Origin of the sequence: Streptomyces sp. NPDC051578 (assembly GCF_044454045.1) — a bacterium.
Taxonomy (GTDB): domain Bacteria; phylum Actinomycetota; class Actinomycetes; order Streptomycetales; family Streptomycetaceae; genus Streptomyces.
On sequence record NZ_JBITDH010000002.1, the window covers coordinates 280,263 to 390,612 of the forward strand.

The window sequence follows — 110,350 nt, forward strand, 5'->3', positions numbered from 1 at the left end:
TTTTTTTGGTGGGTGGGTCGGCTGGGTGGGGGGGGGGGGGGGGGGCCGGGGGGTTTTTTTTTTTGGGGGGGGGGGGGGGGGGGGGGGGGGGGGGGGGGGGGGGGGGGGGGGGGGGGGCCCCCCCCCCCCCCCCCCCACTGCCCGGCGCACGCCGCGCGTCAGCCGGCCTTCTGGACCGTCCACACCTGCGTCGCGCGGCCGTCCGCGCGCTGGAGGTCGAGCAGCCAGTCCCCGTAGTAGGGGCGGTTGCTCACGGTCAGGGCGTAGCCGCCGGAGGCGTCCGTGACGGTCACCGCGCCCGCGCGCGAGGACACCCGCCAGTTCTGGGCGGAGTCGTTCCCGCAGGGCTGCTGCGCGACCCACACGCCGGCGGCCGGGGCGCTGCCCGTCCGGAGGCACTTGCCGGACGCCGCGGAGCGGATCCGTACGAGCCCGCCGCCCGCGTCGTCGAAGTACCACTGCTGCGGCGCGTAGCCGTTGGCCCGCGCCCCGACGAGCACCGTGCCGTCGGCGGTACGGCCGCCCCACAACTCGGCGGACATGCCGGTGCTGCCGTTGCCGAGGGTGTAGCGGCTGCCCGGGGTGGTGGCTCCGCCGCCGGTGCCGGGCGTACGGAAGGACGCGGCGCTTCCGGGGCCGCTGTCACGGCCGGCGCCGTCGCGCACCGATACGGCGACCTTGTAGTCCGTACCGGGCTGGAGGTTGTAGATGCGCAGCACCTGGGACTGCGTCCAGGTCAGGTGCTTGCCGTTCAGCAGCACCTGGTACCAGACCGCGCCGTCCACCTTGGGCCAGCTGACGACGACCGAGTCGGCCTTGAGCTGACCAGCCGTCACGACAGGCCCGCCGGTCGGCTTCTTCGTCGGGTTGGGACTGGGCGTCGGCGTCGGCTTCGGATTGGGGTTCGGGTCGGTGCCGCCGCCGGTGCGCATCAGGAACTGGTTGTTCGCGATGTTCCAGTGCGTGGCCAGGTAGCTGCCCGGCTTGGGGTTGGTGTGGAAGTAGTCGTCGTGGTTGCAGTCCAGGATGTTCTCGGCCGCCTGGTTGGAGCACACGTACCGCATCTGCGGGTAGTACGGGGTGTCCGAGTAGCACATGACGTCGTACTCGTCCGTGCAGTGCGCGCCGCGGCTGGTGTTGGGGGCGCTGTTGTTCACCGCGCCGAGGTTGTGGCCGAGTTCGTGGGCCGCGGTGTGGCCGCCCCAGCAGCCGGAGTCCGTACGGCCGTACGAGGGGCCGAAGTTGCTCAGGTTGTCCTGGCCGGCGCGCTCGTCGCCGTTGAACGTGCCGATCCCGCAGTAGACCTGGGTGTCCGCGAAGATCATGTACTTGCGGTCGCGGCGGTCGAGGCCCTTACCGGCGAGCGCGTTGTTGGTCGCGCTGAACTCCGAGAGGGCGGACGCGGGGAGTTCGATGTTCAGCACCGTCGGGGTGCAGTCGGCGGCCGTCACGTAGCGGATGTGCCGGATGCCGCCGGTCTCCTGGGCGCTCGTCGAGTAGATCAGGTCGGCGTCGGCCGCCCACTTGCGGAACGAGGCGACGTACTCGGAGTACCGGTCGCGGTCGGGACCGTGGACGTAGACGACCTGGACGCGGTTGCCGGTGCTGCCGTCGCCGTCGCACTGGACGGTCTGGCCGGCGGGGCCCGCGGCGACGGCCTTGCCCGCGGAGGAGGGTGCGGGCGCCGGGGCGGCGGCGGCCTTGGCTCCGCGCGCGTCGGCGGCGGGCGCGTCCTGAGGACGCCCGTCGCCTTCGGTGCTCGCGGGGGTGCTCGCCTCGGGGTGGGCCGGATCGGCCGCGGCCGCCTTCGTCTTGACGGCGGGGGGTATCTCGGCCTTGATGTCGACGCCCTTGGGCGGGGCGTCGGGGCCGTGGGTGCACTGCCCGGCTTCCGTGCGGTAGACGCCGACGCAACGGTCGCCCTTCGGCGCGGCCTTGAGGCCGTCGTAGACCATGCCGCGGGCGTCCTCGTTGGCGGGGGCGCCGGACAGGGGTGCCGGCTCCTGGTCCCTGGCCGGTGCGGCGGCCGGCGCGGCCGTCTGGGAGCCGAGCGCTTCGGCCTGTAGGGGCTGGGCCGCCTGGGCGCCGTCCCCCAGTCCGGAGTAGGCGACTCCCCCCGCGATCACCGCCGCCGTGGCCATGGCGGCGGTGACGAGTATGAACCGCCGGGGTTTGCGCCGGTGTTCACGTCGTCTGCGATGTCTAGTCATGCGCACCTCAACTCGTGGTCGGAAGAGTGGGTGCGCGGAAGCCTGCCAGACGGTTAGCGCGGAGAATTCGGACAAACGGGAAAGCGGTCCGAGATATCGGACCGTTACCTACCCGACCGTATTTGATGAACGGTCAGATCCCTTGTTTTTCAAGGGATATACGCGCGTCAACGGGTATTGGTCCAGGCCTTTTATCGGCATCTCGTTATGTAATCGAGATATAAGGTACCGGCTTGTTGACGGTAATTCAGTCAGTGTTTCACCTATTTATCACCAGCCGAATTCCCGCCGTCACGAACCGTGAGAACCGTCCGAACCTCAGGCGAGCGGCCGCAGTCGGGAGGAGGTGTGGACCGCCGCCGGCTGCGCGGACGAGGCTCCCCGGGGGGTGAGGGCACTGCCCTCCTGCCAGACCGGCCAGTCCAGGTTCCAGTCGCCGTAGCCGTTGCCGAACGGCGTCATCCGCTCGCCGCCGCTGTTCACCACCTCCACGATGTCCCCCTCCCGCACCGTCTCGAAGAACCAGGCGGCGTCGGCGGTGCTCATGCCGGTACAGCCGTGGCTGACGTTCTCCTCGCCCTGCGCCTCGACCGACCACGGCGCGGCGTGCACGTACTCGCCGCTCCACGTCACCCGCGTGGCGTAGCGGACCGGCAGGTCGTAGAACTCGCTCGTGCCGCGGCCGATGCCCACGGAGTCCCCCCGCATCCGGACCTCCAGCTCCTTGCCCAGCACGACCTTGACGCCGGTGCGGGTGCGGAACCCCGCCTTGCCGGTGGTGACCGGGATCGTGCGGATGACCCGCCCGTTGCGGCGTACGGTCATCTCGTGCTCGGCGGCGTCGGTGACCGCCTCGACGCGGTCCCCGATCCTGAGGTCGAGGCCGTCCGAGGAGGCCCCGTAGGCGTGTTCGCCGACTTCGACCCCGTCCAGGCCGCTGCGTACGTGCACCACGGCGTGGGCCGGCCAGTAGGTGCGCGGGCGGTAGTGCAGCGTCGAGTCGTCGACCCAGTGCCACGCGCCCTCGACCGCCGGCTCCGAGGTCACCTGGAGCGACTGCTCCACCCGGGCGCGGACCGTCCGGTCGGCGGCCGCGACCGGGCGGCTGAGGGTGGCCGTCACGATCTGCCCCGCGCCGTACGTACCCTCCTTCGGCCCGAACTCGACCGTGAGCCGGCCGTCGTCCGAGGGAGGCGCGGTCCGGAACGCCATCGTCACACCGACCGGGGTCCCCGCCGCGTCCTCGGCGCCGACCCGCACCGTGTACTCCTCGCCCGCGCGCAGCGGTTCGGTGTTGGTCCAGCGCCGGTTCGCCGCGTCGGGCGCCCCGCCCACGTAACGCCCGTGCCGGTCGTGGACGGTGACGTCGGTGAGCCGCCCCGGGTCGGCGAGGGCGATCTCCAGCGGCCCGTCGGCATCGGTGGGCAGGGCGACGGTGGGTGCCGGGCCGGCCGGACCCGTCGGCCCGCCCAGGACCGATCCGGCGCCCCAGGCCGTCGCCAGCACCCGCTGCTGCCGCCAGCCGTCGCACAGTCCGGCGTGGAGGGCCTTCTCCGCAGGGCACCGTACGGTGACGTTTCCGTGGCCGTCGTCCAGTGCCCTGCCGACCAGCAGCGTGACGGCCGCCTCCGCGCCCCCGGCGGCGAGCCGCGCGGCGTCGGATCCCGCCGGCCGGCCCGGCGCCGCCGCCACCACGAGGGCCGCCCCGGCAACCGCGGCGAGCACGCCCCACAACCTGTTTCGTCCTGCCCCGTGTGCCGATGTCATCGCCACGCAGCCTTCCCCGATCGCCCACGGCCCGATGACACCATCAAAACGATTGGACGCCTTGATGATGATCACCCGCTCGGGCGCCGCCGCCGAAAGGGCACACAAGACAACCCGCACGGAGCAAGCCCGGCGCCCCCGGCGGGACCGGTGGTAGCTTCCGGCCATGGAACAGCGCATCAGCCTGATCACCCTGGGCGTCGGCGACCTCGCCCGCTCCCGGGCGTTCTACGAGAGCCTCGGCTGGCGGGGCCAGGAGACCGCGGAGACCGTCTTCTTCCAGGCCGGCGGCCTCGCCCTGATCCTGTGGAGCCGCGCCAAGCTGGCGGCGGACTCCGGGATCGAGGACACCGGGCGGGGGGCCTTCGGCGGGATCGTGCTCGCGCACAACGTGCGCGACCGCGACGAGGTCGACGCGCTGATCGAGGCGGCGCGCGGCGCCGGAGCCACCGTCACCAGCCCTCCCGCGACCACGTTCTACGGAGGCTACGCGGGCACGTTCACCGACCCCGACGGCCATCCCTGGGAGATCGCCCACAACCCCGGCTTCACCCTCGCCGACGACGGCACCCTCACCCTCCCCGACTTCGGCGCGGCATGACGGCGCAGGACCGTGGCCCAGGCTCCTCCGCGGGAGCCGGGTGTCCAAGGGGCGTCCGGTCGTCCGGCCGTCCGGTCGTCCGGGCCGTCTTCCCCGCTGCCCGTGCCGGCGGGACCGGCGGCCGCGTCCACGCGGTTCCAGGTGCCGTCGGCGGACCGGAGGCGGAACCGTTCGGCCACCGTGTGCCAGGCGCCGTAGCACGCAGGCAGCTCCGTCCGGGGCGCCTGCGTCGAGACCTTCCACCGCATCGCCTCGACGAGCCGGCGCGGCGCGTGCGCCCGGCGGCGGCGAGCACCTCATGCGCTCGCATGGCTTCGGGGGGCGCCGTCCGGCCGCCGTGCAGGACCGGGTCCGCGGGGCCTGCGAGGCGCGGCGGCGCGACTCGGCGGGCCGCGCCGGCCCTTTCCCGACGGGACGCGGATCGGCGGGCGGCCGGGTCGCGCACCGGCCGGGCGGCGGCGTTGCGCCGGCGGGACGGTCGGGGTACGGGCGCGGTGGTGGGCGCTGCGCAGGGCCTGCCCGAGTCCGGCGGGCAGGTCACGTCCGTCGGCCGGCGCGGGGACGGCGCCGGCCGTCCGCGGTGCCCCGTTGCCGGGGCCCGGCCGGTGTCGGCCAGGAGCCGGCGGGCCGTTTGAGCGCCGCACGGGACGACCAGCGCCATGAGCGTGGCCGGTCGCCCGGTCGCCCGGTCGGCCAAGGCTTTCACCGCGAGCGCCTCGCGGCCGCGTGAGGCACCCTCCGGGTGCCCGCCGTTGCATCGCCCGTCCGGCCCGTTCCTACGGCCCGACTCGCCCCGGTCCGCCAGGTGGCACGGCTGCCTGGCCGACACCGTCAGGCCGTGGGCCGCGGCGTGGCACGCCGGACGGAGCCGGGCCCGTCGGCCGCGCCGGAGGGCGGGTCAGTTGCGGGGTTTCGCCACGGCCGTGAGCCCATAATCCAGTTCGGCGCCGTCGACCAGCAGGGCCTCCACCGTGCCGCTCGCGGGGTCGATGTCCGCCAGCATGCCGCCCCCCTCGTACCGGGGGTACCCCGAGGCGCCCGTCTCGCCGGTGGGCTCGACGACGGCGGAGCGTACGGGATCACCGGACCGGTGGGGCTCGCCCGGCTTCTCGACGTGGGTGGGGACGAGGAGGATCTCGAAGGGCTGCGGTGACGTGTTCATGGGACGACGTTAACCACGCCGGACGGCTCAGCGGGGGAGCGGCGCCGCCGCGAGGCCGGCCGCGGCGAGGGCGCGGCGCATCGCCGGGAGGTCCCGGGCGGGGTCGTCGGCGGCAAGCGCCTTCAGGTGATCGGGCGTCAGGCGGTAGCCCTCCGCAGCGCCGAGGAGCTCGGATGCCGTCCGGCCCTCCACCGGCCGGTCGATGTCGGCCAGCATGCCGAGCACCTCCTCGCGGTCCAGGAAACGGCTCATACCGCAGTGCAGGCCGTCGTCGCCGAGGCCCTCGGGATACGGCGCGCGGGCCCAGGAGCCGTTCTCGTACCAGTAGACGCAGCCGAGTTCCCAGCCTTCGAGCAGGTCGCGCAGCTTCTCGTACGGGAGCCACCTCGGCGCGCCCGCCAGCATGTCGATGCGGGGCTCGTGCCACTTGACGCCGCTCGACTCGTCCTCGCCGTAGAGCACGTAGTGGTCCTCGTCGCTGCGGTACAGGGTCCACCAGGTGCAGCCCGCGTCATCGAGATGGAGGCCGGTTCCGCTGATCCAGTGGCCCGTGCGGTGCACCCCGCGGCCCTCGGCTTCGGTGGTCGCCTCCAGGACGGCGAGCAACGCCCAGCGCGCCCACAGCAGTTCCGGCGATGGCAGGTCACCGGGCTGACCCGGTCGATGGACCGTCATGGTTTCGGCGCTCTTCCTTCGGCTGACGGGCGGGCGTACGCGTCAGATCGTATAGCCCGCCCGTGACACGCCTGTTCGGGCTCAGCGGGCGGTGGGCGCCGCCGCGTGTTCCAGTATCGAGCGGACCTCCGCGGTGATCGCGCTCTCGTTGCGCTCGAACTCCGGGCCGGTCAGCAGCTGCGGATCGGCCGGCAGGCCCGTCAGGACCGGGGTGTGCAGGTGGCCGCCGGGCAGCGCCGGGGCGAGCTCGCCGCGCAGCCGGTTGGAACGGTAGGCCACCTCGTTGGAGAGGTAGCCGCCCCCGCCGCCCTCCACCGCACGGGAGCCGGGGGTGGGGCCGTCGGCCCGGTCCACGGGTGTCGTGCCGCCCGCCGGTATCTCGGTGACCTCCGTGTTGAGGAGGACCGGGTAGGGGGCCTGGACGGCGCCGGTCACCGCTCCGGCGGGCAGGGTGGTCCTGATGAACTCCGCGCCCGGGCCGAGACCGGGGGCGGTCACGGGGTGCTCGCGGGTGCCGCCCGACAGGGCGCCGGTGTTGTCGGGGTACGGGTCCGCCGACCGGGCCCGGCCCGCCCACGCCTCCAGGGTGAAGATGCCGGGGTAGCCCTGGCTGACGGTGGTGATGACGTCCGCCGCCGCGGGGCCGCCGGCCAGCCTCGGGGCGAAGGCCCGCTCCACGATGCCGGCGTCGAAGTCGGCGTAGCGCACGGGCAGGACGACGGCGCGGACCTCGGCGGGGCTGCCGTCGGCCAGGGTGATGCGGCGGCCGCTCAGCTGGAGGGCGGCGGAACCGGACGGGTTGGCCCGGCGGAGCTCGGCGTCCAGCCCGAACGGGTCGAAGCCGCTGATGAACACGCGCCGCACCCCGGGCGCGGTCCGGAAGGCGTTGTCCGTGAGACCGCGGGAGGCGTCTTCGAAACGGCTGCGCAGCGCGGCGCGGTCGACGGCGAACCCCGGGTCCCAGCGGGCCAGTTGGGCGGCCATGGCGAGCCGGGTCCAGTACAGCGGCCGGTCGTCGCCGGCCGGCAGGTCACCGGCGGGCCGCTGCCCCTGGGCCCGGCGCACGGCGGACTGCCACAGCGCCCCGCCCCAGCTGTCGAGCAGCCGGCCGGCCTCGGCGAGGCCGCGCGCACTGCACAGCGCGGCGGGGAAACGACGTACGAAGTCCCCGAAGCCGCCGCGCTCCACGAGCGCCGAGGTGCGGGCGTCCTCGAGCCGCGCCTGCTCGGCGTCCGGCGCTACGGCGAGCGACGTGCCGCAGGCCGAGCCGTCGGCCGCGTGCGCGGGAGCGGCGACGGCGATCGGAAGGAGGACACAGAGGAGGGACGCGGCAGACGCCACGCGCCGTAAGATCATCATGCGATGTGACATTACACAGGCTGGGTCGCCCCAACCAGCGCCTGTCCGGACAGCCTTACGTACGCCCCTCGGCCTCGGCCTCCGCCGCCGCGTCGCGCCGTCGCAGCACCTTGCGCGCGTACAGCAGGTGCACGACCGCCTCCGCCGCCAGGAGCAGGACGACGAGCCACGGCGCGAGGTGGGCGCCGCCCCAGACGACGAGCAACGGCACGCCGATGCCCGGCACCGCCCACACGGCGGTGGAGGAGACGGAACGGCGGTAGCGCAGCGCAATGCAGGCGTGGGCCGCGTGGTAGAGCGCCAGCCCGCCCGCCAGGGCCCACAGCGCCCCGGACGGCAGGTGGCCGTGGTCGGCTTCCACGACCGCGGTCGACAGGCCGCCGGCCATGCACAGCACGCCCGCGGTCACGAAGAAGTGCAGGAAGCCGCCGACGTCACGCGCGAGCAGATAGGCGGCGCGGTCGGTCGCCGCGGCGAACACGCGCTCCGCGGAGGCCGAGCCGAAGTCGAAGTACGACCACCAGAGCGCGGCCAGCAGGACGAAGCCGAGGACCGCGGTCACCCCGGCCCGTACGGTCCACGCCTGGTCGGTGGAGGTCACCAGGGCGATCACGGACTCGCCGAGCACGATGATGACGACCAGCCCCACCCGCTCGACCAGGTGCCCGGTGTCCAGGCGGCGGGGGACGCCCGCCCCGCGCGAGCTCAGCAGCAGCGCCATCTCGGCGGCGATCAGCACGGCCCAGACGCCGTACTGCCAGGGCGCGGGGACGGCGATGGATCCGGCCCACAGCAGCCCGGAGGCCAGGCAGTAGCCGAGCGGGCGCCAGCGGGGCACCCGCTGCGGCCCCGGGAACCGGGTGGCCGGCCACCACAGCCCGAGGAGCACGAGCCGGGTGCCCGCGTAGCCGAGGGCGTACCAGGCACCCCGGTCCGTCTCCGCGGCGGGCACGGCGACGGCCATGACGGCGAGGCAGAGCATGGCGGACAGCATGAGGAGCCGGCGGCGGGGGCGATTGTCCACGAAGACGTTCGCCGACACGGTGAGGTTGATCCACAGCCACCACGGCGGGAAGTACAGCGCCAGGAACACCGCGAAGTCGCGGGGACCGGGATCACCGTGGAGCCGGCCCGACAACTGGGCGGCGAGGGCGACGAAGACGAGGTCGAAGAAGAGTTCCAGCCAGTCGGCGTGGCGGCTCTCCCGCCCCGGCCCGGAACCCGCGTCCGGCCCGGAACCCGCGGCCGGTCCGGAGCCCGCGCCGCGGTCGTCGGCCGTGTCGCCGCCCCCGCCCGCCCCCGGCTGAGGTGTGGCCATGGTTTTGCCCCGGTCCGTCCCGCCGCGCACGCGGCCTGCCCTTCGTATGACACCACGCCCCCGGGCCCGCCGCATCAGCGCACCGTCGTCCGCCCGCCCTCGCGCTGGTGCGGGAGGACCGGGTGCGCCGGTGGCGTGTCCTCCCGCCGGAGCGCGACCGTCCGCGCCGGAGCCGGTATCGAGATGCCCTCCTCCCGGAACCGCTGGTGCAGGCGCTTGATGAACTCGTGCTTGATCCGGTACTGGTCGCTGAACTCACCGACGCCGAGGATCGCGGTGAAGTTGATCCGGGAGTCCGCGAACGTGTGGAAGCGGACGGCCCCCTCGTGCTCGGGGACGGCGCCGTTGATGTCGGTCATCACGGAGTCGACCACCTCCAGCGTCACACGCTCCACGTGCTCCAGATCGCTCTCGTACCCCACTCCCACCTGCACCAGCAGCGACAACTGCTGCTCGGGCTGGGTGTAGTTGGTCATGTTCGTCTTGGCGAGCCGCCCGTTGGGGATGATGACCAGGTTGTTCGACAGGTTGCGCACCACGGTGTTGCGCCAGTTGATGTCGACGACGTACCCCTCCTCACCGCTGCTGAGGCGGATGTAGTCACCGGGCTGCACCGTCTTCGAGGCCAGGATGTGCACGCCCGCGAAGAGGTTGGCCAGGGTGTCCTGGAGGGCGAGGGCCACCGCCAGACCGCCCACGCCGAGCGCGGTGAGCAGCGGCGCGATGGACACGCCCATCGTTTCGAGTGCGACGAGCACGCCCATGGTGAGCACCACGATGCGCGTGATGTTGACGAAGATGGTCGCCGAGCCGGCCACTCCGGTCCGCGACTGCGCCACGGACTGGACCAGGCCCGCGATGACCCGGGCGGCGCTGAACGTGGCGAAGAGGATCAGCAGGGCCGTCAGGGAGGCGTTGACGAACCCCGAGATCCTGGTCGTGAGGGGGAGCGTCCCCGCGGCCACCGCTGCGCCCGCGATGACGGCTGCTCCCGGTGCGAGGGTGCGCAGCGCGTCGACGATGATGTCGTCCCCGCTCCACCGGGTCCGCAGGGCGTGCTTGGCCAGCCAGCGCAGCAGTCCGCGCAGCAGGAGCGCGGCCACGCCTCCGGCGGCCAGCGCGATACCGGCCACCAGCCAGTCGTGCAGGACGAGGCCCCGGTTCAACGCGGACCCTCCGCTCCGCGCCGGGCCGGGGGAGCGGCGACGGCCGCCGCGGGCCGTCGTATGGGGTGTGTCGTCACCTTGTCACCTGTCAGTTCGTCGTGCGGAGGCCCCCGTTCGGGCGGATGGACGCCCTGCGAACGGGAGTTTCCATCCTGCCCCATGGGACGGCCCGGCCCGGCCGCCGGGCCGCCCGCCACGGCCGCTCCGTGCCGCCGTCCCCCGGGGCTGGTGCGGGCGCTGCGCCGTCCGGAGGAAGGTGCCGAGCGCCCGCGTGAGCCGCCCGGCCCCGGGTAGGCGCCGGTGGGAACGTCGTGGCGATCGGTGGAGGTGGGTCATGGAAGCGTCGGTGGACCGCATCGCCGACCCCTGGGGCGGCCGCACGCCCTACGCACGGGGAGCGGCCTGGCCCGTACGGACGGACACCCGCCTCGCGCCCGGGACCACCGCCGACGAGGTCGACCGCTGGGTCCAGGCGGCGTCGCTGTTGCACTCCAACGGCGACGCCATGGACATCGCCGTCCGCGACGGGCGGATCGTGGGCGTCCGCGGACGCGCCGAGGACCGGGTCAACCGGGGCCGGCTCGGCCCGAAGGACCTCTTCGGCTGGGCGGCCAACGCCTCCCAGGACCGCCTGACGAGCCCCCTCGTCCGCGACGGGGACCGGCTCGTGCCCTGCGACTGGGACACCGCGATGGGGCGGATCGCGGCCCGCTCGAAGGAACTCCTGGACCGGCACGGCCCGGGCTCCATCGGCTTCTACACCAGCGGCCAGCTGTTCCTGGAGGAGTACTACACCCTCGCCGTGCTGGCCCGGGCCGGCATCGGCACCAACCACCTCGACGGCAACACCCGGCTGTGTACCGCTACCGCGGCGGAGGCTTTGAAGGAGTCCTTCGGCTGCGACGGCCAGCCCGGCTCGTTCACGGACATCGACCACGCCGACACCCTCGCGCTCTTCGGGCACAACATGGCCGAGACCCAGCCCGTCCTGTGGATGCGCGTACTCGACCGGCTCGACGGGGCCGACCCGCCCCGCCTGATCTGCGTCGATCCCCGCCCCACGCCCGTGGCCCGCAGGGCGGACGTCCACCTGGCGCCGCGCCCCGGGACGAACATCGCCCTGCTCAACGCCCTGCTGCACGAGATCATCCGCACCGACCGCGTGGACGAGGAGTTCATCGAGGCGCACACCGTCGGCTTCGAGGAACTCCGCCGGCGCGTCGCGCCCTGCACCCCCGGGTGGGCCTCCGCGATCTGCGACGTGCCCGCCGCGGCCATCGGCGAGGCGGCCGCAATCCTCGGCTCCGCCGAGCGGCTGCTGTCCACCGTCCTCCAGGGGGTCTACCAGTCCCACCAGGCCACGGCCGCCGCCGTACAGGTCAACAACCTGCACCTGATCCGGGGCATGCTCGGCCGGCCCGGAGCGGGGGTGCTCCAGATGAACGGGCAGCCCACGGCGGAGAACACCCGCGAATGCGGGGCGGACGGCGACCTGCCGGGGTTTCGGAACTGGCAGAACGACCAGCACGTCGCGGACCTGGCCGAGGTCTGGAACGTGGAGCCGTCGTCCATCCCGCACTACGCGCCGCCCACGCACGCCATGCAGATCTTCCGCTACGCCGAACAGGGATCGATCCGCATGCTGTGGATCAGCGGCACCAATCCGGCGGTTTCGCTGCCGGAGCTCGGCCGGATCCGCTCCGCCCTCGCCCAGGACCGGCTGTTCACCATCGTGCAGGACCTGTTCCTCACGGAGACCGCGCAACTGGCCGACGTCGTCCTGCCCGCCGCGACCTGGGGGGAGAAGACCGGCACCTTCACCAACGCGGACCGCACGGTCCACCTCAGCGAGAAGGCCGTCGACCCTCCCGGCGACGCCCGCCCCGACCTGGCCGTCTTCCTGGACTACGCCCGCCGCATGGACTTCCGAGACAAGGACGGCGGCCCGCTCATCACCTGGGACGGACCGGAGGAGGCGTTCGAGGCATGGAAGCGGTGCAGTGCCGGACGGCCCTGCGACTACACCGGCATCACGTACGAGAAGCTGCGCGGCGGCAGCGGCATCCAGTGGCCGTGCGACGAGGCCCACCCCGAAGGGACCGAGCGCCTCTACACCGACGGCGTCAGCTGGGCCCACCCGGACGTCTGCGAGAGCTACGGCAAGGACCTCGTCACCGGGGCCTCCGTGGAGGCGGTGGAGTACCGCTCCCTGAATCCGGACGGCAAGGCCGTCATCAAGGCCGCCGCATACCATCCGCCGCACGAGGTGCCCTCGCGGGAGTACCCGCTCCAGCTGACCACGGGCCGCACCCTCTACCACTTCCACACCCGCACCAAGACCGGCCGGGTCCCGCAGCTGAACGCGGCGGCTCCCGAGGTGTGGGTGGAACTGTCCCCCGCCGACGCGACCGCCCGGGACCTCGCGGAGGGCGACCTCGTGGACGTCACCACGCCCCGCGGCTCCCTGCGCGGCACGCTGCGGATCACCGGGATCCGCGAGGGCCTGCTCTTCGTCCCGTTCCACTACGGCTACTGGGACACGGCCGAGGGCTCCGGGCCGTCCGGGGACGGGCCGGGCAGGGCGGCGAACGAGACGACCGTCACCGACTGGGACCCCGTGTCCAAGCAGCCCCTGTACAAGACCGCCGCGGCCCGCCTCACCCTGGTCCGGCGGGGCGGCGGGGTCCCGGCGCCCGCCCCCACCACCACCGCGTCCGCCCCGGCCCGCCCCGACGGGATCCGCCCCACCGAGGGCGGCCCCGACGCCCTGGCCACCCAGAGCACGGACGGCCCGCGGGACGGCTCCACACCGAGGGAGGCGGCCCGGCCGTGAACGGCATCACCCTCACCCTGCGCACGCTGCACCACGGTGAACGGCACCTGGAGAAGGAGCTGAGGGCGGCGGCCGAACGCCACCGCACCGAACACGAGGTGCACCACGTCGCCCTCGACCTCGCCGGTTGGTCCCACGAGCACGCCGTCCGCCTGGCCGAGGCCGGCCGGCCCTACTCGCTGGACCTCGACGGGCCACCCGCGCACACGGACACCGGCGGAGCGCTCGCCGCGCTGCGGGAGAAGGCATCGCAAGCCCTCGGCCGGCGCCCCGAGCCCGGCCTGCTCCTGCTGCACGACCTCAAGGACCTCTACCTGGCCGCCGCCGAGAACTCGCTGCACTGGGAGATGCTCGCCCAGACGGCGCAGGCCACCCGGGAGGCCCGGCTGCTGGAGCTCGCCTCCTCATGCCACCCGCAGACGCTCCGGCAGGTCCGCTGGGCCAACACGATGATCAAGAACCTGTCGCCGCAGATCCTGGCCGGCCTCTGACGCGTGGCACGCGGTCGCGCGGGGTCACCCGCCCTCGTCGGCCCTGCGTACCCGCTCGTCGTCGGCCTTCGGCTGCGAGCCGGTCCCGGTCCGCGAGGGAGAGCCGGGAGCGCGGCCGTGGTCGTCCACCGTGCCCCCCTCGTGCTGGAGCAAGGGGCGGCGCGGGGCCTGCTCCGCGCGCGGTTCGTCCTGCTGCGGCGCCGCCGGCGCCGGAGGGCCCTCGGGCCGCAGCGCACGCAGCCTGCGCGCCGTCGCCTCCGGGTCGGGGACGCTGAGCGCGACCCGGCGGAACTCCACGTCGCCGGCCAGCTCCAGACGGAGCACCGGGCCAAAGGCCCGTACCGAGACGAAGTCCTCGCCCTCCGGCGAGCGCCTGATCCCCACACAGCGTCCGGGATGCCAGCTTCCCCTGCCCGCCGCCCCGCGCAGCACGCGCCACCAGCTTGCTTCCACGGCGACCTCGCGCACCGCCCCTGCGGGGACGCGGATGCCGCGCCGACGGCGCACGGCAAGCCGCTCGCGCGGGGACAGCCGGACGACGATTTCCGCCCCTTGCACCGACAGCCGGGCCATGTCGTGCCTCCTTGCGCCTCGTGCGCGCGGGTCCTCGCCGGTGCGCCTACCCGTGGGGAGCGGCCGCAAGACCCGGCCGCTCCGCCCTTCGCACTCCGGCCTGCGGCCCGGCACGGCGAACTCCGGCCGGTGCTCGGACACCGGCCGGAGTCCTCGTGCGCGCGGCCGCGGGCTCAGCGCTTGTCGCGGGGCATGCCCATGTCGTCGTCGCCCAGCATGTCGTCGCCCGGCATGTCGTCGTCCAGGGCGCGGTCGTGCGACACCTCACCCGGCTTGCGCTGGCGGCCACCGGTCCGCATGGACCCGGCGTCCTGGCCGGGACGCTGCTGCCGCTGGTGCTCCTGCTCCTCGCGGCCCTTGCCCGGCTGCTGGTTCTTGTCCCGCATACCGCCCATGACGGTTCACGCTCCTTGCTCTCGTCGGAAGGACCTCTTTGGCCTCCGCACTCCCGACGCTGCCACGCCCTGCTACGCAGCGCACCTTTTCGGTGACCGAGCGTGTGGTTCAGGGGTGTCCCTCGGTCCCTCCCGGCCCGGCGCGGGGGTCCCGGTAGAGAACGCCGTGCGAGGGCACCCGCGTCCGTATGGAAACGACACAGAACCCCCCGGCCGCCTCCCCGGCCACCCCGCTGCGCGCCGTGGCGCTGGTCTGCAGCCTCACTCCCTCGCCCGGCCGCTCCAGCTCGCAGCTGCTGGCCGAGCAGACGATGGAGGCCCTCGGCGAACACGGTGTGAGCGGCGAGGTGATCCGGGTCGTGGACCACGACGTCAAACCGGGAGTGCGGGCCGACATGGGCGACGGGGACGCCTGGCCCGAGATCCGCCGGACCATCCTCGCCAGCGACATCCTCGTCATCTCCACACCGATCTGGGTGGGCCACCCCTCCAGCGTCGCCCAGCGGGTCCTGGAGCGGCTGGACGCGGAACTGTCCGAGACCGACGACGAGGGCCGCCTGCTCACCTACGGCAAGGTCGCGGCCGTGTGCGTCGTCGGCAACGAGGACGGTGCCCACAAGGTCGGCGCGGACCTCTTCCAAGGCCTGAACGACGTCGGTTTCAGCCTGGCGCCCGGCGCCGTCACGTACTGGGTCGGCGAGGCGATGCAGGGCACCGACTACCAGGACCTCGACAAGACGCCGGAGGAGACGGCCGGCACCACCGCGACCCTCGCCGCGAACACCGCGCACCTGGCCCGCTGCCTCAAGGCGGCCGGGTACCCGCCGAGCTGACGCGGCGCCGGGCCGCCGGCCGGTCCACAGCCCGCGGACGACGAAGCGGTGGGGCCCGCTCCCGGCCGGGAGCGGGCCCCACCGTGCCGATGGCTCGGCCGTAGGCCCTCGGCAGTCGTGGCTCGGCAGTCGCGCCTCAGCAGTCCTGCCTCAGCACTGGCGCAGGCCGTAAGCCGGGTCGTTGGGCGTGTTGACATCGACGGCCGGGACGTTGCCCCACGCACCGTTGTCCAGCTGCGTCCAGTACCAGACGTTGTTGCCGCCCGCGTGCGGGTCGCCGGGCCCCCAGCACACGAACCAGCTGTAGGTGGTGTTGAGCGTGCCGCGCGTCGCCGAACGGTACGAGCGGTCCGCGTAGCCCTTCGCGCCGGCCCTGTTCCCGCAGTAGAGCCTGCCGTCCGAGTGGACGCCGCAGTCGGCGGCCGGCTTGGCCGGGGCGGCGCTCGCCGCGGGCAGTGAGGTGACGGTGAGCCCGGCCGTCAGGGCGGCCGCGCCGGCCAGCAGGGCGAACTTCTTGGCTGCGTTCACGGTGTACTCCTCGGATCCTTGTGCGTCGGTTTCGGTGACGGTGTGTCAGGGACAGGTGGGGACGCCGTCCAGCCAGGCGGGACCCTGGACGTAGATGTTGGTGATCCAGGCCTTGTAGTCCGGCAGGTAGGACCAGGCGTCGTTGTGGTAGCCCTCGGCATCGACGGGCTGGGCGTGCTTCTGGCAGCTGATCCGCACCCGTGTCGGACCGTCGAACTTGTGGACCCGGCCGCTGGTCGTGGACGGCTCGCTGTGTGTCCACACGTCCGTGCCCCAGGTGGAGAAGGTGCCGCCCTGCCCGGGGTCTGCGGCGATGCGCACGGCGCCGTTGTAGTCGCCGCCGAGCCGGACGTCGCTCACCATCACGTGGGTGCCGGACTGACGGGCCTCGACCATCTTCCCCGCGCCGAGGTAGACGGCGATGTGGTGGATGGAGTTGTCACCGCCCCAGGCCAGCAGGTCACCCGGCAGCAGCGGCCCGGTGCCCTGGGACGCGCCGAAACGCGCCGTGACCCGGGACGAGTGGTACTGGGCGTTGGAAGTGCCGGCCAGGATGTCCTGACCGGTGGCCTGGGCGTAGGCGTACCGGACGAGCCCCGAGCAGTCGAACCCGCGCCGCTCCGGGTCGTGCTGACTGGCCGGATCGGTGGGGTCCACCTGCCCGTAGGTGGGGCCCGGCTGCGCCCCGTGGCCGCCTCCCCACGTGTACCAGACGCCGATCTGCGAGCAGGCGGCCCGAACCGCGGCCTGTGCGGCGGCCGACGCGCCCGGCGCGAGGACGTCACAGCTCCCCTCGGCGGCCGCCGCGCCCGCCGCCGGGCCGACCGCCGCCGCCCTCCACGCCGGTTGGGCGCCCGCTTGCTGGACCGTGGCCCCGACCGTGCAGAGGGCCAGGAGACCGACCGCCGCGACGGACCGCCTCGCTGTGTGCAGGATGGTGCGCATACCTGGTTTCCCCGTTCTCCCCGTTGTCCTCCGGGACGGCGTCGTGCCCCGGAGGCGTCGCGTTCCCGATGGCCGCCAAGCCCGCGGAGCAGGCCCGTGACGGCGGTTCCGGCCGGAACACGGCCACCGGCTGCGGTGGTTCGAGACTGGGCCGCGGCGGGCACCGCTGTCGAGACGCCACGCGTCGCCCTTGCCGCTGGGAAACGGGAAACCCCCGGGGAAACGGGTCCCTGCCGCAGTTCAGCCCGCGTCCGCCGGACACACGCTCCGGTAGGGGACATCGGGCAGCAGACCGGCCCAGCGCTCGGGCCCGGTGTCCCCCAGGAGGCGGCAAAGCCCGGCGACGCGCTGCGCGATGTCGGTGTTCCACAGCCGCACGGTCCCGTCGTTGCTGCTGCTCGCCAGAGTCCCCGGGTGCGCCGGGTCGAAGGTGACGCCCCACACCGCTCCCGTATGGCCGTTCAGCGTGGCGGTCTGCTCGGCGCGCCGCGGATCCCAGAGCTTCACGCTCTGGTCGCTGCCGCTGCTGGCGAGCACCTTGCCGTCGGGGCTGAACGCCACCGCCCGCACCGACCCGCTGTGTCCGGCGAGGGTCGCGGCCGGGGTGAGCCGGGCGGTGTCCCACAGCCGGACCGTTCCGTCGTTGCCGCCGCTGGCAAGGGTGCGCCCGTCCGGGGAGAACGCGACGCCGCGCACCGAGCCGGTGTGACCGCGCAGTACGGCCCGCGGCGCGCGCCCGGCGGCCCGTACGTCCGTCACGTCCCACAGTCGCACCGTCAGGTCATCGCTCCCGGAGGCCAGTGTCCGCCCGTCCGGGCTGAACGCCACGGCGTTGACGAAGTCCTGGTGGGCGTCGAGGGTCGCCTCCCGCCGGCCCGTGCCCACGTCCCACAGCGCCACGGTGCGGTCCGCGCCGGCCGAGGCGAGCGTCCTGCCGTCGGGGGAGAACGCCACCGCGAAGACCGAACCGCCGTGACCGGTCAGCACAGCGGCCGGTTTGCCGTCCGCCACGCCCCAGGTCCTGACCGTACGGTCGGCCCCCGCGGCGGCGATCAGACGGCCGTCGGGCGAGAAGGCGACGGAGAACACCGAACCCCCGCAGCCGGTCAGGGTGGTCAGCAGCCGTCGCCGTCCCGGCTCCCACACCCGTACGGTGTGGTCCGCCTGCGCCGACGCCAGCAGCCGGCCGTCCGGGGAGAACGCCGACTGCCACGCCTCGGTGAACGGCCGGGTGGCCAGAGCGGCCAGGCCGGGGTCCCACAGCACCACGGACTGGTCGAACCCGCCGGTGGCGAGCTGCTCTCCGGGCCCGGCGGCGACGGCGAGCACGTAGTCGGTGTGACCCGACAGCGTGGCGATCACCTTGCGGGTGACGGGGTCCCACGACTTGACCGTGCCGTCACCGCTGGCGCTGACCACGGTGTCCCCCGTACGGCTGAACGCCACCGCGTTCACGTCGTCGCCGTGGCCGGTGAGCACCGCCCCCGCCGCGCCCCCCGGCATGCCCCACAGCCGCACGGTCCGGTCGGCGCCGCCGGAGGCCAGGGTCCTGCCGTCCGGGGAGAAGGCGAGCCCGAGCACCTGATCGGTGTGACCGGAGAGCACCACCGCCCGTCCGGGGTCCGCCGCGTCCCACAGCCGCACGCTGCGGTCGGCCCCCGCTGAGGCGATGAGGGAGCCGTCCGGGCTGAACGCCACGGCCATCACCGCGTCCTCGTGCCCGCTCAGCACCGCCCGCGAGGCGCCGCCCGGCACGTCCCACAGCCGCACGGTGTGATCGAGGCCGCCGGAGACCAGGGTGCGCCCGTCCGGGCTGAACGCCACCGAACGCACGCCGCCACGGTGCCCCGTCAAGGTGGCGGTCAGCCGCCGGGCCCCCACGTCCCACAGGCGCACCGTGCCGTCCGCACCCGCCGTCGCCAGCCGGCTCCCGTCGGGCGCGAAGGCCACCGACGCCACCGCCCCGGTGTGCCCGGTCAACGCGGCGAGGGGGCGCCGCCGGTCCGCGTCCCACAGCCGTACCGAGGAGTCCGCACTGGCGGAGGCCAGCACCTTCCCGTCAGGGCTGTACGCCACCGAGTTGACCGCCCCCGCATGCCCGCGCAGCCGGCCGGCGAAGTACTGCGACTGGCTGCTCAGCAGCGCCCCCCGGGCCTCCGCGGTGGGCGCCGTGCGGTAGGCGGCGGCCGCGAGCAGCATGGAGGCCTCCGGCTGCCCCGCCGCGAGCGACCGCGACCGTACCGCCATCGCCTGCGACTGCGCCGTACGCCCCTGGTCCAGTGCCTGCGACCGCTGCTGGAAGGCCAGCGCCCCGGCCGCCAGCGCCACCGCCAGCAACCCGGCCAAAGTGATGACCAGGGCCCGGCGGATCCGGCTCTGGCGCCGCACCGCCCGGCTCCGCCGCTCCTCCTCGGCCTCGCACGCCGCGATGAACTCCCGCTCCTCGGGCCCCAGCTGCGACGGGTCCTGCCGCTCGACCCACTCCCGCACCCCGGTCAGCCGCGAGCCCCGGAACAGCAGGCTGGGATCGCGCCCGCCCCGCACCCACTCGGCCCCGGCGTCGGAGACCCGCTGGCGCACCACGAGGGCGGCCCGGTCCGACTCGATCCACTCGCGCAGGCGCGGCCACGCCCGCAGCAGCGCCTCGTGGGTGATCTCCACCGACGCCCCGTCGGCGGTCACCAGCCGGGCCTCGATGAACGCGTCCAGGACCCGGCCGCCCGCCCCGGGGTCCGGCACCTGCCGCAGCAGCCGGTCCCGTTCGACCGGCCTGCGGGTCTGGGCGCCCTCACCGTCCGCGATGTGCACGAGCCCGATGAGCAGTTGGCGTGCGATGCGCCGTTCGGCGGGCTCCAGCCGGGCGAACACGGACTCGGCGGTGCGTGCGACCGCCCCGTGGATCCCGCCCGTCATCTCGTAGCCGGCCACCGTCAGGGTCCTGCCGGTGCGCTGCTGCCAGGTGCCGAGCAGGGCGTGGGCCAGGAGCGGGAGGGAACCGGCGTGGGCGGACGAGCGGTCGCCGAGATCGCGCAGCAGCAGCTCGACCAGGCCGACCTCCAGGGTGAGCCCGGCCCGTGCGGCGGGCTCGGAGATGGCCTGGCGCAACTGCCCGTCGGACATCGGGCCGAGGGCGAACAGGCCGTGCGTGAACACCTCCACCAGCTCCGGGTGGTCGAGGCAGTGCCCGCAGAAGTCGGCCCGCAGCCCGATCACGACGGCGGTGGTGGCGCCGGCGGCCAGCGAGTGCAGCACGCGCACGAAGGCCCCGCGCTCCCGGTCGTCCTCGCAGAGCGTGAACACCTCCTCGAACTGGTCGACGAGGAGCACGAGGCCGGGCCGGCCGAGGGAAGCGGCCACCGCGCGCGGCAGCCGGTCCGGGCGGTCCGCGAGCTCCTCCGGCGTGATCCCCGCCGCCGCGGCCCCCAGGACGTCCGCTGCACAGCGCAGCAGTTCCTTGAGCGGGTGGGCCCCCGGCGCGCACACCACCACCGGCCAGTCCCTCGACCCCGCGACCGGCAGCGCCCCCCGTCGCAGCGCGGGCAGCAGCCCGGCGCGCAGCAGGGAGGACTTCCCGGCGCCGGACGGGGCCACCACCGCCACCGCGCCGTGCCCGATCCGCTCGGCGAGCCGCCCGGTCAGTTCGGCCGTGGCGCTGTCACGGCCGAAGAACCACTGCGCGTCCTGGGGCCCGTAGGAGGCCAGGCCCCGGTAGGGGCAGACCGCGCCGGAACCCGCGGGTCCGGGCTCGTCGTCCCCGGCGCGGGCCTGCGGTACGGCCGGCACCGGCGGGACCAGTCGCAGCAGTTCACCGCCCGCGTCGAGGGCCTCGTCGCACCGCCGGGCGACATCGGGGGTGGGCGGCTTCCGCCCGTTCTCGATCTTGCTCAGGTAGCCCTTGCTGTAGTGGATCGAGCGGGCCAGGTCCGAGAGCGACACGTTGCGCCGCCGGCGCAGGCGTCGCAGCTCGGCCGCGAATCCATCGAGGGTCTCGTCGTCCGTCGGCACGGGGCCTACCTTCCCTCGCGGACGGAACGTACGCCTGAGGGGGAACGAGTTCGCCCGCTCCGGTACTGACGGCCCCTGGCGGGGCCCGTGCGTGCGTAGGCTGCCACCGCCAACTGGCCCCCGCGAACCGAGTTGAGGAGCAACGTGTCCCTGACCATGGACCGTCGCCTGGCCGTCAGCGCAGCCCTGATCGCGGTGGTGACCGGGCTCGCGCCCGCCGCCACCGCCCACGCCGCCCCCGCCGCGCCGACGGTGACCAGCGGCCCGCCCGCGCCCGATACGGACGCCCTGACCCGGGCGTTGCGCGACACGACCGCCGCCGGAGCGCCCGGCGCCATGGTGCGGCTCACCGGCCCGACGGGGGTACGGACGAGGGCCGTGGGGGTCGAGGACCGGACCACCGGCGCCGCCATGGATCCGAACTCCCGCTTCCGGATCGGCAGCGTCACCAAGACGTTCTCCAGCGTGGTGCTGCTGCAACTGGTCGACGAAGGCAGGATCGGCCTGGACCAGCCCGTCGACCGCTACCTGCCGGGCCTGCTGCCCGACGACCGGATCACGGTCCGTCACCTGCTCACCCACCGCAGCGGGCTCGCCGACTACACCAACGCGATGTTCGCCCGGACCGTTCCCGGCTTCGAGGCGGTCCGCAACAAGGTGTTCGGTTACCGCGAACTGGTGAACCTCTCCCTGCGCGAACCGCGCACCTCCCGGCCGGGCGCGGCGTACGCGTACTCGAACACCAATTTCGTCGTCATCGGCATGCTCATCGAGAAGGCCACCGGGAACCCGGTCGCCGAGGAGTACGAGCGGCGCATCATCAAGCCGCTGAAACTCAGGAACACCTCCTACGTGCACCCCCGGACCGAGATCAAGGGCCCGCACGCGCACGGCTACCTCTACCCCGACGAGGCCGGGGCGCGGCCGGTCGACTCCACCGAACAGACCGCCTCCTGGGCCCAGTCCGCGGGGGCGATGATCTCGAACGCGGCCGACCTGAACACCTTCGTCGCGGCACTGCTCGGCGGCAGGCTGCTGCCCGCACGCACCCTCGACGCGATGCTGACGATGACGCCCACCGACGCGACGCACACCCGCTTCTACGGTCTGGGCCTGCGCCGCTACGACCTGTCCTGCGGCACCTCGGTCTACGGCCACACGGGCACGGTCCAGGGCTTCTACACCTACGCCTTCGCCACCCGCGACGGCCGGCGCACCCTCGCCGCCATGGCGAACACCTCCAACCGGGGCGCAGCCAACACGGCGCTCGGCGGCACCCTCGAAGCGGCGTTCTGCGGCGCAGCGTCCGCGAGCGCCGGGGGCGGCCCCCGCCACGGCTTCGCCGCCCTGCCCGCCGACGAGGACCTGCCCGAGCGGGGCCAGGCCCGGGAGCGCTGATCAAGCCCCGGCCCTGCGGCGCGTCATGACGGCGGCGGTGCGGCCGGGACGGTACCTCTTGAGGGGGGCAGCCGCCGTGGCGCCCCGGCATCGGGCTGAGGGACGGAGCGCGGCTGTGCAGGATTCGACGGGTGATGCCCTGGGCGCTCCGTGCTGGGTGAGTCTGGCGACGCGGGACCTGGAGGCCGCCCAACGGTTCTACGGCGCGGTACTCGGCTGGTCGTTCCGGCCGGGAAGGCTCGGCGAGGGCCTCGCCGTCGCCGAGGTGGAGGGCGCCCCGGTCGCCGGGATCGGGGCCCTGGCCGGGGAACTCGAAGTGCCGGCCGCCTGGACGGCCTACTTCGCCGTCGAGAGCGCCGACGAGACCGTGGCCCGGATCCGCGAGCGCGGCGGCACGGTCGGCGTCGGGCCCGTCTCCTTCGACACCGGCGGCCGGGGCGCCCTGGCCACCGACCGCGACGGCGCCGTCTTCGGGATCTGGGAGGGCATCGTCTTCTCCGGCTGGCGCGTGGGCTCCGGCCACGCCCCGGCATGGCTGGAACTGCTCACCCTCAACGCGTTCGACGCGGCCCTCTTCTACGGCGAGGTGTTGCAGTGGACCAACGGGCCGGTGGAGATCTCCTACGAGGACGACCAGGTCGTCCTGCGCCACCTCGGCGAGCCGGTCGCCCGGCTCAACAGCGGACCGGTGGAGACCGCCGCCCTCCACCCGCAGGTCCGCCCGCGCTGGCGGGTCCACTTCCGCGTCCCCGCACTGGAACCCGCCCTGGAGGCCGCAGCGGCACTCGGCGGCCGGACCATGTCGGATATCGAGGAGAACGCCTCCGAACGCTGGGCCGCCCTGCGCGACCCCGACGGAGCCCTGTTCACCGTCACGGCGTCCCTGACGAACGAATGAGCCCTGTCAGGACGCGGCCGGACGGGACCGGACCTGGCCGGCCGTCCCGGGGGCGGTCACCCGGCGGCGGCCAGGCGACGCCGGAGCTCCTCCGGTGAGACGTCTTCCACATGGGTCAGGAACACCCACATGTGACCCGAAGGGTCCTTGAGGACGACGGTGCGGTCACCGTGGAACATGTCCGTCGGCGGCTGGAGGATCTCGGCGCCGGCGGCTTCCGCGCGCTTCGCCAGAGCGTCGACGTCGGGAACGAAGACGTGCAGCGTGACGGACGTACCTCCGCCGAGCGAGGCCGGCGCGGCGAAGGACGCGGCCTCCGCCTCTGCGGTACCGGCGTCGCCCAGCATCAGGGCCGACCGCCCGATGGTGATCTCCGCGTGCAGGATCCCGCCGCCCGGGGCGTCGACCCTGAAGTCCTCGCGGGCGCCGAACGCCCGCTCGTAGAAGTCGATCGCCGCGGCGGCGTCGTCGACCATGATGTGGGGGATCACGGAGTAGCGGTAGCGGTCGGGGATCTCGGCGTGGGCTGTGCGCTCGGTCATGGTGGACCTCCAAGGGAAGACGCCGCCGGTCGGTTCCTGCGGCTCTTGGAGGAACGTAAAAGCTCATGTTCGGTTGAGGTCAAGCGCCGGTGGGGCCCGGCCGTGCCCGACTGCGGCTCAGGACGCGACCGCCGTCGTGATGACCAGTGGGGGGCGCGTGCGTTCCGGCGTCCAGGAGGACCGGCGGGCGAGATCGGGATCCGCGAGGGGGAGGGCCTCCGCCACCGTCGGCCGGCGCTGGAACACGTCGCGGAACCGGGACCGCTCCACCAGGGCCGCCAGAACGTCCACCGGCCAGGCGTGGTTGCGAACCTGCTGCCAGGATCCGTCCGTGCGGCGCAGCCCCAGCGGCATCTCCTCGCCCGGCCCGTAAACCGCGCCCGCCCGGCCCACGCGCAACGAGGCGTACTCGATGCCCGCGCAGGCCGGATCGGTGCCCAGCAGGACGAACAGCCCGCCCGGCCGGAGCAGGCGGCGGATCTCGGCGAACACCCCCAGCACGGCCTCCTCGGTCGCGAGGGAGGCCAGTACGTGGTTGCACATCACCGCGTCCGCGCAGCCGTCCGGCAGCCCGGTCGCCCGGCCGTTCTCCACCAGGTGGTATTCGGACACCGCCGGGCCCATCCGCCGCGCCAGTTCCAGCATCTCGGGAGAGGTGTCCACCCCCAGCACCCGGGCCCCGAGCGTCCGCGCCGCACGGTCCGCCACCCGGCCCGGTCCGCAGCCGTAGTCCACGAGGACCGCGTCCTCGCCCATCCGGTGGGACAGGGCCTCGAAGACGAAGGGGTAGCCGAGCAGCCAGTCGGTGGACCCCTCCACCTCGGCGAACGCCCGCGCCCCGGCGGGGCCCGACCAGTCGATGCCCCCGCCACCTCCGCAGCCCTCCGGCGCAGCGCCCTGACCACCCGGCCGTTGCGGCCTCTGTTCCCGCGACCCGTTGCCCACCGCTCCACTATCGGCCGACCTGCACGGCGATCCGGGCAGGACACGAGGGGTCATTCCGCGCGTCGTTTGTCCTCTTCGCTCCACTCCCGGGTGTCGCGCGGTTCGACGTAGGGCTCCTGGTCCGGCGGCAGCCCGCCCGCGATCGCCCGCTGCCGGCTCATCTCGGCGTCGAACTCAAGACCGAGCAGGATGGCCAGGTTGGTGATCCAGAGCCAGATGAGGAAGACGATGACACCCGCCAGGGTGCCGTACGTCTTGTTGTACGAGCCGAAGTTCGCGACGTACAGGGCGAAGCCGGCGGAGGCGGCCATCCAGATCAGCAGGGCCAGGAAGCTGCCCGGGGTGATCCAGCGGAACCCGCGGCCCTTCGCGTTGGGGGAGGCCCAGTACAGCACCGCGATCATGACCGTGACGAGGATGACCAGGACGGGCCACTTCGCGATCGACCACACCGTGACGCCGGTCTCCCCGAGGCCCAGCGCGTCCCCCGCGCGCCGGGCGAGACCGCCGGTGAACACGACGATCAGCCCGCTCGCGCACGCCATCACCAGCAGCCCCACCGTCAGCGCGAGCCGCAGCGGCAGCACCTTCCACACGGGCCGCCCCTCGGGCACGTCGTAGACGGCGTTGGACGCGCGGATGAACGCCGCGACGTACCCGGACGCCGACCACAGCGCGGCGACCAGGCCGACGACGGCCAGGATCGATCCGAGCCCCGTGCCGCCCTGGAGCTGGCGGACGGCGTCGGAGATCACGTCCCGCGCCGAGCCGGGGGTCAGCTTCTGCAGGTTGTCCAGCACCGACTGGGTGGCGGACTTCCCGGCCACCCCCAGCAGCGACACCAGTACCAGCAGCGCCGGGAACAGCGACAGGACGGCGTAGTAGGTGAGGGCGGCGGCCCGGTCGGCCAGCTCGTCCTTCTGGAACTCCCGGACGGTCCGTTTCAGCACGGCCCCCCAGGACCTGCCGGGCAGGTCCGTGGGCTCGTCGGGCGCCCTGCGCTCCACCTCGGGGCCGGGCCCGGCGGCCGCGCCGGGGTCAGGGCCGGCGGCGGATACGGGTGCGGGCTCCGCGGGCCGGACCCGGCCGTCGCGGTCGCCCCTGTCGCGCGGAGCTGGGGTGTCGTCCATGCCTGGCGGATGTCCACTGGCGGGCGGGCGAAACATGACCGGCCGGTGGCCGGCGGGCGCGTCGCCGCCCGAATCACGGGCATGCGCGGTAACACGACAACGACAGAGCGCTACGCCCCGGCGGAAGGCAGCAGAGATGTGGACGACGACGGCCGGTGAGCACGTTCCGGCAGGCCCGGTGTGGCTGCACCTGGCGCTGATGGCCGCGGCCCTGCTCATCCTGGTCTACAACCTCAAGCGGAGCAGCCGCTGACCCGGTGGGACGGGCCCCCGCTCCCCGCCGGCAGTTCCCCACGACAGCACCCCTACGGTCCCCACCGACAGGAGACAGACATGGAATCGACCGTTCCCGTCCCGTCCCCCCTCCTCGACGAAGCCCGCACCGCGCTGCGCGACGTCAGCGACCCGGCCGCCCGCGCCCTGGTCCTCGCGGTACTCGCCGCGGCGCGGGAACTCCAGGACGTGGCCCGCAGCGCCGAGCGCCTCGACGCCCGCCTGGAGTCCCTCAACGGGTATCTCGGAGCCATCGCCAACAAGCCGTAGCCGGGTGCATGGCGGGCCCCGGGCGGGGCAGCCGCACACCATCGGAACAGCGGAAACGAACGGAAGTGGTGCGAGTGCGTCTGCGCAGCGTCGGGGTGGAGGAAGAACTCCTCCTGGTCGGAACGGAGAGCGGTGAGCCCCTCTCCGTGTCGGGCGCGGTCCTGGCCGAGGCGAAGCGGCATGCCGTCGGCGAGGAGGAAGGCACCTTCGAGAAGGAGCTGATGCGCGAGCAGGTGGAGTTCTCCACCAAGCCGGTGACCGAGATGGGGGAGCTGACCGAAGAGATCGTCAGGTGGCGGTCCGAGGCCGCCCGGCACGCGGCGAAGGCCGGCGCCGAGGTGGCGGCGCTCGCCACCTCGCCGCTGCCCGTGCGGCCCACGGCCAACGCCGGGGAACGCTACGCGTGGGTCGCCGAACGGTTCGGCCTCACGGCCCAGGAGCAGCTGACCTCCGGCTGCCACGTCCATGTCGGCGTCGACTCCGACGAAGAGGGCGTCGCCGTGATCGACCGCATCCGGCCCTGGCTGCCCGTCCTCACCGCCATCAGCGGCAACTCGCCCTTCTGGCAGGGCCAGGACAGCGGGTACGGCAGCTACCGCAGCCGGGTGTGGAACCGCTGGCCCTCCGCGGGGCCGACGGAGATCTTCGGCAGCGCGGACCGGTACCACGAGCAGGTCTCCGCGATGGTCGGCACCGGCGTCCTCCGCGACCGGGGCATGATCTACTTCGATGCCCGGCTCGCGGCCAACTACCCCACCGTGGAGGTCCGGGTCGCGGACGTCTGCCTGCACCCCTCCACCACGGTGCTGCTCGCGACGCTCGTACGGGGGCTGGTCGAAACGGCGGCGCGCGCCTACGAGGCCGGTGAACCCCCGGCTCGCATCGCGGTGAGCCTGCTGCGGCTGGCGTCGTGGCGGGCGGCCCGCTCGGGCATCGACGGCCCGCTCATCCACCCGGCGACGATGCTGGAGGCACCGGCGCGCGTGGTGGTGGACGCGCTGTTCGAGCACGTCCGCGAGGCCCTTGAGGACCACGGGGACGCCGCGGCGGCCCGCCGGGGCATCGAGGAGCTCTTCGAGCGCGGCAACGGCGCGCGCGTCCAGCGGGAACTGCTGTCGAAGACGGGGGACCTGGGCGCCGTCGTACGGGAGTGCGCCCGCATCACCGGCTCCGCTTAGCACCGTGGCCCGCGGCCCGAACACTGCTGCTGCCCTGCCCCTCGTCGGAGGAGCAGGGCAGCAGCGTGCGAGGAGGGCGGCCGGTCGCCCTAGCGGGCCAGGACCGAATCGTCGAAGGTGCGGGCTCCGGGGAGGCGGTAACGGGCGGCGGCGAGGGCCGCGTCCACACTCGAGGTGCCCGTGGCGACGCACAGGGTGTGCGCGACGTCGTCCATGCGGGCGCGGGCCTGCGGGGTGTCGTCGTGGGCGCACAGGACCGCCAGCGCCCAGTAGCGCTCGACGAGACCGGACAGAACAGCCGGGTGGGCCATCAGCATGGGCGGATCCTTTCGGGAAGCCGGACGATCTTGGCCCTCGGCTGCCCCGGTTGCGCGGTACTACACCTTCTTCCCGAGGGCGTAAAGCCCCGGCACCGGACCGGGGATGCCCCCGCCCGTGCGGGGTACTCGCGTCGTCGGCGGGCGAAGCGGCACGGAGCGGCAGCGAACGCGGCACGGACGGCGATACCCAGGGACGAAGGGAAACGGTGAGGATGATGGCCATGAGGGCAGTCGGGTGGGCCCGTTCCTTTCCGGTGTCGAACGGGGTCCGCGCGGCCCGGCAGTGGACGGCCCAGCACCTCGCGTCGCTGGACTGGGCGGCTGACGCCCCGGACACCGTCCACTCGATCCTGCTCAGCGTCTCCGAACTCGTCGCGAACGCCCATGTGCACGCCGCCGAGACCGCCCACCTCGTCCTGACGTGGGACGGGTACTGCCTGCACGTGAGCGTGGCCGACGCCGATCCACGGCTGCCCCGGCCCCGCGAGGCCGACGAGAGCGCCACCTCCGGCCGGGGCCTGGGCATCGTGGACGCCCTCGCCGACACGATGGACGTCCACGCCTGTCACGGCGGCAAGGCCATCAGCGCCTGCTTCCACCCGCCCGGGATCGACGACCCGCACGGCGAACCCGTCCCCGAGTGAACCGGCGACCGGGCCCGCCGCTCAGCGGACCTGGATGCCGATGAGGCAGGTGTCGTCGTCGGTGTCGGACCTGCTGTGCGTCAGCAGCCGGTCGACCCGCCTGTCCAGGGACTCCGCCTCCCGCGCCGCGAGGGAGAGCAGCTGCGACAGGGATTCCGTCACGGAGACGTCCCGCCGCTCGACGAGCCCGTCGGTGTACATCAGCAACGTGTCCTCGGGCTCCAGCCGGACCTCCTCCTCCTCGAAATCCACGTCCGGCAGCGCCCCCAGCAGCAGCCCCTGCGCCATCGGGAAGGACCGCGCCTCGATGCCCCGCACCAGGACCGGCGGCAGGTGCCCGGCGCGCGCCCAGCGCAGGACCCGCGTCTGCGGATCGTAGACGCCGCACACGGCGGTGGCGGTCACGTTGCTGGTCAGGTGGTGGGCGACCGTGTTGAGCCAGGACAGCAGCTGGGCGGGCCCGGCGCCGGTCACCGCGAGACCCCGCAGGGCGTTGCGCAGGATGACCATGCCGGTGGCCGCCTCGATGCCGTGCCCGGCGACGTCACCGACGCACAGCAGCACCTTGTCGTTGGGCAGGACCACCGAGTCGTACCAGTCGCCGCCCACCATCGCCTCCGACTCCGCGGGCCGGTAGCGGACCGCGATGCGGATGCCCGGAACCTCCAGGGGAGCGGGCGCCGGGGGCATGATGGCGTGCTGGAGCTGGAGGGCGAGCCTGCTGCGCTCGGCCGCCTCCGCCTCGGTGTGCGCGAGCTGGTCCCGGGTGGCGGCGAGGGCGACCTCCGTCCAGTGCTGGGAGGAGATGTCCTGGTAGGCGCCGCGCACCGCGTGGAGGCAGCCCCGGTCGTCGAGGACGGGCTCCGCGACGAGACGGATGTGGCGGGTGATGCCGTCGGTGCGCTGGAGCCGGAAGTCCACCGAGGATTCGCGCTGGTGGTGCAGGAGCGTGCGCAGGAAACGGTTGATGGAGGCCACGTCGTCCGGGTGCGCGTGCGCGCGCAGCTCCTCCAGGGGGACGGGAGAGGAGGTCAGGGGCCGTCCGTAGAGCGTGAACAGCTGCCCGTTCCAGGTGATCTCACCCGTCGTGATGTTCTCCTCGAAGCCGCCGACGCGGCCGAGGCGTTGCGCGTGCTGGAGGAGGCTGGCCAGCCGCGCCGTCTCGTCCTCTATCCGCCAGATGAGCAGCAGGGACTCCCCGTGGCGGCTGATGCTGGCGTCCGCGATCGCCGTCAGGGGTACGTCGTCCACGAACGCGGTGAGCGCCATCCGCTGGGTCCGGCAGGGCTCGCCCGTCGCGTAGACCCGTTCGAGCTTGTCGAAGAGCCCGTTGTCCTCGGCGGCCGCCGGGTACGCCTCCAGGAACGACGAGCCGCACACCGAGGTGCGCGGCCGTCCGGCGGGGTCGATGAAGCGGTCGTTGGCGTGGTGGACGCGGAAGTCCACCAGCCGGCCGCCCAGGTCCAGACAGGGCGTCAGCACCAGTGCCGGGTCGTACAGGTTGTCGGCGAGGTTGACCATCTCGGCCACTCCCGCGCAGCCGTGCTCCGGGACCTCGGGCTCGGCGGACGGGGCCAGGTCCTGGTCGCCCAAGGTGTGCGCGCACAGCTCGGCCAAGGCCTCCAACTGGCGCAGGACCTGCGGGGACTGCGGTTCGAGGGGGTCCGGCCAGCACACCTCCAGCACACCGTGGATACGGCCGCCGGTGCCGGCGGGCACGACGACGCGGCCGCCTCCCGGGTGCTGGCGCCGCCCGATGGAGGGGATGCCGGAGTCGCTCAGCCGCGGTACGACCGTCAACTCCCGCTTGTCCAGCGCCAGGTGGGCGCACGTCGCGACCTCCGGCGGGATGTAGCGCCACCGGCTCGCCTCTTCCTCCGGGAAACCCGCGTGCCCGACCAGCGTCAGGGAGGAATCCGATCCCGCCACCCAGATCGCGACACCGTGCGCCCCGAGAGCGGCCAGGGCGTTCTCCAGCAGGGCCGCGGCCACGGCCTGGGAGTCGGCGGCGGCCAGCAGCCCGCTCTCGGCGGCGCGAAGCCGCACGGCCGGTGTGCTCGCGCCGGCGACGGGGGTCGGCTGGGCGGTGTTCTCCAGGAACTCCCGCGCGACCTCGCTCACGTGGTCGCGCGCGGCCTGGTTGACGACGTCGACGGCCAGCGCGAGCAAGGTCGTCCCCGACTGCTCGGCCAGCTTGGCCAGTTGCCGCGCCGCCTCGGCCGGACCGCACCCGAGGCGGCCGACGAGCACGCCCTTGGCCATCTCGACCAGCGCCCGGCCGTCCGCGGCGGCCTGGGCCTCCCGCACTTCCTGGCGCAGCCGTTCGACGGTGGCGGCCAGCCGGCCGGCGTCGGTCATCATCGGGGACGTCTGCGGCCGGACCGGCGCGAAGCCGGGACCGGGGCCGTCGCCGCCCGGGCGCGGGCGTAGCTCGGGTACGGGCCGGACGTCACCGGGCTCGTCTCCCGCATACGTGGGGCTGTTCACCGTGGACCGGCTTTCTCGGCGGGGGAGGGGAGTCGTACGTCAGGCACCGGCGGCACTCTCGGCCCCTTGCGCGGACTCCTGCGGGAGCAGCCAGCGTCGGACCCGGGACATCAGGTCGTTCGCGTCGACCGGCTTGGTCACGTAGTCGTTGGCGCCGGACGCGAAGCTCTTCTCCCGGTCGCCGGGCATCGCCTTGGCGGTGACCGCGATGATCGGCAGCTCCGCGTAGGACGGCATCCGCCGGATCTCGGCGGTCGCCGCGTACCCGTCCATCTCCGGCATCATCACGTCCATCAGGATCAGGTCGATGCCCGGGTTCGCGGACAGCGCCTCGATGCCCTTGCGGCCGTTCTCGGCGTGCAGGACCTCGATCCCGTGGAGTTCGAGGATGCCGCTGATCGCGTACAGGTTGCGGGCGTCGTCGTCGACCACCAGGACCGACCGGCCCGCCAGACGGTCGTCGACGTGCGCCGCCGGGCCGGAGGCCGGCGAGGGCGCGCCGGTCCGCACCAGCGGGGGTACCGCTCCGGGCCACTCCGCGGAGAGGTGGAGCGCTATCCGTTCGCGCAGCTCGTCCAGGCTGGAGAGGACTTCGAGCGGCTGGTGGGCGGCGTGCCGGGCCAGTTCCGTCCGCTGCGCCGTCGTCAGCCGGCGGCCGTCGTGGGCGAGCACCGGCAGGGACGCCAGGGCCGAGTCGCCCGCCATGGCGTCCAGGAAGCGCAGGGCCTCGCCGTCGCTGCCGAGGTCCAGGACGACACAGTGGAAGGAGGCCTGCGCGAGGACGGCGGCCGCCTCCACGGCGGTGACGGCGGTCGCCACCTCCACCTGTTCCTCGGTACCCGTGGCGGCCCGGCCCGCGGCGAGATCACGGGCCGCGCTCTCCGCGACGAGACTGAGCAGGCCGTTGTTGCGCTCCTCGATCACCAGCAGCCGCCGGGGATGGCGCGCGTCCTCCTCGGCGGGGGGAAGCGCGGCCATCGCACCGGAGGGGCCGTCGATCGCCTCGGGGTCACCCTCCGGGGCCGCCTCCAGGGCCTGCCCCTCCAGGACGAGGTCGTGGAAGTCGTCGTAGGAGACGGGCAGGTACAGCGTGAAGACCGAGCCCTCGCCGGGCACGCTGCGCGCCGTGACCACACCGCCGAGGAGCCGTGCGATCTCCCTGGTGATCGACAGACCGAGCCCGGTGCCCCCGTACCTGCGGCTCGTGGTGCCGTCGGCCTGCTGGAACGCGGCGAAGATCGACTCCAGATGCTGTTCGGCGATCCCGATGCCCGTGTCGACGACCCGGAAGGCCACCACCGATCCGGCCCGGTCCAGGTGGCCGGGCAGTTCGTCGGAGACCGCCGGTTCGATCCGCAGCTCCACGCGGCCGTGCTCGGTGAACTTGACCGCGTTGGACAGGAGGTTGCGCAGGATCTGGCGCAGCCGCGCGTCGTCGGTCAGCAGGTCGACCGGCACGCCGGGCAGCGTCACGATCTCGAATTCCAGGCTCTTCTGGCTGGTCAGCGGCCGGAAGGTGGCCTCCACATAGCCCAGGAGCTGCTTGAGGGACACCCGTTCCGGGTTGATGTCCATCTTCCCCGCCTCGACCTTGGACAGGTCGAGGATGTCGTTGATCAGCTGGAGCAGGTCGGAGCCCGCCGAGTGGATGATCCCGGCGTACTCGACCTGCTTGGCCGTGAGGTTGCGGGTGGGGTTCTGGGCCAGCAGCTGGGCGAGGATGAGCAGGCTGTTGAGCGGCGTGCGCAGCTCGTGGCTCATGTTCGCCAGGAACTCCGACTTGTACTTCGACGCCAGCGACAACTGCTGCGCGCGGTCCTCCAGTTCCTGCCGGGCCTGCTCGATCTCCAGGTTCTTCGTCTCGATGTCCCGGTTCTGGGTGGCGAGGAGGGCGGCCTTCTCCTCCAGTTCGGCGTTCGAGCGCTGGAGTTCGTCCTGCTGGACCTGGAGCTGCTCCGAACGGGCCTGGAGCTCGACCGTCAACCGCTGCGACTCGCCCAGGAGTTCGTCGGTGCGGGCGTTGGCCACGATCGTGCTGACGTTGACGCCGACGGTCTCCATCAGGCGGCCCAGGAAGTCGCGGTGCACCGGCGTGAAGGTCTTGAAGGTGGCGAGCTCGATGACACCGAGCACCTGTTCCTCCACGACGATGGGCAGCACGATCAGCCCCGCCGGGGCCGAGCGGCCCAGCCCCGAGGAGACGACGTAGCCGGGCGGCACCTCGTCGGCCACGATGATCCGCCGGCTGCGGGCCGCCTGGCCCACGAGGGTCTCACCGCGCCGAAGACGTACGGAGGCGGGACTTCCGGCGGGACGGCCGTAGGAGCCGATGAGGGTGAGCCACGTCTCGCCCTCGGCCTCCTCGGCGAGGTAGAACGCGCCGTAGCTGGCGTCCACGAGCGGCGTCAGCTCGTCCATGACGAGCTCGGCGACGGCGGACAGGTCCCGGTGGCCCTGCATCAGACCGGAGATCCGCGCCAGGTTGGACTTGAGCCAGTCCTGCTCCTGGTTGGCGCGGGTGGTCTCCCGCAGGGAGCCGACCATCGAGTTGATGTTGTCCTTGAGCTCGGCCACCTCGCCGGAGGCGTCCACGGTGATGGAGCGGGTGAGGTCGCCCTCGGCGACCGCGCTCGCGACCTCGGCGATGGCCCGCACCTGGCGCGTCAGGTTCCCGGCCAGCTCGTTCACGTTCTCCGTCAGCCGCTTCCAGGTGCCCTCGACGCCCTCGACCTCGGCCTGGCCGCCGAGGCGTCCCTCGCTGCCCACCTCGCGCGCGACGCGCGTCACCTCGGCCGCGAAGGAGGACAGCTGGTCCACCATCGTGTTGATCGTGGTCTTGAGTTCGAGGATCTCGCCGCGGGCGTCGACGTCGATCTTCTTCGAGAGGTCGCCATTGGCGACGGCGGTGGTCACCAGGGCGATGTTGCGGACCTGACCGGTCAGGTTGTTCGCCATGGAGTTGACGTTGTCGGTGAGGTCCTTCCACGTGCCCGCCACGTTCGGGACGCGGGCCTGTCCGCCGAGGCGCCCCTCGGTGCCCACCTCGCGGGCCACGCGGGTGACCTCGTCGGCGAACGCGGACAGCGTGTCGACCATGGTGTTGATGACCCCGGCGAGCGCGGCGACCTCGCCCTTCGCCTCGACCGTGATCTTCTGCGAGAGGTCGCCCTTGGCGACGGCCGTGGCGACCTGGGCGATGGAGCGCACCTGACCGGTCAGGTTCGACGCCATCACGTTGACGTTGTCGGTGAGGTCCTTCCAGGTGCCCGAGACCCCGCGCACCGTGGCCTGTCCGCCGAGGTTGCCCTCGGTGCCCACCTCGCGGGCCACGCGGGTGACCTCGTCGGCGAACGCGGAGAGCTGGTCGACCATCGTGTTGATGGTGTCCTTGAGTTCGAGGATCTCGCCCCGGGCGTCGACCCGGATCTTCTGCGAGAGGTCGCCCTTGGCGACGGCCGTCGCGACCTGGGCGATGGAGCGCACCTGGGCGGTGAGGTTTCCGGCCATGAAATTGACCGAATCGGTCAGGTCCCGCCACGTGCCGGAGACGCCCTTGACGTCGGCCTGGCCGCCGAGGATCCCGTCCGTGCCCACCTCGCGGGCCATACGGGTGACCTCGTCGGCGAACGCGGAGAGCTGGTCGACCATCGTGTTGACGGTGTCCTTGAGCTCCAGGATCTCCCCGCGCGCGTCCACGGCGATCTTCTGCGACAGGTCGCCCCGCGCGACGGCGGTGGCGACCTGCGCGATGTCGCGGACCTGCGTGGTCAGGTTGCCCGCCATCGCGTTCACGGAGTCCGTCAGGTCCGCCCAGCTGCCGGACACGCCCGGGACCTCGGCCTGGCCGCCGAGCGTCCCCTCGGTGCCGACCTCCCGGGCCACCCGGGTGACCTCCGAGGTGAACAGGGACAACTGGTCGATCATGCCGTTGAAGACGGTCGCGATCTCCCCGAGGAGGCCGTCGGCCTCGTCGGGCAGCCGGGTGCCGAAGTCGCCGTCACGCACCGCCGTCAGTCCGGCGAGCAGCCGGCGCAGTTCCGGCTCGCCCACCGCGCCCGGTGAACCGGGCTCCGAGCCCTTGGTGACCGTAGCGTTCGTCATCTCTTCCCCACCATCTTCCGACCCCTCGTCACCGACGGGGACACGGGCCCTCGCGTCTCGCGCCGGAAGGTAGTCCACCACATCCCGGGCAGGGGGAAGCCCCCGAGGGGCCCGTGATGACCGTCTCGGGAGAAAGTTCCACCAACGCCGTGTGAAGTGCAATTCTCGGGGCAAGCGGGCTTCGTCAGCCGTCCGCCGTCGGGAGGAAAGGTCCCCCATGCCTCGCTCCGCCGCAGTTGTAGATCCGGTCCGCACGACAGAGGCGAAGGCCGCACCGGCCTCCGGCCGTACGACCGATGAGCTGGAGGGCCGACTGCCGCGGATCGCCGACGCCCGCGAGGTGGCCCCGTCGGACGCCCGGCAGCTTTCGCGCATCTTCCTGCTGCGCCTGCGCTCCCTGGAGGAGGGCACCGCGGAGTACCAGTACGCGCGCAACACGCTGATCGAGATGAATGTCTCACTGGTCCACTTCGCCGCCCGCCGCTTCCGCGCCCGTTCCGCCGGCGGAGGCGTCGACATGGACGACATCCTCCAGGTGGGAACGATCGGCCTGATCAAGGCGATCGACCGGTTCGACCCGGAGCGTGAGGTGGAGTTCGCCACGCTGGCGCTCCCCTTCATCACGGGCGAGATCAAGCGGTACTTCCGCGACACCACCTGGGCCGTGCACGTCCCGCGCCGCCTCCAGGAGCTGCGCACGGAACTCGCCAAGAGCCGGGAGGCCCTCACTGACCTCCTGGGCCGCGCCCCGACCGTCAAGGAACTCGCCCAGGACCTCGAAATGAGTGAGGAGGAGGTGGTGGAGGGGCTGGTCGCCGCCAACGGCTACACCAGCGACTCCCTCGACGCCTCCGCCGGTTCGGAGGAGGACTCCGCCTCGGGCCGCAGGACCCGGTCGCTGGCCGAGACCCTCGGCGAAGCCGACTTCGCCATGGAACTCTTCGAGGAGTTCCACACCCTCGCCCCCCTGCTGGCCGAACTCGACGAGCGGGACCGCCGCATCCTGCAGATGCGCTTCGGCGAGGAGAAGACCCAGGCGGAGATCGGCGCCGAGCTCGGCATCTCCCAGATGCAGGTGTCCCGCCTGCTCTCCCGCACCCTGGCGCGGCTGCGCAGCGGCATGCTCGCCTCCTAGACCGGCGATCTTCCAGGCCCGCGACGCCGGCCACGGCACCGCACCTCACCGCATCCGACGTCGCGGGCCATTCCTCGAAGATCGCCCGGACGGGGCCCGGGTCCCGTCCGCACACCCCCGCCGAGGCGGCGGGCGGGCCGGTGCCGGGCGAGGTCTGGCGGTAGCCTTGTCAGTCGACCCGGCCAACCGCCTGCCCCCGGAGGGAAGAAGTGACACCGCCCCCTCGTCACAGCCGGTACCCGGCCGTCCGTGGTGAGCATTCCTCCTTCGCCTACGACAGCGACCTGGCGTGGGCGGACACCGTGGTCCGCTTCGTGAGCAGCGGCCTGGAGCGCGGCCAGCGCGTCTGGTACAGCGCCGACAGCACGGAGCCCAGCGCGGTCATCGACGTCCTGCGGCGCGGCGACATCGACGTCGACGGGGCCCGCCGGGACGCCCGCCTGAGCGTGACCGGAACAGAACGGTCCTACCTGCGCCGCGTCCCCTTCGACCCCGACTGGGTCATCTCCATGTTCCGCACGGCCTGCACCGAGGCCCTCGCCGACGGCCACACGGGCCTGCGGGTCCTCGGTGAGATGTCCTGGTCCGCGCGCGAGGTGGCGGACGTCGACCGCATCCTGGAATCGGAACTGCGGCTGGACCGCGAGGTCTACGCGGACCTCCCGCTGACCGGGCTCTGCCTGTTCGACCGCCGCCTGATCCCCGGGCCGACCGCCGACCTGCTCACCCGGGCTCACACGGCCTGCGCCGACATCCTGCGGCCCCTGGCCGGCGGGCTGAGAACCCTGCCCGCCGCCCTGGCCGCCGTCCCGATGCGGGACCGCTCCGGGATCCGGCTGACCGGCAGCGGCGACATCGACACCCGCCACATCCTGCGCTCCGCGCTCGCCGCCCTCGCGCGGATGCCCGGCCCCGTCGTCCACCTCGACCTGTCCGCGGTGACCTTCCTCGACCCCGGCGCGGTCGCCGTGCTCGTGGACGTCTCGAACTCACTGACCGGGAAGGGCCGGAGCCTCCTTCTCCACAAGCCCCCGTACTCGCTGCGCAAAGTGGCCGAGTTGTTCCCGGAGGAATGTGCCGCGCTGGAGGTCGCAGCATGATCGCCACTCCCCTTCCGACAGCCGCGGAGCCCTCGGACTTCGTCCATCCCGCCCTCTTCTACCGGGACCTGGAGGAGTACACGGCCGGTGTCGGCGCGTTCGTGCGCGAGGCCCTGGCGGCGCAGGAGCCGGTCTTCCTCGCCGTGCCCGGCCCGCACCTGAACGCCCTGCGCCAGAGCCTGGGCCGTGACGCCGACGGCATCGACTGCGTGGACATGAGGGAGCTGGGCCGCAACCCCGGCCGGATCCTCGCCGCCCTCCAGGGCTTCGCGGACCGCAACCCCGGCCGGGCCCCGCGCATCGTCGGAGAGCCGATCTGGCCGGGCCGCACCGAAGGCGAGATCCTCGAAGCCACCCGGCACGAGGCGCTGATCAACACCGCTTTCGCCGGACGGCCCGCCACCATCCTCTGTCCGTACGACCTCTCCGGTCTGTCGTCGCAGGTGGTGGCCGACGCCCGGCGCACCCACCCCACGGTGATCGAGGACGGCCGGGACACCGCCAGCCCCTTCTACACGGACGCCGACACCGTCTGCTCGGACTGCGACCTCCCGTTCCCCGAACCGTCCCAGGACCCCCTCCTGCTGGAATACGCCGGCGGCAGCCTCGCCCAGGTCCGCGAACACGCCGAGAACTGGGTCCGCGGGGCGGACCTCGACCCGGCCCGGCGGGGCGACTTCGTACTCGCCGTCAGCGAAGCGGCCGCCAACTCCCTGGCCCATGGCGGCGGCAAGGGGACCCTGCGGCTGTGGAGCACGGCCACGGGCGGCGTCGTCGCGGAGATCCGGGACAGCGGCCGCCTCTCCAACGCCCTCGCGGGCCGTCGGCGCCCCTCCCTGACCTCCGGCAACGGCGGCCGCGGCCTGTGGATGATCCACCAGCTCTGCGACCTGGTCGAGATCCGGGCCCTGGAATCCGGCCTCACCCTGCGCCTGCACGTCAGCGGCGTCTGACCCCGGGGAGGCGGCCGGCCCACGGGGCCTCCCCCGCCGCCACCGGCGCCTGTAAAGTTGCGCCCGTACGGCACGAGGGGCAACGGAGAGGCTGACGTGGGAACTGGCAACCCGGGAGAGGGCGAAGTGACTCCACAGGGGGGCACGGCCACAGACGGACCGCAGGGAGCGGGGCTCCGTAAGACCGGCACGGGCGCTGTGGTGTGCGCGATCACAGGAGATCTGGACCTGGACGGCCTCGGCGCCGTGCGGCCGCTCCTGGAGCAGGCCGTCCGGTCGGGCGCGAACCGGCTGGTCATCGATCTGACGGGCCTGGGCTTCTGCGACTCCTCAGGCCTCAACCTGCTGCTCGCGGCGCGTCTGGACGCGGAGAAGGCCGGTCTCGGGGTGCGGCTGGCCGCACCCACCCAGCAGCTCCTGAGGCTCCTGGAGATCACCGGCGCGGACACCGTGTTCACCGTCGACCCCACCGTCGACGCCGCACTCACCGCGCCTTGAGCCCGCTCGTGCCCGCCGCACGTCCTGCCCGCGTGACGCAGCGGCACTGCGCCGATCGGAGTACCCACGTGTCCGGGTGGTCAGACCGGGCATACGCAACACCTGAGGCACCGAGGGCGACCCCGCCCCGGTCCGCGGCCCGGCCGAACCGGCCGTTCGCGATACACGACGATCAGTGTCACAGACGGGGGTGAGACCACAGTGAAGACCATCGGATCGGACACCAGCGATCCACTGCCCACCGGACCGCCGGTCATGGGCCAGCGCCGTCGGCTCACCCTCAGCGGTACCAGCGGCCAGGTCGCCAAGGGCCGTGAGTTCGCGAAACAGGCGTTGCGGGACTGGGGCTGGGACGCCACCGAGACCGCCGATGACGCCCTGCTCATCGTCTCCGAGCTGGTGACCAACGCCGGCGTCCACGCGGGTGGCTGCCACCAGCTGCTGCTGGTCGCCGGGGAGTCCCTGCGGATCGAGGTGTTCGACGGGGACCCCGAGCCTCCCCGTCCCCGCCTGCGGCACCAGCGCGGAACTCCCGGAGGGCAGGGGCTGTACATCGTGCAGCGCCTCTCCGACCGCTGGGGCACCGTCCCGCACGACGGCGGCAAGTCCGTCTTCGCCGAGATCGAGGCGGACCGGCTGGTCACCGGCCGGCCCGCGCCCAAGCCGGCGCCGCCGGAGGCGTCCCTCAACTGAGGCCGGCCCGGTACGTGTGTGGACGCGCCCAGCGGGCGCCGCGCACGGATCGCCGCCGCACACAGCATCGCCGGGGCCGCCCGCTCCCAGAGGGAGGCGGGCGGCCCCGGCGTGTGCCGACGGCTTCGGCCGGCGGGATCAGGCCGTCCGGCGGGCGTCGCGCAGTGCCTGATCGGCTGCCTCGTCGAGGGTGTGGGCGCCGGCCGTGCTCAGGCGCCCGCCGCTGCTCTCCAGGTGCGCGCGGACGAACCACTGGAAGAGTTCCAGCTGCGCCAGCTGGCCGATGAGCATGTCCTGCGTGACGGGATCCAGCTCGTCGGTGGTCTTCACCGCGGCCCGGTGGTCCTCGATGACACCCGCGTAGACCAGGTCCAGCGCCCCGAGGTGGGCGACGGCGTCGGCGCGGCCCACGCCGTAGTCGTCCCAGGTCCGCTCGGCGACCAGTGCGCCCGGGGTGCCGGCGGGGACGCCGCCGAGGGTCGAGATGCGTTCCGCGGTGGTGTCGATCATCTCCCGCACCGCGTCGACCTGGGGGTCCAGCATCTCGTGGACGGCGATGAAATGCGGTCCCACCACGTTCCAGTGGACGTGCTTGAGCGTCAGCGCCAGGTCGTTGAGCGAGTGCAGCCGCATGCGCAGCACGTCGACCACACGGACGGCCTCCTCCTTCGACATCCCCGGCACGGTGTAGTGCGGGGTGATGGTGTGCTCAGCCATGACGAAACTCCGAATCTGTGCTGTGGGGCGTTGTTCACCGTCTGCCTGGTTTGCCCCGATTCATGCATGGGGCACGCGGTCGCCGCGCGGCGACCGCCGAGGCCAGGACGCCGAGGCGTCGTCGCCGTCGGCTAAGCGGCAGCCGTGCTCATCTCCTGACGGCCCGTCGGCACCTCGCGCTCGGCCATGACCTCGGCCGCGGCCAGGGCGTCCTCGATCGTGGTCGTCGCTGTCGTGACGCAGAGGGTGTACGAGACCTGCTCCAGCTCCTGCCGCGCGGCAGCGGAGTCCTGGCCGGCCAAGGAGGCGTACCGGGCGAGGAGGGAGCGGACGACGATCGGGGACGGCATCAACATCGAAGGTCCTTTCGGGCCGGTTCACGGGACTGATCACCGACGTGCCCCCGAAACCCGAAATGATGCGCGGGTCCCGTGCGGCCGTACGGCGTCCCGCGCGGGCGCAGGGCGTTCCGGGCCGTCCGGCCGGGCATGCCCACCCCGTGACCGGGCAGACGCGCCGGGGAGACGCCCCGCTCCGCACGCGGGGCCGGCCGCGGCGAACCCGGGGAGGCGGGGTACGTATGGCGACGCGATCCACGAACCGCAGTGGCGAAGAGACGGTCGGAACCCGCCGTCGAGCCGACATCGAACGGGAGTGCAGAAGGCTGGAGCGGATGACCCCCTTCGCCCGGGGCGCCGCCAGCGGCTACCGGTGGGCGCTCGGCCGGGACCAGGAGGGCCCCGTCACGGGCGTGCACGCCGAAGGGCCGCCCGGCATGGACCTGCTGACCGCCGAGGTGGACGCCGCCGTCGTACGGCTGGAGGAGCAGCCCCGGAGCTCCGTGCCGCACGACCACATCCAGGGCGTGCACGACGCCCTGGCCTGGGTGTGCGGACACACCGAGGACCGGCCCTCCTGAGTCAACCCGGCCCGCGTTGGGGTGAGTTGGGCGCCGCCGCCGGGGTACAAGGGCCCGCATGACAACGAGGCCCACGTGGTTGCGGCGTATGAGGAAGACCGGCGGGACGACCGACCCCGGCAGGGTACGCGCCCGGCCCCGCACCGTGCCGTCCGGCCGGCCACCGGCGTCGCCGGTGGTCAGGGCGCTGGCCATGGCCGGCGCCTTCGCGGCGACCGTACTGTTCAGCGTGGTGCTGGCCCGCCTGACGCTGGAGCCCTCCGCCGCCTCGGTGGCCCTCGTACACAGCAACGTGCACCCCGGCCGCTCCATCGGCGCCTACCTGGACGGGACTTCCGTACGCGAAGCGGCACGCCAGCTCGGCGGCAACGTCCTGCTCGGAGTGCCGCTCGGGGTACTGCTCCCCGTGCTCGTCCCGCAGGCCCGCGGCCTGCTGCGGGTCGCGGTCGTGACGGCGGCCCTGATGACGCTGGTGGAGCTGATCCAGGGCGCCCTGGTGAGCGGGCGGGCCTTCGACGTCGACGACGTCATCCTGAACACGTCGGGCGCGCTGCTCGGGTACCTGCTGGTCGGGCGGCGCCTCGGGCGCGCGGTGCATCCACGGCGCCGGCACTGGTGGCACCGCCGGCCGCGCCCGGTCGAGGCGGGCACGGGGGAGTGACGTGCCGCGGCCGGCGGTGGCCAGTGCCCGGGGCGTTCACTGCAACGGGCGGGCCTCCAGAGCCGTCACGGGGTCCTGGTGGCCGCCGGACGGCAGCATCCGTACCTCGCCGCGGTCACTGATCTCCGCCCGTACGATGCCGGTCCGGTCCTCGTACACGGGGTGGCCGCCCGGGCCCGTCAGCTGGGTCCGGGACACGACCACGGTGTCCGGTTCCGCCCCCGGCTCGCCGGGAAGCACCAGTTCGTAGCGCTCGGCGCTCACCTGGGGCCTCCTTCCGTACGGCCCTTCGAGGGCTCCTCCTCCCATCATGGTCGAAGGGGCCGGGCGGCGCGCGAGGGGGCGCCGCCCGGCGCGGGAAGGCGCCGTCAGCCCGCGCGCCCGTACCGCACGTCGGAGGTCCAGATCCGTTCGAGGCGCACCCGGCCGCCCGGGCGGGGGGCGTGCCAGATCTTGCCGCCCCCGGCGTAGATGCCGACGTGGCCCATGGTGGATCCCCGGGGGAAGAAGACGAGGTCACCGGGCGCCCGCTGGACGGGCGGGATGTGGCGGGTCTGTTCGTACTGCTGTTCCGCGGTGCGCGGCAGCCGGCGTCCGGCCTTGCGGAACGCGTAGAAGGTCAGCCCCGAGCAGTCGAAGCGTTTGGGCCCCGCGGCGCCGTAGGCGTACGGGGCCCCCCGTTTGGAGGCGGCCACCGCCACGGCTCTTACGCCATGCGATACGGCCGCCTGGGCCGGTGAGGCGCTGCCGGTCACCGTCGAGGCGGCGAGGAACAGGCCGAGGAAGGACAGGGCGAGGACGCGGGGCGAGGCGGCGGGGGGCCTGGTTTCTCCGGGTGAATGGGCGTCTTCCGTTCCGTAGGGGGCCATCGTGATACCTCCGCATTGGGTTGCAGGAACAGCCCCGGTGCAGGGGCTGGTCTTGATCGACATGCGCTTGGCTCTCGACGGCCGACCAGTCTTCCTTCCAGGTAGGAGATTTCTGCTGATTTGGCGTCCCCTGCGGTGTATCGGTTACGTAAAGAGACCGGTCCCCCCTCTCCGGCTACGCGGAGTCACGGCGGCCCGGGCGCCGACGCCGGATCCTCGGTTGTGATCATGGGCGTCCCCGTCAGCTCGAACAGGCGCCGCACCTGCGGCGAGCGCACCCCCGCCACGCGCAGGGTCCGGCCGTGGGCGCGGGCGTGCCGCGCCGCACCGAGCAGGACGTTCAGTCCGGAGCAGTCGCAGAAGGAGACCCCGCTCAGATCCGCCTCGATCCGCGTCACCCCGTCGGAGAGCGCCTCCTCGAGCGCCTCGGCCAGCAGCGGAGCGGTCGCGATGTCGATCTCGCCCGTGACCGACACGGTGATGCGGCCGTCGCAGCGGTTCGTCGTGACGGCCGCCGCGACCTCCTCCGGCGTCGGGCCGGGTTCGTACGGACGCCTGGACATCTCTCGCTCCTTCCTCCCCCCCCCGCGGGGCCCCTGGGGCTTCGCCCTCAGGTCTCCCGGCGCTGGGTGTCGCTGTCCTGGCGAAGCCGGTGCGTGTGGCGGGTCATCTCGTCGATGCGCTCGGCGAGTTCGGAGTGCTCGGGGCGCAGGTGGCGCCGGGTGTCGGTGAGGGGGCGGACGAGGTGCGACGCGTCGTCGCGGGCGAGGGCCTGGTTGAGCTCGCCCAGCTGGCGGTCCGCGCTGGCCGGCAGGTCGGTCAGCGCGGTGACCTGCCCGGCCAGCCGGCGCAGGCCCGCGGCGTTGTCCCGGGCCCACGCGGTGACGGTGCGCTCGGCCGCCCGCCGGTCGCGCACCGCCTGCACCCGCTGCTCACCGGTGACCCCCGCCTCACCGGGGCGCTGGCGCAGGTAGCGCCGCTCGGCGGCCTGGCGGCTGGCCACGCCGAGGGGACCGGCCAGGTCCGCCCAGCTGGCGCCGGCTTCCCGGGCGGTCTCGATCAGGCCGGTCTCCCAGCCGGCCAGCTGCTCCCGCACCCGGCGCAGCAACAGGAGGGAGGCCAGGGCCGGGTGGGGTCCGTCCGGGGCCCCGGGAGGGGCGCCGACGGGCTCGCCGCCGTCGGCGCTCTGGGCTTCCCGGACGGCCCGGTCGATGGCTTCCAGGGCCGCCGCCGCGGCGAGGAACGAGGCCGGGCCCGTACCCGCTCGTGGGGTGGGCTGCGCGGATCCGGTCATGGGGCACTCTCCGTGGGTCTGGTCGTCTCGTCATCCTCCAGATGACGTTTCACTTGTCATCGTCTGGATGACATGTTACAACGGAAGCACGTTGAAGCGCATTGGCAGTTCCTGCCTGAACCGACTGGAGGTGTTTCGCGATGTTGATGCGCACCGACCCGTTCCGCGAGCTCGACCGGCTCACCCAGCAGCTGATGGGCACGACCGGCACCTGGTCGAAGCCGTCCGTGATGCCGATGGACGCCTACCGCGAGGGCGACGAGTACGTGATCGCCTTCGACGTCCCGGGTGTCTCCGCGGACGCGATCGACATCGACGTCGAACGGAACATGCTGACCGTCAAGGCCGAGCGCCGGCCGACGGTCAGGGGCGAGGACGTCCAGATGGAACTCTCCGAGCGACCCCTCGGCGTGTTCTCCCGGCAGGTCATGCTCGCCGACACCCTGGACACCGAGAACATCAAGGCCGACTACGACGCGGGTGTCCTGACCCTGCGCATCCCGATCGCCGAGCGCGCCAAGCCGCGCAAGATCACCATCAGTGCCGACGGCGGCCGCAAGGAGATCTCCGGCTGATCGGCCCCTCGGCCACCCAGGCGGCGGAGGACGGGCCGTTCCACTCCCCCCGGCAGTCCCGTCCTCCGCGCCACCCCGTGAGCGGTCTCCCGGCGGCGCCCGCCACCCGCGGGCGCCCGTACGCCCCCGCGAACACCGAGGAGGACAGGTCCCATGGCCTTGCGTTGGGAGGCGTTCCTCGACCAGGTCCAGGAACGCGGTGAATACGACACCCCTGAGGAAGCCGACCGCGCGGCACGGGTCGTCCTGGCCCTGCTCGGCGCCCACATCGTCGGCACCGAGCGGGCGGAACTCGCGGCCCGTCTGCCCGAGACGTACTCCCTGATCCTCCTCAACCCGCTCCAGGCGGTGGAGCCGCTCTCACCCGAGCGCTTCGTGAGCGCCACGGCGGCATGGATCGAGGGCGCCTCGCGGGCGACGGCGGCCTGGGACGTCGGCGCGGTGCTCAGCGTCGCCGCCGACGCGGCAGGCCAGGACCTCACCCGGCGGCTCCTGCTCCAGCTGCCACCCGGCTACGACCTCCTCTTCGGGCGCCCGCAGGCCGCCTGACCCTTCGCCACCCCCCGACCCATCGATCCAGAAAGGCGCACAGCATTCATGTTCCACCGGCCTGAACAGCTTCGGCAGGCGCCGGAGATGACCTACGACCAGATGGTGGAGAAGGTGCGGTACGAAGGCGCGTACCCCACCCGGGAGCGGGCCGAGGACGCCGTCCGCCGCGTCATGTCGGCCCTCGGCCGCCAGGTCACGGGCGACGAACGCGTCAGCCTGGCCGCCCGCCTGCCCGTGGAAGCAGCCCTCGCCTTCACCGCTCAGGTCCCCGACGCGCGGCCGCTGACCGGCTGGGCGTTCGTCAAGGACCTCGCGAGCCAGTCCGGCGGTACGCCCGCCACCGCCCGCTGGGAGGCCGGCGCGGTCCTCACCGTCGTCGCCGCCCTTGCCGGGCCGGACCTCCTCGCCCGCGTCCTGTCCGGCCTGCCCGACGGCTGGGCCCTCCTCTTCGGCCAGGCCCAGCTGCTCACCCCCCAGCCGGCCCGCAGCGCGGCCTGACGCCCAGCCGCCGGTAGACGGGGGCGGGGCCGTGTGCCGCCCCCGGCCGGGCGCGGTCCACCGCCCCCACCCGTCCGGCGTTTTGCGTCGCTCAGGGACGCGCCCGTCGAGCCGATCTCCGTGAGGTGGTCTGCGCCGGGTTCCGGTGACGGGATCAGGCCAGTCCTCCTGGGCGAGGCGGCGCGGTGGCTCGGACCGCTGATCGGCTTTCCGCATCGCCGAACGCCGCGTCGGCTACGGGTTCTTTCGTGCTTGCGGCATCCGGATGGAAGCGGGGCGGCGGGGGAGTACGGGTTGTTCCATGCGGACTCGCCCTCCCCGACCTCTGCGGTGCGTTAACGCCGGTGATCTTCGTGACTGCGGCCAGGATGGGCGCACACCGCCGTCCGTCCCTCGGGCCGGTCCGAGCGGTCTCGACCGGTCGGGGCGGCGGGATCCCACCGGCCGACCTCCGCGAGGCGGCGCGAGTCGGCGTTCGGCTTTTCGGTCCCGGTCTCCGGCATCGCCGAACGACGCGACGGCGACGGGTTTACCGGCGGCGGGGGAGCGCGAGCTGTTCGACGCCGGATTGCCCCCGCCCCGCTGGGCACTGCCACGCCGCTGGTCTTCGAGACGGCCCGCCCGGATGGGCGCACACCGCCGTCCGTTCCCTCGGGGCCGGTCCGAGGCAGTCTCGGCCGGAGCCGACGGCGGGTCACGCCGGATCACCTGGGCGACGCGACGCGGTGGCTCGGGCCGGTGATCGGCTGGCCGCATCGCGTACGCCGCGACAGCGACGGGTTCTTTCGTGCTTACGGCATCTGGATGGAAGCGGGGCGGCGAGGGAGCACGGGCTGTTCGGGGCCGTATCGCCTTCGCCCTGGTGCCGTGCCGCTGACGCCCGGTGGTCGCCGTGACGGCGGCCGGGATGGGCCACGCCGCCGTCGAGTACGTGGCTGACCGCTGCTCTTCGCCGGGGGGCCGGATGTGCCAAGGGAGCGGCCCGAGGCTTCGCGTGGCGATCATCGCCCTGACCTCGCCAACTTCGCCGTGGCACCCGCCGCCGGTATCGGCATCGGCCCGGGCCACGGCGGGGCGCCCGTCCTCGCGCTCGGCCGTCGGCAAGGCCGCGCCGAGCCGAGTTCCGTGGCCCGTCCTTCCCAGCTGCGTGCTTGCGCACGGCGTCGTGCACCGCGCATCGCAGACCACGGGTTTGGCGATGCCCGGTCCACGTCCTGCCCGTCGATACATCGTTGCCCGTACCGTTCGGCACCGTCCTGCCCACCGAGCTCGCCGTGCCGCCTGGCGGTACGGGCTGCCCGTGCGGCCGGGGCCTTGTGCCGTCCGCGCCACTCGGCACCGCAGTGCTGCCCGCGCAGTCTGGAGGTATGGGCTGGCCGCGCCGCTCGGCCGCCGTGCTCGTCGCGCTGCCGGGGATGGGCTGCCCGTGCGGCCGGGGCCTTGTGCCGTCCGCGCCACTCGGCACCGCAGTGCTCCCCGCACAGTCTGGAGGCATGGGCCGGCCGCGCCGCTCGGCTGCCGAGCTACCCGCGCGGTCCGGCGGTACGGGTTACCCGTGCTCGGGGATCGCCGTGCCCGCCGCGGTCCGGCGGCATGGGCCGGCCGCGCCGCGCGGGACCGCCGTGCTGGGGCCGTACTCGCCACCGTCCGGCGGTAGGGGGTTGCCTGCGCCGCTCGGCCGCCGTGCTGGTCGGGACTGCCGCGCTCGTCGTGTCGCCCGGCGATACGAGCCGCCCGCGCCGCTCGGCCGCCGCGCTCGTCGCGCTGTCCGGCGGTACGGGCTGCCCGTGTTCGGGATCGCCGTGCTCGCCACCGTCCGGCGGTAAGGGCTGCCTGCGCCGCTCGGCCGCCGTGCTGGTCGGGACTGCCGCGCTCGTCGTGTCGCCCGGCGATACGGGCCGGCCGCGCCGCTCGGCTGCCGAGCTACCCGCGCAGTCCGGCGGTACGGGTTGCCCGTGCTCGGGATCGCCGTGCCCGCCGCGGTCCGGCGGCATGGGCCGGCCGCGCCGCGCGGGACCGCTGTGCTGGGGCCGTACTCGCCACCGTCCGGCGGTATGGGCTGCCCCCGCCGCTCGGCCGCCGTGCTCGTCGCGCTGCCGGGGGATGGGCTGCCCGTGCGGCCGGGGCCCTGGGCCGTCTGCCGCACTCGGCACAGCCGTGCTCCCCGTGCAGTCCGGCGGTACGGGCTTTCCGTGCTCGGGGCTGCCGCGCTCGTCGTGTCGCCCGGCGGGACGGGCCGGCCGCGCCCGGGCTGGCCGCCGCGGCGGCCGGTTCTGGTGTGGCCGGTGATCCGTCGGGTGGGCGTCGGCCCTGGTCACCTGGGTGAGGCGGCGCACCGCCCATGGACGGGACCACATGGCCGCTCGGCTGGGGCGGCGCACCGCCCGCGGGCGGGACCACCAGATCGGCCCGGGGCGGCCGTCTCAACCGTCGCCCCGGGGTTCCCAAGACTCTCGGGAACCCGATGCGCACGGTCACAACTGCCGCTCTTTGCCCTGGCGTTACCCGACACACTCACCCGTTGTGTTTACCGCCGGGATTTTCGGTTACAGGATGTAGTGACAGACAGGCAGTGAAAGACCGTCAGTACCCGACGGAAGGCAGGAACATGAACCTCGTTGCCGGGCTCATCCTCGTCGCGGTCCTCGCCCTCATCGCCCTCCTGGTCGTGGCCCCTTCGGCCCCCTCGCGGCGCAACCCCTTTCCCGGCCGCCGACGTTCCGGCGCGCACCGGCTGAAGACCGTTCCCCAGCAGCGCGGCGCGGGCCGCTTCCACACCCCGCAGTGACCCGCACCGGGGCACCCTACTCCCCCAACCCCCTCGTGGGGGAGGGGGAGTTTTCATAACCGGACGGCGTCCGCAGCGTCTCGTCCCACCCTCTTGACGCGACCGGAGAGCCCTCACATACTGGCGGCCAAATCGATTTGGCTACGTCGCCGCGACCCCCGTCCCGGGCCGTGGGACCAGCCATATCCGGAACGAGCCGAACGGAGCTCGAACGTGCCCGGTTTCCGCATCGCGAACCGCCGTCCCGTACCACCGCAACCCGACCCGGAGACCCAGCCGGACCCGGCAGACCAGCCGCCCGCGCGGCCTCACCCCGACGAGCGGCGCCCCGACGAGCGGCGCCCCGACGAGCCGCACCCCGTGGACCAGACCCGCCCGGCGGGCAGGATCCTGCTCTTCGGCGTCCAGCACGTCCTGGTGATGGCCGCGACACCCATCTCGGCGATCTTCCTGATGAGCGCGACGCTCGGGCTCGACTCCCGGCTGACGGTCAAACTGCTCTCCGCGGCCTTCGTCCTGTCCGGGATCGGCTCGCTCATCCAGTCCCTCGGCCCCTGGAAGATCGGACCGCGGCTGCCGTTCGTCATGCTCCCCGGCGGCGCGCCGCTCATCCTGTTCCTCGCCATCGCCCAGCAGAACGGACTGCGCACCGCCACCGGCGCCGTGATCCTCACGGCCGCCTTCTACTTCGTCGTGCTGCCCGTCTTCTCCCGGCTGCTGGCCTTCTTCCCGGCGCTCGTCATCGGAACGATGATCGTCATCGTCGGGGTGAACCTGGTGAAGGTCGGCGCGGTCCTGGTCACGGGCCGGCCCGGCGAGCCGGGGTTCGCCGACCCCACCCACCTCCTGCTCGGCCTGGCCACCATCGGCTTCACCGTCGCCTTCTACCGGCTCTTCACCGGGGTCCTGCGCCAGCTCGCCGTCATGCTCGGCCTGATCGCCGGCACCGTCCTCGCAGTGGCCCTCGGAGCCGCCCACTTCGGCCCGGCCCTCCACGGCCCCCTGCTGGGCGCCCCCGAGCTGCTGCCGTTCGGCTCCCCGCAGTTCAACCTGGTCGCCGCGCTTCCGCTGATGCTCTACAGCCTCGCCTCGATGGCGGAAGCCACCGGCCAGACCGTCATCAACGCGGAGGCGGTCGGCAAGACCATCGACCGCCGGGCCGACGTACCCAAGACCATCCGCGGCGACGCCGTCGTCTCCTTCCTCGGCGGGTTCTTCGGCCTGCCGCTGATGGTGACGAGCGGCGAGAACATCGGCATCGTCCGCGTCACCGGCGTCCGGAGCCGCTTCGTCACCGCCGCGGCCGGCGTGGTGCTCATCTGCATCGGTTTCCTCGCTCCCGTGACGCGCGCCATCAGCGTGGTCCCCGCGGCGGTCGTCGGCGGTACGGCCATGGTCGTCTTCGCCGTGATCACGGTGCTCGGCATCCAGATGCTGGGGCGCGCCGAACTCGACCGGCACACCAACACCTTCATCTGCGCCGTGTCCCTCGCCCTCGGACTGCTGCCCATCCTGGTGCCGGGCGTGTACGGGAGCCTGCCGCCGGGTCCGCGGATCCTCCTCGAAAGCGGCGTCGCCGTCGGTGCGTTCACCGCCGCCCTCCTCAACGTCCTCTTCCATCACCCGCGGCTGCGCCGCTCCCCGGTCGCGGCTCCCGAGCCCGCGCCACGCACCTGAACTCCGCCCACCGGAAAGAGAAGCATGAACGACGTGTCCCCCGACCACCTCACCGGCACCGGCCCCCGGCTGCTCGTGCCCGACGTGGTCCTCACCCCCGAAGGGCCGCTGGAATCACACGCCGTCGTCGTGGCCGACGGTTCCTTCGGCGCCATCGGCCCGGCCCGGGAACTGGAGCTCCAGCACCCGCAGTTGGCACCCGTACGGCTGCCCGGTCACGCGCTGATGCCCGGCTTCGTCGACACCCACCACCACCTCACCCAGAGCTTCGGCGCGGCCCTCGCGTTCGGCGAACCCTCCGAGATATTCCGCCGGGTGTGGGCACCCCTGGAGGGCGCGCTCGACGAGGAGTCCGCGTACGTGGCGGCGAAGCTGGCCGCGCTGGAGTCCCTGCGCGGCGGGTTCACCACCGTCGCGGAAGCGGGCACCCGGGCCGCCGTCGAGGCCGACGTCGTCGCCGCCGCCGCGCGCGACGCCGGGATCCGCTGCGTACTGGGACTGCTGTGCAACGACGCCCCGGGCGGGGACTCAGCGGACGTCATGGCCCAGGCGCACAAGCACCTGGCGCGCTACGACACCGACGACCTGATCCACCCGTCCCTGGCCGTCTCCATCCCCGAGGCCGCGACCGCCCGCACCCTGCGGGAGAGCGCCTGCCTGGCCGCCGAGGCGGGAGCCGTCGTACAGATCCACGTCAACGAGCACCTCGTCGCCGTAGAACGCTCCCTCGTCCGCCACGGTCTGCGGCCCCTGGAGCACCTGCACCACGTGGGGGCCCTGGGACCGCAGCTGGTGGCTGCCCACGCCACGCTGCTCACCCCGGCGGAACTCACCCTGCTCGCCGACAGCGGCGCGGCGGTCAGCTACAACCCCGTCGCCAGCGCCTGGAAGGGCAACGCCGTGGCCCCCGCGGCCCTGATGGCCGAGCGCGGCATCCGTTTCGGGCTCGGCACCGACGGCACCCGCGGCGACGCGTTCCGGCTCGCCGACGCCGCGGAGTCCGCGCAGCGGCTCGCCTACGGACTCGCCTCCGGCGACTCCTCCTGCGGCGCGGGCTGGACCTGGCTGGAGCACGGCGCGCGCGGCGGCGCCGACGCGCTCGGCCTCGGCTCCTTCACCGGAACCGTCACCGAGGGAGCGGCCGCCGATTTCCTGCTCGTCGACATATCGACCCCGGAGATGCGGCTGACCTGGGACCTGCCGTGGGAGCTGGTACGGCGCGGCAACCGAGACCAGATCAGCGCCGTGTTCGTCGGCGGCCGGCTACGGATGTGGCAGGGCTGGCCCACCGACTGGGACGGCCCCGCGCTGGTGCGGCAGGCGGCCGAACTCTCCCGCTCCGTACTGGGGCGCGCCGCTGTCACCCGGGTCCACCCCACCTCCACCGCCGCGCGCTGCGACCGCCACCGCGGACGGAGCGTGGCCCTGTGACCGGGCAGACCTTCGCCCTGCTCGCGGTGACGGTCACGCTGGCCGCCTTCGTGCAGGGGACCAGCGGCCTCGGGTTCGCCCTGATCGTCGCCCCTGTCGCGGGCCTGCTGGATCCGGCGCTGCTGCCCGTGTTCGTCCTGGCGTCGATGATCCCGCTCAACGCGTACGTGGCCTGGCGCGAGCGGGACAGCCTGGACCTGCGCGGCGCCGGCTGGATCACCGGGGCGCGGCTCGCCGCCACACCCCTCGGCCTCGCCCTGCTCTGGGCGATCCCCGACGGCCGGCTCGGGCTGTTCGTCGGGGCGGCCACGGTGCTGGCGGCGCTGGTCAGCCTGGCCGCGCCCGCCTTCACCCCCGGCCGGGGCGCGTACCTGGGCGCGGGCCTGGTCACGGGGCTCACGGAGACCGCGACGGGTGTGGGCGGCCCGCCGCTCGCGCTGGTCTACCAGCACCGGCCGCCGTCGGAGCTGCGGGCCACGATCGCGGTGTGCTTCCTGGTCGGCGAAGCGGCCTCCCTCGCCCTGCTGTTCGCGACGGGCGAGGGCAGACCCGCGCAGCTGGTCTGGGCGTTGCTGCTGCTGCCCGCCCTGGCGGTGGGGGCCTGGCTGAGCCGCCTGGTGCACCACCGCCTGGACGCCCGCAGGATGCGCCTGTTCGTCCTCGGCTTCGCCCTGGTCTCCGGGGTGGTGCTCATGCTGGGTTGAGACTGCCGGGTCAGGACGCGGAGCCGCCGCGCAGGGACGACGCGCGGACGATCAGCCGGGGTTCCGGCGCCGTGGCGACGGCTGGGGTGTCCTGCCCGCGCAGCCGGCCGAGCAGCAGTTCCACGGCCTCGGACGCGGCGTGGTCCAGGTGCAGGTCGACCGCGGTCAGCGGGGGTTCGCAGGTGCGGGCCCGCAGCCCGTCGTAGCGGGTGACGACCGCGACGTCCTGCGGGATCCGCCGGCCGCTGTCCAGGATCGCCTGGACCGCGCCGACGGCGAAGGTGTCCACCAGGGCGCAGACGGCGTCGATGCGGGGATGGGCGGCGAGCAGCGCCGCGCAGGCGTCGTACCCGGCCTGTTCCCCGCCCTCCTCGGGGGCGGCGGCCACCATCGGGTCCCAGCCGTGCCGCGCCGCCGCCCGCTCGTACACGGCCCGGGCGTCGACCCCGGAGTGCCGCGCCCCGTCGCCGACGATCAGCGCCGGCCGGACCGCGCCCTGCTCCCGCAGGTGCCCGAGCAGCAGTTCCGCGACCGGGGCTCCGCGCAGGTCGACGTACGGGGCGGCGTCGGCGGGGGAGACCGGCCGTCCCAGCGCCACGTACGGCAGTCCCCGCTCGCGCAGCTGCGCCACCGCGACGTCGTCCGTGTCGGGCTCCACGACGATGGCCCCGTCGATGTCCACCGAGTAGAGGGGGGATCCCGTACGGACCGGCGGGACGAGGACGAGCGCGTAGCCGTGCACGAGCGCGCGTTCCGCCGCCGCGGCGGCGACCTCCATGTAGAAGCCGAGCCGTGACGGACCGCCCGCCACGGCGAAGGGCATCGACGAAGCCAGCGCGATGGCCTTGGCCTCCCCCCGGCGCAGGCGCTGCGCGCGCAGGTTCGGCCGGTAGCCGAGCTCGGCGGCGATCGCCTTGATGCGCTCGCGGGTGCGGGGGTCGACCTTGCCGATCCCGTTCAGGGCATGGGAGACGGTCGTCGGTGACACCGACGCGGCCCGGGCCACATCGGCGATCGTCGGCGGCCGGGCACCGGTACCGGAAGGGGACATCTGGGGTAACGCTCCTCGCGCCGCGCAGGGGTGACCCCCATCTTCGCCGACCGGCGCCGCCGCCGGAAGACGCACCCCCGGATGCCTGAGGGCTGTCCCGTGATTCCGCCGCGCGCCCGCCGGGGATTACGGGACAGCCCTATCAGGCGCGCGCGAGGACCGCGACGGCGTTGTGGCCGCCGAAGCCGAAGGAGTTGCTCACCGCGATCTCGCCGGCGTGAGGGCGCGGTGAGCCCGACACGACGTCGATCTCCATCCCGGCGCCGGGCTCGCTCAGCCCGGCCGTCGGCGGAACCGTGTCCTCGGCCAGGGCCAGCACGGTCAGCGCCGCCTCGATGGCTCCCGCGGCGCCCAGCGTGTGTCCGAGGGCGCCCTTGGACGAGGTGACCGGCGGCCGGTGCGGGAACACGCGCCGCAGGACACCCGCTTCGATGTCGTCGTTCTGCCGGGTGGCGGTGCCGTGGGCGTTGACGTGTCCGATGTCCCCCGGCGCCACACCGGCGTCCGCGAGCGCTGCGCGGACCGCCTGCTCGGCGCCCCGCCCCTCGGGGTGCGGGGCCACCAGGTGGTGCGCGTCGGTGGAGGCCGCGTACCCGATGAGCCGCGCCAGCGGCCGAGCGGCACGGGCCGCCGCGTGTTCGGGCCGCTCCAGCACGAGGGCGCCGGCGCCCTCCGCGATGACGAAGCCGTCCCGGGTGGCGTCGAAGGGCCGCGAGCCCGTGCCCGAAAGGGCGCCGATCTGGGTGAAGCCCGCCACCATCAGCCGGGTGATGGCCGACTCCGCGCCGCACACGAGGGCGATGTCGCACTGCCCGGTGGCGAGCAGGTCCCGGGCGAGGCCGAGTGCGGTGGTGCCCGAGGCGCAGGCCGTGGAGGTGGAGAGGGCGGGACCGGTCGTCCCGAACCACAGCGCGATGTTGGCGCACGCCATGTTGATCAGATAACCGGTCAGGAAGTAGGGCGAGACGAACTCCGAGCCCCGGTCGGCCAGTCGGGCGAGGGCCTGGTCCTGCGTCAGCAGGCCCCCCAAGCCGCCGCCCGTGACGACGGCGACCCGGCCGGCGTCCCACTGCTCCGGGTCGAGCCCGGCGTGGTCGAGCGCCTGGGCGACCGCCGCGAGGGCGAGGCGGTCGACCCGGTCGAGGCGGCCGGAGCCGCGACGGCGCAGGACGGGGTGGTCCAGCTCCGGCACGCGACAGCTGACGGAGACCGGCAGACCGTCCAGGGAAGGGTCGGGTGCGCAGGTGCCTCTGCCGTCGAGGACCGCGGACCAGGTCGTGTCCCGGTCGCAGCCGCCCGGCGTGACCAGGCCGATCCCGGTGACGACGGCCGGGGAGCGTGCGTTCAACGGTCCGTGCACCGTGCGCCGACGGCTTCGGCGAACCCCGCGAGCGTCGTCGCGCGCAGTTCCTCCTCCTCGACCTTGACGCCCAGCGTCTCGTGCACGGCGATGGCCATCTCGACCACCATGAGCGAATCGGTCAGCAGTTCGCGCATCGGCGCGTCCGCCCGCACCTCGTCGCTGGGGACCTCGAACTTCTCGATGAGGAGTTCAGTGATCGCGTGGAGGACGGATTCCTGCGCGGAAATGGTCACGGCATCTCTCATTTGCGGTTTCGCGGCCCTGTGCAGCATGGTGGCGCAAAGGGCCGGCGGTCGAAGGCGAACGGAAAGTCGACTTCCCGGGCGCGCTGGGGCCCGGGTCTCGTGCCCACATAAGTACCACGGCCGCCGAATTACTCAAAACGTGTCCGCGATCGGCCTCCCGGTGACGCCCGACAGGCAAGTGAGGATCATTCATGTCGGAAATTCTTGTCGATTCGACCGTTGACCCGGTCGACCCGATCGTCGGTCCGGTCGATGTGGCCGACGTCCTCGACGTCGCCGGGACGGAGCTGCGCAATCTCAAGCGGTTGCTGGGCAAGGCGGGGGAGAGCGCCTGGGACCGGCTGCTCGACTGGCTCGTGGACGAATACTTCCGGCTGGAGGTGACGGGGTGGGAGAACATTCCGGCCGAAGGACCCGCGGTCCTCGTCGCCAACCATTCGGGTGCCTGGGGACTCGACGCATTCGTGCTGCAAAAGGTGTTCGGCCGGCGTCTGGACCGGCCGCTGCACGTGCCCGCCGCCCCCTTCGTCTTCAAAGTTCCGGTCATCGGTTCATACGCCCGCAGGAAAGGGGCCATTCCGCTCGATCCGATGCTGGGATGGGAACAACTGGCCGCCGGAGAACTCGTAGGGGTGTTTCCCGAGGGGATCGCCGGACTGGAAAAGCCGTTCGAGGAGCGCTACCGGCTGCGTCCGTTCAGCCCCGGTTTCGCCGTCACCGCCGTGCGGGCCGGCGCGCCCGTCGTACCGGTGTCCGTCGTCGGCGCCGAGGAGGCGTGCCCCAGGCTGGGTGAAGTACCGGCCCTGGCGCGCCTGCTCGACCTCCCCTGCTTCCCGCTCACGCCGCCCTTCCCGCTGCCGGCGAAGTGGCTGGTCACCATCGGGGAGCCGATCCCCGTGCCCCCGCGGCCCGGGTCCCTCGCCGAGCGTTCGGCCGCCGCGCGCCGGCTCTGCGCCGAGACCCGGGCCGCCGTGCAGGAACTGGTGGACCGGGACCGCGGCAGGCGCGAGACGCCCTTCTGGTGAGCCGTCCCGGAAGGCGGGGGCGGCTCACCCGTCGTCGGTCACCGCCCGGACGTCGGGCCAGACCAGGGTGGTCGACCCCCACGCCAGCCCCGCGCCGTACGCGGTCAGCGCCACCCGCATCCCGGGCCGCAGCCTTCCGGCTGCGGCCGCCTGGGCCAGCAGCACGGGAACCGAGGCCGTGGCCGTGTTCCCGTACGCCTCGATGTGCGACAGCATCCGACCGGGTTCCAGGCCCAGTTCGGCGGCGAGGCCGTCCAGGATGCGCTGGTTGGCCTGGTGGGCGACCACCGAGTCCAGCGAGTCGAGCGACCACCCGGCCCGCAGTACGGCCTGCGTCACCGAATCGCACATGCCGACGACCGCCTGCTTGCGCACGGCCGGCCCGTCCATCCGGAAGTACGGCGAGAACCGCGCGTCCGGCGCCGCCAGGGTGCGCTTGCGTGCCCGCGCCCCGCCCCCGGGCACTTCCAGGAGGTCGGCCTGCGCACCGTCGCTGCCCAGCTCGAACGGCCCGAGGGCCCCCGGCTCGTCGGCGTCGCCGGCCCGCAGGACCACCGCCCCCGCGCCGTCGCCGAAGATGGCCGCCATCAGCCAGTCGTCCGGGTCGACGAAGGCACTGAACACGTCCGAGGCCACCAGCAGCACGCTGTCGAGGTATCCCGAGGTGATCATCGACGAGGCGACGCCCAGGCCGTACAGGAACCCGCTGCACCCCGACGCAAGATCGAACGCCGGGACCGTCCCGCACCCCAGCCGTGCCGCCACCTCGGGCGCCCCGGCCGGCACCAGCCGGTCCGGCGAGATGGTGGTCAGGACCACCGCGTCGGTGGACGCCGCCCCGGCGGCCTCCAGCGCGCCCCGGCCGGCCCGTACCGCGAGGTCGACCGTGGCCTCCCCGTCGGCGACGCGACGGCTCCCCACACCGATACGGGAGCGGATCCACTCGTCGCCGACGGGCCGGTTCCCGCACAGCTGGGCGTTGGTGAGGGCGCGCGGCGGCACGTAGGAACCCAGTCCCGCCAGCACCGCGCCCCGGCGGCCGTCCGGCGAGCGGCCCGGCATCATCCGGCCAGCCGCTTCGCCGCGCGCCGCACGTCGCCGGCGGCCTTCGCACACCGCTCGGCGTGCCCGAGGAGGGTCATGCGGAACCGCTCGCCCGCCTCGTCCGTGTCCCAGCCGCTGTTCCCGGCGCAGGCTGCGAGGCTCTCCGCGTGCCGCTCCAGCCGGTCCGCGCTGGCGTGGGCCAGCGCCCCGTACGCGGCCGGTGCGAAGCCGCGCACCGGGACGGGCACCGCCGTCGGCAGGCCGACCGTCACGCGGCCGTCCGCGATCAGGCCGTCGGCCTCCCGGAACGCCAGGAGCAGCGTGTCCGGATCCAGCGTGTCCGGCAGCCGGTCCGCACTGAACGAGGGCGAGATCAGCACCGGGTGCACCGTCGCGACGACCCGGCGCACGACCTCCTCGGCGATGTGCTCCGCGAAGTGCGCCGCGGCGCACCCGGAGGGCGACCCGCACAGCGCCGACGGCCCCCGCCCCGGGCGGTCCTCCTCGGGCGCCCAGCCCGGCGCCCACAGGATCTCCGTCCCGTATTCGACCGCAAGCCCCTCCCACACGAAGGCGCCCTCCACCGGGTACACGGCGGCGCCGACGGCCGGGTAGCGGCGCAGGGCCTCGCCCACCGCCTCACCCGGCCCGGCCACCGAGCCCACCGCGAGCAGGGCCAGCGCCTGCGGCGCGGTCCCGGCCACCGCTCCCTCGACCACGGCCAGCGCGTGCGCGACGGCAGCACCCGCCGCTTCGGGCTCCGCGCCGTCCGCCAGTAGCCACCCGGCCAGGGAAGCGGGGTCCGGGTCCGCCAGGTACGGCGCCAGGCGCCGCGCCAGGGCCGCGCTCCGGGCCCCGTACGTACGGCTGCCCGACTCCGCCGAGGCCCGCGCGGCCATCTCGCTCAGCAGCGTGTCCTCGGCCGCCGCCGCGCCCACCACGACGCGCCGGGCGACCCGGGCCGTGCCGCGCCGCCACGTGTCCCGGTCGAGCGTGCCGTCCCCGCGCCGGGCCGCGATCACCGCGTCCACGTCCTCGGCCGCCACGGCGGCCCACTGCCCCCGCGCCACCGGGACCTCCCGCTCCAGCGGCACGTGCGGCGAGAGCCCGTAGCGCAGGCCGCCCGGCGTCAGGCCGCTGGGCGCACCGAGGACCCCCGCCTCCTCCGCCGCGGCGAGGAGACCCGCGGCGCCGTCGGCCGACGGCGGTACGAGGAAGGTCCCGAACGCGGTGCGCAGGCGTACCGGCCGACCGGAGCGGGTACGCCGCAGGTGGGCCAGCAGACCGCCGCGCACCCCGTCGCGCGTGAGCGCGTCCAGCCCCAGCGCGCGGGCCGGGGCGTCCGTCCAAGGCAGCCGGTGGGCGAGCATGGCCGCGCTGAACACGGCGTTCTCCAGCGGCCAGGCCGTCGCCGGCCGTCGCGCCGTGGTGGCCGGGCTCTCGGCAGTGGTCATCGGTCGGTCTCCCTCGTGGTCGCTGCGGTCGTCGTGGTCACTTGTCACGGAGCATGTAGGGCTGGTTCCCGACGACTTCGCCGTCGTAGGCCGTGATCAGCTTGTTGACCTGGTCCCGGTAGGTGGTCAACTCCCCGCGCAGGGTGTCCGAGTACGCCTGCGGGGCGTGCGACAGCGGGTAGTCGTACGACTCGTCGAGCCAGGACAGCTCGACCCAGCTGTCGGGGACGTCGTTGGGCGAGGCCGGGCCGCGCCCGTCCAGCATGGGGATCACGTCGTGCTTGTTGACGAGGCTGATCACCTGGGTGGTGTGGTCGGCGGGCCGCTTGCCGTCGATCGGGGAACCCACCGTGATCACGTGCGTGATGCGGTAGGCCGACGCCACGTCCACGTCCATCGCGAGGTTCATCGCGGTCAGCCCGCCCAGACTGTGCCCGACGATCATGAGTTCCGATCCGGCGGGCAGTCCCGAGCGCAGCACCAGCTGCTTCACGGCCCGGGTGTAGGTCGTGTCGGTGCGCAGCAGTCCGTCGAAGGCGCCGACGAGGTCCTGCGGGGTGCTGTTGCTCAGCAGGCCGAAGCTGGTCCCCGGCAGCAGGAGGACGTACCGCTGCTGCCCGTCGGCGCAGGCCACGCGGCGCAGCAGGACCAGCCCGTGGTTGCCCAGGGCGCCGATGTCGTTGACGTAGCTGACGATGTCGTTGCGGGACGTGCCCAGCACCTTCTCCAGGATGGAGTCCGCGTCCGCCCGCTCCGCCCGCCCGGGTCCCGGGTTGAGGTAGCCCAGGAGTGCACTCGGCAGCCCCAGGAAGGGATCGGTGGTGGGCACGCCGCCGGCGAGCGTCACCCACGAGAACTCGTCGTTGACGGGGTTCTCGTCGAGCAGCCCCGACAGGGCCAGCAGCTCCATGATGACGGGGGACACCGTGGTCAGCGCGCGGGTCACGCCGAGCCGCTCGACCAGCGCGTACATCGCCCGCAGCGCCTCCAGCCGGTTCCCGCCGACCATCGCGTCCGTCAGCCGCCTGGCCAGGGGCGAGTCCAGGTTCGGGTGCTCGACCGCCACGGCGCGGATGCGCATCGCGAAGGCGTCCACCGCCATGGCCACCTTCGCGGGACGGCGGTACGTCACGCTCCCCGCCATCCGCGCGAGTTCACCGAGGAGGCCCCCGTTCGCCCCGAAACCGAGCCCCGCCGGGCTGGTCAGCGCCTTCACGCAGGAGACCGCCGTACCCAGTGCCCAGCCGGGGCGGCGCAGCGCGTCCAGCACGAAACGCCCGCTGGAGAGCGCTCCCGTCAGTTCCGCGCCGGCCTGCTTGGCCGTGAGCGCGGCGTCCGCCAGCAGGATCGACGCCGCGATGAGCAGTTCCGCGTCGGTCCGCTCCGGGGCGCTCGTCCCGGCGCCCCCCGGCCCCTGCTGTGCGGGGACGTGCCGAGTCGTCCCGTCGACCACCTGAGTCACCGCTGTGCTCCCTTACGTCCCTGTGCGACGGCTGCGTCCCTGCGCGACGGCCGCGCCGCCTCGCCCGCTGTTCGCGCAGGCATGGTGGCACCGAAAGCGATCGCCCGGACGCGGCCCCCGCGCCGTCCCGGCACCCCGCGCGACCAGGGCGTGCCGGACGGACCCGGTCGCACGCGGCCGCGGCGCCCGCCCCCGGCGAAGGAACTCGGCCGCCCCGGAGGGATGAACGCGCGACACCGGTGTTGACAGTGGCCCGGTCGACACCCCGCGGGGCCGGAGGGACGATGGAAAGGGCGGAGCCCGCGGGCCACGCGGGACCGCCCCTCCCCGCTCCCGCATCGTCTCTTTTTTCCGGAAGGGGAGTACCACCATGCACCGACACACCCGACGCAGTGTGATCACCGCGCTGCTCGCGTCGTCCTTCGCGCTGTCCGGCGCGGCCGCCCTGGCCCCGTCGGCCGGCGCCGCCGTGCCCACCGCGAGCTGTACGGTCACCCCGAACGCGAACGGCACCTCCGTCACCATCAGGGGCGAGGGGTTCACGGCGCCGCGCAACCTCAACGACGGCGAGAGCACCGTGCCGCTGAGCATCGACGCGAACGGCAACTTCCAGGTCACGCGCTTCCAGAAGAACGTCGACTACACCGTCCTCGCCGTCAACGAAGACCAGAACTTCACCTTCGTCAACTGCCAGGTCGTCAAGTCCGACGACTCCACCGGGACCACGACCGGCCACAACCCGAGGGACGACAGGCGGGGTTACGGCGACGGCTACCGGGCGGGCCGTTCGGCGGGTCAGAAGAGCTGTGACGAGACGCCCACCCCGGACAAGAGCGGCCAGCAGCACTCCGACGCCTACTGGAAGGCATGGCAGAGGGGCGCCGACGCGGGCTTCAACCAGATCTGCAACTCCCGCAACGGCGGCTGACCGTCCTGCGGCAGGACTCACCCGGTCCTCCATCCCGTCTCCGGTGCGCCCCGAGTCGCCGCTGCCATCGTCAGGGCATCAGCGAGCAACGGAGGGCGCCCGATGAAGGCACAGTCGACGCCGGGGGCCGTCAAGGCCTCCGACGGGTCCCTCGCCCTGGTGACCGGGGCGACCAGCGGTATCGGCCTGGCCGTCGCGCGCGACCTGGGCGCCCGGGGCCACCGGGTGTTCATCTGCGCACGCACGGAGACCGCCGTCAAGCAGACGGTCGAGGACCTGCGGGCCGAAGGCATGGAGGTCGAGGGGGCCGCCGCCGACGTACGCAACCGGGCAGAGGTCAAAGGGCTCGTGGCGGCAGCGGTCGCGGCCTTCGACAGACCCGTCCGGATCCTGGTCAACAACGCCGGCCGCAGCGGCGGCGGCGCCACCGCCGACCTCACCGACGAACTGTGGGAAGAGGTCATCGACACCAACCTGAACAGCGTCTTCCTGGTCACCCGGGAAGCACTGACCAACGGCGGCCTCGCCGCCGCCGGCCGTGGCCGGATCGTCAACATCGCTTCGACGGCGGGCAAGCAGGGGGTGCTCCTCGGCGCCCCCTACTCGGCGTCCAAGCACGCCGTGGTGGGCCTGACCAAGGCCCTCGGCAAGGAACTGGCACCGCTCGGGATCACCGTCAACGCGGTCTGCCCGGGATACGTGGAAACGCCCATGGCCGCGCGCGTACGCGCCGGATACGCACGGGTGTGGGACACGAGCGAGCAGTACGTGCAGCAGCAGTTCGAAGCCCAGATACCCTTGGGCCGCTTTTCCACTCCCGAGGAAGTCGCCGGTCTCGTAGGCTACTTGACCACTGACGTGGCGGCGTCCATCACCGCGCAGGCCCTCAACGTCTGCGGCGGCCTGGGCCGCTTCTGACTCCACGCCGGGCCCCGATCGCAAGGCCCCGACCGCCAGGCCCCGGCCGGCGCCGCAGGGCCCTCGGCCCCACCACCCTGACACGACCACGCGTAGACGCACGCATATGGAACTGAGCTTCGCGGCCATGTCCCGTCTCGCGCCGAGGGACTTGACTGTACTCATGACTTCCACCACCCAGAACATCCAGACCACCCTCGTCATCGGCGGCACCGGCAAGACCGGCCGCCGCGTCGCCGAGAAGCTCTCCGCCCAGGGCCTCCCCGTCCGGGTCGGTTCCCGCTCGGGCGAGCCCGCCTTCGACTGGAACGAGCCCGACACCTGGGTGCCCGCGCTGGAGGGCGTCGACCGGGTGTACGTCACCTACTACCCGGACCTCGCCTTCCCGGGTGCCGCCGAGCAGGTCGGCGCGTTCGCCAAGGTGGCCGTCGACAACGGAGCCCGCCGGCTGGTCCTGCTCTCGGGCCGTGGCGAAGAGACCGCGCAGATCAGCGAGGACAACCTCAAGGCATCCGGCGCGGACTGGACGATCGTCCGCTCCAGCTGGTTCAACCAGAACTTCAACGAGAGCTTCTTCCTGGAGCCGGTGCTGGCGGGCGAGATCGCCCTGCCGACCGCCGACGCCGTGGAGGCGTTCGTCGACGCCGACGACATCGCCGACGTGGTCGTGGCCGCCCTGACCGACGACAAGCACATCGGCAAGACCTACGAACTGTCCGGTCCGCGCCTGCTCAGCTACAGCGACGTGGCCGCCGAACTCTCCAAGGCCACCGGCCGGCAGATCACGTACGTCTCCGTCACCAACGAGGAGTACCGCGCGGTGCTCCGCGAGAACGGTCTCCCGGAGGAGTTCGCCGACCTGTTCACCATGATCCTGGACGGCCGCAACGCGCATCTCGTGCACGGGGTCGAGGAGGCCCTGGGCCGCAAGCCCAAGGACTTCGCCGACTTCGCCCGCGAGGCCGCGGCGACCGGAGTCTGGGACGTCTGACCGCACCGGGCACCCGCCCCGCGCGGGACGGCCGCCTCCCGAGGCGGCCGCCCCGCCCGGCGCCCGGCCCTGACGCGGAGCACGTACGAACGCCGCACCGACCGGCAGGAGGCCCCGATGCCCACGCACCAGCCGCCCCACTCCAGCGAACACGGACTGGACGCCCTCGCGCCGCACTACCACGGATTCGCCCTGATGCACCGGGCGATGCGCCGCGACGCCGCACGACTGCGCGACGCCGCACCGGCCTGGCGGGGCGGCGGCGCCGAGTGGTGGCAGCGCCTGCGCGAGGTCATCGAATGGCACCACACCAGCGAGGACGACGTGCTGTGGCCCGGACTGCGCCGCCGTGACGCGGACTTCGACGCCCAGGCCCGCGAACTGCACGACGACCACGAGGAACTGGACACGGCCATGGCTGCCGTCACCACCGCCGTCTCACGCGGCGGCGAAGGGCTCGTAGCGGCCGCCCGGGACTTCCAGGAGATCCTGCACGACCACCTGCGCGACGAGGAACGTGTGGTGTTCCCCGTCTTCGACCGGATGGGGGAGCGGGCCTACCTCGCGGAGGAGCGCAAGGTGGTGGCGAGCGCCCCCAGGCGCGTGCTGCTGTACCTCCAGCCCTGGATGTTCGACGGAGCGGGCCGCGAGTCCGTCGCGCACGTGTCCGCCACCATTCCGCCGCCGGTCCGGCTGCTCGGCGCGACCCTGCTCCGCAGGCGGTACGAGAACACCTTGAAGGGAATCCGGAAGTGACGCGATCGACGACGGGCACGACGGCCCAGTCCGCGACCCTGGTGGCGGCGACCGTGGGCACCGGCCTGATGGCCGGCCTCTACTTCGCCTTCGACATCTCGGTGATCCCGGGACTGGGGCGCGGCGACGACGAGACGTACGTGACCGCGATGCGCAACATCAACGACGCCATCGACAACGGCCTGTTCGGGCTGCTGTTCGTGGGCGCGTTCATCGCCACGGGCGTCGCCGCCGCGCAGCAGCAGCGCGGCGGGCGCCCCCACGCTGCGCGCTGGGCCTGGACCGCCTTCGCGCTGTACACCCTGTCGCTGGTCGTGACGGCCCTGGTGAACCTCCCCCTCAATGCCCAACTCGCCCGTGCGGGAAGTGACTTCACCGCCGCCCGCGCCGGGTTCGGCACGCGCTGGCGGGCCGGCAACGTCGTCCGCACCCTGGCCTGCGCCACGGCCCTGGCGGCCCTGGGCCGGACGCTGGCCCTGCACGGCCGCACCCCGGCCGTGTAGGCACCGGCATCGGCCGCACCCCGGCCGCGTCGGCATCGCCCCCGGCCCCGGTCCCGGCGCCGGACCGTTCCGGCGCCCTGTGAACGGCGCCCGCTCTCGCATCCGTCCCCCGCGGGAGAGCGGGCGCTTCACGCGTTCCCGCACGGCGGGAAACGAGAGAGGATATCCGCATGGACACGCTGACCGGTCTGCTGGAAGGCCCGAAGGCGCGCGGCGCCTTCCTCCTCAAGTCCGTCTTCAACCCGCCCTGGTCGCTGCGCGTGGAGGACCGGGCGCCGCTGTCGGTCATCACGATGGTCCACGGCGACGCCTGGCTCGTGCCGGACCACGGCACCGCGGTACGGATCCGGCCGGGCGACGTGGCCGTGGTGCACGGTCCGCAGCCGTACACGGTCGCCGACTCCGTGGACACGCCGGTCCAGATCACGGTCGGGCCGGAGCAGCGGTGCAGCACCGCCGGCGGCGAGGACGTCACCGAGACCATGGCCCTCGGCGTGCGCACCTGGGGCGATCCGCTCCAGGACGCGGGTTCGGCGGTGATGCTCAGCGGCACCTACCAGGCGCCCAGCGAGATCGGCCGGCGTCTGCTGAGCGTGCTGCCCACGATCCTGGTACGCCCGGCCGAGTCCGCGGACCACGCCCTGATTACCCTGCTGACGGCGGAGATCTCCCGGGACGAGCCCGGGCAGGAGATCGTCCTGGACCGGCTCCTGGACCTCCTGCTGATCGGGGTCCTGCGTGCCTGGCTCGCGGCCCCCGGCAGCGGGGCCCCGACCTGGTACCGGGCCCAGAGCGACCCGGTGGTCGGACCGGCGCTGCGCCTGCTGCACGAGAACCCGGCCCATGGCTGGACGGTCGAGGAACTCGCGCGCAAGGTGGGTGTGTCCAGGGCGGCCCTGGCCCGCCGCTTCACCGACATCGTGGGGGAACCCCCGGTCGCCTACCTCACCGGCTGGCGCATCGCCCTGGCCGCCGACTACTTGCGCGAACCGGAAGCCACGGTGGCCACCGTGGCCCGCCGGGTCGGCTACAGCGGGGCTTTCGCACTGTCGGCGGCCTTCAAACGGGTGCGCGGAGTCAGCCCGAAGGAGTTCCGCGCGGGCATCACCGCGCCGGCCACGGAGCCCGGCCCGCGCCCGCCCCGTACGGTCGTGCTCGACGGGCCCGGCCCGCGCTGACCCTCAGCCGCGGCGCGCGACCACCGTGAGGACCAGGTCCGCCCCCGCCGACCAGCGGCCGTGGTAGACCGGGTCGACGGTTTCGCCCGGCGCGGCCGGGACGTCGAGCGTGCAGGTGAAGGTGCCGTCGGGGGAGAGGGCCACGGCGGCGTCGCGGAAGCCGAGCCAGACGCCGGTCGCCGGGTACCAGGCCTTGTACGCCGCCTCCTTGGCGCTGAACAGGAGCCGGTCCCAGGGGACGCCGCGGTGCGCCGCGGCGAGTTCCCGCAGGTGGGCGCGTTCGGCGGCGGAGGTGACCAGCCCCAGTACGCCCTGCGGGAGCGGGCCCGCGGGCTCCGCGTCGATGCCGAGGGCCGAGGTACGGTCCGACAGGTCGGCCACGGCCGCGCGGTAGCCGTCGCAGTGCGTGATGCTGCCGACCACGCCCGTCGGCCAGACCGGAGCACCTCCCGGGCCGGGCAGCAGCGGTGCGGGGGAGTGGCCGAGGGCGGCCAGGCAGCGGCGGGCGCAGGCGCGGGCCGTCGCGAACTGGCGGCGACGGCGCGCGAGGCGGCCCTCCATGAGGGCCGCCTCGGCGGGGAAGAGCGGCGCGGGCGCCTCGTCGTCGAAGGCTTCCGACGACGTGACGCCCGGCGGCAGGAGTGCCTCGATCATCGTCCGGCGTTCACCGGGACGCGAGTTCGGACACGGCGGACACGACCAGCAGGGGACGCTCCAGCGGGAGCATGTGGCCCGCGCCCGGCACCGGTTCGAACCGGGCCCCCGGCAGGGTGTCGGCCAGCGTCCGCGCCAGCGCGGGGTCGATGACCTTGTCGGCGTCGCCGTGCAGGACCACCGCCGGCACGGTGACGCCGGCCAGCGCCGGGCGCAGGTCCCAGCCGCGCGTGCAGCGGAAGAACTCCGCCCGGATCCGCGGGTCCGTCGCCGCGAACAACTGCCTGTTGACGTCCAGCAGGACCGGGTCCACGGTCTTGGCCATGGTGGACGACAGCAGTTTCCGGCCCAGCGGGGGGCGGCGCAGCGCCCAGGAGAAGGCGGCGCTGCCCATCATCTTGACCTCGCCGTCCGGCGTGTCCTGGCCGTGCGCCGCAGTCCCCAGCAGCACCAGGCCGCCCAGCCTCCCGGCCCGCGCGCCGCCCGCGGCGTGGGACAGCGCCGCGAATCCGCCGCCCGAGTGGCCCACGACGACGGCATCGCGGGCGTCCGCCCCGTCCAGCACCGCTCCCAGGTCGTCGCCGAGGCGCTCGACGGAAACGGGACTGCGGCCGGGGGTGGAGGCGCCGTGGCCCCGCTGGTCGTACAGCACCACGCGGTGACCGGCCCGGATGAGCCGGTCGGCGATGGTGCCCCAGGCGCGGCGGGAGTGCGCCCACCCGTGCACGAGTACCACGTCCACGGCGGCCGGTGTGCCCGCCAGCGGGGCCAGTACGGTGACGGCCAGTTCCGCGCCGTCGTCGGTCCGTACGGTCAGTTCCCGGGTGACTTCCGCGGCCGTCGTCATCGCCGGGCCCCCGCGGTGGAGGACGACAGCCGCCGGCCCAGGGACTCGAACGCCGCCAAGGTGGCCTTCGAGTGTTCCGCGCCGAGGTCGACGGCCTTGGCCAGCACGCCCAGCCAGCCGTGCGGCCTGCCCGCGAAGTGCATGGACAGCCGGGTGCGGCCGTCCGGCAGCGGTTCCAGACGGAAGGTCGCCGGCCCGCGGAACGCCCCGTCGACGTACTCCACGTCGAGCCGGCGGCCGCTCTCCACGGCGACCGTACGCGCCGTGAACCGGAGCTTGAGACCGCCGTTACCGACGCCCTTGGTGTGGACGGTCACCCCCACCTCGCCGCCTACCTGGTCGGGGGAACCGGAGACCGGGGCGAAGGTGTTGGCCGGGACCCACCACTGGGCGGCGCCGCGGAACTCCGAGAGGAGCGCTTCCCAGACGGCGGTCGCCGGGGCGTCGATCACCGCCTCGTCGATCAGGTCGTACGTTGTCATGTCGAGCCTCCTCAGGTGCACGGTCGTGCCGGGTTGCGCGCGGTAGGGCGGATCCGGGATCAGGCGAAGAAGCCCTGGCCCGGAGTGAAGAGGTTCGCCGGGTCGAACTTCTTCTTCGCGTTGACGAAGCCGGTCCAGCGGTTGCCGAAGTGGGCCCGCCAGTCGGCCTGCGTCATGTTGGGGACGGCGCCGACCAGGTAGCGCTTGGCGCCCATCGACACCGCCAGGTCGTACAGGCGCCGGTTCTGGTCGAGCATCGCCTGGATGTTCGGGTCGCCCGGGTTGGGGAAGCGCAGCAGGTCGAAGAGGTACGCCACGGACTCGCCCGGCATCATCGCGAGCGGCCGCTTGACCTGCGAGGTGAGGAACGGGGAGAAGAGCAGGAACCCGCCCCCGAGGGAGTCGGCGGTCAGCTCCTGTTCGACCCGCTTCATGAACGTCTTGGTCTTGGAGGCCGGGAGGAACATGCTCAGCCACGGCTTGGGCGCGTACCAGTGGCCGGACTCCTTGAGGTAGGCCTCGTAGGCGTCGAGCCGGAACATGTACTCGCGGTACGTCACATCCTCGATCACGGCGTCGGCCCGGACGTCCTGCAGGCCGCTGAGCAGCTTCGCCCGGTCCGGTGGCGTCGTGCTGTAGTTGGCGCCGACCTCCATCTTGTAGCGCCAGCCCGAGCCGTCCGGCTTCTGCAGCATCTCGCCGGCCTGGACCTGGAAGCGGCCGTCTGCCAGCACCTTCTCCGCGTCCTGGAGGTAGGTCTCCACGTCCGCGTAGTACAGGGTGAAGATGACCGACCGCTTCGGCGCGGGGACGACCGCGACCTCGGCGCGGACGATGATGCCGACCTGACCGCCCCCCGACAGCGCGGCGTTGAACAGTTCCGGGCGGCTCGTCGCCGTCGCGGTGACCAGCTTCCCCTCACCGGTGACGATGTCGATGGAGCGCACGGTGTCGCACAGCAGCCCGTACTTGGCCACCGTGCCGCCGATGCCGCCGATGCTGATGGTGCCGCCGATCGACAGGTACAGGTAGTCGGGCAGCGCGGGCGGGGTCTTGCCGACCTGCAGGCACGCGTCGGTCAGCTGGGCCCAGGTGACGCCCGCCTCGACCACCGCGCAGTTCGCGCCGATGGAGATGATCTTCGACATGCCGCGGGCGTCGATGGATATCCCGCCCGGGACGCGGGCCTGGCCGTACACCGAGTGCGACTCGATGTCCGTGCCCGAGCCGCCCTGCCCGTTGACCGCGACCTTGATGCCGTTGGCCCGGGCGTAGTTCACGATCTTGACGATGTCGTCCACGTTGCCCGGCCGCAGCACGGCCCACGGCTTGTTGCCCGCGCCGTCCCACAGGTGTCCGAAGTCCTTGCCGAAGGCCTCGACCACGGAGGGCGACGTCTCCAGCGTGCCGGTCAGCGCCGGCACGGGGACGACGGCCGCGCCGGACGCCTCCGCAGCCGTCGCCCAGCTCTGGTCGACGGTGTTCCAGCCCACGACGGCCACGGCGGTCGCCGCGATACCGCCGAGTACTCTGCGCCGGGAAGGGGCGGCCGCCGTGCCCGTGGCCGTTCTCGGGGTGCTGCTCATCTGCGTACGTCTCCCGTTTCTCATGCCTGCCGGAGTCCTACTGGTGCGTCGCCGGGGCGGCGGTGCGCACCTGTGAGGCGAGCTGGTACTCGCTCAGGTCGAAGCGCTTGGTCTGGCGGCGGAAGCGCCAGGTGTACGTCGGCCAGATCGAGGGGTTGCGCCCGTTCTCGTCGAGGTACCAGCTCTTGCAGTTGCCCGCGTTCCACACCGAACCGTCGAGCTTCGCGTCGAGCGCCTTGTTGTAGGCCTGCTGCGCTTCCTTGCGCACCTCGACGCTGGACAGCCCGCGCTTCTCGGCCTGCTTGAGGGCGTCCACCACGTACTTGATCTGCGCCTCGATCATCACGACCTGCGAGGAGTGCCCCAGCGTGGTGTTCGGACCGAGCAGCATGAACAGGTTCGGGAACCCGGCGATCGTGGTTCCGCGGTGGGCCGACATGCCCTCGCGCTGCCAGGCCTCGCGCAACTGGACGCCGTCCCGGCCGAAGACGCGGCGCGCGACGGGGCGGTCGGTGGCCTGGAAGCCGGTGCCCAGGATGATGGTGTCGACCTCGCGCTCCACCCCGTCGCGGCCCACGATCGACTTGGCGCGGACCTCGGCGATCCCGTCGGTGACCAGGTCCACGTTGGGCTGCTGGATCGCCGGGTACCAGGTGTTGGAGAACAGCAGCCGCTTGCAGGCCATCACGTAGTCGGGGGTCAGCCTGGCGCGCAGCGCCTCGTCCGGCACCGACTTCTTCAAGTGGTCGCTGGCCATCTTCTGCATCTTCCCGGCGACCTTCGGGCGGGCCATCACGAAGGCCAGGATCTCGCGGCCCCACATGTTGAAGTTGCGCCGGAAGTTCTGGTAGCCGGGCACCGAGCGCAGGAGCTTGGCCTGCAGCGCCGTGGTCGCCTTGTCGTTCTTCGGGCCGACCCACGGGGGTGTGCGCTGGTAGAGGTCGAGGCGCTCCACGTCGGGCTGGATCTTCGGTACGAACTGGATCGCCGAGGCGCCCGTACCGATGACGGCGACGCGCCGGCCGGTGAGGTCGTGGTCGTGGTCCCAGCGCGAGGAGTGGAACACCTTGCCCTCGAAGTCGCCGAGGCCCTTGATGTCGGGGACGGCCGGCTCGCTGAGGTAGCCGGTGCCGGTGACCAGGAACTGGGCGGTGTAATCCCCCTGGGAGGTCTCGATCCGCCAGTGCCGCTCGCCTTCGTCCCAGCGGGCCGAGAGCAGTTCGTGCCCGAAGCGGATGTGCGGGCGGACCCCGAAGCGGTCGGCCGTGTCGCGCAGGTACGCGTACAGCTCGTCCCGCTTGCCGAACGTGGACTTCCAGTTCGGGTTCTGGGCGAAGGAGAAGGAGTAGAGGTGGGACATGACGTCGCACGCACAGCCCGGATAGCTGTTGTCGCGCCACGTGCCGCCGACCTCGTCGGCCCGCTCGAACACGAGGAAGTCGTCGATGCCCGACTGCAGCAGTCGGATGGCGGTACCCAGGCCCGAGAACCCGGTACCGATGACCGCGACCCTCAGGTGCCGGGCGGGTCCGCGGCCTCCGTCGGAGGCCTGGGCCGTCGGACGGGCTCCGCCGTCCCTGGCCGGTTCGAGAATGCTCGTCACGTCGGCCTCCTAGCGGCGCGTGAGGGTCACGCGGAAGTTGTTGAAGAACTTGTCTTCGAGCGTGTACGCGAAGATGTCGAGGTAGCGCTCGAAGCGGGCGACGACCTCCTCGCCCTCCATGGCCACGGCCTCGTCCCGGCGCTCGGCGAGCAGCACCAGCCAGGCGCGGCACGCCATCGCGAACGACTCGCGCTCGTTGACGATCTCGTCGACTTCGAAGAGGCCCTCGGCGCCGGCGGTGAGCTCGTGCAGGTGCGGGATGTGGCACCCGGCGAACTCGGAGCGCTGGAGGAACTTCAAGTCGTCGAGGAGCGCGCGGTTCATCGGCAGCGCCTCGGCGGTCATCGTGTGCAGGACGAACTTCGCACCCGGGTTCAGGGTGTTCGCGACCTGCTGGAAGAAGAAGCGGTAGCGCTTGGTGCGCTCCTTGGGCGGCAGGTTCGAGGAGACGAAGTGCTCCAGCGCGTTGATGCAGAACGCCGCGCCGTACTTCTCGCTGTCGTCGGCGACCGCGTAGTCCGCCCAGCTCTTGACCAGCGTGGTGATCCGCGGGTTGCCCAGCGCGTCGATGAAGGCTTCCTGGGTACGCGACAGCGTGAGGCCGACCGCCTCCTCGGCGCCGTGCACGGTCGTGAGGCGGTTCAGCATGGTGCCCCAGCCGCAGCCGATGTCCAGCACGCGCTTGACGCCGCCGGCGCGGACGTTCGCGAGGTCGGCGAACGTGTCGAGCTTGCGCTCCTGGGCCTCGTCCAGGGCGCCGACGAGGTCCTCGCCCTCGTTCCAGTAGCCGCCGGAGTACATCATCGTCGGGCCCAGCAGCAGCCGGTAGAAGTCGTTGCTCACCTCGTAGTGGTGCCTGATCGCATCGACCTCGGGGTCCACCGTCCTGGGGGCGACCGTTGTCATCTGATCCTCATTCCTGCGAGCGGGAAGGGCGGCTCTGGCCGTCCGTGCCGAATTCCTTCCGAGGAAAACGGATCCCCCGCAAGGCGTACGCAACACGGGCCCGCCCGTTACCCGGTCCGTACCAAAAGGAGGGTAAAAGGGAGGGAAAAGGCAGAGGAAAGGCGGCGGCCGTATCCCGCCCCCGGCATCTTGCGTCTTCCTTGCGGCCACGGGGCTTTCATCGCTCTCGAAAAGAACGACGCGGCTCCCGGGCCGCACCGTCGAGAGAGGACCGACCCCATGTCGCTGCCCACCATCGAAGAGCTCGCGAGCCAGCTGGAGGCCGTTTCCGGCGCCGCGGAGGTCAGCCCCGACGCCCCGCTCCAGCACATCACGGACGTCGACTCGCTGGACCTCATGGAATGGCTGTACGGCTTCCAGACCAAGTACCCCCACATCCCGGCCGACGAGACGCTCTTCGCGGACCTCGACGACACGACGACGCTGCGCGACGTCTACGCGAAGATCGTCGATCTCGTCCCGGCCCAGGCATAGCGAGGAATCACGTGACCGGCTTCGACATCACCGGGTGGGGCATGTCCGTACCCGAGCGCATCGTCACCAGCGCGGAACTCGCCGAGCGTTTCGGCGTGGACGAGCACTGGGTCGTCAGCCGCTGCGGCATCCGTGAGCGGCGGGCCGTTGACCCGGGGCAGACCACCGTCTCCCTGGCCGTCGAGGCCGGCCGGCGCGCTCTGGACAAGGCGGGCCTGACCGGCGCCGACATCGCCCACCTGATCGTCGCCACGGCGACGCCCGAGCAGCCTTCCCCGGCGACGTCCGCGTTCGTCCACCACGAACTCGGCATCGCCGGGAGCGCCCACGACGTGAACTCCGAGTGCGCGGGCTTCGTCTACGGGCTCGTCTCCGCGATGGCGCTCATCGCGATCGACCCGCGGCCGATCCTGCTGATCGGCTCCGACACCCACACCCTGACCGCCAACCCCGCCGACCGGGACCTGTCCATCCTCGTCGGCGACGGCGCGGGGGCCGTCGTCCTCCAGCCCGGCCCCGAGAACCGGGTCAAGGCCTGGAACCTGGGCGCCGACGGATCCTGCACCGGTTCCTTGAAGGTGCTGGCCGGCGGCAGCAGGATGCCGGCCACGGCCGAGACCGTCGCGGCGGGACTGCACTACGCGCAGATCAACGGCAACGAGATCTACCTCAACGCCGTCCGCTACACCGTCCGTACGGTGCGCGAGACGCTGGAGAGCGCGAAGGTCGACGCGGCCGACGTGGACCACGTCGTACCGCACCAGGCCAACATCCGCATCATCAACTCGATCGTGTCCCACACCGGACTGCGGCCGGAAGCGCTGATCACCAATCTGGAGAAGTACGGCAACACGGCATCGGGTTCGATCCCGATCGCGCTCGCCGAAGCCCTCGACGCGGGACGCATCAAGGCCGGGGACAAGGTCCTGCTGGCCGGGTTCGGTGCCGGCATGACGTGGGGTTCGATCCTGATGGAATGGGGCGGTACCGCGGCATGAGCAACAAGAGCACGGGCGTACGGCCCGAGGCACCGGTCGCGCTCGTCACCGGCGCCTCGGGCGGCCTCGGCCAGGCCCTGGCCCTGGAACTGGACGCGCTGGGCTGCCGGGTCGCGGTCCACTACAACAGTTCGCGGGACGCGGCGCGGGCGGTGCAGGAGAAACTGACCAACCCGTCCGTCCTGGTCACCGGCGACGTCGGCTCCTGGGAGACGGTCCAGGGGATCTACGCCGACATCACCGAGGCGCTGGGACCGGTGGACGTCCTCGTCAACAACGGGGCCATCCGCAAGGACAGCCTGATGGCGATGCAGAACCCCGCGGACTGGGCGCAGGTCATCCAGACCAACCTGATCGGCTCCTTCCACACGGCCAGGGCCGCGGTCCCCGCCATGCTGCGCCAGAGGTGGGGCCGGGTCGTCAACATCGTCTCGCCCTCGGGCATCATCGCCACCGCGGGCCAGACGGCGTACTCGGCGTCCAAGGCGGGGCTGATCGGCTTCACCCGCACCCTCGCGGCCGAATGCGGCCGCCGGGGCGTGACCGTCAACGCACTGTCCCCCGGCTTCATGATCACCGGTATGACGAAGGACCTTCCCGATCGGGTCATCGAGGGCATGGAGGGCAAGGCGCCCATCCCCCGCTTCGTCACCGTCGAGGAGGTCGCCCGCAGCGCCGGCCTCTTCCTGGACCAGGACTGCATGACCGGCCAGGTCATCAGCATCGACAGCGGAGTCTCGATCACCTGACGGGCGCGCGCCCCGCGATCCCGGACACCGGCCCCGGCCCCTGCCCCCCAAGGGGCCGGGGCCGCTCGGGTTGCCCCGGCACGCCCGCGGGCACGCCGCAACACCGTACCGCCGCCGGGGGGCTGCGGTACGGCGTTGCGGCAGGGGCCTAAGCGGCGGGAGATGCGGCGGTCGAGGTGGCGGGGGACTGGGCTGCGCCGTGCCCGCGATGGGTGGCGCAACCGCGCCCGAGGGCGCACCGCGGACCCGGAAGGGCCCGGCCGACCTCGAACACCCCCATCAGGAACGGGTCGAGGACGGCGGAAGGACGCTGCGGCGCGCGGGGCTCCGGCGTACGCAGGATCTCCAGGTACGCGGCCTCCGTCTCCGGCGCCGGGTCCGTACCCAGCTCCTCCGCCAGCACCCGGCGCAGCTGGTGGTAACTGCGCAGCGCCTCGGCGCGGTTGCCGGCCCGTTTGTGCGCCGTCATCCGGCAGCGGTACGCGCTCTCCCGGAACGGGGCCCGCCGCACTGCCTCCTCCGCGTAGCGCAAGGCATGGTGCTCGTCACCGAGCGCGGACGACGAGAGGCTCGCCAACTCCAGCGCCGTCAAACGCAGTTCTTCCAGCTGCTCGCGCATCGCGTTGACCCACTCGCCCTCGTGCGAGGGCAGGAAGGACCCGCGCAGGTTCGACACCGCGCCCGACGCCAGCTGCTGCGCGACCGCGAACGCGCCGTCCGCGAACGCGGAGGTCGCCTCCGTCACCGCGAGCTCGGCGCATTCCACGTCCACCGCCGCGTCCTTGGGTACGCGCAGCACGTACCGCCCGCCCTGCGCCACCAACGCCGCGTCACCAGGCTCGTCCTGAGGCATCGTCACGAACGTCCGCACCCGGCTGACGACACTGCGCAGCGCGGAGGCCCAGGTGTCGGGCAACCCCTCCGGCCACACGGTTTCCGCCAGCTGGTCCCGCTCCGTACCACCCGCCCGCTCGATGACCAGCCGAGCGAACGCCACCTGTGCCTGTGCGCCGGAGAGATGCCGCGAGGGCGCTCCCGACGGCTCGATCGTGACAAGTCCTACGAGTCTGATCAGCACTGTGTACCCTCCGAAACTGCCGGGATACCGGCCGTGTCCCCCTGGTCTTGTGCGCTGCGAACATACACGCGCCACTTCTCCGCATGTCAACTACAAATGGGGAACGCACGGAGTCGGGATTCGCTTTCGCCCTTTTCGCGTCCCGCTGTTGCGTCGCTCTTGCGCCTCGCAGGAGTTAATCGAATTCCACTAGAGCTCGTCCGGAACGACGGCAGGGCGCCGATGGAGTTCCGTGTCCGCCGGGCGATCACGACGAGGAGATGAACGTGAACGCAACCGAAGCCTGGGCCCGTCTGGAGCCGAAGCTGGCCTACTTCCGCGACCGCGTCCGGTCCTTGGAGTACGAGCCCGTCCGCAAGAACAGCTTCGTCGCCTACACCGTCGAGCGGGACTCCGCGTACGCCGACCAGGACGGCCAGCGGCTGCTGATGATGTCCGGCTACAGCTACCTCGGCCTCGCCGGGGACGAGCGCGTCGTCGCGGCGGCCAAGGCCGCCCTGGACCTCTACGGTACCGGCAACCACGGGGTACGCGCCCTGGCCGGCTCGACCCCGCTGCACGAGGACCTGGAAGCCGAGGTCGCCCGGTTCGCCGGGCGTGAACGCGCCCTGGTCTTCGGCTCCGGCTACGCGGCGAACGTGGGCACCGTGGGCGCCCTCGTGGGACCGGGCGACACCGTCTTCATCGACAAGTACGACCACGCCAGCATCGTCGACGGCTGCAAGCTCTCCGGCGCCACGGTCACCCGGTTCCGCCACAACGACCCCGGCCACCTGGAGCGCCGCCTGGCCGCCGCCCCCGACACCGGGGTGCGCCTGGTCATCGTCGACAGCGTCTACTCCATGGACGGCGACATCGCCCCCCTCGTGGACCTGCGCAAGGTCTGCGACGCCCACAACGCGCTGCTGATGGTCGACGAGGCCCACGCCCTCGGAGTCATCGGCGCCACCGGCAAGGGCATCGAGGAGCACTTCGACTACGAGGTGAAGGTCGACGTCAAACTCGGCACCCTCTCCAAGGCCATCCCCTCCATGGGCGGCTGGGTCGCCGGCTCCGCCGACCTGATCCACCACCTCAAGTACGCGGCCCGGCCCTTCCTCTTCTCCGCGGCCCTCGGCCCGGCCCAGGCCGCCGCCGCGCTGGAGGCCCTGCGCATCCTCCAGCGGGAGCCCGAACGCGTCGAGTTCGTACAGCGCGAAGCCGAACGCTTCCGCGGCCTGCTGCACGCGGCGGGTATGAGCACGGCCGACAGCGAGACCGCCGTGGTCCCGATCATCGCCGGCTCGGACACCGCCGCCTACGACTACGCGACCGTCTGCCGCAAGAACGGCGTCATCGGTCTGCCCGTCGTCACCCCGGCCGTCCCCAACGACCTGGCCCGGCTGCGGATCGCCATCACCGCCGCCCACACGACGGCCGACATCGACTTCGCCGCCGACGCGTTCATCACCTCCGCCCGCGAGTGCCGGATCATCTGAGCGCCCTCCGGCGAGCCACCTCGACCCACCACCACATTCCAGGGGGAGCACAGATGCCCGGATCGTCCAGGGGCAGTTCGGTACGGCCGGCGGTCGCCATCACCGGCATGGGCGTGGTCACCCCCGGCGGATGCAGCCCGGACGACCTGTGGGCCACGCTGAGGGCCGGCCGCTCCACCGCGGCCGAGCTGACGCACATCGGCCTCAGCCGGCACCGGGTACGGATCGGCTGCCGCGTCCGGGGCCTCGACGACCTCGCGGGGCTGGTCCCCGCGAAGGACGCCCGCCGGATGGACCCCTTCGCCCACTACGGCACCCTCGCCGCCCTCGCCGCCCACCGCGACGCGGGCGCGCCTACCGCCGAAGCCGGCCGGACCGCGATCGTCGTGGGCAACGCCGTGGGCGGACGGGCCACCAGCGACCTGGAGTCGGCGCACTACGGCGAGAGCGGCCCCGCCGGGGTCAACCCGCTGATGCCGCTGATGACGATGCCCAACGCCGCCGCCGCCCAGATCGCCATACGGCTCGGCTGGACGGGCCCCGCGCTCACCCTGGCCAACACCTGCGCCAGTGGCGCCGACGCGATCGGCCACGCCCTGCTGCTGCTCCAGACGGGCCGCGCCGACCTCGTCATCGCCGGGGGCTGCGAGCACACCCTCACCCCCGTCACCCTGGCCGGCTTCGGCAACCTCAACGCCGTCTCGCTGCGCAACGACTCGCCCGAAAGGGCCTCCCGGCCCTTCGACAAGGACCGGGACGGGTTCGTGATGGGGGAGGGCGCCGGCTTCGTCGTCCTGGAACGCCTCGACGACGCCAAGGCGCGCGGCGCGAAGACGTACGGGCTCGTCGCCGGATACGCGGCCACCGCCGACGCCCACCACCTCGCGATGCCGCTCCCCGACGGGGCGGGCGCCGCGGCGGCCATGGCCTCGGCGATCGCCGACGCGGACCTGGATCCCGGCGACATCGTCCACGTCAACGCGCACGGCACCTCCACGCCCCACAACGACCGTTCCGAGGCCGCCGCCCTCACCAAGGTGTTCGGCACCGCGCAGCCGCCGGTCACCGCCCCCAAATCCGTCATCGGGCACCTCATCGGCGCCGCCGGAGCCGTCGAACTCATCGCCACCGTGCAAGCCATGCGGCGCTGCGAGGTGCCGCCCACCGCCAACCACGAAGAGCTGGAGCCAGGAATGGACATCGATGTGGTCCACGGCGCACCCCGCGCCGTGCGGCCGGGACCCGCGCTCACCAACTCCTTCGGGTTCGGCGGCCACAACTCCTCCGTCGTGGTGGTGCCGGCATGACCTCCGCACAAACTTCACCGCCCCGGCCCTCGCCCGTGCGCAGCCTGACGGCCGACGAGGCCTCGATCACCGCCTACCGCCGCGCCGCCCGGCTCGCTCTCGCGCCCGCGGAACCCGGCCGGGCCTCGCCCGTCCACGCCTTCGTGCTCGCGCACACCGTCGCCGAGGAGACCGTCACTGCCCTGACGGCCGGCGAAGCGGGTCCGGTCTCCGTGGTCCACCTCGGCCAGGACATCCGCCTGCGGCGGCCGGTCCGCGCGGGCGAGCAGGTCACCGTACGGCTCGACGTGCTCGGCGTGCGCAAGGAGCCGCGCGGCGCCCGCATCGCCCTGCGGGTCCGCCTGCACGGGCACGACGGGCCGCAGCCGTTCGCGGAACTGGTCATCTCCGCCCTGCTCGTGGGAGCCACCGCACTGGAGCCGTTCGGCGACGTCACCGGCGCCGCCGCACCGGCACCGGTCGGCGCGGGCGAGCCACAGAGCGCGACGCACGAACCGACCGCCGAGTGGATCAGCGCGTACGCCCGTGCCTCCGGTGACCTCAACCCCATCCACCTGGACGCGGCGGCGGCCCGCGAAGCCGGCTTCGACAGCGTCATCGCCCACGGCATGAGCGTCGTCGCGCTCGCCGTCGAGGAAGCGGTGGACCGCTTCGCGGGCGGCGACGCGGCACGGGTTCGCGGCCTCGGCTGCCGCTTCTCGGCCCCGGTGGCACCCGGCGTCCCGCTGGAGATCGTCCTGCAGCCCGACGCACGGGCCCACGTCGTCCGCTTCACCTGCAAGACGCCGGCGGGCGCCGCCGTCAAGGGCGGCTGGATCGAGTTCGCGCAAGGGGGAGCCGATGCCTGAGAGAACCCACGTCCCGGAGGCGCTGACCGACGGCTTCCTCCGGCAGGTGCGCGAGCGGCCCGAGGCCACCGCCCTGCTCTTCAACGGTGAGGCGACCGGCTATCGCGAGCTGTACGAACTCGCCGGACGGGAACAGGAGCGCCTCGCCGGGCTGCCCCTGGCCCCCGGCGAGCCGGTCGGTGTCCTCGCCGACAAGTCCCCGGCTGCGGTGGCCCTCGTACTGGCCTGCCTGCTGAGCCGGCGACCCGTTCTGCTGCCCTCCCCGGCCCTCGCCGACAGCCTGCTCGCGGACCTCTTCGCCCAGGCCGGCTGCGCCCACGTACTCGCCCCCGGCGGCGCCGGCGCCCGCGTCGCGCCCAACCCGCTGACCGAGGCCAGGGCACTGCCGCCCGAGGAGGCGGCGGAGGTGGCGCTGATGCTGACCACCTCCGGATCCACCAGCCTCCCGAAGATCGTCCCGCTCGGGCGCGAGGCACTGGACCGCTTCGGAGCGTGGGCCGGCCCCGCGTTCGGCATCGGCCCCGGCCGGACCGTCCTCAACTACGCGCCCCTCAACTTCGACCTCTGCCTGCTGGACGTGTGGACCACCCTCGCGCGCGGCGGCCGGGTCGTCCTGGTGGATCCCGCCCGCGCGACCCACGGCGGCCACCTGCTCGACCTGATCGTCCGGCACGACGTCCACGTGGTCCAGGCCGTCCCCATGGCGCTCGGCCTGCTCCAGGACGCGGCCGCCAAGGAGGGCGCCACCTTTCCCGGTGTCGACCACGTGATGTTCACCGGCGACGCCCTGCCCGACCGCACGTACGCCGCGCTGCCCGCACTCTTCCCCGGGGCCCGCATCCACAACATCTACGGCTGTACGGAGACCAACGACAGCTTCGTCCACGAGGTCGACCCGGCGGCGCCGCCCCCGGCGCCGATCGGCCGCCCGCTGCCCGGCGTGCACGCCCTGCTCGTCGACCCCGATGCCGGCACCGTCGTCGAAGGAGCCGGCACCGGCGAGCTGTTCGTGCACACGCCCTTCCAGACCCGCGGCTACCTCGACCGGTCCCGGCACGCCGACAAGTTCACCGGCCACCCGCTCGGCCTGGACGAGCGCCGCTGGTTCCGCAGCGGCGACCTCGTACGCCGCGACGCCGACGGCACCCTGCGCCTGACCGGCCGCACCGACTTCCAGGTCAAGGTGCGCGGCGTCGCCGTCAACACCGCCGAGGTCGAACGGGTCCTCCAGGAGCACCCCGGGGTCCTGGAGGCGGGCGTCGCGGCCAGGCCCGACCCGATCGCGGGCAAGAAGCTCGTCGCCGCCGCGCGGCGGGCCCCCGGCTCCACTCTGACCGTCCTGGAACTGCGCGGGCACTGCGCCCGCAACCTGCCCAGGGGCGCCGTACCCACCCAGCTCACGCTCACCGACGAGCCGCTGCCCAAAACGGCGACGGGGAAGGTCGACCGCAAGGCGCTCGACCGGATCACCCCGCTCACCGCCCTCACCACCACGTCTCCTTCCGAAGGATCCAGATCATGAGCAACATCGACACCATCAAGAACTTCGTCATCAGCGAGTTCCTCCCCGGTACCGCCCCCGCCGAACTCGCCGCCGACCACGACCTCCTCAACGACGGGGTCATCGACAGCCTCGGCGTCCTCAAGCTCATCGCCTGGGTCGAGGACCGCTTCGAACTCGCCGTCGGGGACGCCGACCTCGACCCCGAGAACTTCCGCAGCGTCGAGGCCATCGACCACTTCATCACCCACGCCCGCGCCGCGGCCTGACCGGCACGCCGTCACCCCCACGCGCAAGGAAGGAGGAACCGTGCACGAGGCACTCGCCGGCCTGCTGGAACGCAAGGCCCCGATCGGCCGAGAGACCTGGCGGTCCTGGTGGGACGAACTCGGCGCCGGCGGTCTCGACCGCGCGCAGGCCGTCGGCCTGCTGTCCTCGCTGACCAGCAGGCTCCCCGGCCCCGACACCCTGCGGCCGCTGCTCGACTCCCTCGCGGAGCGCAGGCCGCCGGCGACGGCGGGCGCCCCCTGGCAGGGGACCGTGAACGTCGTCGGCACCGGTGGCGGCCCCCCGACCTTCAACGTCTCCACCGCAGCGGCGTTCGTCGCCGCGGCGGTCGGGGTGAAGGTGGTCAAGACCGGCTCCCGCGCCTACACCAGCGCGCTCGGCTCCGTCGACCTGCTGGAGCGGCTCGGGGTGCGGCCGACGTCCTCCTACACCCAGACCGAGGACGTCCTCGCGGAGTACGGCATCGCCTTCGCGGGCCCCTTCGTCTATCCGGCGCAACTGACCCGCCTCGCGCGGACCGTGGCCCCGCTCGCCATGAAACCCTTCGGGCGGTTCCTGAACGCGCTCGGGCCGTTCCTCGCCGACCTGCCGGTGGCGGCCCAGGTCACCGGCGTCAGCGCGGGCGTCCCGCTCGACACGCTGCGCGAACTCGCCGCCACGACCACCACCCGGCGGATCTGGCTCACCGCCAACGACACGGGAGCCGACGAACTGCTGCCCTTCGCCGTCAACACCGTGTACGGGGACCGGTCCGCCACCCGCGTCATCCGCCCGGGCGAACTCACCCCGGGGGAGGGCTCCTTCGAGGACTTGCGCCCCGTCACCGACCCGGCCGGAGCCGTCCCGCACTTCCTGTCGGTGCTCGCCGGCGACGCGGGCCCGGTGGCCCGCCGTACGGTCGCCCTCGGCGCGGCCGCCCTGATCGTCGCGGCGGCCCCCGGCCGGGACTGGCCCTCGGCGGTGACCCTCGCGGACGGGGCGATCGGATCCGGCGCGGCCGCAGACCTCGCGCGGCGCCTCGCGGCCGCGGGGGCCCGGCCGGCGGTGGCCCGTGTCTAGCACCCCGGTCCCCACCTCGGCGCCCTTCTTCCCCGGACGGCGCGCCCCGGGCGTGGGCCCGGGACTCGCCCTGTTCCTCAACGCGGGAGACCCGCCGCTGCCGGTCCTGCGCGACCTCGTCCTGACGCTGGACGAGGAAGGCGTGGACTGCCTCGAACTGGCCGTGCCCTTCCCGGACTCGGTCACCGACGGCCCCGTCATCCGGCGCTCCGCGAGCCGGGCCCTGGAGCGGGGCCGGGCCGCCCTGGACGACGTCCTCGCCTTCGTCGCGGGCGTACGTCCCCACCTGACGCACACACGGATCGCCCTGCTCACCGACTGGAGGTACTCCCTGGGGCACCGTGACCCGGCCGCCGCCACCCGTGACATCGCCGCGTCGGGGGCGGACGCACTGCTCGTCCACGCGCTGCCGCCCAGGCTCCGCGCCACGTACCTGGAAGCGGCCGCGGCGGCCGCGCTCCCGGTCGTCACCACCTGCTACGCCTCCAGCCCGGACGCGACCCGCGCCCAGGCCGCCGCGGACGCCACCGCCTACCTGTACCTCGTCGCCCACTACGGGCGCAGCGGTACCGCGCCCGCCGCCGGCCACGGCGCGCTCGCGCGGACGGTCGCGGAGCTGCGGGAGCACACCGCGGCCCCGATCGCCGTCGGCTTCGGGGTCAGCACCCGCCAGGACGTCGAAGCGGTCGGCGCCAGCGGCGCGGACGCCGCCGTCATCGGCTCCGCCGCCGTGGCCGCCGTGGAGCGGGCACAGCAGGCCGGGCGCGATCTGCCCGCGGCGTTCCGGGAGTTCGTCCGCTCCGTCCGGCCCGCGTAGTCACCGGCGCGGCACCCGGTGCCGGGCCGGCGCAGAAGAGACCCCTGCCTCATCAGGTTCCTCCGCACACCATTCACAGATCAGGAGACAGCCATGATCGTCCGCGACATCGAGTCCGTGAAGACCGTCGAGTGGGGCAACGGCCTGAGCCGCCGCTTCCTCCTCGCCGACGACGGCCTCGGCTACACGCTCACCGACACCGTCGTGCTGGCCGGTACCAAGTCGCGCCTGGAGTACGTCAACCACCTGGAGGCGTGCTACTGCATCGCCGGCTCCGGCGAGGTCATCGAGCTGGACGGCACCACCCACGAGATAGTCCCGGGCCGGATGTACGCCCTCGACCAGCACGACGCCCACTACCTCGTCGCCAGCCCCCACGAGGACCTGCGCCTGGTCTGCGTCTTCTCGCCGGCCCTGAACGGCAACGAGGTCCACCAGCTCGACGCCCACAACTCGTCCGCCTACTGAGGCACTCGCCACCACGACGTCCGAGCCGTCCACCGACTCAGAGGGGGGTCCGCCGTGATCCGCTGGAACACCGATCAGACCGATCTGCGCGAGGGCCTGGAGCGGTGGGGAGAGGCGCTGAGCGCCGATCACATCGCACTCGAAGAACAGGGCCGGTTCCCCGACGACAAATGGAAACTCCTGCGGGAGACCGGAATCCTCTCGCTGCCCTTCGAGGAAGAATACGGCGGCCTCGGACAATCACTGCTCACCACCATGTACGCGCTGGAGGGACTCGGCGAGTACAACCGGGATTCCGGCCTGAGCTTCTCGGCCACCACGTCGATCTGCTCGACCGGGATCCCGGTACAACACTTCGGCACCGAAGAGCAGAAACAGCGCTACCTGCCCCTGATCGCATCGGGCGAGGCCATCGGCGCGCACGCCATCACCGAGGCCGAGGGCGGCTCCGACGCGATGGCGATGACCACCCGGGCGACCCGCGACGGCGAGACGTTCGTCCTGAGCGGCAGCAAGGCGTTCGTCAGCAACGGGCCGATCGCGGACGTGATCGTGGTCTACGCCCGCACCCATCCCCGCGGCGGCCCCCTCGGGACCACCGCGTTCCTGGTCGACCGCGACACCCCGGGCCTGACCACCGGCAGTCCCGGCAAGAAGATGGGACTGCGCACCTCGCCCCTGTGCGAGCTGTACCTGGACGACGTGCGCGTGCCCAGGAGCGCGGTGCTCGGCCGGGTCGGCGGCGGTCTCATCGTCCTGGACCACGTCATGAAGCGCGAGGTCCTCTTTTCCTTCGTCGTCAACGCCGGCGAGATGTGCCACCGGCTGGACCGGTGCGTCGCCTACGCGAAGAGCCGCCACTCCTTCGGCCGGCCGATCGGCTCGTACCAGTCGGTCGCCAACAAGATCGTCGACATGAAGATCCAGCTGGAGAGCGCCCGCAAGTGGCTCTACGACACGGGCGCGAAGCTGGAGGCGGGCGAGGACGTCACCGTGGACCTCGCGATCGCCAAGCTCGTCACGAGTCAGAGCAACCTCGCCACCAGCCTCGCGGCCGTACAGATCTTCGGCGGCCACGGTTACATGTCCGAGTACGGGCTCGAACAGGACGTGCGCAACGCCGTGGGCGGCACGGTCTACTCCGGCACCAACGAGATCCAGTACAACCGCATCGCCTCGATGCTGGGCCTCGGGTCGGGCCGATGAGCGGCCCGCCGCCCCGCACGCTGCTCAAGGTCTGCGGAGCCACGACGCGCGGCGACATCGAAGCCGCGGCCACCGCCGGGGCCGACTGCGTCGGGCTCTGGCACGGCGTACCCGGCGGCCCCCGCGAACTGGACGCGGACACGCTCGGCGACCTGGCGTCGGCGGCCCGTTCGGCCGGCCTGCTGCCGGCCCTGGTCACCTTCCTCGCCGAAGCCGAAGCACTGACGGAGCTCGCCCGCCGCACGGGGGTCGGCTGGATCCAGCTCCACGCGTACCAGTCGCCGACGGCCGTACGGGCCCTGCGCGCGTCCCTCGCGCCCGAGGTCGCGATCGTCAAGGTGCTGCACCTCGCGCAGGGCGGCGCGGGCTGCGTCGAGCGCCCGCTCATCGGCGCCTACGAGCGCGCCGGCACCGACCTCTTCCTCATCGACGCGGCCACCGGGGACGGCCGGATCGGCAGTACCGGCCAGGCCCTTGACCCGGCGGACGTGCTGGCGCTGCTGCCCCGCATGACCCGGCCGTTCCTGCTGGCCGGAGGCCTGGGGCCGACGAGTCCGGCCCGGTACGCGGACGTGGTGCGCGCCCCGGGCTTCCACGGGATCGACGTCGACACCGCGGCCCGCTCCCCGCTGACCGGCCGTTTCGGCGTCCCCGAGATCACCGCCCTGGCCCGCGCCTGGCGCGGGGACCCCTCCGGCGGCCCCGCCCGCGCCCACCCGCCCGCCGACCTGGAGCCGTCGCGATGACCACCCACGCCCGGACCGACTTCCCCTTCCTGCGCGCCCTCCTGGCTTCGCCGACCCCCGTCGTGATGGAGGTGAAACAGCGCGACGCCCACGGCCACGACCTACTTGGCGGCCGCACCCCGGCCCAGGTCGTGAGCGCGTACGAGAGCGCGGGCGCGCCCTGCGTGTCCGTGGTGACGGGCCGCTGGTTCGGCGGCTCGAACACGCTGCTGCGCGAGGTCGCCGCGCTGACCCCCCTGCCCCTCCTCCAGAAGGACTTCATCACCCGCACCGAACAGCTGCGCACGGCAGTGGAGTTGGGCGCCTCGGCGGTACTCCTGACGGCCGCCCTGCTCCCCGCGTCGAGCCTGGCCAAGCTGGTGGACCGATGCCTGCTGACCGGCCTCACCCCCTTCGTCGAGATCACCACGGAAGCCGAGCTGGAAGCCGTCCCGCACGCCCCGGAGTGCGTGATCGCAGTCAACAACAAGGACATCAAGACGCGCGAACGCGATACGGGCGACCTCGGCCGCAGCATCGGGCTCCTGCCGGCCCTCCGCGCGACCGGCACCGCCTGCCCGGTGAGCGCGAGCGGCATAGACGGCCCCACGACGGCCGCCCGCCTGCTGGACGCCGGCTTCGGCGGTCTCCTGGTCGGCACGTCCCTGCTGCGCAGCGGGTCCCCGGCACAGTGGCTGGACGCGGTGAGCGGCGCTCGCAGAGGTCTGGCGGTCCGGTGACCACCTCGGCGTACCCGGCGGCCACCGCCCGGCCCTGCACGATCGACGCGACGGGCACCGTCGTCTCCGGGCTCCTCGCGCTGCCCGAGGGCGGCGCCCCCCGCTCCACGATCCTGGCGATCCACGGCCGGGGCATGCGCGCCCGGTACTGGGACTCCTTCATCCCCCTGGCCACCGCCCTCGGCCACGCCGTCCTTGCCGTGGACCGCCCCGGCTACGGCGCCTCCGCGGCCTGCCTGCCCGAGGGCCAGTCCCTGCCGGAGCAGGCCAGGACACTGCGCCGGGCCCTCGCAGAACACGCCCGCACCCACCGGCTGGGCGCCGGAGTCCTCCTCCTCGGCCACTCCGACGGCGGCAAGGTCGCCCTGCACACGGCGGCGAGCGCCCCGGCCGTCCCCCTGCTCGGGCTGGACGCCTCCGGGGTGGGCTATGAGTACCACCCGCAGGCCCTGCACTTCCCCTCGACGCTCGGCGGCGGTGCGACCCGGCTCAACTGGGGCCCCCTGAACCTCTATCCGCCGGGCACCTTCCAGGCGAGCCGGTCCCTGCTGTCACCCGTCCCGCCCCGCGAGTCGGCGGACACGCCCTGGTGGCCCCGGCAGTACGAGGAACTGGCCCCCGGCGTCCGCGTCCCCGTCCGGCTGACCTTCGCCGAACACGAGGGGTGGTGGCGGCTCGACGCCCGCACCCTGACGGCGATGACCGCCCGTCTGACGGCGGCGCCGTCGGTGACGGTGGAACACCTGCCCGGCTCGGGACACAACCTGAGCCTCGGCCACACCGCGACGGCCTACCACCTGCGCGTACTGGCCTTCCTGGAGGAGTGCCTCCTCGCCGCGCGCCGGTCCGCCGGGCCCGCCGGGCAGGGGCCGACCGAACAGCATGCGTCACCGGCCCTCGAAGAACGCTCGAGAGACGGTCGCAACCCCATGGCCGAGGGGCCCGGGGGATGCCACGATGCGATGTCCGTGCCGATGCGAGCAGCAACACAAGCACCCAGAAGAGGACGCAGCCAATGACCACACATCCGGCCGGGAACCCCCAGCCCTACCCGCCCCAGCCCGGCGTCCACGACCCGTATGCCCAGCCCCAGCACCAGCCCCGACAGCAGCCGCAGTACCAGCAGTCGGGGCCGGTCGCGGGTCCGGCGGAACGCGGCAAGGGCGCGACGGCGATGATCCTCGTCTCCACGATCCTGCTGGGTCTGATGGCCGGTCTCTTCTTCGCCTTCGACGTCTCGGTGATGCCGGGCCTCGCGAAGGCCGACGACCGGACCTACGTCACCGCGATGCAGAACTTCAACGCCGCGATCGACGGCAACCCCCTCTTCGGCATGGCCTTCATGGTCGCGCTGCTGCTGCCGGTCGTGTCGGCGATCCTGGAGTACCGCAAGGGACGCCGCAACGTGGCGGTCTGGGTCGCCGTCGGCGCGGTCCTCTACTTCGTCGTCCTCATGATCACTTTCAGCGTCAACATCCCGCTGAACAACGAACTGGCCGACGCGGGCAACGCGGCGAAGATGACCGACTTCTCGATCGTCGACAAGTTCAAGACGACCTGGGTCACCACCAACATCCTGCGCACGCTCCTGTCCACGGTGGCCCTCACCGCCCTGTCCCGAGCCCTGGTGCTGTACGGCCGGGCCACTCGCTGACCCGTCCGGGCCGGGGAGCGGGCGGCGCGGGATCGTGCCAGGCTGGAAGGCGGGGGCACGACGCTCGGGACGCACCATGGGAGAACGGCCATGAAACGTGCAGGACGAAGGAGCGCGACCGCCGCCGCCTGCTGTTCGCTCGTGCTGGGCGCCGTCCTGTCGGGCGGGGCGCTGACCGGCGCCCAGTCGGCAGCGGCGGCCCCGGCGCCCGCCTGCAAGGGCGGTCAGCTGTCGGCGAGCGCGGCGGGTTCCACCCAGGCCACCGTCACCGTGACCAACGAGGGCCCCAAGCCCTGCGTACTCAAGGGCTACCCCACCGTCGCCATCGCCGGCCAGGGCTCACCGGACCGGAACAAGCCGCTGACCGTCGTGCGGCAGGGCAGCGCCCGTTCCGTCCAACTCGCCGTGGGCGGGCAGGCCGTGACCCATCTGACGTTCACCCCGGTTCTGGGCGAGGCCGACGGGTACTGCGCCTCCGGCGCCGAGCCCACGGTCGCCCCCTCGCTCGTGGTGGGCTTCGCCGGGATCAAGCAGCAACTGGGCACGCCCGACGCCGACGGGTTCGCCCTCTGCGGCACCACGGTACGGGCCACCGCCTTCGCACCCGCCGGGTCCTGAGCCCGGCGGGCATCCGCCCGTGCGCCCTCGCGGTCCGGGGCGGCCGCCGTCCCGGACGGTCAGTCGCCCCTGACCGCCCCCCGCCACACGGTGACGTCGACGGTGATGTAGGTGCTGGGATCCGAGGGGGCGGATGCACCCCCGTACGTGACGAGGGCGATGTTCCCGGCCTTGGTGCGCACGCACAGCTCCGTGCCCTTGGACAGCGACGCCACCGGCACCCGGGTGGTGAAGCGGGTCGCGGACCGGCAGGTGGCCAGCGAACCCTTCTCGCTGCCGTCGAGGACGACCAGCTTGGACCCGTAGGCGCCGAGGGTGCAGTCGTTGACCGACGAGCAGGAGAAGTACAGGTCGTCGAAGTTCGAATCGCGGGGCTGCAACGGGTCGTCCCCGAACTCCAGGTGGTACCCGGTGGGGAGCTGGAATCCCTGGTACTGCGCCGGTTTGGGATCCGTCCGGGGCTGCTGCGCGCCGCCTGAGGGCTGCGCCCCGCCGGACTGGGCGGTGCCCGTGGCCGCGGCGCTCCCGCCGCTGCCGGGGGCCGCGCCGCTCCTGCCGCCGTCCCCGAGCAGGTTGACCAGGGCGCCGCAGCCGGCGAGCAGCAGCAACCCCCCGAACACCGAGGCGACGACGATGCCCGCGCGGCGGCCGGAGGAGGCCGACGGCGGCTGCGGCTGCGGGGGTTGGGCCGGGTACGCCCCGAAGGGGGCGCCGTATGGGCCGGCCGGCGCACCCCCGTACGGACCGCCGGGAGCCACCGGCACCGGGCCGGGCGCCGGCTGGTACGCGGGCGGCGCCGTGGCGGGGCCGGCGCCGGAGACCGGCCGGGCGGGGGCGGTCGGCTGGTAGGCGGGCGGGGCGATCCGGTAGTCGGGCGCGGTGACCGGATGCGTGCCGGCGGCCGCGTGCCCGGCGACGGGCGCCGGGACCGAGGGACGCCGCGCCAGCCCCGCCGCCACGCGCTGCGGCAGCCAGTCCTCCGGGCGGCGCAGCTGCGTCTGGTCGGCCGCGCCGCGGCACAGTTCGAGGATCTCGGTCAACGAGGGCCGCTGCGCCGGGTCCTTGGCCAGGCAGCGGGTGACGAGCGGGCGCAGCTCCTCGGACAGGCCCGTCAGCTCGGGCTCCTCGTGGACGATGCGGTACAGGACGGCATGTGAGGGGCCGTCACCGTAGAGGGAGGTGCCCAGCGCCGCGAAGGCGGCGATCAGCCCGAGGGCGAAGACGTCCGTCGCCGTGCCGACCTCCCGGTCGGCGGCCTGTTCGGGGGACATGAACGACGGGGTCCCGACGGACACGCCGCTCGCGGTGAGGGAGGTGGTGTCGGCCGCGCGGGCGATGCCGAAGTCGATGACCCGCGGGCCGTCGGAAGCCAGCAGTACGTTCGAGGGTTTCAGGTCCCGGTGCTCGATGCCGGCGCCGTGGATCACCTGGAGGGCCTCGGTGATGCCGGCGACCAGCATGAGGACCGTGCGCGGGGGGAGCGCCCCGCTCTCGGCGACGGCCGCCGCGAGGGTGGGGCCCGGCACGTAGGCGGTGGCCAGCCAGGGCGTCGGGCCGTCGGTGTCGCTGTCGATGACGGGGGCGGTGTAGAGGCCCTGGACCCGCTGGGCGGCGTGGACCTCCTGCCGGAACCGGCGCCGGAATTCGGAATCCTCGGCGAACTCGGGCCGGATCACCTTGATCGCCACCGGGCGGCCGCCGGGCGTGTGGGAGAGGTACACCTTGCCCATGCCGCCGGCCCCGAGCCGGGCCGCGAGGCGGTATCCGGCGACCGTCGCGGGATCGTCGGGCCCAAGTGGCTGGAACGCCGGTCCGGTTGCGGGCTCGCTCATTGTCTTGTCGTCCCCCGTGAGTGCGCGATGTGCGTGATCACTTTACGGGAGCGGGCCGGGCGGGGCGGGGTCGCGTCCGCCGGCCGGGCGGTCAGCGGTGGCCGGGCGCGGCGGAGGCGGAAGTGGCAGCCGGGGCCGCAGTGGCCGAGGCCGAGGGGGCCGCCGGGGCCGCAGCGGCGGAGGCCGAGGGGGTGGCCGGGGCCGACGGGGTCGCCGGGGCCGACGGGGTCGGCGAGGGGTCCGGGAGGCAGGTGATCTCGTCGCGCGGGGTGTAGTGGGTGCGGAACGTCTCGCGCTTGAGCTCCGCACCGCCCTTGACGAAGACGCGGTCCACGGAGACGTCGAAGCCCTCCAGCGGGGTCTGCTCCTCGCAGGAGGCGCCGGTGGCCGTGTGCTTGGCCGGCGGCGTGATGTTCGTGCGGGGCCCCTTGGTGGCGCGTATCGCGTCGTACTTCTTCGTACCGAGCAGGGTGATCGTCACCGACGTGTCGGTGGAGGCGGCCCGGATGCGGACCGGGTGGCCGGAGTCGTTCTTCCAGCGCAGGTCGAGCGTGCCCCAGGCGACCGTGGCCTCGCGGCCTTCGGGATAGCGCTCGATGTAGAAGGAGTGGGCGCCGTGCTCCACCGGCTGCAGGCCCGCGAAGAACATGGCGTTGAACATCGTCGTCGCGACCGCCGAGATGCCGCCGCCGAGCGACTTCACGTAACGGCCGTCGTTGATCATGATGCCGTCGACGAACCCGTTCTCCTTCGTCCGCTCGCCGACCGTCTTGTTGAAGCTCCACGTGTCGCCGGGACGGACCACGGAGCCGTTGATCAGCTGCACGGCGCGCGCGATGTTGTGGGTGCGGTAGGGGGCGGAGGGGAAAGCGACCGTGAAGGAGGACATCTGCTGCTCGGCGGCCTGGGCCGGGCCGACCGGCTTTACCGGCGCAGGCGCCCCGCCGGGTCCGTTCTCGGCGGCCGCCGGGCCGGCGGCGAGTCCGCCGAGGCCGAGGGTCGCGGCCGCGACGGCGCTGGTCAGGGCCAGTCGCATGGCGGCGTTCCGGCGGTCTGTGCGTCGCATGTCACTCCCGGTAGCGGATGTCGCGGTGGAGCCCGGCACCCACGCGGAAGCGAGGCGGCAGGCCACACACCATGCTGAGCCCGATGGGACCAAACAGGGGCAAAATGTGCCCCGTCTCACGCGGGCGGGGCACCGGCGCCCCGCCCGGCCGTGGTCGGCCGTCGGGAGTCCGGTGGGGCATGATCGGGGGATGTCTGAACGCATCATTGCCGCCTGCGACGGGGCGGCGAAGGGGAATCCCGGTCCTGCCGCATGGGCCTGGGTCATCGGCGACGCGCAGGGCCGTCCCGAGCGCTGGGAAGCCGGCGCGCTGGGCCGCGCCACGAACAACGTGGGTGAGCTCACCGCGCTGCAGAAGCTGCTGGAGGCCGTCGCGCCGGGCACGGCGATCGAGGTGCGGATGGACTCCCAGTACGCCATGAAGGCGGTGACGCAGTGGCTGCCCGCGTGGAAGCGCAACGGCTGGAAGACCGCGGCCGGGAAGCCGGTCGCCAACCGTGAACTCGTCGAACGCATCGACGCGCTGCTGGCCGAGCGCGACGTCGAGTTCCGCTACGTCCCCGCCCACCGCGCGGACGGCGACCACCTGAACGCGATCGCCGACCAGGCCGCCAGCGACGCCGCCACCAGCCAGCGGCCCGCCGGCACCGCGCTGGGCGACCACGCCATCCCGGTGCCGGCGCCGGCCCGTACGTCCCCCGCCCGCACGGCCCCCGCCCGCCGGAAGCCGGCCTCCGCCGCGGAGCCCGCACCCGGCGCGGGATCCTCGGGCCGCGGCGCCCGGACCATCAAGGCCAAGTTCAAGGGCACCTGTCCCTGCGGGACGGCCTACGCGGCCGGCGACAAGATCGCCAAGCACGGATCGGGCTGGGGCCACCCCGACTGCGCCGCCACGGCCTAGCTGTGGCGGTTCACCCGTTCGGCGCGGAGCGGGGGCGCACGGGGTCGGGGGCCGTCACAGTGTGGGGTGCGTGCTGCTGCGGCGCGCGGCGGACGCCACGTCCGAGGCGCGGGGAGGGTCCGGTGGGGCACGTCGTCGCCCGCCACGGCCAGAGGAAAGGGAGCTGAACATGGTGCGCAACACGATTCGGAACGACTCGACCCGGGCAGCCGATCAGCCCGAGGAGCGCGCGAGACCCCGTCACAGTTCGGCGGAGGGCGTCCGCGGCAGTTCCGAGCCGGTCCTGGAAAAGGGCACCACGGAGGACCACATCGTCCTCGGCGAGGACTGAGTCGCCGCTGCGGACCCAGGGCCCCGGGAGCGCGAGCCGCTCCCGGGGCCCCGTCGTGTCGCGCCCCGGGTGCGGGTCAGCAGCCGCCGCAGTTGTAGTAGGTGACGTCCCAGTGGCTGCCCTCGTCGGCGTAGACGTTCCCGGAGCCGGACTGCCACTGGAGGGCTCCGTCGCCCCGCACGCCGATGTAGGTGAACGTGTTCTTGACGTAGTTGGTCAGGCAGGTGGACTTGCCGAAGTCGAGCTTGTAGCCGTTCCAGTGCGAGTACGTCCCGGAGGCATGGCCGGTCTCGGTGCCGCCGGTGATGTTGAGCGCGCAGCCGGCGGCGCGCTTGAGCGTCTGGGCGCCCTGGGCGCTGGCCAGGTTGAGCTGGTCGAACGACGTGCACGTGGGGTTGTTGCGGTCCGAGCAGCCTCCCGAGGAGGACCAGGTGATCCCGGAGCTGCGGAACATCGAGGTGGCGGTGGCGTGGCTGATCTTGGTGGCGGCGTAGGCCTCGGTGGTCCCGGTCAGGACCCCGATTCCGGGGGCGGCCACGGTGACGACGGCAAGGGTGAGGGCGGTCAGGATCGGGCGGAGCTTCATCGGCGGGTGCCTCCTGCTGGTGGCGTTGCACGGTGAGTTGGCGTTGCAGGTGGAGCCGGTTCCTGTCGTCCGGCGCGAGCGGCAGGCAGAGATGGTGCCGGACGACGGCGCGGGTCCGCCAGAGGGCCTCGGCGCGGGAGTGCGGGGGCGGGGCGGGGGAGAGCGGGGTCGAAGGCCGGGTCGAAGGTGGGGACACTTTTACTCGCGCCTGATGGCATGCTCCGGTCAAATCTGCCAGGCTTCCGCCAGTCGTCGCCCCGACCCCGGGGCGACGCGGCAAGGCATCTCACTCCAGCGATCGCGCAAGCGATGCGCGCAGTCCGCGGCTGCCCTCCGGCCCACCCAGCCGGTCGAGCGGTCACCGAGCAGGCCGGGATCCCGGCCGCCCAAAGGAGTTCCGCGTGAGATCGACCCCCCACAAGGCCTTCGCCACGACCGTGCTCACGGTCGCCGCGCTGGCCGCCGCCTCGCTCGGCACCACCCCGGCAGCTGCGACGCCGTCCGCGGCCCCCCGCGCCGCCGCCTGCACCCCGGCCCAGGCCGTCGCCAACGGCGGTTTCGAGAACGGCACTTCGCCCTGGACCCAGTCGTCCACCAGCGTGATCACCAGTCGCACCGGCCAGAGCGCCCACACCGGCACGGCCTTCGCCTGGCTGAACGGCGTCGGCTCGACGCACACCGACACCCTCTCCCAGAGCGTCACGGTCCCCGCCGGGTGCAGCACGGCCAGTCTCACCTTCTGGCTGCACATCGACACCGCCGAGACGACCACCTCGACGAAGTACGACAAGCTGACGGCGAAGATCGGCAGCACGACGCTCGCCACCTACTCGAACCTCGACAAGAACACCGGGTACGTCCAGAAGTCGTTCGACGTCTCGGCGTTCGCCGGGCAGACCGTGACCGTCGCCTTCACCGGCACGGAGGACTCCAGCCTCCAGACCAGCTTCGTCATCGACGACGTCGCCCTGGACACCTCCGGCGGGACGACCCCGCCCGGCGACCCCACACGTACACCGGCCTCACCCTCGTACACCGTAAGCCTCAGCAGCAACACGAGCGGGACCGTCTGGACCGGCCACCAGAGCGCGACCTTCACCAACGCCTCGGCCACCGCCCTCACCGAGGTCTACCTGAGGCTCTGGGACAACTACCACGGCACCTGCTCCGCCATGCCCGTCACCGTCACCAACGTCACCGGCGGCACCGCGGGCGCGCTCTCGGTCGGCTGCACCGCCCTCCAGATCACCCTGCCCACGCCGCTGGCACAGGGCCAGAGCGCCACGATCGGCTTCGACCTGGGCATCACCGTACCGAGCGGCGCCGACCGGTTCGGCCACGACGGGGCGTTCAACTTCATCGGCAACGCCCTTCCCGTGCTCGCCATCAAGGACGCGGCCGGCTGGCACCTGGACCCGTACACCAACAACGGCGAGTCGTTCTACTCCCTCGCATCCGACTTCCGCGTGACCCTCGACCACCCCAGCACCCTCCTGGTCCCGGCCACCGGCACCTCGGTGGACACCCCCGGCTCCAGCGGCCGTACGGTCACCACCGCGACCGCCTCCAAGGTCCGCGACTTCGCCTGGGCGGCCGGTCCCTTCACCAAGATCTCAGGCACCTCGCCCGGCGGCACCGCGGTCAACGTCTACTCCGTCTCCGGCATCAGCTCCACCGACGCGCAGTCCATGCTCACCACCGCCAAGTCCGCCGTGGACGCCCACTCCGCGAGGTTCGGCGCCTACCCCTACGGCGAGCTGGACGCGGTGATCGACAACAACTACTGGTTCGGCGGCATGGAATACCCCGGGTTCGTCCTCGACCTGGTCAGCACGACGGCGCTCACCCACGAGATCGCCCACCAGTGGTGGTACGGCATCGTCGGCGACGACGAGTACAACAGCCCGTGGCTGGACGAGGCGTTCACCGACTACGCCACCGACCTGGCGCAGAACAAGACGGGCACCAACTGCTGGAGCAGCGTCTCGTGGGCGTCGACCGCGGAGAAGATCACCAACTCGATGGCCTACTGGGACACCCACTCGTCCCGCTACTCCACCGTCATCTACGGCTACGGCAAGTGCGCCCTGCACGACCTGCGGCGCGTCCTCGGTGACAGCGCCATGACCACGCTGCTCAAGGACTACGCCACCTCGCACTGGTACGGCGTCTCGACCACCGCCGAGTTCAAGGCGGCCGCCCAGGCCGCCACGAGCACGGACCTGACCTCCTTCTGGACCCAGCACCGCATCGAGGGCTGACCCCGCGGGGCCGCCTCCAGCCGCGCCCGGTCGCGCCGTGAACGGCGGCGGCCGGGACCCGGTGGCACAGTGGGCGCCGGATGGCGCCCACTGTGCCACGAGGGCGTGCGACCGGCCCGGGTCCCCGCAGGAAGGAAGTCCCATGCAGACCGTCACCCTGAACAACGGCGTCGTGATGCCGATCCTCGGCTTCGGCGTCTACCAGATCCCGCCCGAGCAGACCGAACAGGCCGTCAGCGAGGCGCTCGCCGTCGGGTACCGGCTGCTCGACACGGCCGCCGCCTACCTGAACGAGGAGGCAGTCGGCCGGGCGATCAGGAGCAGCGGCATCCCGCGCGAGGAACTGTTCGTCACGACGAAACTCTGGATCCAGGACGCCGGTGAGGACAACGCCCGCCGCGCCTTCGACGCCTCGCTGCGCCGGCTCGGCCTCGACCACCTCGACCTGTACCTGATCCACCAGCCCTTCGGCGACGTGTACGGCTCCTGGCGCGCCATGCAGAAGCTCTACCGGGAGGGTCGGGTGAAGGCGATCGGGGTCTCCAACTTCTACCCCGACCGGCTCATCGACCTCATCGACCACAACGAGGTCACCCCCGCGGTGAACCAGGTGGAGACCCACCCCTTCTTCCAGCGCGCGGCCGAACAGGAACTCATGCGCGAGCGCGGAGTGCGGATCGAGTCGTGGGGCCCCTTCGCCGAGGGGCGCAATGACCTCTTCACCCACCCCGTCCTCGGTGACATCGCGAAGGAACACGGCAAGTCCGTGCCGCAGGTCGTGCTCCGCTGGCTCGTCCAGCGGGAAGTCGTCGTGATCCCCAAGTCCGTCCGCGCCGACCGGATGGCCGAGAACTTCGACGTGTTCGACTTCGCGCTCACCGAGGCGGAGATGGCGCGCATCGCCGGTATGGACACCGGACGCTCGCTGTTCTTCGACCACCGCGACCCCGCCGTGGTCAGCCGGCTCGGCACCGCCCGCCTGCACGACTGACCCGGCGGGGCCCCGCCGTTACCCGGACGCCCGTACCGGGCCCGGCCCGGGGCCGTCCGTCAGCCCAGGAAGGAGAGCCGCACGGTCCGGCGCGGGTTGTCCCGGTTGGTGTCCACCAGGACCACCGACTGCCAGGTACCGAGCGCCAGCTCGCCGCCGACCACCGGCAGCGTGGCGTGGGGCGGCACGAACGCGGGCAGCACGTGGTCGCGGCCGTGTCCGGGCGAGCCGTGCCGGTGCCGCCAGCGGTCGTCGGCGGGCAGCAGCGTGCGCAGCGTCTCCAGGAGGTCGTCGTCGCTGCCGGCGCCCGTCTCGATCACGGCCAGTCCGGCCGTCGCGTGCGGGGTGAACACGTTGAGCAGCCCGTCCCGCCCCCGTGCGGCCTCGCGCAGGAACTGCGCACAGGCGTCGGTCAGGTCGTGGACCGTCTCGGTGGAACCCGTCGTGAGTTCCATGGTGCGTGTGGTGAAGGTGTCAGCCATGTGACCCATTTTCGCCCGTGGGCGCCGGACCGCCCCGCCGCACACCCGGACGGTGTCGGAAGGTCCCGGCGCCGAGGCGGTTAGCTCATTGAGGTGAACGTCAAAATCTGTGCTGACCGGAGCAGACATCGGGGGCCCGTCGGATGGTGTTGAATTCCCTCCGGGGCCCCGGTGCTTTCACGGCATCCGGGCCCCTCGACGTATTTGCCGTACGCAGAGGTGAAAGTGACAGCAGAGAACCCGCTCGGGCGTCTCGACGACGACGACTACCCCGCCTTCACGATGGGCAGGGCCGCCGAGATGCTCGACACCACCCCCGGCTTCCTCCGGGCGCTCGGCGAGGCCCGGCTGATCACGCCGCTGCGATCGCAGGGCGGCCATCGCCGGTACTCCCGCTACCAGCTGCGGATCGCCGCCCGCGCCCGTGAACTCGTGGACGCCGGTACTCCCATCGAGGCGGCCTGCCGGATCGTGATCCTCGAAGACCAGCTCGCCGAGGCCCAGCGCATCAACGCCGAATTCCGTCGTGCCGGGCTTCCACCCGCACCCGCATGCCGCGCGGCGGCCGGGGCAGGCGAGCAGCCGACGGACGGTTCGACGAGCAAGGAGTAGTGGTCACATGTGGGCTTACCGTGAGACGGCCGGTCACCTGGCGGGAACCGACCTGACGGGTTACAAGGTCGAGGCCACCGAGGGCGTCATCGGCAAGGTCGACAAGCACTCGGACGAGGCCGGCTCCGCCTATCTGGTCGTGGACACCGGTGTGTGGATCTTCGGCAAGGAGGTGCTGATCCCGGCGGGCGCCGTCACGCGCATCGACCCGGACGAGAAGCGCGTCCTGGTCGACCTCACCAAGGAGCAGGTCAAGAACGCGCCCGAGTTCCACCGGGACAAGCACCTGGACGACGCCGGGTACCACGCGCAGCTCGGTACGTACTACGGCACCGGCGCCCCGTTCGGCGGCCGCCCGGCCTGACACCCGTACCGCGGGGCCACCCCCGCACTCCCGCCCGCAGGCCGGACCGCCGGTCTGCGGGCGGATCGCGTTGTTCCGGGTCCGGGCGGGCGGCGTCCGGCCGGGCGGCGGCGGGCGCCGCTCAGGCGATGTCGCTGACGTCCGCGCCGGCGCGGACGTGGCCCGGGCGGCCCGGGCCCGTATCGGTGCCGGCGGCAAGGCGGAAGGCGGCCAGACCCTCGAACAGGGCCCCCCGCTCCTCACGGCTCAGGCGCGCCAGCACGATCTCCAGCTCCCGCGCCCGCGCCGCCCGTACGGAAGCCAGGACGCTCCGGCCGCTGCGGCTCAGCCGCACCTCCACCTCCCGGCGGTTCGCCGTCGCCCGGGAACGCTGGACGAGACCGGCCGCTTCGAGCCGGTCGCAGAGCCGGCTCACCGACGGCGGTGTCGATCCGAGCGCTTCGCCCAGGTCGCGGAGGTTGACGGCTTCCCGCTCGTCGATCACGGTCAGCGCACGCAACTGCGAGGGGGGCACGGGAGAGGGTACGGCTTCCTGGCCGCGGCCCCACAGCACGTCCAGCATCTCCAGGAGAGCGGATGCTTCGGCGGCCACCTGCCCGGGGTCCGGGGGCGGCAAGGGGAAGCTGTGCGGCATCGCACTACTCTCTCATCCGATAGAACGTTTGTCAGCCCGCCTGCCCTGCGCGGGCAGGCGGCGAACATCCCTCGTCGCGGTGGCCGCCGGGGCCTTCGCGGTCATCCGCAGGGCGAGGGCGAGGGTGTCGTCGGCATGGAGGACGACGGTGTGCATCTCGGCGGCCACGGCGTCGGGGATCTCCGCTATCGGCCGGTGGGCGTGCTGCTCGACGGCCTTGACGAGCCGCGACTCCCCCTCGATCAGGTCCCTGCGGCTCTCGGTGAGGCCGTCGGTGTAGAGCAGGAGCAGGTCGCCCGGCTCCATGCGTTCGCGCAGCACCGCATCACTGCCCGGGGAGGGGAACCCGATGCCCCGGCCGCTCGCTTCGAGGAAGTGCGGCGTGCCGCCGTCCCGTGCGAGCAGCGGGGGCGGGTGACTGCCGCTGGCGACCTGGAGGTCCCCGGTGGCGGGGTCGAGCCGGACCAGGAGCACCGTCGCCATCAGATCCGCGTTGAAGGGCATGAGCAGGTGATGGGTGCGGGCGAGGATGGAGTGCAGCGGGTGCCCCTCCAGCGCCAGGGTGCGCACCGCGTGCGTGACGGTGACCGCGCCCCGGGTGCTGCGCACGCCGTGGCCCAGCGCGTCGACCACGGTGACGTGCACGGTGCCGTCGGGCAGGGCGAACCAGTCGTAGAGGTCCCCGCCGGTCGGCGCGGCCGGGTCCGCGGGCGCGTAGTGCACGGCCAGTTCCAAGCCGTCGATCTCCGGTGCGAGGGGGCGCAGCGCGTCCTCCAGCTCCCGCAGGACCTGGCCGTGCGCCTTGCGCACCTGCTCGTCACGCTCGTCGAGTTGCACGTACAGGGCGAGGACGCCGGCGTTGGTCTCCGCCAGCTCGTGCTTGAGCATCCGGTGTTCGGCGGCGAGGCGGTCCGCCCGGGCGAGGGCGGCGCGAAGCTCCTCGTCGCCCTCGCGCACCTGCGTCGACAGGGAGGCCGGCGACGCCGGCGCCCGGTCCTCCCTGTACGGACCGGCGTCCGGGCCGGGCAGCGGGATGTGCCAGGTGACCGAGTTCGCCGACGTCTCCGGCGCGGTCAGCGGCAGGTCGGCGCTCCGCAACGGGCGGGCCGCTCGCGGGGCGGTCAGGGTGACGTTCAGCTGGGGCACGTCGTGCGTGGCGTCGAACACGCTGGTCAGCCTGACGGGGTGCCCGGCCTCGAACTCGGGGCAGGCCAGGTCCGTCGCCGACAGCACCAGCCGGCCGCGCACGTCCGCGGGCAGCCGGTAGGAGCGCGCGAGGTCGCGCACCTCCTCGCGGAGCACCGTCACGTCCCAGAAGAGCCTGCTCATGACGGCCCGTGGGGGGCTCCGGCCGCCAGCACGGTGGCGTCGTCGCGGGTGCGGTGGTACCCGTGCGCGACCGTGGCGGCGAGCAGCGGGGCGGGCAGGCGCAGCAGGTGACCGGGCGGGGTGTGCGCCCACCGCAGGTCGATGCCGTCGGTGTACAGCGCGGCGGTGGTCGCCGCGGTCAGCGGGACGCGGTGGGTGCGCGGGGCGGGCATCCGCCAGCCGACCACGCCCGGCTGACCCGTCAGCCGGTGGTGCACCTCGTCGGGGGAGAGGGCCACCATACGGACGTTGCCGATCCCGCAGTACTCGGCTTCCCCGGCGCGCAGCCGAAGGAGCGCGACGGCCGCGCCCCGGGTGTGCCGCAGGGCCCGGTGCACGACCGTCATGATGTCCGGGAGGGTGCCCTCGGCGGCGCCGCGGAAGGAACGCACCGCCGCCTGGGCGGCCTCCGCCGCTTCCCCGCCGTGCCCGAGGCCGTCGACCACGAGCGCGGTGCGCGCCCCGCCGAGGTCGAGGACGGCCGCGGCGTCCCCGCACTCCTCCTCGCCCGCGGCCGGCAGGCAGACCAGCCCCACCGGCTGCCGCGCGGCTTCGCGCTGCGCGGGAAGGGCGAGCCGGGCGCACACCACGGTGCCGGTGTCCGTCCTCGAAGTGATGGCGAGCTCCGTCGCGATGCGTCCGACCGCGCCCAGCCCTGCGCCCAGGGTCCCCGTGGTGGTGTAACCGTCGGCCAGGCACCGCGCGACTTCGGCTATCCCCGGACCCCGGTCCGCGGCGACGACTTCCACGCCGCCGCCCAGCGGCAGCGGCTGGACGTAGAGCACACCGTCGCGGGCGTGCTTGTCGATGTTGCTCGCCAGCTCCGAGGCGACCACGGCCGCCTGGTCGGGCATCGCGCCGGGCAGCGCGCACTCCCGCGCCACCGCGCGCGCCGTCTCGGCCGCGACGTGCACCGCGCTGTAGTGGTCGATGCGGACTTGACGCGTCGGCGCCACCGGGGCCGGGACCATCAGCGCCGCCATCGCGTGGTGACGACGGTGGTGCCCTCGCCCGGTGTGCTGCGCACCTCGAACTCGTCCATCAGTCGGCGGGCGCCGCCCAGCCCGTGTCCCAGGCCCACTCCGGTGCTGTAGCCGTCGGCCAGCGCCGCCTCCACGTCGGGGATGCCCGGCCCGCGGTCGGTGATCGTCAGCCGGAGCCCCGTACGGCCTTCCTCGTGGGCGGGGCCGACCACGAGGTCGCCGCCCCCGCCGTGGATGTAGGCGTTGCGGGCCAGTTCGCTGGCCGCGGTGATCACCCGCGTCTGGTCGATGATGGAGAATCCGGCCGCGACGGCGGCGAACCGCACGGCGTGCCGGACCGCCAGCAGATCGTCCTCGGTGGTCAGGGAGAGCAGGACGGGCTGCGTGCCCGAGGCGTCCGTTCCTGCCGTGCCGGGGGTGCCCGTCCGTTGCGTGCCGGAGCCGTCCACGGTCCGGTTGCCGTCAGCCAGTGGCGTCATGCGGCGCCCCTTCCCGGGGCTGAGGGGCCTGGACCCAGCCCAGCGCGGCCATGCCCTGCTCGGCGTGCAACGCCGTTTCCACGCCGCTCAGTTCCAGTCCGAGCTCCACGAGGGTGATGGCCACCGGGGGGCGCATGCCCGCCACGATGACACGGGCTCCCAGCAGCCGGGCCATGCCCGTGAGCTCCATCAGGTTGCGCGCCACGAACGAGTCGATGATCTCCAGGCGGGAGATGTCGATGAGGACGCCCCGGGCCCGGTCGGCGGAGATCCGCTCGGTGAGCTCGCGCGCGAAGGCCACGGCGGACTTGTCATCCAGCTCGTTGAGCAGTCCGGTGACCAGTACGTCACCCAGGCGCAGGATCGGCACGGCGCAGGAGTGGGCACCGGAGTAGGGACTTGGGTGTGCGCTCATCGGGAGACCGGGGTGCTCGGGGCCGGCGCCGAACCGCCGGTGATCTTCATCGCCTCGGACAGGGCCTCGGCGAGCGTGGCGCGCGTCAGGATGTCGAAGAGGTCGATGCCCAGCTGCGCGATGGTCTGCGCGATGGTGGGCCGGATGCCGCTGATGATGCAGCCCGCTCCCATCAGCCGCACCGCCCGCACGGTCTGCATGAGGTGCTGGGCCACCGCGGTGTCGACGGTCGGAACCCCGGTGATGTCGATGATCGCGACCTGCGCGTCCTCGTCCTGGATGGCCTGGAGCAGGTTCTCCATCACGACCTGGGTGCGCGCGGTGTCCAGGGTGCCGATCAGCGGCACGGCGACGACCTGCCGCCACAGGCGCACGACGGGCGTCGAGACCTCCAGCAACTGCCGGCTCTGCCGCCGGATGATCTCCTCGCGGCCTTCCACGTACGTCGCGAAGGACAGGGCGCCGGCCGCGTCGAGCAGCTGGTTGATCAGCAGCGCCGCCGAGAGCAGCAGGCCGCTGTCGTCGATGCCCTCCCGGATGATCGCCAGCAGGACTTCCTTGAGGGCCAGCACCGACAGCGAGGTGGCGGTCGGCGTCGCCCCGGCGCGGGCCCTGCGCAGGGACAACTCCCTGACCGCCTCGCGCAGTTCCCGGTGCTGGTTCGCCATCTGGTCGACCGGCAGCGTGGTGTCGAGCGCGGTGACCAGCGCGGAGGCCAGGGTGTCCGCCTCGTAGCGCAGATCCCGCTCGTTGTTGGCCGGGTCCATGGGGGCGCGCTCCAGCTGGAGCAGGACCCACCGGTCAGCTATGTCGTCGGCGCGGCCCTTGAACGACTCCACCACGACCTGGCGGACATCGGCCGCACCGGCCGGACTGCTGACCACGCGGGTCTCCTTTCGCCGTGCCCTGCGTCGGCACTCACGTTTGACGCATGACAATGGTTGTTGGATGGCAAATATACGCACGGTGACCCCGGGACGGAAGTCCCGGGGTCTCGGCCGTACAGATCCAAAAGGATGTCCCCGATCGCGCCGCTCATTCGTGGGAAGGAGTGTGAGGAGGACCGCACACCGCCGAGACGGTGCTCACCACGCCTATCCAGGCCGTCACCGCGGCCCAGGCCATGGGCGTCGAACCGCTGATGGCGCCCGCGACGAGCAGCACCAGGCACGTGCCCAGGAGCGCCGCGGCGAGCGTGCGGTTCACCGGTGGCCGACCGGGCGCGGCCGCGGAGCGGTCCGGGTGCCGGTGACCGTGGAACCGGTGGGTCCATGCGGCGCTCTCGCGCGTGGACAGTCTCCCCCGTGCCGACATGTATGCCTCCATGTGTTCAGGAACGGTCGCGCTCAGCAACGGTCGTGGTCAGAAGCGGCCGTACTCGCGTACGCGCTCATGCAGCGCGTGTGACCGCATCCGCGCGAGTTAAGCCGGCGGATTCCGGCCGACCGGCCGGGGTGCGGCCCCCTCGCGCGGCAGCCTCACGCGCCCGCGTTGCCGGCAGCGGGTCCCAGGTGACTTCTCGTGTCCCCCGCGCTACTTTGTGCACATGATCGGTGCGGCGTCGGCTCACGCGGTGGATCACCGCGCGCGAACCGTCGCCGTCCTCGCGCTGCTGCTGGCCGTCGCCTTCCACCTGCTCGGGTGCCTCCACGGCCCGGCCGGGGAAGGCCCGCACCTGCGGCCGGACGTCGCCGCGCCCCCCTCCGCCGTCGTGGCCCCCGGCCCCCCTGCCGACACCGTGGTTCCGGTCGACCGAGCCGGGCAGGGCGAAGGCTGCCCCGACGGACTCGGCCACGCCGTGGACCGCGTACGGGGGGACGCCCACGCCGCGCCGCCGACGGCCCGTACGCCGCAGGCCTGCGCCGAGCCCGCATCGTCGGCGGGGACGGCCTCGGCCGCGTCCGCCACCGACCGCGCTCCGGGCGGCCGGGGCGTCCTCGCGGAGACGTGCGTCGCCCGGACCTGACAGGCCCCGCACGGCCGCCGCCGCGTCCCGGGCCCCCCGCGCCTCCATGCGCCGGGGCCCGGCGGAACGCACGGCCGTGCGTCCCCGCCCTGATCCGCCGATGCCCGCGCGCCCCAGCGCGCCCGGGCCGAGGAGCCGCGACACCGATGCCCACCACCCCCGTGTACCTCGACCTCACCTCCCCGCCACCCCCCGCACCCGCCCCGCTGCCCGCGCACCGGCCCGCGGATCTCGTCGGCCGCACTCCGGTCTTGTGGGTCGGCGAGCCCTTCGCCGACGGCGGCCGCGGATTCTGGGCCAAGCTGGAGGGCGCCAACCCCGGCGGAATCAAGGATCGTCCGGCCCTGCACATGGTGGCCCGCGCCCGGGCCCGGGGCGACCTCGCCGACGGGGCGCCGGTCATCGAGTCCTCCAGCGGGACCATGGCGCTGGGCCTGGCCCTGGCCGGGATCACGTACGGGCATCCGGTCACGGTGGTCACCGACCCCGGACTGGAGCCCTCGATCCGCCGGGCCCTGGCCGCGTACGGAGTCCACGTCGACACCGTCACGGAGCCGCACCCGGCCGGGGGCTGGCAGCAGGCCCGCCGGGACCGGGTCACCGAACTGCTCCGCCGGCAGCCCGGCGCATGGTGCCCCGACCAGTACAACAACCCGGACAACGCCGCCGCCTACGCCGGCCTCGCCGCCGAACTCCTCACCCAGCTGGGCCGCGTCGACGTACTGGTCACCTCGGTCGGCACCGGCGGCCACTCCGCCGGGATCTCCGCCGCACTGCGCGAGGCCTTCCCGACGCTCGAACTCGTCGGCGTGGACTCCACCGGCTCCGCCATCTTCGGGCAGCCGGCCGGGCAGCGCCTGATGCGGGGCCTCGGCTCCAGCATCCATCCCGCGAACGTGGCCCACGAGGCGTTCACGGAGGTCCACTGGGTCGCCCCCGACGAAGCCGTCACCGCCTGCCGCGCCCTGGCCCGCCACCAGTACGCCACCGGCGGGTGGAGCGTGGGGGCGGTCGCGCTCGTCGCGGGCTGGGTCGCGCGCACCCGCCCGGCCGGGACCCGGATCGCAGCCGTGTTCCCCGACGGCCCCCACCGCTACCTCGACACGGTCTACGACGACGGCTGGTGCCACCGGCACGGCCTGCTGGGCGGCGCCCTCCCCGGAGCCCCGCAGGAGATCGGCCATCCGGCGGAGCGGGTGGTCACGTCCTGGACCCGCTGCACCGACGTCACCGCCCCCGAGCCGCGCACCGCCACGGCGCTCGCGGGTGCGCGATGAGGGGGCTGCGCGCCCGGATGCGCTCCTTCGACCCCGGCGTGCGGCTGCTGATGGTCAACCAGTTCGGCATCAACCTCGGCTTCTACATGCTGATGCCCTACCTCGCCGACCACCTCGGGCACGGCCTGGGACTCGCCGCCTGGGCCGTCGGCCTGGTCCTCGGCGTGCGCAACCTCTCCCAGCAGGGGATGTTCTGGCTGGGCGGCACCCTCGCGGACCGGATCGGCTACAAGCCCATGATCCTGGCCGGCTGCGCACTGCGCACCGGGGCGTTCGTGCTGCTGGCCGTCGCCGACTCCCTTCCCGCGCTCGTGGCCGCCTCGGCGGCCACCGGGTTCGCCGGAGCGCTGTTCAACCCGGCGGTGCGGGCCTACGTCGCGGCCGGGGCCGGCGCCCGCCGGGTGGAGGCCTTCGCCTGCTTCAACGTCTTCTACCAGGCCGGAATCCTGCTCGGGCCGCTCGCCGGACTCGCCCTGCTGCTCCTCGACTTCCGGCTCGTCTGCGCGGCGGCTGCGGCCGTCTTCGGCGTACTGGCCGTCGTACAGGCGCGGTCGCTGCCCGCGCGACGGCCCGATCCGGACCCGCAGCGGGTGGCCGGCTGGCGGGGGATCGCCGCCGACTGGAGCACGATCGTGCGCAACCGGCCCTTCGTCCTCTTCTCCGCGGCGATGGCCGGTTCCTACCTGCTGGCCTTCCAGACCTACCTGGCCCTGCCGCTCCGCGCGCGGTCCCTGTTCGGCGACGGCGGCGGGACCGCCATGGGCGTCGCCTTCGCCGTTTCGGCGCTGGTGGCCGTCGTGGGGCAGCTCCGGCTGACCGACTGGGCCCGTGAACGCCTCGACGCCCCGAAGACGATCACCATCGGCTTCGCGGTCATGGGGGCGGCCTTCCTGCCGCTGCTGCTGCCGGTGGGCCGTTGGGCGGGCGGAGCCGCCCTGGTCGGGTGCGCGGCACTGCTGGCCGCGGGTTCGGCGCTGCTGTACCCGTTCGAGATGGACACCCTGGTGCGCCTCTCGGGCGAGCGGCTGGTCGCCACCTACTACGGGGCCTACAGCACGGCCTCCGGCATCGCCGTCGCCGCGGGGAACCTGGGCGTGGGCGCCCTGTTCGACCTCGCGGCCCGGCTGGACGCGCCGTGGCTGCCCTGGACGGTGCTGGCCGCGGTGGGAGCCGCCTGCGCGACCGCCCTGACGGCCCTGCGCCGCACCGCCTGTTTCACCCCGGCGCCGGCCGGGCGCGGCGTCCGGGCCGGCGAAGAGGCGGTCCGGGGGTGATGACGTCTCAATCATGACAGGTCAGAGGGCGTTTTCGTAGGACGAAGGGAACAGCCGATTGTCCTTGTTCGACCACCTGTGCGGCATTCAGAATCGCCGTCATGAGCGAATCGGTGAAGATCAATCACGACGCGGTCCTGCGAGCACAAGTGGCCCTCCTCGGGTCGGAAAAGCCTTCGGTCGCACAGCGGGTCGCCGCCTACCGGGTGCTCGTCCAGGTGAGTCCGCTGGCCTATCTCCCCCTCCTGGCGGTCGCGTTGGGCAAGTACGCCCGACGCGAATTCTCCGATCGGCCGGACATCGCGCTGACCCTCCTCGCGGAATCCGTCGACGCCGCCCGCCGCATGTACGCGCTGGAGCCCGCCCGGTCCGCGTTGCTCGTCGGCTCGTTGCGTGAGTACCGCGGGCAACTGGCCCGCACGGGACGCCAGTCCGCGATACGGGCGGTGGACGAGGAGATCGCCCGCGTCGCCGGGTGAGCGGCGGGCGGCGCCGCGGCCCCGGGGCGGCGGCGCCGGGCCGTGCGCAGGCCTAGGGGGCCGTGGTCTCCGCTTCGGCGGTGTTCCCGACCTCGTCCGGGAAGATGACCTCCAGCGAGTCGGGCAGCTCGTAGCGGACGGGTTCGGGGGCCGGGGGAACGGGCGACGGCTGCTCGGACCGGTAGAGCAGGGCCATGCCCGCGAGGAGGGCGCCGAGGGCCGCCATGAGCACCGCGATGCCCGTGGACCAGGGCAGGAGGCCGCCGACGGCGCCGCGCAGGAGGGAGAGTCCCGTCATGGCGGCCAGGCCGTGGACCGCCAGGATCCCGAGGCCGGCCACGGTCGCGCCCGCCCACACCCTCGTACGGTCGCGTACCGCCAGGCAGACGGCGAGTGCCGTGCACACCGCCACGATGCCCAGCAGCAGCCACGTCCCCGCGCCGCCCTCGGCCAGCAGGTGCGACGGGTGCCGGGGCAGGTACAGCAGCGCGGACCCGGTCAGGGCCGCCGCGGTCGGCCACCGCAGCCCGTGGCCCGGCGCCCGGGCCGGCCGGGGCCGCTTGGCACGCTTGCGGGAGGCGCGGCGCACCGGGGCTTCGTCGCCCTCTCCTATTCGGTCGGGATGCGGCTCGGGCTCCTCCTCCCGGCTCAGGAGCAGAGCCAGGGAGACGACGTCCTCGACGGGGCGGCTGAGGGCCGCGGCGCGCAGTGCTTCGTTCGCGGCGTCGGGCACCTGGCCGGACCGCCGCAGCAGCGTCACCAGGTCCGCGACCTCTTCCAGGGGCCTGTGGGCGACCGCCGTCTGCAACAGCATCCGCAGGCCTTCGTCGTCGACGGCGCCGGCCGGGGTGTCAGCGGAACCGGAACCGGCGCCCGCTTCACCCGACGTGGTCGGTCCGGTCGGCGGGGCGACGCGGCCGCGCGCCGGGGCCGGCTCCTCGTCTTCGGCCTGGGGTGGGGGGTAGTCACTCATAGAACGCTCCGTCCGGGTTGACCGTCGCGTGACGACCACGCACGGCCGGGGGCCTTGCGACCCCCACGACGTGAGGAGATGTCCACTCGCCGCCACGATGCAGCACATCGGGTGACCCCACCATGCGGAGCAAGCAAACGAGTGCAGCCCCCGCCCGGCTTGCGCTCCGGGAGGTTCCGTGCAACCCCCCGCCGACCGGTCGGCAACACTGCCGGACAGGGCCTAGACGGCGATCTTCCCGCTGGTCAGCGGCCACTCCCGGTTGAGGCTGCCGAGCGGGATGCGGCGTTCGAAGACCGGGGTGCCGAACAGGGACAGCTGCAGGTGCAGCTGTCCGCTCAGGTCGAAGCCGCCGTAGAGCGCCCACGCACCGCTGACGGCGGTCTTGCCGTCGGTGGAGGCGGAGGCTTTGACGTCGGCGTCGCCGCGCAGGTAGGGGGCGAAGTCCGCGGAGACGCCGACGGCACCGTACAGACCGACGGAGGCCTCGGCTCCGAGAGCGCTCTTGACCCGGCCCGCGGCGGTGACCTCGGCCTTCACCGGGGAGCTGTGGACGTTCGAGGTGCTGACCGGGGTCCAGCCCCTGCCCGTCGCGTAGCTGCCGCCGACACGGAAGTCACCCTGGACGTCCTGTCGCACGTCCAGCGTGACGCGCCCGTCGGCCTCCACCTGTACGTAGCAGGTCAGGTCGAGATTGACGACGACGGGTACGGGTCCTACCTGGATGACCGGAGCGCTGTGCAGCTTGGCGAACGGGATCCGCTTGGGCGCGCCGGTGCTCGCGGCGGCGTGGCCCTTGAGGCTCCATTGCGAGGACCAGTCGCCGCTCATGCCGAGGAACGCGGAGCGCGGGCCGGAGCCGCCCGATCCGTCGTACGCGAACTCGACGGTGGGGGCGAGCTGGACGAAGCCGGAGACCGAGGCGCCAGCCGTGACGGGCGCGTCCGGGGCGGTGTCGATCGGGGCGTCGAGGTCGAGCCGCAGGTTGCCCAGGGGAAGCTTCGCGCCCTGGGGGCCGAACCGCGCCCCCTGTCCCTTCGCCCAGGACAGGGTGACGCCCTTCATCAGGGGCTCCACCGTGACGGAGGACGGGTCGACGGGGACCTTGCCGTCGGCCTTGTCGTCGCCCAGCGCGGAGGACAGCGTGGTGGGTGCCGTGGTCACCTCGGTGCCGCGGTCGGTCTTGCGTCCGACTTCGGTGACCTTCGCGAGGAGCCCGTCCGGGGCGCCCGGCGCCGGGGCGCTGGCGATCACGTCACCGACGGCGACCGGCTTGCCGGCGGAGGGAGAGCTGCCGGGGGAGGGAGAGCTGCCGGGGGAGCGGCTCGGGGACCGGTCCGAGGAGGGGCTCGGTACGGGTGAACCGCCCTTTGGCGGCGTGGCTATGACGGCCCGTCGGGTCGCCGGGTCGTAGGAGGCGACCTTGAGGGAGGACTTCACCGGCGCGCCCTTGCCGGTGCCTTCGGCGCGGGTCACCGCGGCCGTCGCGACGGTGTCCTGCGGGGCCGGTGTGACGTCGAGCCGTTGCGTGCCGTCGGCAATGGGGGCGAGGGTGGCGGGACTTGAGGCGTCCGCCGCCGCGGTGTGCCCGGCCGAGGAGCAGCCGGTGGCGGTGAGTGCCAGGGCGGCGAGGCCGGGGAGCAGGAGGCGTCTGGCGAGCTTGCGCACGTACGTGAGGACCTTCTGGTGAGGGGGAGTTGCGCTACTTGTCAGTAACGTGAGGCCCGATCATGCCAGGCCCTCCCACCCCACCGGCGACAACCGGCCACCTCTGCCGACCGCTGCGGCGAATGCCGCCGGCCTCCCGCGGGAACGCGTCAGGGCCAGCCCGTTGCGGGCCGGCCCTGACGCGGCGGATCAGACGCGCGGGTTCACACGCGCGGGATCAGACGAGGGGGAATCAGACGAGGGGGAATCAGACGAGGTCGAACCGGTCCAGGTTCATGACCTTGTCCCACGCGGCGATGAAGTCCTTGACGAACTTCTCCTTCGCGTCGTCGCTCGCGTAGACCTCGGCGAGCGCCCGCAGCTCCGAGTTGGAGCCGAAGACGAGGTCGGCGCGGCTGCCCGTCCACTTGACCTCGCCCGTGGCGGCGTCGCGGCCCTCGAAGGTGTTCGCGTCCTCGGCCACCGAGGTCCAGGTCGTGCCGAGGTCCAGCAGGTTGACGAAGAAGTCGTTCGTCAGCTGCCCGGGCGTCGTGGTGAGCACGCCGAGCGGCGACTGCTGGTGGTTGGCGCCGAGCACGCGCAGACCGCCGACGAGCGCCGTCATCTCGGGGGCGCTCAGGTTCAGCAGGTTCGCGCGGTCGATGAGCAGGTACTCGGCCGGAAGCCGGTTGCCCTTGCCCAGGTAGTTGCGGAACCCGTCGGCGGCCGGCTCCAGCGCGGCGAACGACTCGACGTCGGTCTGCTCCTGCGAGGCGTCCACCCGGCCGGGGGTGAAGGGGACCCGCACGTCGAAGCCCGCGTCCTTGGCGGCCTTCTCGACGCCGGCGGCGCCCGCGAGGACGATCAGGTCGGCGAGGGAGATCCGCTTGCCGCCCTCCTGCGCGGAGTTGAAGGACTCCTGGATCCCCGTCAGCGTCCGCAGCACCGTGGCCAGCTGGTCGGGTTCGTTGACCTCCCAGCCGCTCTGCGGCTGGAGGCGGATGCGCGCGCCGTTGGCACCGCCGCGCTTGTCGCTGCCGCGGAAGGACGAGGCCGAAGCCCACGCGGTGGACACGAGCTCGGACACCGACAGGCCCGAGGCGAGGACCTGCTCCTTGAGGGAGGCGACGTCCGCCGCGTCGACGACCTCGTGCGTCAGCGCGGGCAGCGGGTCCTGCCACAGCAGCGTCTCGGAGGGGACCTCCGGGCCGAGGTAGCGTACGGCCGGGCCCATGTCACGGTGGGTCAGCTTGAACCAGGCGCGGGCGAACGCGTCCGCGAACTCGGCCGGGTTCTCCAGGAATCGCCGGGAGATCTGCTCGTAGGCAGGGTCGAAGCGGAGCGAGAGGTCCGTCGTCAGCATCGTCGGGGCGTGGCTCTTCGACGCGTCGTGGGCGTCGGGGACGGTACCGGCGCCGGCGCCGTCCTTCGGCCGCCACTGGTGCGCCCCGGCAGGGCTCTTGAAGAGCTCCCACTCGTAGCCGAACAGGATCTCGAAGAAGCTGTTGTCCCAGGTGATCGGGGTGTTGGTCCAGATGCCCTCAAGTCCACTGGTGATGGCGTCCCCGCCCTTGCCGGTGCCGAAGCTGTTGCTCCAGCCCAGGCCCTGCGCCTCCAGCGGGGCGGCTTCCGGGTCGGCGCCGACGTGATCGGCCGGACCGGCGCCGTGGGTCTTGCCGAAGGTGTGGCCGCCGGCGATCAGGGCGACCGTCTCCTCGTCGTTCATCGCCATCCGGCGGAACGTCTCGCGGATGTCGCGGGCCGCGGCGAGCGGGTCCGGATTCCCGTTGGGACCCTCGGGGTTGACGTAGATGAGGCCCATCTGGACCGCGCCGAGCGGGCTCTCCAGGTCCCGGTCACCGGTGTAGCGCTCGTCACCGAGCCAGGTGGTCTCCGGACCCCAGTACACGTCCTCGTCGGGCTCCCAGACGTCCGCGCGGCCGCCGCCGAAGCCGAAGGTCTCGAAGCCCATCGACTCGAGCGCGACGTTGCCGGCGAGGATCATGAGGTCGGCCCAGGAGAGGCTCTGGCCGTACTTCTTCTTCACCGGCCACAACAGGCGGCGGGCCTTGTCGAGGTTGCCGTTGTCCGGCCAGCTGTTGAGCGGGGCGAAGCGCTGCTGTCCGGCACCGGCGCCGCCGCGGCCGTCGCTGATGCGGTAGGTGCCCGCGCTGTGCCACGCCATGCGGACCATGAAGGGGCCGTAGTGGCCGAAGTCCGCGGGCCACCAGTCCTGCGAGGTGGTCAGCACCTC

The 110,350-nt window shown here is 73.1% G+C and carries 107 protein-coding genes and 2 pseudogenes (1 of these 109 running past the window's edge); 57 read left to right on the forward strand and 52 right to left on the reverse strand.

The window, feature by feature from the left end; translation table 11 throughout:
* Positions 1 to 158: 158 nt before the first annotated feature.
* Both ACIA6C_RS12245 and ACIA6C_RS12250 read right to left on the reverse strand, forming a co-directional pair.
* Positions 159 to 2,141 (reverse strand): RICIN domain-containing protein, encoded by a 1,983-nt coding sequence (locus tag ACIA6C_RS12245; protein WP_399274949.1) that lies wholly within the window; start codon positions 2,139 to 2,141, stop codon positions 159 to 161.
* A gap of 387 nt (positions 2,142 to 2,528) precedes the next feature.
* The gene (locus tag ACIA6C_RS12250) at positions 2,529 to 3,935 is read right to left on the reverse strand and encodes an Ig-like domain-containing protein (RefSeq protein WP_399274951.1); all 1,407 of its coding nucleotides are present in this window, start codon (positions 3,933 to 3,935) and stop codon (positions 2,529 to 2,531) included.
* 208 nt (positions 3,936 to 4,143) lie between these two features.
* On the opposite strand from ACIA6C_RS12250, the gene ACIA6C_RS12255 reads away from it, so the two are divergent.
* The gene (locus tag ACIA6C_RS12255; RefSeq protein ID WP_361134780.1) at positions 4,144 to 4,578 is read left to right on the forward strand and encodes a VOC family protein; all 435 of its coding nucleotides are present in this window, start codon (positions 4,144 to 4,146) and stop codon (positions 4,576 to 4,578) included.
* Here ACIA6C_RS12255 and ACIA6C_RS12260 read toward each other — a convergent pair.
* From ACIA6C_RS12260 to ACIA6C_RS12285, 6 genes and pseudogenes are all read right to left on the reverse strand, one after another.
* A pseudogene (locus tag ACIA6C_RS12260) lies at positions 4,464 to 4,853 on the reverse strand (transposase); the annotation flags it as partial. The gene ACIA6C_RS12255 and the pseudogene ACIA6C_RS12260 overlap by 115 nt on opposite strands.
* Positions 4,854 to 5,476: 623 nt before the next feature.
* On the reverse strand, positions 5,477 to 5,740 hold the full coding sequence (locus ACIA6C_RS12265) for a hypothetical protein (protein ID WP_361134783.1): 264 nt from the start codon (positions 5,738 to 5,740) through the stop codon (positions 5,477 to 5,479).
* Between the two features lie 27 nt (positions 5,741 to 5,767).
* Positions 5,768 to 6,415, reverse strand: a complete 648-nt coding sequence (locus ACIA6C_RS12270; protein WP_399274953.1) for a hypothetical protein — start codon at positions 6,413 to 6,415, stop codon at positions 5,768 to 5,770.
* Positions 6,416 to 6,496: 81 nt separating this feature from the next.
* Entirely contained in the window at positions 6,497 to 7,756 is a 1,260-nt protein-coding gene (locus ACIA6C_RS12275; RefSeq protein WP_399274955.1) for a pyroglutamyl peptidase, read from the reverse strand.
* Positions 7,757 to 7,829: 73 nt separating this feature from the next.
* The gene (locus ACIA6C_RS12280; protein ID WP_399274957.1) at positions 7,830 to 9,092 is read right to left on the reverse strand and encodes a low temperature requirement protein A; all 1,263 of its coding nucleotides are present in this window, start codon (positions 9,090 to 9,092) and stop codon (positions 7,830 to 7,832) included.
* A 74-nt stretch (positions 9,093 to 9,166) separates the two neighbouring features.
* Positions 9,167 to 10,258, reverse strand: a complete 1,092-nt coding sequence (locus ACIA6C_RS12285) for a mechanosensitive ion channel family protein (protein ID WP_399274959.1) — start codon at positions 10,256 to 10,258, stop codon at positions 9,167 to 9,169.
* 334 nt (positions 10,259 to 10,592) lie between these two features.
* Here ACIA6C_RS12285 and ACIA6C_RS12290 point away from each other — a divergent pair, with 334 nt between their 5' ends.
* Entirely contained in the window at positions 10,593 to 13,091 is a 2,499-nt protein-coding gene (locus ACIA6C_RS12290; RefSeq protein ID WP_399274961.1) for a molybdopterin oxidoreductase family protein, read from the forward strand.
* Complete coding sequence (locus ACIA6C_RS12295; RefSeq protein ID WP_399274963.1) at positions 13,088 to 13,582, forward strand: hypothetical protein; 495 nt, start codon at positions 13,088 to 13,090, stop codon at positions 13,580 to 13,582. The genes ACIA6C_RS12290 and ACIA6C_RS12295 overlap by 4 nt, the downstream gene beginning before the upstream one ends.
* Positions 13,583 to 13,606: 24 nt before the next feature.
* On the opposite strand, the gene ACIA6C_RS12300 is transcribed toward ACIA6C_RS12295, so the two are convergent.
* Together ACIA6C_RS12300 and ACIA6C_RS12305 are read right to left on the reverse strand one after the other, a co-directional pair.
* Positions 13,607 to 14,155, reverse strand: a complete 549-nt coding sequence (locus ACIA6C_RS12300; RefSeq protein WP_399274965.1) for a hypothetical protein — start codon at positions 14,153 to 14,155, stop codon at positions 13,607 to 13,609.
* Positions 14,156 to 14,328: 173 nt separating this feature from the next.
* Positions 14,329 to 14,550 (reverse strand): hypothetical protein, encoded by a 222-nt coding sequence (locus ACIA6C_RS12305; protein ID WP_399274967.1) that lies wholly within the window; start codon positions 14,548 to 14,550, stop codon positions 14,329 to 14,331.
* A gap of 188 nt (positions 14,551 to 14,738) precedes the next feature.
* Between ACIA6C_RS12305 and ACIA6C_RS12310 the strand changes: the two genes are divergently transcribed.
* Complete coding sequence (locus tag ACIA6C_RS12310; RefSeq protein ID WP_399274969.1) at positions 14,739 to 15,383, forward strand: flavodoxin family protein; 645 nt, start codon at positions 14,739 to 14,741, stop codon at positions 15,381 to 15,383.
* Positions 15,384 to 15,533: 150 nt separating this feature from the next.
* On the opposite strand, the gene ACIA6C_RS12315 is transcribed toward ACIA6C_RS12310, so the two are convergent.
* The 3 genes from ACIA6C_RS12315 to ACIA6C_RS12325 form a co-directional block, all read right to left on the reverse strand.
* Positions 15,534 to 15,911, reverse strand: a complete 378-nt coding sequence (locus tag ACIA6C_RS12315; RefSeq protein WP_366081502.1) for a hypothetical protein — start codon at positions 15,909 to 15,911, stop codon at positions 15,534 to 15,536.
* A 45-nt stretch (positions 15,912 to 15,956) separates the two neighbouring features.
* On the reverse strand, positions 15,957 to 16,856 hold the full coding sequence (locus tag ACIA6C_RS12320; RefSeq protein ID WP_361134820.1) for an NlpC/P60 family protein: 900 nt from the start codon (positions 16,854 to 16,856) through the stop codon (positions 15,957 to 15,959).
* 240 nt (positions 16,857 to 17,096) lie between these two features.
* Positions 17,097 to 20,861, reverse strand: coding sequence for a helix-turn-helix domain-containing protein (locus tag ACIA6C_RS12325; RefSeq protein ID WP_399274972.1), 3,765 nt, complete (start codon positions 20,859 to 20,861; stop codon positions 17,097 to 17,099).
* A 156-nt stretch (positions 20,862 to 21,017) separates the two neighbouring features.
* On the opposite strand from ACIA6C_RS12325, the gene ACIA6C_RS12330 reads away from it, so the two are divergent.
* Entirely contained in the window at positions 21,018 to 22,259 is a 1,242-nt protein-coding gene (locus ACIA6C_RS12330) for a serine hydrolase domain-containing protein (protein WP_399276203.1), read from the forward strand.
* A gap of 157 nt (positions 22,260 to 22,416) precedes the next feature.
* A complete protein-coding gene (locus ACIA6C_RS12335) occupies positions 22,417 to 23,157 on the forward strand; it encodes a VOC family protein (protein ID WP_399274974.1) in 741 nt (246 codons plus the stop codon).
* 56 nt (positions 23,158 to 23,213) lie between these two features.
* On the opposite strand, the gene ACIA6C_RS12340 is transcribed toward ACIA6C_RS12335, so the two are convergent.
* The 3 genes from ACIA6C_RS12340 to ACIA6C_RS12350 all read right to left on the reverse strand — a co-directional run bounded on the left by ACIA6C_RS12340 (position 23,214) and on the right by ACIA6C_RS12350 (position 25,774).
* The gene (locus tag ACIA6C_RS12340; protein WP_399274976.1) at positions 23,214 to 23,699 is read right to left on the reverse strand and encodes a VOC family protein; all 486 of its coding nucleotides are present in this window, start codon (positions 23,697 to 23,699) and stop codon (positions 23,214 to 23,216) included.
* Positions 23,700 to 23,816: 117 nt separating this feature from the next.
* Positions 23,817 to 24,644 carry a class I SAM-dependent methyltransferase gene (locus ACIA6C_RS12345; RefSeq protein WP_399274978.1) on the reverse strand — a complete coding sequence of 276 codons (828 nt, stop codon included), beginning with the start codon at positions 24,642 to 24,644 and terminating at the stop codon, positions 23,817 to 23,819.
* Positions 24,645 to 24,694: 50 nt separating this feature from the next.
* Positions 24,695 to 25,774, reverse strand: a complete 1,080-nt coding sequence (locus ACIA6C_RS12350) for a YihY/virulence factor BrkB family protein (protein ID WP_399274980.1) — start codon at positions 25,772 to 25,774, stop codon at positions 24,695 to 24,697.
* Between the two features lie 333 nt (positions 25,775 to 26,107).
* Between ACIA6C_RS12350 and ACIA6C_RS12355 the strand changes: the two genes are divergently transcribed.
* Positions 26,108 to 26,317, forward strand: a complete 210-nt coding sequence (locus ACIA6C_RS12355; RefSeq protein WP_366081494.1) for a hypothetical protein — start codon at positions 26,108 to 26,110, stop codon at positions 26,315 to 26,317.
* Between the two features lie 80 nt (positions 26,318 to 26,397).
* On the forward strand, positions 26,398 to 27,495 hold the full coding sequence (locus tag ACIA6C_RS12360; protein ID WP_361135514.1) for a glutamate--cysteine ligase: 1,098 nt from the start codon (positions 26,398 to 26,400) through the stop codon (positions 27,493 to 27,495).
* A gap of 89 nt (positions 27,496 to 27,584) precedes the next feature.
* Here ACIA6C_RS12360 and ACIA6C_RS12365 read toward each other — a convergent pair whose 3' ends face one another.
* On the reverse strand, positions 27,585 to 27,812 hold the full coding sequence (locus tag ACIA6C_RS12365) for a DUF5133 domain-containing protein (RefSeq protein ID WP_361134844.1): 228 nt from the start codon (positions 27,810 to 27,812) through the stop codon (positions 27,585 to 27,587).
* 224 nt (positions 27,813 to 28,036) lie between these two features.
* On the opposite strand from ACIA6C_RS12365, the gene ACIA6C_RS12370 reads away from it, so the two are divergent.
* Positions 28,037 to 28,459, forward strand: a complete 423-nt coding sequence (locus tag ACIA6C_RS12370; RefSeq protein WP_399274982.1) for an ATP-binding protein — start codon at positions 28,037 to 28,039, stop codon at positions 28,457 to 28,459.
* A gap of 21 nt (positions 28,460 to 28,480) precedes the next feature.
* On the opposite strand, the gene ACIA6C_RS12375 is transcribed toward ACIA6C_RS12370, so the two are convergent.
* Together ACIA6C_RS12375 and ACIA6C_RS12380 are read right to left on the reverse strand one after the other, a co-directional pair.
* Positions 28,481 to 30,946, reverse strand: coding sequence for a SpoIIE family protein phosphatase (locus tag ACIA6C_RS12375; protein WP_399274984.1), 2,466 nt, complete (start codon positions 30,944 to 30,946; stop codon positions 28,481 to 28,483).
* Between the two features lie 39 nt (positions 30,947 to 30,985).
* A complete protein-coding gene (locus ACIA6C_RS12380) occupies positions 30,986 to 35,047 on the reverse strand; it encodes a HAMP domain-containing protein (protein WP_366081491.1) in 4,062 nt (1,353 codons plus the stop codon).
* 217 nt (positions 35,048 to 35,264) lie between these two features.
* On the opposite strand from ACIA6C_RS12380, the gene ACIA6C_RS12385 reads away from it, so the two are divergent.
* The 5 genes from ACIA6C_RS12385 to ACIA6C_RS12405 all read left to right on the forward strand — a co-directional run bounded on the left by ACIA6C_RS12385 (position 35,265) and on the right by ACIA6C_RS12405 (position 39,426).
* On the forward strand, positions 35,265 to 36,182 hold the full coding sequence (locus ACIA6C_RS12385; RefSeq protein ID WP_366081490.1) for a SigB/SigF/SigG family RNA polymerase sigma factor: 918 nt from the start codon (positions 35,265 to 35,267) through the stop codon (positions 36,180 to 36,182).
* Between the two features lie 209 nt (positions 36,183 to 36,391).
* Positions 36,392 to 37,282 (forward strand): MEDS domain-containing protein, encoded by an 891-nt coding sequence (locus tag ACIA6C_RS12390; RefSeq protein ID WP_399274987.1) that lies wholly within the window; start codon positions 36,392 to 36,394, stop codon positions 37,280 to 37,282.
* Entirely contained in the window at positions 37,279 to 38,235 is a 957-nt protein-coding gene (locus ACIA6C_RS12395) for an anti-sigma factor RsbA family regulatory protein (protein WP_399274989.1), read from the forward strand. Before ACIA6C_RS12390 ends, ACIA6C_RS12395 begins: the two co-directional genes overlap by 4 nt.
* A 126-nt stretch (positions 38,236 to 38,361) precedes the next feature.
* Positions 38,362 to 38,733 (forward strand): STAS domain-containing protein, encoded by a 372-nt coding sequence (locus ACIA6C_RS12400; RefSeq protein ID WP_361134865.1) that lies wholly within the window; start codon positions 38,362 to 38,364, stop codon positions 38,731 to 38,733.
* Positions 38,734 to 38,934: 201 nt separating this feature from the next.
* A complete protein-coding gene (locus tag ACIA6C_RS12405) occupies positions 38,935 to 39,426 on the forward strand; it encodes an ATP-binding protein (protein WP_399274991.1) in 492 nt (163 codons plus the stop codon).
* Positions 39,427 to 39,564: 138 nt separating this feature from the next.
* On the opposite strand, the gene ACIA6C_RS12410 is transcribed toward ACIA6C_RS12405, so the two are convergent.
* Together ACIA6C_RS12410 and ACIA6C_RS12415 are read right to left on the reverse strand one after the other, a co-directional pair.
* Positions 39,565 to 40,143: a Dps family protein gene (locus tag ACIA6C_RS12410; protein ID WP_399274994.1), complete on the reverse strand. Its 579-nt coding sequence runs from the start codon at positions 40,141 to 40,143 to the stop codon at positions 39,565 to 39,567.
* A 131-nt stretch (positions 40,144 to 40,274) separates the two neighbouring features.
* Entirely contained in the window at positions 40,275 to 40,499 is a 225-nt protein-coding gene (locus tag ACIA6C_RS12415) for a DUF5133 domain-containing protein (protein ID WP_366081505.1), read from the reverse strand.
* Between the two features lie 224 nt (positions 40,500 to 40,723).
* On the opposite strand from ACIA6C_RS12415, the gene ACIA6C_RS12420 reads away from it, so the two are divergent.
* On the forward strand, positions 40,724 to 41,062 hold the full coding sequence (locus tag ACIA6C_RS12420; RefSeq protein ID WP_399274996.1) for a hypothetical protein: 339 nt from the start codon (positions 40,724 to 40,726) through the stop codon (positions 41,060 to 41,062).
* A gap of 88 nt (positions 41,063 to 41,150) precedes the next feature.
* A complete protein-coding gene (locus tag ACIA6C_RS12425; RefSeq protein WP_399274998.1) occupies positions 41,151 to 41,723 on the forward strand; it encodes a VanZ family protein in 573 nt (190 codons plus the stop codon).
* A gap of 36 nt (positions 41,724 to 41,759) precedes the next feature.
* Here ACIA6C_RS12425 and ACIA6C_RS12430 read toward each other — a convergent pair whose 3' ends face one another.
* From ACIA6C_RS12430 to ACIA6C_RS12445, 4 genes are all read right to left on the reverse strand, one after another.
* Positions 41,760 to 41,987: a DUF6296 family protein gene (locus tag ACIA6C_RS12430; RefSeq protein WP_366081508.1), complete on the reverse strand. Its 228-nt coding sequence runs from the start codon at positions 41,985 to 41,987 to the stop codon at positions 41,760 to 41,762.
* Positions 41,988 to 42,091: 104 nt separating this feature from the next.
* The gene (locus tag ACIA6C_RS12435; protein ID WP_366081509.1) at positions 42,092 to 42,592 is read right to left on the reverse strand and encodes a C40 family peptidase; all 501 of its coding nucleotides are present in this window, start codon (positions 42,590 to 42,592) and stop codon (positions 42,092 to 42,094) included.
* A 185-nt stretch (positions 42,593 to 42,777) separates the two neighbouring features.
* Positions 42,778 to 43,155, reverse strand: coding sequence for an STAS domain-containing protein (locus tag ACIA6C_RS12440; protein ID WP_399275001.1), 378 nt, complete (start codon positions 43,153 to 43,155; stop codon positions 42,778 to 42,780).
* A gap of 47 nt (positions 43,156 to 43,202) precedes the next feature.
* Positions 43,203 to 43,886, reverse strand: a complete 684-nt coding sequence (locus tag ACIA6C_RS12445; RefSeq protein ID WP_366081511.1) for an HSP18 transcriptional regulator — start codon at positions 43,884 to 43,886, stop codon at positions 43,203 to 43,205.
* A 140-nt stretch (positions 43,887 to 44,026) separates the two neighbouring features.
* Between ACIA6C_RS12445 and ACIA6C_RS12450 the strand changes: the two genes are divergently transcribed.
* The 7 genes from ACIA6C_RS12450 (at position 44,027) to ACIA6C_RS12480 (ending at position 52,111) form a co-directional block, all read left to right on the forward strand.
* Positions 44,027 to 44,461: an Hsp20/alpha crystallin family protein gene (locus ACIA6C_RS12450; RefSeq protein WP_399275004.1), complete on the forward strand. Its 435-nt coding sequence runs from the start codon at positions 44,027 to 44,029 to the stop codon at positions 44,459 to 44,461.
* Positions 44,462 to 44,614: 153 nt separating this feature from the next.
* Positions 44,615 to 45,010, forward strand: coding sequence for a DUF2267 domain-containing protein (locus tag ACIA6C_RS12455; protein WP_361134895.1), 396 nt, complete (start codon positions 44,615 to 44,617; stop codon positions 45,008 to 45,010).
* Between the two features lie 87 nt (positions 45,011 to 45,097).
* Positions 45,098 to 45,511 (forward strand): DUF2267 domain-containing protein, encoded by a 414-nt coding sequence (locus ACIA6C_RS12460; RefSeq protein WP_361134898.1) that lies wholly within the window; start codon positions 45,098 to 45,100, stop codon positions 45,509 to 45,511.
* Positions 45,512 to 48,119: 2,608 nt separating this feature from the next.
* Positions 48,120 to 48,299, forward strand: coding sequence for a hypothetical protein (locus ACIA6C_RS12465; RefSeq protein WP_361134901.1), 180 nt, complete (start codon positions 48,120 to 48,122; stop codon positions 48,297 to 48,299).
* Between the two features lie 360 nt (positions 48,300 to 48,659).
* Positions 48,660 to 49,976 carry a uracil-xanthine permease family protein gene (locus ACIA6C_RS12470; RefSeq protein ID WP_399276205.1) on the forward strand — a complete coding sequence of 439 codons (1,317 nt, stop codon included), beginning with the start codon at positions 48,660 to 48,662 and terminating at the stop codon, positions 49,974 to 49,976.
* Positions 49,977 to 50,000: 24 nt separating this feature from the next.
* Positions 50,001 to 51,407, forward strand: coding sequence for an amidohydrolase family protein (locus ACIA6C_RS12475; protein WP_399275007.1), 1,407 nt, complete (start codon positions 50,001 to 50,003; stop codon positions 51,405 to 51,407).
* The gene (locus ACIA6C_RS12480; RefSeq protein WP_366081516.1) at positions 51,404 to 52,111 is read left to right on the forward strand and encodes a sulfite exporter TauE/SafE family protein; all 708 of its coding nucleotides are present in this window, start codon (positions 51,404 to 51,406) and stop codon (positions 52,109 to 52,111) included. The genes ACIA6C_RS12475 and ACIA6C_RS12480 overlap by 4 nt, the downstream gene beginning before the upstream one ends.
* A gap of 10 nt (positions 52,112 to 52,121) precedes the next feature.
* On the opposite strand, the gene ACIA6C_RS12485 is transcribed toward ACIA6C_RS12480, so the two are convergent.
* The 3 genes from ACIA6C_RS12485 to ACIA6C_RS12495 all read right to left on the reverse strand — a co-directional run bounded on the left by ACIA6C_RS12485 (position 52,122) and on the right by ACIA6C_RS12495 (position 54,758).
* On the reverse strand, positions 52,122 to 53,162 hold the full coding sequence (locus ACIA6C_RS12485; RefSeq protein WP_366081517.1) for a LacI family DNA-binding transcriptional regulator: 1,041 nt from the start codon (positions 53,160 to 53,162) through the stop codon (positions 52,122 to 52,124).
* A 142-nt stretch (positions 53,163 to 53,304) separates the two neighbouring features.
* Positions 53,305 to 54,510: a beta-ketoacyl-[acyl-carrier-protein] synthase family protein gene (locus ACIA6C_RS12490; protein WP_399275009.1), complete on the reverse strand. Its 1,206-nt coding sequence runs from the start codon at positions 54,508 to 54,510 to the stop codon at positions 53,305 to 53,307.
* The gene (locus tag ACIA6C_RS12495) at positions 54,507 to 54,758 is read right to left on the reverse strand and encodes an acyl carrier protein (RefSeq protein ID WP_366081519.1); all 252 of its coding nucleotides are present in this window, start codon (positions 54,756 to 54,758) and stop codon (positions 54,507 to 54,509) included. The genes ACIA6C_RS12490 and ACIA6C_RS12495 overlap by 4 nt, the downstream gene beginning before the upstream one ends.
* A 203-nt stretch (positions 54,759 to 54,961) precedes the next feature.
* Here ACIA6C_RS12495 and ACIA6C_RS12500 point away from each other — a divergent pair, with 203 nt between their 5' ends.
* On the forward strand, positions 54,962 to 55,795 hold the full coding sequence (locus ACIA6C_RS12500; RefSeq protein ID WP_399275011.1) for a lysophospholipid acyltransferase family protein: 834 nt from the start codon (positions 54,962 to 54,964) through the stop codon (positions 55,793 to 55,795).
* A gap of 24 nt (positions 55,796 to 55,819) precedes the next feature.
* On the opposite strand, the gene ACIA6C_RS12505 is transcribed toward ACIA6C_RS12500, so the two are convergent.
* From ACIA6C_RS12505 to ACIA6C_RS12515, 3 genes are read right to left on the reverse strand one after another with little or no spacing between them, the layout of a single operon-like run.
* On the reverse strand, positions 55,820 to 56,860 hold the full coding sequence (locus tag ACIA6C_RS12505) for a beta-ketoacyl-ACP synthase 3 (protein ID WP_399275013.1): 1,041 nt from the start codon (positions 56,858 to 56,860) through the stop codon (positions 55,820 to 55,822).
* Positions 56,857 to 58,293, reverse strand: a complete 1,437-nt coding sequence (locus ACIA6C_RS12510; RefSeq protein WP_399275015.1) for a hypothetical protein — start codon at positions 58,291 to 58,293, stop codon at positions 56,857 to 56,859. The genes ACIA6C_RS12505 and ACIA6C_RS12510 overlap by 4 nt, the downstream gene beginning before the upstream one ends.
* A 37-nt stretch (positions 58,294 to 58,330) precedes the next feature.
* On the reverse strand, positions 58,331 to 59,755 hold the full coding sequence (locus ACIA6C_RS12515) for a hypothetical protein (RefSeq protein ID WP_399275017.1): 1,425 nt from the start codon (positions 59,753 to 59,755) through the stop codon (positions 58,331 to 58,333).
* Between the two features lie 370 nt (positions 59,756 to 60,125).
* Here ACIA6C_RS12515 and ACIA6C_RS12520 point away from each other — a divergent pair, with 370 nt between their 5' ends.
* The 6 genes from ACIA6C_RS12520 (at position 60,126) to ACIA6C_RS12545 (ending at position 65,029) form a co-directional block, all read left to right on the forward strand.
* Complete coding sequence (locus ACIA6C_RS12520; RefSeq protein WP_399275019.1) at positions 60,126 to 60,683, forward strand: hypothetical protein; 558 nt, start codon at positions 60,126 to 60,128, stop codon at positions 60,681 to 60,683.
* A 102-nt stretch (positions 60,684 to 60,785) separates the two neighbouring features.
* The gene (locus ACIA6C_RS12525; RefSeq protein ID WP_366081525.1) at positions 60,786 to 61,601 is read left to right on the forward strand and encodes an SDR family NAD(P)-dependent oxidoreductase; all 816 of its coding nucleotides are present in this window, start codon (positions 60,786 to 60,788) and stop codon (positions 61,599 to 61,601) included.
* 163 nt (positions 61,602 to 61,764) lie between these two features.
* Positions 61,765 to 62,592, forward strand: coding sequence for an NAD(P)H-binding protein (locus tag ACIA6C_RS12530; RefSeq protein ID WP_399275022.1), 828 nt, complete (start codon positions 61,765 to 61,767; stop codon positions 62,590 to 62,592).
* Between the two features lie 117 nt (positions 62,593 to 62,709).
* Positions 62,710 to 63,348 carry a hemerythrin domain-containing protein gene (locus ACIA6C_RS12535; protein ID WP_361134943.1) on the forward strand — a complete coding sequence of 213 codons (639 nt, stop codon included), beginning with the start codon at positions 62,710 to 62,712 and terminating at the stop codon, positions 63,346 to 63,348.
* Positions 63,345 to 63,851 carry a DUF1772 domain-containing protein gene (locus ACIA6C_RS12540; RefSeq protein WP_399275024.1) on the forward strand — a complete coding sequence of 169 codons (507 nt, stop codon included), beginning with the start codon at positions 63,345 to 63,347 and terminating at the stop codon, positions 63,849 to 63,851. The genes ACIA6C_RS12535 and ACIA6C_RS12540 overlap by 4 nt, the downstream gene beginning before the upstream one ends.
* Positions 63,852 to 64,021: 170 nt before the next feature.
* Positions 64,022 to 65,029, forward strand: coding sequence for an AraC family transcriptional regulator (locus ACIA6C_RS12545; protein ID WP_399275026.1), 1,008 nt, complete (start codon positions 64,022 to 64,024; stop codon positions 65,027 to 65,029).
* Positions 65,030 to 65,032: 3 nt separating this feature from the next.
* On the opposite strand, the gene ACIA6C_RS12550 is transcribed toward ACIA6C_RS12545, so the two are convergent.
* From ACIA6C_RS12550 to ACIA6C_RS12575, 6 genes are read right to left on the reverse strand one after another with little or no spacing between them, the layout of a single operon-like run.
* Positions 65,033 to 65,683, reverse strand: coding sequence for a 4'-phosphopantetheinyl transferase (locus ACIA6C_RS12550; RefSeq protein WP_399275028.1), 651 nt, complete (start codon positions 65,681 to 65,683; stop codon positions 65,033 to 65,035).
* Positions 65,684 to 65,693: 10 nt separating this feature from the next.
* Entirely contained in the window at positions 65,694 to 66,530 is an 837-nt protein-coding gene (locus ACIA6C_RS12555) for an alpha/beta fold hydrolase (RefSeq protein ID WP_399275030.1), read from the reverse strand.
* Positions 66,527 to 67,012 (reverse strand): SRPBCC family protein, encoded by a 486-nt coding sequence (locus ACIA6C_RS12560; RefSeq protein WP_399275032.1) that lies wholly within the window; start codon positions 67,010 to 67,012, stop codon positions 66,527 to 66,529. Before ACIA6C_RS12560 ends, ACIA6C_RS12555 begins: the two co-directional genes overlap by 4 nt.
* Before the next feature lie 59 nt (positions 67,013 to 67,071).
* Positions 67,072 to 68,598, reverse strand: coding sequence for an FAD-binding protein (locus tag ACIA6C_RS12565; RefSeq protein WP_399275034.1), 1,527 nt, complete (start codon positions 68,596 to 68,598; stop codon positions 67,072 to 67,074).
* 37 nt (positions 68,599 to 68,635) lie between these two features.
* The gene (locus ACIA6C_RS12570; RefSeq protein ID WP_361134964.1) at positions 68,636 to 70,201 is read right to left on the reverse strand and encodes an NAD(P)/FAD-dependent oxidoreductase; all 1,566 of its coding nucleotides are present in this window, start codon (positions 70,199 to 70,201) and stop codon (positions 68,636 to 68,638) included.
* A 9-nt stretch (positions 70,202 to 70,210) separates the two neighbouring features.
* Positions 70,211 to 71,107, reverse strand: a complete 897-nt coding sequence (locus ACIA6C_RS12575) for a class I SAM-dependent methyltransferase (protein WP_361134967.1) — start codon at positions 71,105 to 71,107, stop codon at positions 70,211 to 70,213.
* Between the two features lie 279 nt (positions 71,108 to 71,386).
* Here ACIA6C_RS12575 and ACIA6C_RS12580 point away from each other — a divergent pair, with 279 nt between their 5' ends.
* Genes ACIA6C_RS12580 through ACIA6C_RS12590 form a run of 3 tightly spaced genes read left to right on the forward strand, consistent with a single transcriptional unit; the run spans position 71,387 to position 73,388 of the window.
* Positions 71,387 to 71,641, forward strand: coding sequence for a hypothetical protein (locus tag ACIA6C_RS12580; protein WP_190183911.1), 255 nt, complete (start codon positions 71,387 to 71,389; stop codon positions 71,639 to 71,641).
* An 11-nt stretch (positions 71,642 to 71,652) separates the two neighbouring features.
* The gene (locus ACIA6C_RS12585; protein ID WP_366083003.1) at positions 71,653 to 72,639 is read left to right on the forward strand and encodes a ketoacyl-ACP synthase III; all 987 of its coding nucleotides are present in this window, start codon (positions 71,653 to 71,655) and stop codon (positions 72,637 to 72,639) included.
* Positions 72,636 to 73,388 (forward strand): SDR family NAD(P)-dependent oxidoreductase, encoded by a 753-nt coding sequence (locus tag ACIA6C_RS12590; RefSeq protein ID WP_361134973.1) that lies wholly within the window; start codon positions 72,636 to 72,638, stop codon positions 73,386 to 73,388. Before ACIA6C_RS12585 ends, ACIA6C_RS12590 begins: the two co-directional genes overlap by 4 nt.
* Before the next feature lie 148 nt (positions 73,389 to 73,536).
* Here the strand turns inward: ACIA6C_RS12590 and ACIA6C_RS12595 are convergent, their stop codons facing one another.
* The gene (locus tag ACIA6C_RS12595) at positions 73,537 to 74,466 is read right to left on the reverse strand and encodes a BTAD domain-containing putative transcriptional regulator (protein ID WP_399275038.1); all 930 of its coding nucleotides are present in this window, start codon (positions 74,464 to 74,466) and stop codon (positions 73,537 to 73,539) included.
* Positions 74,467 to 74,732: 266 nt separating this feature from the next.
* Here ACIA6C_RS12595 and ACIA6C_RS12600 point away from each other — a divergent pair, with 266 nt between their 5' ends.
* From ACIA6C_RS12600 to ACIA6C_RS12665, 14 genes are all read left to right on the forward strand, one after another.
* The gene (locus tag ACIA6C_RS12600) at positions 74,733 to 75,944 is read left to right on the forward strand and encodes an aminotransferase class I/II-fold pyridoxal phosphate-dependent enzyme (protein WP_366082575.1); all 1,212 of its coding nucleotides are present in this window, start codon (positions 74,733 to 74,735) and stop codon (positions 75,942 to 75,944) included.
* A gap of 53 nt (positions 75,945 to 75,997) precedes the next feature.
* Positions 75,998 to 77,251, forward strand: a complete 1,254-nt coding sequence (locus ACIA6C_RS12605; RefSeq protein WP_399275040.1) for a beta-ketoacyl-[acyl-carrier-protein] synthase family protein — start codon at positions 75,998 to 76,000, stop codon at positions 77,249 to 77,251.
* Positions 77,248 to 78,099, forward strand: coding sequence for a MaoC/PaaZ C-terminal domain-containing protein (locus ACIA6C_RS12610; RefSeq protein WP_399275042.1), 852 nt, complete (start codon positions 77,248 to 77,250; stop codon positions 78,097 to 78,099). Before ACIA6C_RS12605 ends, ACIA6C_RS12610 begins: the two co-directional genes overlap by 4 nt.
* Positions 78,092 to 79,621: an AMP-binding protein gene (locus ACIA6C_RS12615; RefSeq protein WP_399275044.1), complete on the forward strand. Its 1,530-nt coding sequence runs from the start codon at positions 78,092 to 78,094 to the stop codon at positions 79,619 to 79,621. Before ACIA6C_RS12610 ends, ACIA6C_RS12615 begins: the two co-directional genes overlap by 8 nt.
* A complete protein-coding gene (locus ACIA6C_RS12620) occupies positions 79,618 to 79,869 on the forward strand; it encodes an acyl carrier protein (RefSeq protein ID WP_329192653.1) in 252 nt (83 codons plus the stop codon). The genes ACIA6C_RS12615 and ACIA6C_RS12620 overlap by 4 nt, the downstream gene beginning before the upstream one ends.
* Positions 79,870 to 79,909: 40 nt before the next feature.
* Positions 79,910 to 80,947, forward strand: a complete 1,038-nt coding sequence (locus ACIA6C_RS12625) for a hypothetical protein (protein WP_399275046.1) — start codon at positions 79,910 to 79,912, stop codon at positions 80,945 to 80,947.
* The gene (gene trpA / locus ACIA6C_RS12630) at positions 80,940 to 81,764 is read left to right on the forward strand and encodes a tryptophan synthase subunit alpha (protein ID WP_399275048.1); all 825 of its coding nucleotides are present in this window, start codon (positions 80,940 to 80,942) and stop codon (positions 81,762 to 81,764) included. Before ACIA6C_RS12625 ends, trpA begins: the two co-directional genes overlap by 8 nt.
* Before the next feature lie 93 nt (positions 81,765 to 81,857).
* Positions 81,858 to 82,232, forward strand: a complete 375-nt coding sequence (locus ACIA6C_RS12635) for an ectoine synthase (protein WP_190183900.1) — start codon at positions 81,858 to 81,860, stop codon at positions 82,230 to 82,232.
* Positions 82,233 to 82,286: 54 nt separating this feature from the next.
* Positions 82,287 to 83,438: an acyl-CoA dehydrogenase family protein gene (locus tag ACIA6C_RS12640; RefSeq protein ID WP_399275050.1), complete on the forward strand. Its 1,152-nt coding sequence runs from the start codon at positions 82,287 to 82,289 to the stop codon at positions 83,436 to 83,438.
* Positions 83,435 to 84,184 (forward strand): N-(5'-phosphoribosyl)anthranilate isomerase, encoded by a 750-nt coding sequence (locus ACIA6C_RS12645; RefSeq protein ID WP_399275052.1) that lies wholly within the window; start codon positions 83,435 to 83,437, stop codon positions 84,182 to 84,184. The genes ACIA6C_RS12640 and ACIA6C_RS12645 overlap by 4 nt, the downstream gene beginning before the upstream one ends.
* Entirely contained in the window at positions 84,181 to 84,903 is a 723-nt protein-coding gene (locus ACIA6C_RS12650; protein WP_399275054.1) for an indole-3-glycerol-phosphate synthase, read from the forward strand. Before ACIA6C_RS12645 ends, ACIA6C_RS12650 begins: the two co-directional genes overlap by 4 nt.
* A complete protein-coding gene (locus ACIA6C_RS12655; protein WP_399275056.1) occupies positions 84,900 to 85,922 on the forward strand; it encodes an alpha/beta hydrolase in 1,023 nt (340 codons plus the stop codon). Before ACIA6C_RS12650 ends, ACIA6C_RS12655 begins: the two co-directional genes overlap by 4 nt.
* Complete coding sequence (locus ACIA6C_RS12660) at positions 85,919 to 86,557, forward strand: DUF1772 domain-containing protein (RefSeq protein ID WP_399275058.1); 639 nt, start codon at positions 85,919 to 85,921, stop codon at positions 86,555 to 86,557. Before ACIA6C_RS12655 ends, ACIA6C_RS12660 begins: the two co-directional genes overlap by 4 nt.
* Positions 86,558 to 86,647: 90 nt before the next feature.
* A complete protein-coding gene (locus tag ACIA6C_RS12665) occupies positions 86,648 to 87,175 on the forward strand; it encodes a DUF4232 domain-containing protein (protein WP_399275060.1) in 528 nt (175 codons plus the stop codon).
* Between the two features lie 59 nt (positions 87,176 to 87,234).
* Here the strand turns inward: ACIA6C_RS12665 and ACIA6C_RS12670 are convergent, their stop codons facing one another.
* Positions 87,235 to 89,007, reverse strand: coding sequence for a serine/threonine-protein kinase (locus ACIA6C_RS12670; protein ID WP_399275062.1), 1,773 nt, complete (start codon positions 89,005 to 89,007; stop codon positions 87,235 to 87,237).
* 91 nt (positions 89,008 to 89,098) lie between these two features.
* A pseudogene (locus ACIA6C_RS12675) lies at positions 89,099 to 89,902 on the reverse strand (VanW family protein); the annotation flags it as partial.
* A gap of 361 nt (positions 89,903 to 90,263) precedes the next feature.
* Here ACIA6C_RS12675 and ACIA6C_RS12680 point away from each other — a divergent pair.
* Both ACIA6C_RS12680 and ACIA6C_RS12685 read left to right on the forward strand, forming a co-directional pair.
* Positions 90,264 to 90,974 carry an RNase H family protein gene (locus ACIA6C_RS12680; RefSeq protein ID WP_399275064.1) on the forward strand — a complete coding sequence of 237 codons (711 nt, stop codon included), beginning with the start codon at positions 90,264 to 90,266 and terminating at the stop codon, positions 90,972 to 90,974.
* A gap of 169 nt (positions 90,975 to 91,143) precedes the next feature.
* The gene (locus ACIA6C_RS12685) at positions 91,144 to 91,305 is read left to right on the forward strand and encodes a hypothetical protein (protein WP_361135023.1); all 162 of its coding nucleotides are present in this window, start codon (positions 91,144 to 91,146) and stop codon (positions 91,303 to 91,305) included.
* A 76-nt stretch (positions 91,306 to 91,381) separates the two neighbouring features.
* On the opposite strand, the gene ACIA6C_RS12690 is transcribed toward ACIA6C_RS12685, so the two are convergent.
* Positions 91,382 to 91,891 (reverse strand): hypothetical protein, encoded by a 510-nt coding sequence (locus tag ACIA6C_RS12690; protein WP_399275066.1) that lies wholly within the window; start codon positions 91,889 to 91,891, stop codon positions 91,382 to 91,384.
* Positions 91,892 to 92,292: 401 nt separating this feature from the next.
* Here ACIA6C_RS12690 and ACIA6C_RS12695 point away from each other — a divergent pair, with 401 nt between their 5' ends.
* Both ACIA6C_RS12695 and ACIA6C_RS12700 read left to right on the forward strand, forming a co-directional pair.
* Positions 92,293 to 94,152: a M1 family aminopeptidase gene (locus ACIA6C_RS12695; RefSeq protein ID WP_399275068.1), complete on the forward strand. Its 1,860-nt coding sequence runs from the start codon at positions 92,293 to 92,295 to the stop codon at positions 94,150 to 94,152.
* 142 nt (positions 94,153 to 94,294) lie between these two features.
* Positions 94,295 to 95,143, forward strand: coding sequence for an aldo/keto reductase (locus ACIA6C_RS12700; RefSeq protein WP_399275070.1), 849 nt, complete (start codon positions 94,295 to 94,297; stop codon positions 95,141 to 95,143).
* A gap of 59 nt (positions 95,144 to 95,202) precedes the next feature.
* Here ACIA6C_RS12700 and ACIA6C_RS12705 read toward each other — a convergent pair whose 3' ends face one another.
* Entirely contained in the window at positions 95,203 to 95,625 is a 423-nt protein-coding gene (locus ACIA6C_RS12705; protein ID WP_399275072.1) for a YjbQ family protein, read from the reverse strand.
* 225 nt (positions 95,626 to 95,850) lie between these two features.
* Between ACIA6C_RS12705 and ACIA6C_RS12710 the strand changes: the two genes are divergently transcribed.
* Together ACIA6C_RS12710 and ACIA6C_RS12715 are read left to right on the forward strand one after the other, a co-directional pair.
* Entirely contained in the window at positions 95,851 to 96,237 is a 387-nt protein-coding gene (locus ACIA6C_RS12710) for a MerR family transcriptional regulator (protein ID WP_361135038.1), read from the forward strand.
* 7 nt (positions 96,238 to 96,244) lie between these two features.
* Complete coding sequence (locus ACIA6C_RS12715; protein ID WP_361135041.1) at positions 96,245 to 96,601, forward strand: PRC-barrel domain-containing protein; 357 nt, start codon at positions 96,245 to 96,247, stop codon at positions 96,599 to 96,601.
* Between the two features lie 121 nt (positions 96,602 to 96,722).
* On the opposite strand, the gene ACIA6C_RS12720 is transcribed toward ACIA6C_RS12715, so the two are convergent.
* The 7 genes from ACIA6C_RS12720 to ACIA6C_RS12750 form a co-directional block, all read right to left on the reverse strand.
* On the reverse strand, positions 96,723 to 97,235 hold the full coding sequence (locus tag ACIA6C_RS12720) for a MarR family transcriptional regulator (protein WP_399275075.1): 513 nt from the start codon (positions 97,233 to 97,235) through the stop codon (positions 96,723 to 96,725).
* Positions 97,236 to 97,247: 12 nt separating this feature from the next.
* Complete coding sequence (locus tag ACIA6C_RS12725) at positions 97,248 to 98,564, reverse strand: PP2C family protein-serine/threonine phosphatase (protein WP_399275077.1); 1,317 nt, start codon at positions 98,562 to 98,564, stop codon at positions 97,248 to 97,250.
* On the reverse strand, positions 98,561 to 99,574 hold the full coding sequence (locus ACIA6C_RS12730; protein ID WP_399275079.1) for a SpoIIE family protein phosphatase: 1,014 nt from the start codon (positions 99,572 to 99,574) through the stop codon (positions 98,561 to 98,563). Before ACIA6C_RS12730 ends, ACIA6C_RS12725 begins: the two co-directional genes overlap by 4 nt.
* On the reverse strand, positions 99,574 to 100,065 hold the full coding sequence (locus ACIA6C_RS12735; RefSeq protein WP_399275081.1) for an ATP-binding protein: 492 nt from the start codon (positions 100,063 to 100,065) through the stop codon (positions 99,574 to 99,576). Before ACIA6C_RS12735 ends, ACIA6C_RS12730 begins: the two co-directional genes overlap by 1 nt.
* Entirely contained in the window at positions 100,049 to 100,480 is a 432-nt protein-coding gene (locus tag ACIA6C_RS12740; RefSeq protein WP_361135056.1) for an STAS domain-containing protein, read from the reverse strand. The genes ACIA6C_RS12735 and ACIA6C_RS12740 overlap by 17 nt, the downstream gene beginning before the upstream one ends.
* Positions 100,477 to 101,364 carry an STAS domain-containing protein gene (locus tag ACIA6C_RS12745; RefSeq protein WP_399275083.1) on the reverse strand — a complete coding sequence of 296 codons (888 nt, stop codon included), beginning with the start codon at positions 101,362 to 101,364 and terminating at the stop codon, positions 100,477 to 100,479. The genes ACIA6C_RS12740 and ACIA6C_RS12745 overlap by 4 nt, the downstream gene beginning before the upstream one ends.
* 151 nt (positions 101,365 to 101,515) lie before the next feature.
* Positions 101,516 to 101,794 carry a hypothetical protein gene (locus ACIA6C_RS12750; protein WP_399275085.1) on the reverse strand — a complete coding sequence of 93 codons (279 nt, stop codon included), beginning with the start codon at positions 101,792 to 101,794 and terminating at the stop codon, positions 101,516 to 101,518.
* Positions 101,795 to 102,026: 232 nt separating this feature from the next.
* Between ACIA6C_RS12750 and ACIA6C_RS12755 the strand changes: the two genes are divergently transcribed.
* The 4 genes from ACIA6C_RS12755 (at position 102,027) to ACIA6C_RS12770 (ending at position 105,476) form a co-directional block, all read left to right on the forward strand.
* Positions 102,027 to 102,446: a hypothetical protein gene (locus tag ACIA6C_RS12755; protein ID WP_399275087.1), complete on the forward strand. Its 420-nt coding sequence runs from the start codon at positions 102,027 to 102,029 to the stop codon at positions 102,444 to 102,446.
* 146 nt (positions 102,447 to 102,592) lie between these two features.
* A complete protein-coding gene (locus ACIA6C_RS12760; protein ID WP_399275089.1) occupies positions 102,593 to 103,723 on the forward strand; it encodes a PLP-dependent cysteine synthase family protein in 1,131 nt (376 codons plus the stop codon).
* Positions 103,720 to 104,997 carry an MFS transporter gene (locus ACIA6C_RS12765; RefSeq protein ID WP_399275091.1) on the forward strand — a complete coding sequence of 426 codons (1,278 nt, stop codon included), beginning with the start codon at positions 103,720 to 103,722 and terminating at the stop codon, positions 104,995 to 104,997. The genes ACIA6C_RS12760 and ACIA6C_RS12765 overlap by 4 nt, the downstream gene beginning before the upstream one ends.
* A 101-nt stretch (positions 104,998 to 105,098) precedes the next feature.
* Positions 105,099 to 105,476, forward strand: a complete 378-nt coding sequence (locus ACIA6C_RS12770) for a hypothetical protein (RefSeq protein ID WP_399275093.1) — start codon at positions 105,099 to 105,101, stop codon at positions 105,474 to 105,476.
* A 52-nt stretch (positions 105,477 to 105,528) separates the two neighbouring features.
* On the opposite strand, the gene ACIA6C_RS12775 is transcribed toward ACIA6C_RS12770, so the two are convergent.
* The 3 genes from ACIA6C_RS12775 to katG all read right to left on the reverse strand — a co-directional run.
* Entirely contained in the window at positions 105,529 to 106,449 is a 921-nt protein-coding gene (locus tag ACIA6C_RS12775) for a hypothetical protein (protein WP_399275095.1), read from the reverse strand.
* A gap of 222 nt (positions 106,450 to 106,671) precedes the next feature.
* Positions 106,672 to 108,117, reverse strand: coding sequence for a hypothetical protein (locus ACIA6C_RS12780; RefSeq protein ID WP_399275097.1), 1,446 nt, complete (start codon positions 108,115 to 108,117; stop codon positions 106,672 to 106,674).
* A gap of 247 nt (positions 108,118 to 108,364) precedes the next feature.
* Positions 108,365 to 110,350 carry the 3' portion of a catalase/peroxidase HPI gene (gene katG / locus ACIA6C_RS12785; protein ID WP_399275099.1) on the reverse strand. 246 nt of this gene lie beyond the right edge of the window, so 1,986 of the gene's 2,232 nt are visible here — the last part of the coding sequence; its start codon lies off the right edge, out of view; it ends in the stop codon at positions 108,365 to 108,367.

Excerpts from the sequence above, each read along its gene's own strand:
- ACIA6C_RS12620 (WP_329192653.1), top strand. The coding sequence starts at position 79,618 with ATGAGCAACATCGACACCATCAAGAACTTCGTCATCAGCGAGTTCCTC.
- ACIA6C_RS12465 (WP_361134901.1), top strand. The coding sequence starts at position 48,120 with ATGAACCTCGTTGCCGGGCTCATCCTCGTCGCGGTCCTCGCCCTCATC.
- ACIA6C_RS12290 (WP_399274961.1), top strand. The coding sequence starts at position 10,593 with ATGGAAGCGTCGGTGGACCGCATCGCCGACCCCTGGGGCGGCCGCACG.
- ACIA6C_RS12580 (WP_190183911.1), top strand. The coding sequence starts at position 71,387 with ATGTCGCTGCCCACCATCGAAGAGCTCGCGAGCCAGCTGGAGGCCGTT.
- ACIA6C_RS12690 (WP_399275066.1), bottom strand. The coding sequence starts at position 91,891 with ATGAAGCTCCGCCCGATCCTGACCGCCCTCACCCTTGCCGTCGTCACC.
- ACIA6C_RS12300 (WP_399274965.1), bottom strand. The coding sequence starts at position 14,155 with ATGGCCCGGCTGTCGGTGCAAGGGGCGGAAATCGTCGTCCGGCTGTCC.
- ACIA6C_RS12565 (WP_399275034.1), bottom strand. The coding sequence starts at position 68,598 with ATGAGCAGCACCCCGAGAACGGCCACGGGCACGGCGGCCGCCCCTTCC.
- ACIA6C_RS12420 (WP_399274996.1), top strand. The coding sequence starts at position 40,724 with ATGGCGACGCGATCCACGAACCGCAGTGGCGAAGAGACGGTCGGAACC.
- ACIA6C_RS12330 (WP_399276203.1), top strand. The coding sequence starts at position 21,018 with ATGGACCGTCGCCTGGCCGTCAGCGCAGCCCTGATCGCGGTGGTGACC.
- ACIA6C_RS12660 (WP_399275058.1), top strand. The coding sequence starts at position 85,919 with ATGACCACACATCCGGCCGGGAACCCCCAGCCCTACCCGCCCCAGCCC.
- ACIA6C_RS12560 (WP_399275032.1), bottom strand. The coding sequence starts at position 67,012 with ATGACAACGTACGACCTGATCGACGAGGCGGTGATCGACGCCCCGGCG.
- ACIA6C_RS12685 (WP_361135023.1), top strand. The coding sequence starts at position 91,144 with ATGGTGCGCAACACGATTCGGAACGACTCGACCCGGGCAGCCGATCAG.
- ACIA6C_RS12525 (WP_366081525.1), top strand. The coding sequence starts at position 60,786 with ATGAAGGCACAGTCGACGCCGGGGGCCGTCAAGGCCTCCGACGGGTCC.
- ACIA6C_RS12440 (WP_399275001.1), bottom strand. The coding sequence starts at position 43,155 with ATGTCCAGGCGTCCGTACGAACCCGGCCCGACGCCGGAGGAGGTCGCG.
- ACIA6C_RS12635 (WP_190183900.1), top strand. The coding sequence starts at position 81,858 with ATGATCGTCCGCGACATCGAGTCCGTGAAGACCGTCGAGTGGGGCAAC.
- ACIA6C_RS12355 (WP_366081494.1), top strand. The coding sequence starts at position 26,108 with ATGGAATCGACCGTTCCCGTCCCGTCCCCCCTCCTCGACGAAGCCCGC.
- ACIA6C_RS12760 (WP_399275089.1), top strand. The coding sequence starts at position 102,593 with ATGCCCACCACCCCCGTGTACCTCGACCTCACCTCCCCGCCACCCCCC.
- ACIA6C_RS12500 (WP_399275011.1), top strand. The coding sequence starts at position 54,962 with ATGTCGGAAATTCTTGTCGATTCGACCGTTGACCCGGTCGACCCGATC.
- ACIA6C_RS12445 (WP_366081511.1), bottom strand. The coding sequence starts at position 43,886 with ATGACCGGATCCGCGCAGCCCACCCCACGAGCGGGTACGGGCCCGGCC.
- ACIA6C_RS12340 (WP_399274976.1), bottom strand. The coding sequence starts at position 23,699 with ATGACCGAGCGCACAGCCCACGCCGAGATCCCCGACCGCTACCGCTAC.
- ACIA6C_RS12700 (WP_399275070.1), top strand. The coding sequence starts at position 94,295 with ATGCAGACCGTCACCCTGAACAACGGCGTCGTGATGCCGATCCTCGGC.
- ACIA6C_RS12670 (WP_399275062.1), bottom strand. The coding sequence starts at position 89,007 with ATGAGCGAGCCCGCAACCGGACCGGCGTTCCAGCCACTTGGGCCCGAC.
- ACIA6C_RS12680 (WP_399275064.1), top strand. The coding sequence starts at position 90,264 with ATGTCTGAACGCATCATTGCCGCCTGCGACGGGGCGGCGAAGGGGAAT.
- ACIA6C_RS12575 (WP_361134967.1), bottom strand. The coding sequence starts at position 71,107 with ATGACAACGGTCGCCCCCAGGACGGTGGACCCCGAGGTCGATGCGATC.
- ACIA6C_RS12705 (WP_399275072.1), bottom strand. The coding sequence starts at position 95,625 with ATGGCTGACACCTTCACCACACGCACCATGGAACTCACGACGGGTTCC.
- ACIA6C_RS12725 (WP_399275077.1), bottom strand. The coding sequence starts at position 98,564 with ATGAGCAGGCTCTTCTGGGACGTGACGGTGCTCCGCGAGGAGGTGCGC.
- ACIA6C_RS12410 (WP_399274994.1), bottom strand. The coding sequence starts at position 40,143 with ATGGCTGAGCACACCATCACCCCGCACTACACCGTGCCGGGGATGTCG.
- ACIA6C_RS12270 (WP_399274953.1), bottom strand. The coding sequence starts at position 6,415 with ATGACGGTCCATCGACCGGGTCAGCCCGGTGACCTGCCATCGCCGGAA.
- ACIA6C_RS12610 (WP_399275042.1), top strand. The coding sequence starts at position 77,248 with ATGACCTCCGCACAAACTTCACCGCCCCGGCCCTCGCCCGTGCGCAGC.
- ACIA6C_RS12255 (WP_361134780.1), top strand. The coding sequence starts at position 4,144 with ATGGAACAGCGCATCAGCCTGATCACCCTGGGCGTCGGCGACCTCGCC.
- ACIA6C_RS12720 (WP_399275075.1), bottom strand. The coding sequence starts at position 97,235 with ATGCCGCACAGCTTCCCCTTGCCGCCCCCGGACCCCGGGCAGGTGGCC.
- ACIA6C_RS12615 (WP_399275044.1), top strand. The coding sequence starts at position 78,092 with ATGCCTGAGAGAACCCACGTCCCGGAGGCGCTGACCGACGGCTTCCTC.
- ACIA6C_RS12550 (WP_399275028.1), bottom strand. The coding sequence starts at position 65,683 with ATGATCGAGGCACTCCTGCCGCCGGGCGTCACGTCGTCGGAAGCCTTC.
- ACIA6C_RS12545 (WP_399275026.1), top strand. The coding sequence starts at position 64,022 with ATGGACACGCTGACCGGTCTGCTGGAAGGCCCGAAGGCGCGCGGCGCC.
- ACIA6C_RS12435 (WP_366081509.1), bottom strand. The coding sequence starts at position 42,592 with ATGGCCCCCTACGGAACGGAAGACGCCCATTCACCCGGAGAAACCAGG.
- ACIA6C_RS12730 (WP_399275079.1), bottom strand. The coding sequence starts at position 99,574 with ATGGTCCCGGCCCCGGTGGCGCCGACGCGTCAAGTCCGCATCGACCAC.
- ACIA6C_RS12530 (WP_399275022.1), top strand. The coding sequence starts at position 61,765 with ATGACTTCCACCACCCAGAACATCCAGACCACCCTCGTCATCGGCGGC.
- ACIA6C_RS12520 (WP_399275019.1), top strand. The coding sequence starts at position 60,126 with ATGCACCGACACACCCGACGCAGTGTGATCACCGCGCTGCTCGCGTCG.
- ACIA6C_RS12245 (WP_399274949.1), bottom strand. The coding sequence starts at position 2,141 with ATGGCCACGGCGGCGGTGATCGCGGGGGGAGTCGCCTACTCCGGACTG.
- ACIA6C_RS12590 (WP_361134973.1), top strand. The coding sequence starts at position 72,636 with ATGAGCAACAAGAGCACGGGCGTACGGCCCGAGGCACCGGTCGCGCTC.
- ACIA6C_RS12385 (WP_366081490.1), top strand. The coding sequence starts at position 35,265 with ATGCCTCGCTCCGCCGCAGTTGTAGATCCGGTCCGCACGACAGAGGCG.
- ACIA6C_RS12310 (WP_399274969.1), top strand. The coding sequence starts at position 14,739 with ATGGAAACGACACAGAACCCCCCGGCCGCCTCCCCGGCCACCCCGCTG.
- ACIA6C_RS12365 (WP_361134844.1), bottom strand. The coding sequence starts at position 27,812 with ATGCTGATGGCCCACCCGGCTGTTCTGTCCGGTCTCGTCGAGCGCTAC.
- ACIA6C_RS12395 (WP_399274989.1), top strand. The coding sequence starts at position 37,279 with ATGATCGCCACTCCCCTTCCGACAGCCGCGGAGCCCTCGGACTTCGTC.
- ACIA6C_RS12735 (WP_399275081.1), bottom strand. The coding sequence starts at position 100,065 with ATGACGCCACTGGCTGACGGCAACCGGACCGTGGACGGCTCCGGCACG.
- ACIA6C_RS12320 (WP_361134820.1), bottom strand. The coding sequence starts at position 16,856 with ATGCGCACCATCCTGCACACAGCGAGGCGGTCCGTCGCGGCGGTCGGT.
- ACIA6C_RS12380 (WP_366081491.1), bottom strand. The coding sequence starts at position 35,047 with ATGACGAACGCTACGGTCACCAAGGGCTCGGAGCCCGGTTCACCGGGC.
- ACIA6C_RS12740 (WP_361135056.1), bottom strand. The coding sequence starts at position 100,480 with ATGAGCGCACACCCAAGTCCCTACTCCGGTGCCCACTCCTGCGCCGTG.
- ACIA6C_RS12460 (WP_361134898.1), top strand. The coding sequence starts at position 45,098 with ATGACCTACGACCAGATGGTGGAGAAGGTGCGGTACGAAGGCGCGTAC.
- ACIA6C_RS12425 (WP_399274998.1), top strand. The coding sequence starts at position 41,151 with ATGAGGAAGACCGGCGGGACGACCGACCCCGGCAGGGTACGCGCCCGG.
- ACIA6C_RS12765 (WP_399275091.1), top strand. The coding sequence starts at position 103,720 with ATGAGGGGGCTGCGCGCCCGGATGCGCTCCTTCGACCCCGGCGTGCGG.
- ACIA6C_RS12505 (WP_399275013.1), bottom strand. The coding sequence starts at position 56,860 with ATGATGCCGGGCCGCTCGCCGGACGGCCGCCGGGGCGCGGTGCTGGCG.
- ACIA6C_RS12645 (WP_399275052.1), top strand. The coding sequence starts at position 83,435 with ATGAGCGGCCCGCCGCCCCGCACGCTGCTCAAGGTCTGCGGAGCCACG.
- ACIA6C_RS12485 (WP_366081517.1), bottom strand. The coding sequence starts at position 53,162 with ATGTCCCCTTCCGGTACCGGTGCCCGGCCGCCGACGATCGCCGATGTG.
- ACIA6C_RS12280 (WP_399274957.1), bottom strand. The coding sequence starts at position 9,092 with ATGGCCACACCTCAGCCGGGGGCGGGCGGGGGCGGCGACACGGCCGAC.
- ACIA6C_RS12265 (WP_361134783.1), bottom strand. The coding sequence starts at position 5,740 with ATGAACACGTCACCGCAGCCCTTCGAGATCCTCCTCGTCCCCACCCAC.
- ACIA6C_RS12370 (WP_399274982.1), top strand. The coding sequence starts at position 28,037 with ATGAGGGCAGTCGGGTGGGCCCGTTCCTTTCCGGTGTCGAACGGGGTC.
- ACIA6C_RS12535 (WP_361134943.1), top strand. The coding sequence starts at position 62,710 with ATGCCCACGCACCAGCCGCCCCACTCCAGCGAACACGGACTGGACGCC.
- ACIA6C_RS12450 (WP_399275004.1), top strand. The coding sequence starts at position 44,027 with ATGTTGATGCGCACCGACCCGTTCCGCGAGCTCGACCGGCTCACCCAG.
- ACIA6C_RS12475 (WP_399275007.1), top strand. The coding sequence starts at position 50,001 with ATGAACGACGTGTCCCCCGACCACCTCACCGGCACCGGCCCCCGGCTG.
- ACIA6C_RS12775 (WP_399275095.1), bottom strand. The coding sequence starts at position 106,449 with ATGAGTGACTACCCCCCACCCCAGGCCGAAGACGAGGAGCCGGCCCCG.
- ACIA6C_RS12555 (WP_399275030.1), bottom strand. The coding sequence starts at position 66,530 with ATGACGACGGCCGCGGAAGTCACCCGGGAACTGACCGTACGGACCGAC.
- ACIA6C_RS12605 (WP_399275040.1), top strand. The coding sequence starts at position 75,998 with ATGCCCGGATCGTCCAGGGGCAGTTCGGTACGGCCGGCGGTCGCCATC.
- ACIA6C_RS12755 (WP_399275087.1), top strand. The coding sequence starts at position 102,027 with ATGATCGGTGCGGCGTCGGCTCACGCGGTGGATCACCGCGCGCGAACC.
- ACIA6C_RS12770 (WP_399275093.1), top strand. The coding sequence starts at position 105,099 with ATGAGCGAATCGGTGAAGATCAATCACGACGCGGTCCTGCGAGCACAA.
- ACIA6C_RS12455 (WP_361134895.1), top strand. The coding sequence starts at position 44,615 with ATGGCCTTGCGTTGGGAGGCGTTCCTCGACCAGGTCCAGGAACGCGGT.
- ACIA6C_RS12415 (WP_366081505.1), bottom strand. The coding sequence starts at position 40,499 with ATGTTGATGCCGTCCCCGATCGTCGTCCGCTCCCTCCTCGCCCGGTAC.
- ACIA6C_RS12715 (WP_361135041.1), top strand. The coding sequence starts at position 96,245 with ATGTGGGCTTACCGTGAGACGGCCGGTCACCTGGCGGGAACCGACCTG.
- ACIA6C_RS12350 (WP_399274980.1), bottom strand. The coding sequence starts at position 25,774 with ATGGACGACACCCCAGCTCCGCGCGACAGGGGCGACCGCGACGGCCGG.
- ACIA6C_RS12510 (WP_399275015.1), bottom strand. The coding sequence starts at position 58,293 with ATGACCACTGCCGAGAGCCCGGCCACCACGGCGCGACGGCCGGCGACG.
- ACIA6C_RS12750 (WP_399275085.1), bottom strand. The coding sequence starts at position 101,794 with ATGTCGGCACGGGGGAGACTGTCCACGCGCGAGAGCGCCGCATGGACC.
- ACIA6C_RS12305 (WP_399274967.1), bottom strand. The coding sequence starts at position 14,550 with ATGGGCGGTATGCGGGACAAGAACCAGCAGCCGGGCAAGGGCCGCGAG.
- ACIA6C_RS12665 (WP_399275060.1), top strand. The coding sequence starts at position 86,648 with ATGAAACGTGCAGGACGAAGGAGCGCGACCGCCGCCGCCTGCTGTTCG.
- ACIA6C_RS12650 (WP_399275054.1), top strand. The coding sequence starts at position 84,181 with ATGACCACCCACGCCCGGACCGACTTCCCCTTCCTGCGCGCCCTCCTG.